This window comes from Terribacillus aidingensis (genome assembly GCF_040703035.1).
In the GTDB taxonomy this organism is placed as follows: Bacteria; Bacillota; Bacilli; order Bacillales; family Amphibacillaceae; genus Terribacillus.
On record NZ_CP159996.1, the window covers coordinates 288,358 to 400,742 of the forward strand.

Sequence of the window (112,385 nt, forward strand, 5' to 3'; positions counted from 1 at the left end):
GATCCACCCGAGATGGAATGCGCAATCCTTCATCATCCTAAAAACGAAAACACCAAGGGAATTAGCAGAGCGCAAGCGTTATAAAGAAGCTCGCCAATCTCCAGCTATCGTTCATTTTACTGGTGCGAATAAACCATGGAATTCAGATGTCGGACATCCATTTGCTCCGCTATATTTTGAATTCCTGCAGCAGACACCATGGAAAGTACTTCCCGAAAAAAAGGAACAAGAAGTGTACGCGGACTAAGACACAGCTAGTATGGCTGTGTCTTTTTTATTTGTTATAATACAGGAAACAATGAAAAAGGACGGATTAGAGATGGGCCAGGAAAAAAAGAAGTTATTGGGAAGTACGCGCAGAAAGTGGTTATTGAATAAGCTGCAGACAGCAGACGGTCCGCTCAAGGGGAGCGAACTGGCAGAGGAGGCAAATGTCAGCAGGCAAGTGATTGTAGGTGATGTGACGCTGCTGAAGGCAGAGCAGCATCCGATCATTGCTACTAGTGAGGGATATGTCCTGCAGCAGCATCCTGTCTATTCAGTCGAAAGGATCGTAGCTTGTCAGCATGCGCCTGAACGGACAGAAGAAGAGCTGCAATTGCTCGTAGACTTAGGTGTGACAGTGAAGGATGTCCGGGTGGAGCATCCTGTTTATGGACAGATAACGGCTTCTATCATGGTTTCCAGTCGAAGGGAAGTAAAGAAGTTCATCGAAAGGATAGCTAACAGCAAAGCAGGTTATTTATCCGAGCTGACGGACGGAATCCATCTGCATACATTGGCAGCAAATGATGAGTCAGTAATGGAGGAAGCGATTGAGTTGTTGAGCCATCATGGTTTTTTGGTACCAGAGTGGGATTGATCATACGGTCAATCCCACTTTTCTTTCGCTCATTGCCCAAAGCTGCTTAGCTAGTTCATCATCATCTGCCTGTCCCTTTACTTCCTGGATCTGCCGCTTATAAAAATATCCTCCCGTTACATGCTGCACTTCTGAGCTTTCCGCAAGATACAGGGCAGTGTCTGCTCCGTCTGCAGGCGATTGGAAAAATGGGCGGAGGAGCTGATGGATCTTTTTACCGAAGCCGGTCTGCCTGTCTACACCGAGACTCGTGCTCACTGCTCCAGGGTGTACTGCATTCACAGTGGCATTTGAATGATAAAGACGGAGAGAAAGTTCCTTGGTGAATAAAAGATTAGCAAGTTTGCTGTGCCCGTAATTTTGCCATGGTGTAAAGGATTCAACTCCGCCTAGATCATCCAGATTTATTTTTCCAATCTTATAAGCACCGGAAGATACAACGACCACACGCCCTTGAGTTGCGGCTTTGATCTGTTCTAACAGCAAATTAGTCAACAGGAAGTGGCCAAGATGATTCACACCCATCATCATCTCCAAACCATCAGCAGTGAATTGTTTTCTTGTTGTCACGACGCCGGCATTGTTGATAAGTACATCAATAACAGGGTGTTGGGCTTTCAATGCTTCTGCACAGGCGTGAATACTAGTGAAGGATGCCAAGTCGCATACATATAGATACATATTCTCTGAACCGCTTTGCTGTTTAGCTTCGTTCAGAGCTTGCATGCCTCGTTCTTCAGAGCGGCACAGCATACATACGGTATATCCTCTTCTGGCTAACGACACAGCTGTGGCAAATCCCATACCGGAATTCGCGCCGGTGATTACGACTGTTTTTTGCATATTGTACACCACTCTCCATGTTATTCTGGACGTTTTAGTGTGAATAGCTCTCCAAGTTTACTGTAATCATTACCTGCCAAGCGACTGATTGGCTGGATGGCTTTTGCATCCAGATAGCCGGTATTCTCATCATAAACTTCTGGTGACAGATGATACCCAGCCACCTTTGCGAGCAATAAGTCTGCTGTAATAGCTCCATCATCGTCTTTTATCTCAAGATGATCATACAAGGTGCATTCCATCCTGATAGACGCTTCCGTAATTCCGGGAACCGAGACATATGTGCTCGGAGTGAGTGTCAAGCTCGTGTGGTCAAGCTCACTTTCTTCGGAAGGCAGCGCAGCGGCGGTTTTGTTCAATTCATCCACGATTGACTCTGTGCTGATATGGACAACAAGCTCGCCGGATCCAATAGCATGACGTGCTGTATCCTTTTGTTTGCCTGCTGCACGCTGAATCGAAATGCTAATAAGCGGCGGATTCGCGCTGACAATCGAAAAGTAACTGAAGGGAGCAGCATTGACTACTTCTGATTCTGGTGACTTGGTCGTGACGAAAGCTACGGGTCTTGGGATGATGCTCCCTGTGAGTATTTTGTAATGTGTCTTTGCTGAAAGATCATTTGCGTTGAATGTAAACAAGTTTATTGCTCCTTTCTGTCAGCCTATCATAGGAACCTTACATGCACTTAACAGTTCTATTACCTTTTGAAGATATTCTTAAGCACGGATGTAAAGGAGTGCGCCGATTTATTGGTCTTTTCTGTCGTTTTTTCTTCCTCGTGTAAAAAGATGTCCGTTTTATCAATTGCATGATCAACATGCAGAACGAGTGCAATATCCACATCGACACCCTGATTCGTAACGGATGTGTACGGGATGCGGTATGAAGTAGCGAGGGTCTTGTACGGCTTGAAGAAACGCAGCGTGACTTCTCCGGAAAAGCGCAAGCATGCATCGGGGTAGCTTTTCATAGCATTCTCCAGCTGTTTTAATCCCTTCTGCTGGACGACTTCTCCCTCTGTCAGTGCAAGGATCGTTCTTTCCCGCAATGTCCCCAAATACTCTTTCCTTTCACTTGCCTTCGTTTCTTTTGTTCCATATATTCCTTCGTTTAGGTAATCATTTATATCTTTTTTCAATGGTCTTCATCTCCGATTCGGTATTTCCAATTCATGGAGTTGGCTTTACAATATAAGTAAAAGAGGGAGGCAATACATTATGACTACACTGCAATTCGAAAATCTCAGTAAAACATCTCATAATACGATGCTTCTGCCTCCAATCGATATTGAGCTAAAAGCTGGTGAATGTTATGTCATTCGCTGTAATAAAGTGATTGGAAGTCAGCTGCTGAAAATAATTAACAAACAAGAAAACCCATCTACCGGTAGTGTACTACTATTTGGTGAAAATATCGAAAACCTGCGTTCTGTGAATGATCGGATTGGCTTCCTGTATCTCGATGATGCAGTATATACAAGGATGAAGGTGAAGGAGTATCTAAGTTTCTTTCGGAAGCTTTACGGCAGCAGCGTCGATATTGGTGAGGTGATTCAGCAAATAGGCTTGCGTGAGTGGCAATTAACTAAAATAAGCAAACTGACTTTTTCGCAGGAACGGCGCTTGAAAATTGGCAGGCTCCTCATACAGGATCAGCCGGTTTTGATTATGGAAGAGCCGGAACAAAATGTCGATCTCGAAACAAGCTTGATCATTCACCGCATCATCAACGAGCTGAAAGAAAAAGGTAAAACGATCCTTCTTACTACTATAGACTTGGAAAATGCATTAGCACTTACCAATTATGTATATACCTTGACGGATAAGAGCTGTAAACGAATAGCTGTCGAAGAGGAAAATGAAGAACTGGCAGCTGGCGAAGAAGTAATCCAACCGGTCAAGCTGGAGAAGATTCCAGCAAAAATCGATGATAAGATCATTCTTTTCAATCCTTTTGATATTAACTTTATTGAAAGCAGTGAAGGGGTGGCACAGCTGCATCTTCAAGACGGAGTCTATCCGTGTACCTATACATTACAAGAATTAGAGGAACGTCTGCGAGCGTTCGGCTTCTTCCGCTGTCATCGTTCTTACCTAGTGAATCTGCAGCAGGTGAAGGAAGTGGTGACCTGGACAAGAAACAGTTTCAGTTTGATCCTTGATGATCATTCACGCAGTTCGGTTCCGCTGTCTAAGAATCGATTTGAGGAATTAAAGGGTATGCTCGGGCTGTAACCAGCTCCATTCAGCCTGAGATTTTGCACTGTTCGGCTGCTGATTTGCTCCACTCAGCATTTTGGGGTTCTGTTAAGCTTGATTTTACAGCGTTTTTCTAAAAAGGGTAGTAAGCTTTGATTATCAACCGTCATGAACGGAAAGGAGCATTTCGATATGGACTACGCATTACAAGTGAAGGATCTGTCCAAGGTATTCGGACAGCAGCGGGCATTGCAGCAAGTCTCATTTAATGTAAAAAAAGGTGAGGTCTTCGGTTTTTTGGGGCCTAGTGGATCTGGGAAGACAACGACAGTCAAAATTTTGACTGGTCAGCTTATGCAGACAGCTGGGGAAGTTAATATACTTGGCAAACCAGCTGCTAAAATGAAAGATGCTGACTTAGGCAGAATAGGTATCCTGACTGACAATAGCGGACTGTATGAGCGGATGACGGTGCAACAGAATCTGGATTTCTATGCAAAGCTTTATAGTGCTGCAGCTGGAAGAGTAGAAGAGGTTCTGCAGCTGGTTGGCTTAGCAGAAGATAAGAAGAAGCCGGTAAAAAAACTGTCAAAAGGTATGAAGCAGCGTGTGCTTCTTGCTCGTGCTGTTCTGCATAAACCGGAAGTTCTATTCCTGGATGAACCGACTTCTGCTTTAGATCCTGGAAATGTCCAAAAAATGCATGATCTTTTAAGGGATTTAAACCGCGAAGGGACGACGATTTTCCTGACCACCCACAATATGGAGGAAGCTGCACAGCTGTGCGACCGGGTTGCATTTCTTCATGAAGGACGAATACGGGAGATGGATGCACCGAACCAATTACAGCGCAAATATGCAAAAAACACAATTCACCTGGAATTGAAAGATGGTCGCAGCGAAACTATCGAGAATGATAAGGCTGGAGCGGAAAAACTGTATCGATACATGCAGGCAGAGGAAGTCCTTGCTGTGCATTCCGATCAGCCGACATTGGGAGATATATTTATTGAAGTAACAGGGAGGAAATTAGCATGAATGCTGCTCGAATATCCGCAATGCTTGTGAAAGAATATCATGATATGAAATCTAATGTTCAAGTACTATCAATCCTGATTGTACCTATATTTTTGGCCATCCTTTATAGTAGGATGGATGGCGAACAGGACTTTGCAGCTTCCTTTGTCTTTATTATTACTGTTACGTTTGTCACAATGTATGTTCAGGCTCTGTTGCTGGCAGAAGAGAAAGAAAAAAATACGCTGCAGGTATTGTTGCTTTCACCTGCTAGCTCTGCTGATATCATGGTCGGTAAAAGCATCATTTCTGTTATCTTGACGATTATTATGTTCGTGGTATCCATGCTGATTATAAACGTAAGTGTAGAAAGTCCGGTCATGCTCTCCGTCATTCTGCTAATCGCTGTCATCCTCTTTGTTGCATTGGGAACCTTAGTTGGTTTGCTTAGTGAAAATCTTGTTCAGACTACGGTATATCTATTACCGTTAAGCTTTGTATTCGGGTTTGGTCCTATGATCCAGATGTATTTCTCAGAGGGCATAGTGGCAGATATTTTAGGCTATACACCAGGAAGTTTCATGATGGAAGCGTGTTTGGCAGCAATTAGCGGGGAGGCGTTTTCGGCTTATCGAGAAGACGTTATCTGGCTTGTTGGATGGACGGCTGCTGCTTTAGTAATAACCTTCATTACCTTCAAAAAGAAAAGTCTATCCAATTAAAAAATCCGCCCATAACGGGCGGATTTTTATTATCCTACACTACTGCGTTTGCGCAAATCCTGTTCGATTTGTTCCAAGCTCTTTCCGCGTGTCTCGGTCGTGAAGAATTTGACGAATAGAAAGGCAAGGATACCGATGACAGCGAAAATATAGAATAGGTAGCTGATACCGATGGCATTGAGCAAAATTGGAAATAGTAATGACACAATCAAGTTAGCGCCATGCAGAGCGAAGGTGGCTACACCTGTTCCAATCCCGCGAACCTTTGTCGGAAATAGTTCTGGAAGCATGATCCAGACAACTGGTCCCCAAGTCGTCGAGAAAGAGACAATAAAGGTTCCAAGACAAATGATAATAGCCCATGTTGCGGCTGTGGAATCAGGTGCCAGTAAGTTAACTGTGGATAGAACGACCAAACTGACTACCATCCCGATATTACCTGCCATAAGCAAGGTCTTACGGTTGATCTTGTCCACGAAACGGATGGCGATGATCGTCATCAACACATTGACTGCACCGATACCGACTGTACCGAGAATGGCAGCAGAATCTGCGAATCCAGCATTCTCAAGTGTTATTGGCGTGTAATAGATGATGGTGTTGATACCGATGAACTGCTGTAAGAAAGCAATACCCATTCCAGCAATCAATGCGGGCCGAACCCAGCTGGAAAACAGTTCTTTTATGCCACCTTCATCTTCTTTTTCTGCTTTCTTAACTTCGGAAACTTCTTCATCAATTGAGGCATTTTCACCCCGGACACGTTTTAGGATAGCACGTGCTTGTTCTTCTTTTCCTGCCGTCAGTAGCCAGCGCGGGCTTTCGGGCATAAAGAACATACCGATGATTAAGATCGCTGCTGGTATGACAGCCAGTCCAAGCATCCAGCGCCATGCGCCTGCATCTGACAGCGCGTAGTTTACGAGATAGGATGATAAAATACCTATCGTTATCAAAAGCTGGTTTAATGAAGCGAGAGAACCTCGTTTTTCTTTTGGTGCAAGTTCTGATAAGTATAGTGGAACAATTGTAGTGGAACAACCAACTGCCAAGCCGAGAATAACTCGGGCGATAACCATTGTAGTTACATTGACTGCAAGTCCAGCTGACAATGCGCCGATCAGGAATAAGATACCGGCTGCTATTATCGTCTTTTTACGTCCGATTTTATCTGTTACGCGGCCAGTAATGGCAGCACTGATGATAGCTCCTACTAATAGTGAGCTGACAACGAGCCCCTCTGTGAAGGAGTTCAGTCCGAGATCTTCGTCTATGTACAGCAGTGCACCGGAGATGACTCCAGTATCATATCCATAGAGCAGGCCGCCAAGTGCACCAAAAAAATACAATAAGCCATTAGATTGCTTTTTCTGCATATATTGCTACCTCCTAAGTTGTGCGAAAACTATGTTATAATATGTAAGCCTTTTCCTCTTTCCGTATAAAATGAAACCTTTGCATCTGCTCTCGATTGAAAAGTCCCACAATAAACCATTATAATTTACTAGTATCAGAATTGACTACCTAAAAATGTTATTGGGAGGATTTTACTTGGCTAAAAAAATGATAGCAATCGACCTGGATGGAACGTTATTGAATACCGAGAGTCAAATCCCCGAAGAAAATAAAGCGGCAATCAAGCGTGCTATTGATGCTGATATGCTCGTTTCTATCAGTACTGGACGTGCAACCTTCGATGTAAAGTCTCTTGTTGGAGATGACTTGGATATACCGATTATCGCTTCCAATGGGGGGACGATCCATGATGTTGGATATAAATTACTTAATACAATCACCTTTGAAAAAGAACTGGCAAGGGAGATAGCGACGTACCTCATTGAACAGGATATCTACTTTGAAGTGTATACAGAAACAGAGCTGCTCTCTCCTTATAATGGACATGAAAAACTCCAGGCAGAGTTGGATAAAGTAATCTCTGCCAACCCTGATGAAAGCTTGGAGAAGCTTTGGATTGGTGCTATGTCCCAGTTCAAGCAATCCGGTATCCGCTTTGTACCGGATATCGATCATATTTTCACCGATGAAAATACGATATTCAAGATCCTTGTCTTCAGTTTTGATCTTCAGAATCTGGCGAAAGTGTATAAAGCTATCAGACAGAATGCGAAAATCACGGTTACATCTTCTGGGGAGCATATTCTCGAAATATTGCCTGAGAAATCTGGTAAAGGTTATGCAGTAACGATGCTTGCAGAAAAGTATGGAATTCAAAAGGAAGATATCTACGCAGTTGGAGACAGCCCGAATGATATCAGCATGTTTGAGGTTGCTGGCAACGGTGTTGCGATGAAGAATGCGATGACGGAGCTCATGGAAATTGCTACGCATATTACAAAAGCGAATGATGAACTGGGTGTAGCGTATTTTATTGATAAGCTGATTGCTGGAGAGCAGGAAGAGCTGCGCAGAGTCGAAGAAGGCGTATAAGATAAACCTGGCACAGAAATGTGCCGGGTTTATTTTTTTCCTGTTCATGCTGATTTGTTAGGAATTATCCAATAAAGGGATGCGAAAGCTACGAGTTCCATGTAAAATAGAGTGATAATCATTCTCAGAAAGAAGTGTTGGTTCTTGTTAAAGGAGTTTTTCGCTTTTTATAAACCGTATAAACGGCTTTTCATGCTGGACTTCGGCAGTGCTGTGTTTGTAGCAATATTGGAGCTTGCCTTTCCAATCGGAGTAAATATGATGGTAGACCGACTGCTTCCAACGGAAAACTGGAGCTGGATTGTGACAGCGTGTATTTTGCTGTTCATCGTTTATGGCTTGAGTACAGTCACGCAATACATCGTTACCTATTGGGGACATAAGCTCGGGATCAATATCGAACGGGATATGCGCAAACGGCTATTCGAGCATATACAAAAGCTGAGTTTTCGTTTCTTTGATAATACAAAGGTAGGGAATCTGATTTCCCGTTTGACGAACGATTTGTTTATGATCGGGGAGATGGCTCACCATGGCCCGGAGGATCTTTTCATCGCGTTAATGACCATTGTTGGTGCGCTGACAATCATGTTCTTCATCAACTGGCCGCTTGCGCTTATGACGATGCTCGTTGTTCCGGTATTGTTCTGGATCGTTCTATATTGCAACAAGAAAATGACAGAAGCCTCTAGAAGGATGAACGAAGATACGGCTGATTTCAGTTCCCGTATCGAGAATACAGTCGGGGGTATCCGCGTTGTTCAGGCTTTTACAAATGAAGCGCATGAAGAAGCACGATTTAAGGTTAACAATGAACGTTACCGTCTGACGAAACTGCTCTCCTATAAAATCATGGCATTGAATCTATCTGTCACGTATATGCTGATGCGATTCATAGCTGTGTTTCAGTTAGTTGCCGGAGCGTGGTTCATTATTCAAGGAAGGATGTCTTACGGAGATCTTGTAGCCTTCATTCTACTGACAAACGTATTCTTCCAGCCGATTCAGAAAATCGGCGCAATCATCGAGCTTTATCCAAAAGGAATCGCAGGATTCCAGCGCTATATGGACATCATGCGGCTTGATCCTGATATCAAGGATGCACCAAATGCCAAGCGCGTTGATGGTCTTACAGGGAATATCCGGTATGATAACGTCTCTTTTGGGTACAAAGAGGGCAGCTCGATTCTCAAAGATATTAGTTTCTCGATAAAGGCAGGGGAGACGGTTGCTTTTGTCGGACCTTCTGGGGCTGGCAAATCTACGATATGCAGTCTGCTGCCGCGCTTTTATGAGCGGAATGCAGGGGAAATCACTATTGATGGCATTCCGACTGATGAAATGACATTGGCATCCTTGCGCAGTCAAATCGGCATCGTGCAGCAGGATGTATACTTGTTCGGCGGCACCATCAGGGAAAATATCGCATACGGCAAGCTGGATGCTACTGATGCTGAAATTGAGGAAGCGGCTAGAAGAGCCCAACTGACTGATTTTCTTGCTGAATTGCCGAAAGGCTTGGATACCGTCATCGGGGAGCGTGGAGTCATGATTTCCGGCGGTCAGAAGCAACGTATTTCAATAGCCCGTGTATTCTTGAAGAATCCGCCAATTCTTATACTGGATGAAGCAACATCCGCATTGGATACTGAAACGGAAGTCAAGATACAGGAAGCTCTGGATGAGCTGTCAGCGGGGCGTACCACTTTAGTAATTGCCCACCGTTTGGCAACAATCAAGCATGCTGATAAAATCATCATGGTGACCAAACAAGGTATAACGGAAGAAGGAAAGCATAAAGAACTTTTGGAAAAAGAGGGTGCTTATCGCCGCCTTTATGATGCACAGTTCGCTCATTGATTCATCGAAACAGGAAGTTTTCTTCCATAAGGGAGAAGTAACTTCCTGTTTTTTTGTAATAAATGAAAGCGTTTTCTTAAAGTGTGTGTTAGAATATTTTACAATGAAATTAGAATTATTAGATTTTTTCGACGATATACTATTGCGGATTTGCTTGTATTTAGGTAACATCACAGGGAAGGAAAGCTCACATGAATTTTGCATACATAGGAGGAAGAGCTAATGAGCACTATTTCGATTGATAGTCTTATAAGAGATAAAGCGGAAAAACTATGCGCGGTAAGTGAACGTATTTGGGAGTTCGCGGAACTGCGTTTTCAAGAGAAACGATCAGCAGCGCTTCTTGCGGATGTGCTGGAAGAGGAAGGGTTTGACGTCCAGCGCGGTATTGCAGGTATCGAAACCGCATTCGTAGCAAACTTTGGTGCAGGTAAACCAGTGATTTCATTTTTGGGTGAATTTGATGCGCTATCCGACTTGAGTCAGGAAGCTGGTGTGATTGAACAGAAGGCGATTGTGCCTGGAGGTTCAGGTCATGGCTGCGGGCATAATTTGCTTGGTACAAGTGCACTTGGTGCAGCATTGGCAGTAAAGGAGTATTTACAGGAGAACGGATTGAGCGGTACTGTTCGTTACTACGGATGCCCAGGAGAAGAGGGTGGATCAGGCAAAACCTTCATGGCTAAAGAAGGTGTCTTTGATGATGCAGATGCAGCTATTACATGGCATCCATTTACGCACAGCGGGGTGCAAAGAGCTGAGACGCTGGCCAACTATCAAGTATATTTCAAGTTCAAAGGTAAAAGTGCACACGCAGCAGGGGGACCGCATTTAGGGCGCAGTGCGCTGGATGCGGTCGAGCTGATGAATATCGGCACCAACTTCCTGCGGGAGCACGTTATACAGGATGCGCGTTTGCATTATGCGATTACGAATGCTGGGGGCGTTTCTCCAAACGTTGTCCAGCCAGAAGCGGAAGTTCTTTATTTGGTCAGGGCTCCGGAAACAGAGCAAGTAGAAAGTATCTACCAGCGTGTAGTGAAGATTGCCAAAGGGGCAGCTCTGATGACAGAAACAGAGTTGGAGATAACATTTGATAAGGCCTGTTCCGGCTTTATCCGTAATACAGTCCTTGAACAAGTGATGCAGGAACAGGTGGAACGAGTTCAGGTGCCTGAATATTCGGCAGAAGAACTTGATTTTGCAAGAGGTATTCAAACGACGCTAAGTGATGAGGATATCTCTTCTGATAAGCGATCCATCCTGATGCTGATCGGCAAGGATGCAGAAATGTGGGAAGAGGAGATGGAGGCATCACCACTCCTTACAACACCAATTCCGTATCATGATGCAGACAATTTACAATATGGTTCAACTGATGTAGGAGATGTGAGCAGAATAACACCTACTATACAGTTCCATGCAGCTTGCTTTGCCATTGGTACTCCATTACATACATGGCAAGTAGTGTCTCAGGGCAAAACGCCTCTGGCTCAAAAAGGAATGCTTTATGCATCTGAAGTAATGGCTGCTACTGCATTGTCTCTATTTGATAAGCCAGAACAGCTGGAAGCTGCAAAGCTTGAACTGCAAAAACGACTAGGACCAAATGGATATACGAGTCCTATCCCGGATGGTGTCAAGCCAACCATTTTAGCTTAACTAACAGATTGGGGGTAAAGAGATGGAAAAACAAACACAGAATGGCGGTTCGCAAAAGCCTCAAAAAGAAGAGGGAAGGGCTCTTAAGTTTCTCTCAGCAATAGAACGTGCTGGTAATAAGCTTCCTGATCCATTTATGCTATTCATTTATTTGGCAGTCTTCATCGCTATTGTTTCCTGGATCATGAGTATGCTTGGCGTATCCGTCACCACGCCTGAGAATGAAGTTGTGGAAGTAAACAACATGATATCGAAAGAAGGCTTGATTTTCGCTCTATCATCCATGCTGGACAACTTCACAGGCTTTGCACCACTGGGTCTGGTGCTTGTCATGATGTTCGGTATTGGTCTTGCGCAGCATGTAGGATTCTTTGAAGTGGTCATGCGTGGAATGATCATGAACATTCCAAAGAATTTGGTGACGTATATGGTCATTTTTGTCGGTTTGTTAGGGAACTTGGCTTCGGATGCTGCAATGGTAATTATACCGCCGCTTGCTGCCATGATTTATTATTCTATCGGTAAGCATCCGATTGCCGGTCTTCTTACATCTTTTGTAGCTGTATCCGCTGGATTTACAGCAAATATCCTGATTGCTGGGACAGATGTCTTGCTATCGGGTATCTCGACAGAAGTTATTCAAGGGCAATATCCTGATGCACGAGCTGTTTCACCGCTCGATAACTGGTATTTCATGAGTGCTTCTACCATCATGCTTGTCTTTGTTGTATCCTTCATTTCCAAGAAGCTCATTGAACCGCGCCTTGGGGAATTCAATCCCGAATTTGCAGATAAGAGCATCCTTACTGCGCAAATCGAGAAGCTTCGTCCGGAACAGAAACGCGGCGTTCGGAATGCGATAATAGCAGCTGGAGTATATTTGATTCTTGTGTCCTTGCTTATCGTACCTTCTAATGGTATTTTGCGTGGTGAAGATGGGGCGATTCTTCAGTCTCCATTTTTAAGCAATATCGTGCCACTGATTTTAGTTCTTTTCATTATACTGGCGGTGTCATATGGTTTTACTGCTGGTACGCTCAAAAAGATCTCGGACATCCCAGAAAAAATGGGTACAGCAATGAAGGAGATGTCAGGCTTTATTGTACTGGTATTTGCTGCTGCACAGTTTATCGCATATTTTGAATGGACTAATATTAGTACAATTATTTCCGTGAACGGCAGTATCGCTTTGGAAAACATGGATATGACAGGTATAGGAGCGATGGTAGGCTTCACCATCATCTCATCTATCGTCAACTTGTTCATCACAAGCGGCTCAGCACTTTGGGCGCTGCTTGCGCCGGTATTCCTCCCGATGTTCTATCAGTTAGGTTACGATCCGGCTTATACGCAGGTAGCCTTCCGTATCGGGGATTCAGCATTTAATATCTTGTCCCCAATGAATCCATACGTCGTAATGCTGCTTGGATTCATGAAACGTTATGACAAACGTTCTGGTCTTGGAACGCTTATGTCACTAATGCTTCCGTTTGCAATCTTGATCTTAGTTGCTTGGATCATTATGTTCGTTGTTTGGAGTTTGCTTGGTCTGCAGGTTGGTCCAGGTGTCGATATTCGCTTATAAGAAATTGGGCGCGCGCTTATGTGGCGCCCTTTTTTATTGACGTTTTCTTTGGAATGCGATAAATTAATTACTGAAAGTAACTCGATAATTATAAGTAACTAATAGGTGGTTGCTTAGTCGGGTATGCTATCAAACGGTACTACAATTTTTGGAGGGATATATAATGACTCAAGATTTTTTCAAAGCTTTAGAAAACAGAAGATCTATTTATGGACTAGCAAAGGAATCTCCTGTTTCTGATGAACGTATTCAGGAAATTGTGGAGTTTGCAGTTAAATACACACCATCCGCTTTCAACTCTCAAAGCACACGTGTAATCGTGCTTCTTGGAGACAAGCATGATCGTTTCTGGGATCTTACAGAAGAGCAGCTTCGTGCAGTCGTGCCTGCTGATAACTTTGCGCCAACTGAAGAAAAAATCGCATCTTTCCGTAATGGATATGGTACGGTTCTATTCTTTGAAGATGAAACAGTTGTGAAAGGTCTTCAAGAGCAATTCGCACTTTATGCAGAAAACTTCCCAATCTGGTCTGAGCAGACTTCTGGTATGCACCAGCTTGTGGTCTGGACTGCATTGGAGATGGAAGGTCTTGGTGCGAGCCTGCAGCACTATAACCCATTAGTGGACGAGGCTATCCAAAAAGAATGGGATATCCCATCCAACTGGAAGCTTCGCGGTCAGATGCCTTTTGGTAAACCGACAATGCCAGCTGGCGATAAAGAATTCCAACCGTTGGAAGAGCGTGTTAAAGTCATTAAATAAAAAAAAGTGCTATTGTCGCATATGGACAATAGCACTTTTTTTAGATATAATTATTCGAAAATTCTGTTACAGTTGTGTTACATATGTTTCTTCTGCAGAAAGCCGGGGTATATAGTAGCTACCATTATCATTAATACGAAAGGAAGGAAGCAAAGTGAGTGCATATCCATATAAAAAGTTGCAGCATGCCGGTGACTTGTCAGATGATGAACGAGATGAGATTCTGACTACCTTGGAGCGATACATGGATTACTTGCGTGATGAATTGTCGAAATCAGATGACCTTCCTGCTGTTAAATAAAAAAAGGAGTATCCCGGTGATGGGATACTCCTTTTCTATTTAAAGTAATGCCGTAATTAAGAATGGTAGAGTGACAATGGACAGGATCGCACTGATTACAAATGCAGATGCAACCTCTGATTCCAAGCTCTTGAAGCGGATAGCAATCATGGAAGCAACCGCAGAACCTGGGAATGATACAAGCAATACAGCTTGTACGAAATCATCATGTGCTACACCTAGAGCGTAAGCAATACCGACCATAGCAAGCGGCTGAACAATTGCTTTCAGGATTGCGATGGAGAATGCTGATAGGCTTAGCTTGATTTTGTTGATACCGATTGTAACACCGACAGCGAATAGAGCAACACCGGAAGTTACATCACCGATTTGATCAAGTGCATCCACACCTAGGTCTGGAAGCTGGAAGTTGAAAACAAGTACAAGGATTAAGCCGACAATCGGTACACAAGCAAGTGGTTCGCTTAGACCATGAAGAATAGACTTGATTGTTACCTTGAACAGGCTTTCTTGCTTCTCGTTTGAGTCTGTATTGCGGCTGCGTTCTCCAACTGTACCAAGGATAGTCGCCAATGGATCCAAAACAGCATTTACGATGATACCCATCAATGCGATAGGAATTGCAACAACATCAGCACCGAAGATACTTCCCATAACCGGGATACCCATAAAGGCAAATGTCGGCTGTGTTGAGTTCAAGGAGAACATCGTTGATTGTACGAAATCGTATTTAGTAGTCCATCTAGTAATTAATAATACAACGATGAAGAATCCAATAACACCAATTAATAAAGCGCCGAGAAATGAAGCTTTGTCAAAGATAGTCTCGCGGGAAGTAGTTGTAATCCCTACGAATAAGTGTGCCGGTAAGGCGATTTTTGTTACAAGTGTGTTGATCCCTTTGGATGTCTCTTTATTAAAGATTCCGCGATTTCCTGCAATGAATCCAAGCAGGATTACAAAGAAAATCGGAATTAGTATGATGAAAATTTCACCAAAACTCATGTTCTTTCCACTCCCTACAGTAGTTATATTGCTCAAGTTGTCAAAATTAATACAGGTGCCTCCTTTTGGAAGGAGTCACCTGCACCATTAGAAATTCTTTAAAGGCTTAGCCTCTGATGGATTTGTATTCTGGTTTCCAAACAGATTTAGCTATTAGGTCTTTGATTTCTTCAGGTTTTGCATCAGATACGCCGTCTTCGATAGCTGCTTTTGCAACTGCTTCTGCAACAGCGGTTGAAACTGGTTGAAGCTCATCGATTGCTGGAAGCAAAGAGCCGCCTTGTGTGTTGCTGTTAACCATGTCTGCAATCGCATTAGCTGCAGCTGCAAACATAGAATCTGTGATCAAGTTTGCTTTAACAGCGATGGATCCAAGTCCAAGACCAGGGAACGCAAATGCGTTATTTGCTTGACCGATATGGTAAGTTGTTCCTTTGTATTCAACAGGGTCGAATGGGCTGCCTGTTGCAATCAATGCTTTGCCATCTGTCCACTCAAGCAAGTCTTTTGGAATTGCTTCTGCAAGTGGTGTTGGGTTAGACATTGGCATGATAACTGGATTTTCTACATGCTTCGCCATTTCTTTAATGATTTCTGCACTGAATGCACCAGCTTGACCAGATGTACCGATCAAGATAGTTGGTTTCACTTGTCGGATAACTTCAGCAAGACCAATGATGCCATCTTCTTTATTCCAGTCTTTCACTTCGTCAGCAGGACGAAGGTAAGGTTTTTGGAAATCAGCAATGCCGTCCATATCATCAGTTAGAAGACCGCGTTGGTCGATTGCCCAGAAGTTTTTCACTGCGTCTTCCTTAGAAATACCGTCAAGTACCATTGCAGCTGCGATTTGGTCTGCGTTACCGATACCTGCAGAACCAGGTCCGAATACAACTACACGCTGTTCGCTAATTGGTGTACCAGTAACTTTGGAAGCACTCATAACAGCAGCGAGTGTGATGGCACCAGTACCTTGGATATCATCATTGAAAGTAAGGATTTTATCGCCATATTTATCGATGATGTTACGAGCGTTACGGTTACCGAAGTCTTCCCAGTGAAGAAGTACGTTAGGGAATTTCTCTACTGTTTTGCTGATGAATGCATCGATGAACTGATCGTACTGCTCGCCGCGTACACGTTTATGACGGTTACCGACGTAAAGTGGATCGTTAAGCAATGCTTCGTTGTCTGTACCAGCATCAATTACTACTGGAAGCACACGGTTAGGGTCGATACCAGCAGCAGCTGTGTAAACAGCAAGTTTACCGATAGCGATATTCAATCCGCCGACACCCCAGTCACCAATTCCAAGAATGCTCTCAGAGTCAGTTACTACGATCAAATCGATTTCATCTGTGTTAAGCAATGTATTTTCGTATGCTTGCTCGATGCTGTCCGGGTTGTTGATATCAAGATAAACACCGCCTGGGCGTTGGTACTCATGGCTGTATTCCTGGATAGCTTGTCCTACAGTAGGAGTATAAACGACAGGAAGCATTTCGCTTAGATGATCAGTCAACAGACGATAGTAAAGAACAACGTTACGGTTATACAGCTGGTTCAATGTGTTGTTTTTCAACAAATTGTTAGGCTGTGCATTGAACTGTTCGTAAGCGCGTTTTACTTGCTCATCCAATGTTAAAACGGTCGCTGGCAAAACACCTTCAAGACCAAGCTCAGCTCGTTCTTCTTTCGTAAAAGCGACACCTTTATTTAGAAAAGGATTTGAAATTAAGTTCTTACCTCTTAGAGAAGTGGATATGGATCCATCTTCATTATTGCGATATGTGTTCATATCTGATTCCACCTTTTCGAATGATTACTTACCTTTTGTAACTGCCACAATCCATTCTATCACTAATCAATTGTTAATCAATTTTAACAAAGTATTTAAAATAACTATTGCATTTACTGAGTTTGTGTGATATTTCACATACTAAATGACCGTCTGAAAAACCGCGGTATTAAAGTATTTTACTGATGTGAAATAAATTCAATTATTACTTATTTATTGTTTTTTTTAATTACAAAAATATACAATCTATGCTTTGTTTTATTATATTTAATTATTCTGACTGTTCGGCTTTTTAATTCAAATCCTTCGTGTTAAGCTTGTTTTTATAAGATAGAAGGGGGATTTAGGTATGGACATTGTTAAAGAATTGAGTAAATTGATTCATCCCGGGAGGATATCAACAGCGGCGGCAGTCATCAGCCAGCACAACCATAATGCATCCTATCACCCAGCGGCTGATCCAGATGTGGTCATCTTTCCCGAAAATGCACAAGAAGTCAGCGCAGTTCTATCGTTTGCCAACGAACATGGAATACCTGTTACTCCTTTCGGTAAAGGTTCTAGTTTAGAGGGGCACGCGATTCCTTATGAGGGAGGCATCTCTCTCGACCTTGGATTAATGAATGGCTTGAAAACCATTAGTGAGGAAGATGGTTTTGTCGTTGTCGGGTCAGGTCTGACACAGTTTCAATTGAATGATGCCCTAAAGAAATATAAATTATTCTTCAGTGTAGATCCTGGTGCTGAGGCGACACTTGGAGGTATGGCAGGCACGAATGCAAGTGGTTCTTATACCGTCAAATACGGCACAATGCGGGACAATATCTTGGACATGGAGGTTGTTTTGCCGAGCGGGGAAATCATACATACGGGTTCGAAAGCCGTGAAGTCCTCTTCCGGGCTGCATTTATCCGGATTATTTGCGGGCTCAGAAGGAACGCTTGGTATTATTACAGAACTCACTCTCCGTGTGTATCCAATTCCGGAAGCAAGTGTAGCAGCTCGTGCTGTGTTCGATGACTTTGAAGAGGCCGTGGCAGCTGTGGTGAGACTACGTACTGCGGGACTCGACTTGGCTAGAATCGAGTTTGTTGATGCGGTCTCAGTAGCGCATGTCAATCGATTCGCTAATACATCTTATATCGAACAGCCGACAATCTTTTTCGAGTTGAATGGTGAGGTTGAGCATCTTCAGCATCAAATCAAACGGATGGAGAAATTATTGGAGCCGTTTCATGTGGCGGAATTCCTAGCAGAAACCGATTTGGCATCGCAGGAGCGTCTGTGGGATGCGCGGCATAATCTTGCTTATTACTACATTCAAGCTGCACCAACAAAACGGATGCTCGTGACAGATGTATGTCTGCCGATATCAGAGCTTGCGGAGGCAATCCTGCACGCAAGACAAGCAGTTGATGGCAGCGGCTTGGAGGCTGGTATCGTTGGTCATGTAGGCGACGGGAATTTCCATATCATCGCGATGGCGGATTTTGAGGATCCCAATGAAGTAACGGCAGCTAAACAGCTCCATAGGGAAATAGTTGACTATGCACTTGCCCATGAGGGCACATGTACAGGTGAGCATGGTGTAGGAGTAGGGAAGAAGAGCTATCAGCCAAAAGAACACGGTACAGCTTACGAATTGATGCGAACCATCAAGCGGGCTATTGATCCGCGAGGAATCATGAATCCTGGCAAACTTATTGATTAAATAGAAAAAGAGCGTATTCCCCCTCAAGAATACGCTCTTTTTTGTTTATCCTTTTTTGCTGAATAGGTCTGTAATTGCGTGCACCAATTCAATGCCTTGAAAAGCAAAGATAGATAATGCACTGATGGAAAATGCTACGACGATGATCGCTCTTGCCACAAACATTTTCGTCCCCTCCTTTGGAATGCTAAGATACCTTCAAGCAAAAGGGAAGACTATTCAGCGGTAACTCGATTGATAGAAGACGGCCAGCAGGAAATGCCGGACCGCCTGCTTCGTCTGCTTCATGCGTGCTTGCATCACACTTGCAACAAGCAGCACGGGCAGAAAAGTCAGGACTGCTGTTTGTGTTGTGATCGGAAACCAGTGTTTTTCATCATCCGGCAAATCAGCCTTATGGATAACGACGTGCTGTGGTTGAATATCATTTGCTTCCCAATGATACATTGGATGCAGCACAATTACTTGCAGCATGATAGACAGCACGAGTCCGATAAATAAAAGAGCAGCTTTACGTTGCATTTCCTCCCCACCTCCTATCCGTTTTGATTTCTTAACTATATACCCATTTTGTAGGATTGTAAATGGTTATTTATTAATATTCTTACTATTCGGAAATTAAATCGAATAAAAAAACCTGTCCTATTAAAAGGGCAGGTTTTTTGAAAGGATTATTATTTTGTTGGGGCTGGTTCATCCGGTGTAACCCATTTTTCCGCCCATTCTCTTATGGAAGTAATCACAGGGCGCAATGCATGACCCTTTTCAGTCAGTTCATATTCAATACGGACGGGTGTGTCCGGATATACTGTTCTTGTTGTAATGCCCGCTGCTTCCAGCTCTTTAAGACGTTCAGAGAGCAAACGCCCGCTGATTGGCAGGGACGATTCCAATTCAGAGAATCGCTGTGATCCTTCTAAGAGGCGGAAAATGATAAGACCAGTCCAACGTTTGCTTAAAAGCTCCATTCCTGACTCAAAGCGTGGACATAATTCTTCGGATTTCATCTATCATCACCTCTGTATAAACACAGTATACTTCAACTGTTGTTTTTCATTATATATGAGGTTACGAAAAGTAACAAGTATATTATTCCTATAAGCTGAGGATTCTATACTGACTTTCTGGCTAAAAATTAAGAAAAATTCTATAATTAAAAGGAAAGTATGATGTAGGAGGAGATAAGATGGATCATCATTATTACATAGATTATGCGTGCAAATTAGCGGTTGCCAATGTGAACAGCGGCAAGGGCGGGCCATTCGGTGCCGTCATTGTAAAAGATGGAGAGATTGTCGGTGAAGGAACGAACTTAGTGACAAGCTTGCATGACCCAACGGCACATGCAGAGATACAGGCCATACGTAACGCAACGAGCAAATTGGGTCATTTTGAGCTTGAGGATTGTATCATTTATTCCAGCTGTGAGCCTTGCCCGATGTGTTTGGGAGCAATTTATTGGGCTCGTCCGAAAGCATTGTACTTCGCTTATACGAAAAAGGATGCTGCTGTAATTGGATTCGATGATGATTTCATTTATCAAGAGATAGAAAAACCTTATGAGGAACGAAAGATTCATACGGTACAGCTCCGTGGTGATGAGACAGCAGATCCAATGAGAGCATGGACAGAGAAGGAAGATAAGGTGGAATATTAAAGAAAAGGCGATTCCTTTATATGAGGGTCGCCTTCTTTTTATGTGTTGCATTGAAAGTATCGAGATAAGTTAGGAGCTCGGACACTTGCAGCGGTTTGCTGAACATATAGCCTTGTGCATAATCACACTGTAAGTTTTGTACCCAAGTCAGCTGTTCTTCGCTTTCCACACCTTCTGCTACTATAGAGAGCTGGAGTTTTTTCGCTAACGTCACAATGGAAGAGACGATGGCTTGATCCTGAAAATCCTCGGGCAAATTCGCAATGAAGGCGCGATCGATTTTTAGTGTGTCTACAGGCAATTGTTTTAAGTAATTGAGACTATTGTAGCCTTTACCGAAGTCATCGAGCGCAATACGAATTCCTAATCCCTTTAACTCCATTATTGTATGTGCAGCACCTTCTACATCTTGGATTGCGGTTTCCTCTGTTATTTCGATTTCCAGTTTCGTTACATCTACTTCAGGATATATCTCCATCTGTTTGCGAATGAAGCTTAAGAAGCGATTGTTATAAAATTGCTGGGTGCTGATGTTAACCGCAACATGAAGATCCCGGAACGCTTCTTTGTTCATTTCGGCAAAGACAAGTTCAATCATCTTCATATCTAACGCAATGATGTCTCCATTCTTTTCTGCCAATGGGATGAACTTAGCTGGCGGAATGATTCCGTGGATGGGATGAATCCAGCGGCATAGAGCTTCGACACCATAGACACAATCCCCGGCGCTTGCCATCTTAGGCTGGAAATACACCTGAATTTCTCCATTGGCGATGGCGCTGCATAATTCCGATTCCAGCAGCAATGGTTGTGAGTCATGCAGGCTGTCATTGGCAAAGAACTTATAATTCGACCTGCCGCTTTCTTTTGCTAAATACATGGCGATATCAGCAAAACGCATTACTTCCTTACTCGTTGTCCCATTATCAGGAATCAAAGCGATTCCGATACTTGTGCTGACACTCACTTTCCGTCCTTCAATGAAAAATGGCTCTTTTACGCATTGTATGATAGCTTGTGCCAGCTGTGTCGCATCTTCCTTTTCAGCAGCTGGATGAAGCAAGGTGAATTCATCTCCGCCTAGTCGAGCAAGCATGCTCCGTTCTGGAAGCATCTGTGAAAGGCGCAATGTGACAAGCTGCAGCAGCTTGTCGCCGAATTTATGTCCGAGCGTATCATTGACTGCTTTAAAACGATCCAAATCCATGAAGAACAGAGCTGCTTGGCCATTTTTACGCTCTTCTAAATAGACAAGCAGCTGCTGTTCAAAGTAACGGCGATTCGGTAGATTCGTCAATTCATCATGATTTGCGATATATCGCAATCGATCTGCTTGTTCGGCCAGCTTCTGATCCGTAGAAGTAGAGACAAAAGCCAATACCTGTGTCAGCAGGATCACAAGCATCACGCTAATAGCAAGATTGATGTTATTCGGCGTAAACACAGGTTCAGGCAGAATTGAACTGCTGTTCACATGGACGACAGCCGCTTTCATTGCCGTATAGTGCATGCCGCAAATGGCAATGCCCATCGTAATTGCGCTGAAAAACTTAAACAAATGCTGTGTTTGACCGGTTTTGTTTTGGAAGTAATGGAACAGGAGCAGTGAGACACAAGATGCTATAATAGCAATGATGATTGATAAATAGTAATAGGCTCCTCCATGGTGCATCATACCGTCTAGACGCATGGCCATCATGCCTATGTAATGCATACTTACAATTGCTGCTCCCATAGAGATGCTTCCTGCAAAGAGACGGAATGCAGTCATTTTTATAGAAGAAAGATAAAAAGCGATAGAGGTACCAGCAAAAGAGAAAATCATGGACAAGATGACAATGCCAGGATCGTAGGTGACCTCCACGGGCAGTTTATACGCCAGCATGGATATGAAATGCATCGACCAGATACCGAGAGCCATCAGAAGTGAACTGGAGATAAACCAAAAGAATTTACGCCAGCCTGTCGTGCGGTTTATCCTGGAACACATATCCAGGGCGATATAAGATGAAAGTATTGCAATGAATATGGACACGACAACAAAGGTGACGTTATATGTACCAGTGACTTCCTGCATGTAAAACCTCCGAGTTGTTATGTGGTCAAATAGTCTTAGGGATATTGTATACTCGAGGGACGGAAAAGCAAACAAATATTCATTAAATTATAGTAATTATTCTTAGCCAACAGGGAGGATATGACAGTGCGGAATGATTTTATCTACGATGTGATCATCGTAGGAGGCGGAACGACCGGATTATATACTTCCTTTTATACAAAGCTGCGGAAGATGACGACTTTATTGATTGAAGCCACTTCGGATTTCGGCGGGAAAGTAGCGCAGTTCTATCCGGAAAAGCACATTTATGATGTAGGTGCTTATCCTGTTGCTACTGGGGAAGAAATGGTTGCCAGACTGCTTGATCAAAGCAGGAAGGCAGAACCGGAAATCATAACAGGAGAGTTTGTCGAGCAGATAAGAAAACAAGAAAATGGGATATTCGAAGTTGAAACAACCGCCAGTAAGCTGTATATGGCTCGTACGATCATCCTCACCTGCGGAATGGGAACCTACCAGATGAAACCGCTGCGGCTTGATGAAGCGGCTCTTTATGAGAATAAAAATCTGCATTATTATCTTAAGTCAGCTGAAAAATTCCGGGATAAGCGTGTCACAGTCTATGCAATGAATCGGACGGGAATCGATTGGGCGATGTCGCTTGAGAAAATCGCTAAGGATGTGACATTGCTAAATCAGCGTGATTATTTCTTATATACGCCACCGCAAGTGATTGAAGCGCTTGAGAAGACATCAATACGCGTAAAATACAATCATAAAGTGACCAAGCTATTAGGGAACAGCCAAGGATTGCATACATTATTGGTGGAACGGGATGGTCTGCAGATGATGTATGAAACAGATGCGCTGTTGTATTATGAAAATGTCAACCTTACCCAAACTCCATTTGCCAACTGGGGAATCGGGACGGATAAGAACAAGGTCATCGTGGACCATAAGATGGCGACCAATGTACCGGGCATCTACGCAGCGGGAGATGCTGTACAATATAGCAATAAGAATATGCTGATTGCGACAGGATTCGCAGAGGCAATCACAGCGGTCAATAGTGCAAAGTTATATTTGGACCCTTCAGCGAGTGCGCAAGTATACAGTACAATTGAATACCAAAAAAATAGAGGCTGATATCAGCCTCTATTTTTGTAGTATTTCACGTTCGAGCATATGGGCAACGCCATCTTTCTCGTTCGTTTCGGTTGTATAATCACAATGCTGCTTCACCTCATCCGTTGCATTGCCCATCGCTACCTTCGTTCCTGCCACTTCCAGCATCGGCAAATCATTCATGCTGTCGCCGATTGCAATGATATCTTCTTGCTTCACGTCCAGTTTCTTTGCAAGTTTTTTTAATGCGTTTCCTTTTGATGCTTTCCCATCAACAATTTCAATATTAAAATCGGCTGAAGAAAATAGATTCAGCCCTTTCTTGCTTAATGTATCGGCCGCAACGCGTCGTCTTTCTTCATCAAAGCTGACAATCGTTATCTTATAAATTTCTTTTTCCGCTTGGAAGACATCGATATAGTCATCTATCTCCTGGAGATTCGCCTGTCCAAGCTGACGCTCGCAAGCTCTCTCCATCTCATTTCTGTCCACGTTCCAGACGATATCCATTTCATCCTGTAGCAGCTGTTTTGCTTTTTTCGTGATGAATATGTCATTATTAGTGACGATTTCATAATAATAGTTTTCTTCATTAAGCCAAGCGATTATTTCTTTTGCGTAAATTGTTTCCATGGGTAAGGAAACTATAAGATATCCTTCTGGATCACAGGTGGAAGCTCCGTTTGCTCCGATAACCCAGGTAGAAAGCTGTTCACTTTGGAAGAGGCGCCGAACATCAAAATCAGCTCTTCCTGTTGCTATAACAATTTCAGCCCCTTTTTGCTGCGCTTTTTTTACAGCGTCTGCGTGCAGAGAGGATATAGTGTAATTTTGATTAAGAAATGTTCCGTCTAGGTCTATTGCTACTAATTTGGGCATTTGATTCAGCTCCTTTACTTCTTTTTTACACATATTCCCTCTTTTAAATAGGATGTAAACTGACGAAATAAGGGTAGTAAAGTATAATAAGGAGTCAAGCCGCTCACAATTTTAACAATACATATAGAATGGTTCACACCAAATGGAGGGAAAAGAATGGCTGGGAAATTACTATCCGTAATTGTGCCTTCGTTTAATGAAGCGGAAAATGTTAAGCTCTTCTATGAAGAACTTGCCAAAGAATTACAATACTCACCTTATGACTATGAAGTGATTTATGTGGATGATGGCAGTTCTGACACCACGCTATTGGAACTGAAAGAATTAGCGCATATGCACTACAACGTGCAGTATGTGTCTTTCACGAGGAATTTCGGGAAAGAGGCAGCAATATTGGCCGGCTTCCAACACGCCAAAGGAGATTGTGCAGTCGTCATTGATGCGGATTTACAGCATCCGGTTGCGCTTTTGCATGAACTGCTGGAAGGATTCGAAGAGGGATACGATCAAGTTATCGCGAGAAGAAACAGAAAAGGGGAAAGCCTTCCACGCAAAGTGCTTTCGACAATGTACTATAAGATCATCAATCGGTTTATCGATGTCCGTATCCAGAATGGTGTTGGGGATTTCCGTTTGCTCAGCCGCCGGGCTATCGACGCCCTATTAATCCTGAGCGAGGGCAATCGATTTTCAAAAGGATTATTTTCTTGGATCGGATTTGAGCAGAAGACAGTCTACTATGATAACGTCTGCCGTCAAAACGGGGAATCCAAATGGTCATTTGGAAAACTGTTTGACTATGGTATAGATGGTATCGTATCTTTCAATACAAAGCCATTGCGTGCCTGCTTATATGCTGGTTTCATCGTGTTATTCCTATCGCTGGCGTATATCCTTTATACATTTGTGGAAGTGCTAGTCCGAGGAGTGGTCACACCGGGTTATTTCACTTTGATCACTGCCATCCTGTTCCTGGGCGGAGTGCAGTTAGTCAGTTTGGGCGTAATCGGAGAATATATCGGCCGTATTTACAACGAAACAAAACGAAGACCGCATTACCTGGTAAAAGATACGAATATCGAGGTAAGGAAACAATATGAAAAAAATATGGAAGCTTGAATTTACCCGTTTTATTATCGTCGGTGTACTGAACACCATCTGCTATTACCTGGTATATCTGCTCTTCTATCAGCTTGCAGATATTTATTATCTCGTATCCCATTGGATTGGGATCATCATCAGCATGATTTTTTCGTTTTTCTTGAACAGTTATTTCACGTACGGTGTACGGCCAACGTGGCGGAAGTTTTTCCAGTTCCCGCTGACGCAGGCTGTCAATATAGCCGTATCTTCTGTTTTAGTGTATATATTCGTCGAAGGCTTCGGCTGGAGCGGTACAGTGGCGCCGATTGCAGCTGTTTTCTTCACTGTGCCAATCACGTTTGTCATCACAAGTAAAATCATGAAGAATGGACGTGAGGATGTAACACATGAAGCGTAGTTGGAAACTGGTGCTGCTTGTTTTAGCGGCACTCACATTTGCTATTTTAGTACATATGCATTTCATCCGAGAATACGTTGACGGCCGTTTCATGCTGGGACCAAATGATGGAATGGCACAAATGCTGCCCTTTAAGCAGCATTTGTATGATCAATATACGCAGGGGAATTTCTTCTATTCATTCTCCTTTGGACTTGGCGGCGGAATTTACAGTCAGCTGGCTTATTATTTCTCGACCAGCATCGTTTATCTGATCACATTGCTTGTGATAAAGCTGCTGGACATTGCCAATGTGATTGGAAGCCCGGATGTCATCACGTGGGCAAAAGCGATCCTGCCAGTTAGTATCATTAGGCTTACAGCAGCACTCTTGCTGGCGGTGGGTGTGTTTCGGTACTTACGCATACCGCTTGTACCTGCTTTTATCGGAGCGTGCTTCTATGCCGGCAGTGCCATCTATTTCAGGCACGTCGTGTACTGGGAATTTTTCGCCAATGCCTTTCTGTGGCTGCCGCTCCTTGTACTAGGAGTGGAGAAAATTATCCGGGAGCGAAAACCTTACTGGTTCATTGCTGCAGTGGCAATCTCCGTTTTCGATAATTTCTATTTTTCATACATAAGCTTTATTTTTATAGGGATTTATGCGATAGCGCGCTGGTTCATCAAGCTATCAGAAGATGAGCTGCCTATCAAATCCCAGCTGCTCTTTTTCATACCGTCCGTATTGCTTGGGTTCGGGATCGGTTCCATTTCATTCATCCCGTCTGTCTATGCCTTTTTGAATAATTACCGGCCGGCATTCGAAGACCCGATACCTTTTTATGGGAACGATGATAACATCTTATTCACAAGCAGAACGTTACTTCTGCCTGTATTATTTGTCTTCTTAATTTGTGTAGGAGGCTTTTATAAGAACAAGCTGTTCCGGTTGTTTGCACTGCTAAGCATCTTGTTCATTTTCTTCCAGGGAAGTCCTCGTATAGCGAGTATTTTCAATGGTTTTTCAGCTCCGCAATACCGTTTTGAGTATTTATCCATGTTCGTTGTTGCAGGGACTATTGCTGTGGGACTTACACAGTTACACAAGGTGAAGAAATGGCAGCTGCTGGTTGCTATAGGACTTACAGTTCTGTTATATAGTCTTTATTTGCACCATGATATGGCGCTGGATTTGGCAGATGACTGGGCGAAGTATGTTTGGACCGGAGCAGCGCTTGTGTTGCTGGCATTCCTTTTCTATATTCTAAAAAGGAAAGGATGGATGTTAGGTATCTGTCTGACGGTTGTTTTTGCAACGTATATACCGCTGATCAATGCCCATCAGGAGAAGCAGCTCTCTGATGCTGGGAATGTAGAGAATTCCACGCAGCAGCTACTGACAAGTGATAAATACGCAAGTAATGAACAGCGGGGACTGATAGATGATGTACTCGCGTCAGACGAGAGCTTTGCAAGACTCGAATGGAAGACAAATGATAATAACACAAATATGGTCCTAGGTTTTCCAGGTATCAGTATTTATTCGAGCATTTTGAATAAGGAGCTGCTGTTTTTCTATTATCATGATTTGAATATCGATATGAAACGGGAAAGCGTCAGCCGCTATTCGGGGTTTGGAAACAGAGCGAATTTGTACAGTATGCTGAATGGAAAATATATAATGTTCGATAAAGAAGAGAAAATAGCTGCGCCATATGGTTTTAGACCGTACATGGAGAGCAGTAATTATATTGTTTACCGGAATGATAACTTACTGCCATTTGCGAGAGTTACTGCAACTGCGTTTGAAGAGAAGGAATTGGAAAGTCATACACCGCTTGAACGGGAGCATGCAATGCTTGATGGTATTATTCTTTCTGAAAGCAGTTCGACTGAAGAAGCCGAATCACTTCCGGATCTGATGGATAAGGTCTCAGTGGAAGCAGCAGGAGGAACCTACCAGGATGGTCAGCTCCAAGTAGATCAAACAGAGGGCGGCCTGGATCTGAAGCTGGGTGATGATTTGCCGCAGACAGGTGATTATTACGTTAGTTTCTATCTGAAAAATAACGATGCCAGCGCACCATTATACGACTTGACAGTCAATGAGTTCGAAACAAACAGAAAATCGCAGCAGTCAATTTATCGCACGAAGGTCGATGAATTGACAATTCGGGTTAAAGCGGCCGATACTATCCGGATACGCTTGCCAGAGGGAAGCTATACAATGAAAGACTTCCGTTTGCAGCATGAAGACTATCAAAAGCTTGATTTTGCCGTTGCTGAAGCAGAGGACATTCCATTCTCCATAAGCCATAATCAGGTAACAGTAGACTATGATAATCTGCAGGAAGACAGCTATCTAAAAATACCTGTACCTTATGAGAAAGGCTGGCAGGTAACAGTCAATGGTGAAAGCCGGGAGCTTTTGAAAGCAGATTATGCGTTCCTTGGCGTACAGCTGCAGAACGGAGAGAACCACATTGTTTTCACTTATCGGCCGCCTTATTGGAATATACTGGTAGTTCTATGTATCGGAAGTCTGCTCGTTTCTCTAGTATGGGGAATTCTCTTGCGAAAACGTCATATGGCGGGTGAGAAAGGTGAAAAAGAAGCGTAAAAGAAAGCAGCAATCTCTTTCTACAGCATTCGGAACAGTATTTTTATTCGGATTGGGTCTCTTCTTTCTGCTATTCATTATCTCTGTTTTGGTAGAGAATGACGACAAAGAGCAGCAGGAAGGCAGAGTGCTGTCTGAAGATGTACTAGCTTATCGGGATACGGTAGAACAGGAATTGGCTAAATCGAATCAGGAGTCTCTGGCGCCGCTCGTTCTCTCGGTTATGATGCAGGAATCCGGCGGCAGAGGAGATGATCCGATGCAGTCTTCTGAAAGCAGATGCGGTGAGGTTGGCTGCATCAAGAACCCAGAAGAGTCAGTTTCCTACGGTGTTGCCCATTTTCTCCGTATGCTGGAAGAAGCGGATGGAGAGGAAGCTGTCGCTATCCAAGCATATAACTTCGGAAGGGGTTTTATCGGTTTTGTTGAAGAAAACGGTGGCGAGTTCAGTGAGGACTTGGCAGTTCAATTCGCTCAGCAGCAATATAAGAAGGTTGATAATCCGGAAGACTACCGCTGTATAAGACCTGAGTCCGAAGAACTGGATGCATGCTACGGAGATATTCATTATGTGGATGCAGTCTATAGCTACTTGCCGGCTGCTGAAGCGGCTTATAAAGAAAAATAACCCCCACGCTTAAGCAGATGGGGGTTTGAAATTAGAAAACACATTGAAATCACGCCACGCCTCCTCGATTGTTCGGAGGCGTTTTTTTACGTCTGCAGCCTTTTCTTTTCCGATCAAAGCGATGAATGCATGAATCAGGCTGATCGGAGCAGTCAAGGAATGTGTCAGCGATGGAGATTTACTAGAAGCCATGAATGAATAATCCGCTGCTGTAAGCAATGGTGATGACAGCCCATCTGTAATGGCGATTGCTTTTGCACCACGGTCCTTTGCCATTTGGAACAATCGCAGCGTGTGATTGGAATAACGCACGAAGCTCAAAGCAATTAGTGCGTCATCTTCCCGTATCGTGGAGATCTGGTCTATTGCTCTGTCAGATGGTTCGACGATTTCTACATTCTCAAAGATGAATGAAAGATGATAATGCAATAGATCGGCAACACTGACTGCACTGCGATTCGCTAAAATGAAAATCCGTTTAGAGTTGATCACTGTATCAGCTGCTGCATGGAAGGCATGCATATCAATTGCCTCCATCGTTTCCTGGATGTTCGCTTGATCACGCAGGAAGATGGCATATAAGTCTTGGTCCTCTGACTGAGCTTCTTCTGAAGGATGCTTGAACCGTTCGGTTGCATTCAGCTGCTCCTGCATAGCATTCTGCAAGGCGAGCTGCATCTCCGGAAACCCACGGTAACCCATGAAAGCAGCAAAACGGACGATCGTTGCATCACTCACACCTGCTGCATTCGCCAGTCCCTCTACATTGAGGAAAGGTGCCTGGTTTGGATGTTCGATAATGAAATTGGCAATTTTCTTCTGGGACTTCGACATCTGCTCCCGCTGACTGGAAATACGATGGTATATATCCGGCATGACGGAAAAGACCCCTTTCGCTTTCAGAGTTTACGCAAATATACGTCTTCGACCTCGTGATTGTTTCCTTTACGGAGGATAAGGTCGGAACGGCCTTTCGTTGGAAGTATGTTCTCATGTAAGTTCTTAGCGTTGATTTCCTCCCAGATTTTATCCGCTGATTCCAATGCTTCTTCAAGGGATACTTCTGCGTAATGGCGGAAGTAGGATTTAGGATCCTGGAAGGCTGTCGCGCGCAGCATGAGGAAACGTTCTTTGTACCATTTTTCAATGTTTGATTCATCAGCATCGATATAGATTGAGAAATCGAAGAAGTCGCTGACAAAGAATTGATATTCCTTCTTCACTTGCAGTACATTCACGCCCTCAACAATCAGAATGTCTGGATCGGATACTAATTCTGTCTGTTCAGGCAGTACATCGTAGGTGAGATGGGAGTATTGCGGCCCCGTAATATTTGTGCTGCCAGATTTCACCTGTCCCATAAAATCGATCAATGCCTTTATATCGTAGCTTTCCGGAAATCCTTTACGCTGCATCAGCTGCTTTTCTTTAAGAACAGCATTCGGATACAAAAATCCATCAGTCGTTACAAGCTCCGTTTTCTTATCAGGCAGTGCACGGGAAAGCAGTAATTGAAGCAATCGGGCGATAGTACTCTTTCCAACTGCCACACTTCCGGCGATGCCAATGATGAAAGGAACTTTCTTCTCGTTCGTACCGAGGAAGTTACCTGCTTTAGCGTGAAGCATTTCTGCTGACTCCAAATAGTAAGAGACAAGCTGTGTCAGCGGCATATAAGCAGTTTCTACCTCTGGCAAAGAAATCCTCGTATTTATTCCCCGGATTTCTTCAAGCTCTGTTTGAGTCAGGGGCGGTGTCTTCGTTTCCGAAAGAGCAGCCCACGCCTCCCGGGGAAAATGATAATAAGGTTTGTATGTATGCATGATTACCCTCAACTTCTGTCTGCGGATTTGAGAAATAGTGCAAAGTAAAAACGGTTACAAATACTTTTCCATTTTACTACGACAAAATTTAATAATCCAGAGCTGAATCTTGGGGTATAGAAGAGTGGGTATTTCTTGCATAACTTGTATATACAAGTTATGCTATTGTTGTATTCGCTTACATTACAAAACTAGGTGAGGTGGCAGAAGTGGATCTAAGACAACAGGCAGAAGAAATACTGGCAGCACTTGGAGGGAAAGAGAATATCCAAGCTGCAACACATTGCGTCACGCGGCTACGGCTGGCGTTGGCCGATGAGAGTAAAGTAGATAAAGATGCACTGCAGAACATTGATGTTGTAAAGGGTTCTTTTTCAGCGAATAACCAGTATCAGGTTGTTATCGGTCAAGGTACGGTGGATAAAGTATATAAAGAGTTCATTCAGGTTGCCGAAGTCGGGGAATCTACAAAGGATGAAGTGAAGGAAACGGCAAGTAAGAAGGGTAATCCGCTGCAAAGAGCATTAAAAACGCTTGGCGACATTTTCATTCCCATTTTGCCGGCTATCGTAACTGCGGGTTTATTGCTAGGTATTCATAACATCTTAAATAATCCAGGTATCTTCTTCGACAATGCATCAATCATTGAGGTTTATCCGCAATGGGCGGGTATTGCTGATATGATTTATGTAATCGCTAACACGGCCTTTGCCTTCCTGCCGGCACTGATAGGCTGGTCGGCAGTCAAGAAATTCGGAGGCAGTCCGCTGCTAGGGATGGTGCTCGGATTGGCATTGATTCATCCGTCCCTATTGAATCCGACTGATTATGCTAGCGCTGCCCTGGAAGGAAATGCGCCAGTATGGAATCTGTTCGGACTGGAGATCCAGCGTATCGGATATCAAGGGCAAGTGCTGCCGGTACTTTTCGCAGCATGGGTCTTAGCTAAAATAGAAATATTCCTTCGTCGTAAAGTACCAGATAGTTTTCAGCTGCTCGTTGTCGCTCCTGTAGCACTACTGCTTACTGGTATTGTAAGCTTCATCGTAATCGGGCCAATTATGTTCATCGTTGGAAATGCCATTACAGATGGCTTCGTAGCTGTATTCGATACAGTCGCTCCAGTTGGCGGTTTACTGTACGGTGCTCTTTATGGAGCTTTGGTCGTTACCGGATTGCACCATACATTCCTTGCGTTGGATTTACAGCTGATTGCTAATACAGGTGCAACCTTCTTATGGCCGATACTGGCATTGTCGAATATATCCCAAGGTTCTGCAACGCTTGGTGTGATGCTGGCAACGAAGGATGAGAAGCTGAGAGGGTTATCACTGACGTCTTGGATCAGTGCTTGGCTCGGCGTAACAGAACCAGCAGTGTTCGGTGTGAATCTGCGATTCCGTTATCCATTCTTCCTTGCTCTTGGAGCTTCGGCTGTCGCTGGGACATTCATTGCCTGGAGAGGTGTGGAGGCAAGTTCGGTAGGAATCGGCGGTGTACCGGGTATCTTTTCTATACTGCCGGTGAGCTGGGGAGCCTTTGCAATCGGTATGGGAATAGTCATTGTGGTGCCGTTCGTCACAACGTATCTAGTAGCTAAAAGAAAAAAGAATGTGTAATCAAGGAAAGGAGATTATAATGCGCGAACCATGGTGGAAGAGAAGTACTGTATATCAAATTTACCCGAAAAGCTTTCATGATACGACAGGCAATGGAATGGGGGATTTGCAGGGAATAATCGAAAAGCTCGATTATTTGAAGGAGCTCGGTATTGATATGGTGTGGCTGACGCCAATCTACCGATCGCCGCAGCGTGATAATGGGTATGATATCAGTGATTATTACGAGATTGAACCTGCTTACGGTACGATGGAAGATGTGGAAAGATTAATAGGGGAATTGCATGAGCGTGATATGAAGCTGATGATGGATATCGTCATCAATCACACCTCAACTGATCACGAATGGTTCCGCCAGGCGAAATCTTCAAAGGATAATCCTTACCGTGATTATTATATTTGGCGAGATCCGCACGATGGCGCAGAACCGAATAACTGGGTATCCAAGTTTGGAGGTAATGCCTGGAGTTTAGAGGAACATACGAATCAGTATTATTTACATCTTTTCGACAAGACGCAGGCGGATCTTAACTGGGAGAATGAAAAGGTGCGGAAAGATTTGTTCAAGATGATGAATTTCTGGGCAGAGAAGGGTCTTGATGGATTCCGTCTGGATGTTATCAACCTTGTTTCAAAAGTCCAGAGCCTACCCTATGATCATGATGCCCCAGATGGTCAATTTGGGAAAGAGTACTACACAGACGGACCTCGAATCCACGAATTCATGCATGAAATGAACCAGGAAGTTTTCACACCTCATAGTCTAGTAACAGTTGGCGAGATGTCGTCTACTAGCTTGGCTTCTTGCCAGCAGTATACAAAACCAGATGCCGAGGAGTTGAGTATGACATTCAATTTCCACCATCTGAAGGTGGATTATGATAACGGAATGAAGTGGACAGATGGTAAGCTGGAGTTCATTAAGCTGAAGCAGATTTTATCTGACTGGCAAATCGGTATGCATGAGGTAGGTGGCTGGAATGCCCTCTTCTGGTGCAATCATGATCAGCCGCGTATTGTCAGCAGGTTCGGAGATGACGGTCAATACTGGAAGGAATCAGCAAAGATGCTGGCAACCGTTCTGCACATGATGCAAGGAACTCCTTATATTTATCAAGGAGAAGAGATTGGAATGACCGACCCGAAGTTTTCTAACATCGAAGATTATAAGGATGTAGAAACCCACAATGCATTTCAAGCCCTCAAAGAGGATGGTATGGGCAGTGAACTAGCCTTGAGAATCATCCAGCGCCGCTCCCGGGATAATTCGCGGACTCCGATGCAGTGGAACCAAGAAAAAAATGCTGGCTTTACTGATGGAAATCCGTGGATTGCAGTGGCATCGAATTATGCTGATATCAACGTTGAAAAGGCGCTGCAGGATGATGATTCGATTTTCTATCATTATCAAAAGCTGATTAGATTGCGGAAGGAATATGCTATCATAACCCATGGAGACTATGAACCGATATGTATGGATGATGATCGTGTCTTCTGTTATGAACGGAAGTGGAATGGTGAAAAATTGCTTGTCGTAGCGAATTTCTTTGGAGAGACAGCAGAATTTTCCTATCCGAAAGAACACATGGCAAAAGCAGAAATCCTGCTTTCCAATTATGCTGATAGTCCGTCAGATTACAGAAAGATACGGCTTCGCCCGTACGAAGCGGTCATTTACCATAGTAAAGCGTAAAGGCCTGATAGGGATGGAGAAGAAGTTTCAAACAATCTATGATTTGTTAGCAAGAGAAATCCAAACAGAGAAAATCAAGGCAGGACAGCTGCTGCCTTCTGAAAACGAACTGACGGAGAGATTTGCGACATCCAGGGAAACGGTTCGCAAAGCCTTGCAATTGCTGTCCCAAAATGGGTACATCCAAAAGCTGCAAGGAAAAGGCTCGGTCGTGCTTGAACAGGATAAGCTGCCTTTGCCGGTCAGCGGATTGACGAGCTTCAAGGAGCTGGCCCGCTCGATGTCGCAGAAGGTGGAGACATATGTATCGTCACTTTCTAGTAAGGAAGCGAGTGGCATTACCCAACAGCTGCTGCAATGTGAGGAAGGTGCGCCTGTATGGGAGCTTCATCGTTTGCGTAAGCTGGATGGCGAAGCGGTCATCTATGATAAAGATTTACTGTTGAAGGAACTTGCTCCTGGTTTAACAGAAGAAATAGCAGCTGACTCAATCTATGATTATCTGGAACAGGATCTAGGGTTATCCATTAGTTATGCAAAGAAAGAAGTTGTCGTTGAAGAAGCTCATGCGGAAGATAAAGCAATAATGGATTTGGGAAGTTATCAACAGCTTGTCGTAGTGCGCAGTGCAGTTTATCTTGAAGATACAACTTTATTCCAATATACCGAGTCGAAGCATCGACCGGACAAGTTTCGTTTTGTCGATTTTGCTCGAAGAACAAAATGAGAAATAAATAAAATGTGCATAGCTTAAAGGCTATGCACATTTTATTGTGGGTAAAGAGAAGCTTGTACACAGAAAAATTCTGTTTGTTCACATAATTTGTGTGTAACGCAAGTTATGCACAGAAAAATTTGACGAATGCTGGTGCAATCCATTTTATCCACAGGTGGATATCATTTAAGGGCGAATCCGCTTGCCTAAAATAACTAAATCCCGCTCGATGCCATCTAATTCGGCTACGTTCGGCATATCAGCCCAGCGCTCAAATCCGAAACGCTCAAAAAGTTTAATGCTCGGTTCATTATGTCCAAAAACGAAACCTAGAACGGTCTTGAAATCCAATGCTTCAGACTGGTCTAGAACGAACTGGAGCATATCTTTTCCTAATCCTTTTCCTCTGGCATCCTGATGAATATAGATGCTGACTTCCACCGTTTTGTGATAAGCTGCCCGGCCATAAAACGGCTCCAAGCTGATCCAGCCCAGTACGATTCCGTCTTCCTCCACGACCCAAAGCGGTCGCTGTTCTGTATGATGCTGGAACCAATCCAGTCTGCTTTCCACTGATATCTCTTCCAAGTCTGCGGTGACCATTCTGCCGGCAATCGTGGAATTATAAATGGAAACAATTGCGGGAAGATCGTGAAGTTCTGCGATGCGGTATTGCATGTCCATTCCCCCATGGTTTTTGACTAATTATACTAAACGGTTAGATAGAAGAATAGTCTGAATGAGTTTGGGGTACTAGGTAAGCAGGTGAAATGGCAGATGAGAGGATGTGGATTATGTATTCAGTAACATTCGGTAAATTGCTGCAATTCGCTGCTATCGGCTTAGTGATTGGCTTCATCATTGGTATGGTCGCTATGCTCGGCTTTGATTTAAACTTTATGGCTATGATTCTAAGTGTATTGCTCAGCATCATTGGAGCATTTGCGGCAGGTATGTACGCGGAGCTGTATCATATTAGGCAGGCAGTGAATGAACAGACGGAGAAGACATTGAAAAAAAGAGGGTAATAAGAAGTTTCGGCTGCTGCATATAGCGGCTGAACTTTTTTTTGATAAAATTTATTTCACATGTATGAAATAATAATGTATACTAATACTAGTAGAAAGCAGTAATTGGGGGTCTGTAAGTGGAAAGCAGAGATATGATTGATTTTATCGAATTAGTACGTAATGTCAATAAAGCGTTGCGTAAGGAATGGGATTTTCAGATTTCCGGACCGCAGCTTGTCTTGTTGAGGCTGTTAAAAAATAGCGGGCCGATGCGTATGTCTGATTTGGCTGAGGAAGTGGGTATCAGCTTTAGCGGGGCAACGAACTTAGGAAACCGCATGATCAAGGATGGCTACTTGGAGCGAATCCACTCAGAAAAGGATCGTCGGGTTGTCATGCTTGCAATTACGCAAAAGGGATCTGACTTCTATGAGAGTTTTTCTGGAGCAAGGGACAAAGCATTCAGTTCTTTCCTCGGTAAACTAACAGAAGAGGAGAAAAACGAGTTCATCCGGCTCAGCCGTAAAATGCTCGCTGATTAATAGAAAGGGGATGTGTGTATGTCGGACATTCGAAATGAAACGATACCCGATGGACACGAAATCGAACAAGCGGAAAATGAAATCAAGGAAGACGCACATAGTATAAAACGGATATTCAAGCAACCGAAGGCAGCATGGGCGGTTGCTTTTGCATGTGTCGTTGCATTTATGGGGATTGGTCTTGTCGATCCGATTCTTCCATCAATCGCTGCACAGATGGATGCAACGCCGAGTCAAGTAGAATTATTATTCACGAGTTATTTGCTCGTTACCGGAATCATGATGCTGATCACAGGCTGGTTATCCAGCCGGATCGGTCCGAAAATGACACTGCTCATTGGGTTGGTCATCATTATATTATTCTCCACTTTAGGAGGATTAGCCGGCAGTGTGGATGAATTGGTCGGCCTTCGTGCGGGCTGGGGGCTAGGTAATGCATTATTTATCTCCACAGCACTTGCCGTAATCGTCAGTGTTGCCAGCGGTGGTTCAGCAGTAGCCATCATGCTTTATGAAGCAGCTCTTGGATTAGGGATGTCAGTCGGACCGCTTCTGGGCGGACTGCTTGGATCCATCCATTGGCGTGCACCTTTCTTTGGTGTGGCGGTATTGATGCTGATCGGATTGCTGGCGGTGTGGATATTGCTGACAGATGTACCAAAACCAGCGAAGAAAATTCCGCTTTCAGCACCATTCCAGGCATTGCGTCACCCGGGGCTTTTGACGATAGGGTTGACAGCTTTATTTTATAACTTCGGTTTCTTTACGTTGCTGACATATTCACCGTTTGTCTTGAATCTCGGTGAATTCGGTATCGGATTCGTCTTCTTTGTTTGGGGAGTCATGCTGGCAATTGGGTCGATCTTTATAGCACCTTCTTTCGAAACGAAGCTAGGCACGAAAAGATCACTTAGTTTGGTAATGGTGGGTATCATCATTACGTTGGCTTTGATGGGGATTGGCGCAGATTGGCCAGTATTCCTGATAGTGATGATTGCATTAATGGGATTATTACTTGGTATTAACAATACGGTCATGACAACAGCTGTTATGGAAGTCTCGCCGGTTGAGCGTTCTACAGCATCAGCTGCATATAGTTTCCTGCGTTTCACCGGTGGTTCGATTTCACCATGGCTCGCGGGAAAAGTGTCGGAGCATATTTCGATTGGAGCTCCATACTATGTCGCGGCAGCGGCGGTGCTCGTCGGATTGCTGTTATTCACTGCTAGAAGAGGTGCAATGGATCGTTTGAGTTAAGAGAAAGGCCATGATCATTTGATCATGGCCTTTTCTGTGTACATGAAACGATAAAATTAAGGGTCATTCCTGGAAACTTGCCTGGTTTATAGGGAAGGATAAATATAACTTTCTTGAATCAAGAAGGAGTTCGAGTACTGCTTGCAGAAAAAGAGAAATTAGGATGACGTAAGTTGAGGAAGCATAACATGCTCACAGTTAATGGGTTTTGACTAGCAAGAGCTAAGATAGGCAGTCGTGACGGATAGTATAAAACCGGTAATGTATGAATATAAAAAAGCAGAACTAGAAGTAGTTCTGCTTTTTCCTTATAGGTCGATTGTATAAACGTTATTTTTGTTCACATTCTTCAAATATATCTTGTCTGGCTTGATTTCCAGTACAACATAATCTGGATCATTTGGTCCGTCAAGCCAAGCGCTGAAGCTATCCTTCCAAAGCTGCTGTTTCAGCTCCGAAGATTCACTGACTTTTGCTTCAGCCTCGATTTCAACATACTCATCTCCGACGCCGTCGCCGTTATATCCTAGCAGGATATGGACGTTATGATTGTTTTCGATATCGTCCACCTTGTGTGAACTGCCGCTTGTTGCGCAATATAATGTATATCCTTCGTTGAAGAAGGCCATATAGCGAGTATAAGGCTTACCACCTTGAACGGTAGCAAGTGTGCCGATCTTTTGATTTTCCAGGATCTGTTCCACATGTTTTCTTACTTCTGCTTGTTCCATCATGATCTCCTCCTTCTGATTTCTAAAGGTAGTATCCCTTTTTTGGCAGCTTATTAAACCCGAAAAAAGGGAAGTGTATATGGAGTGGAAGAAGACTCGTCTAAAAGCCAACTAATGGAGGGAATCGTATGACTAAGATGCAGGAAGAGAAAAAACCACAAACAAAGTGCCAGTCAGAATTTGGCGAGTTAAAGCATGTTGTTGTCTGTCCGCCGGCATATATGGAAATACGCAAAGTCATTAACGAAACACAAAAGCATTATCTGAATCATAATATCGATCAAGATTTAGCTATGAAACAGCATACTGACTTTGTAAAAGCTTTACGGGATCACGGAGTGGATGTGATGTCACTGCCGGCTCATGAGCAGTTTAATGAACAAGTATATACCCGGGATATCGGTTTTTGTATAGGAGATACATTATTTACTGCAAATATGGGTGATGAAATACGCAAAGGGGAAACGAAAATACTTCGGGAATGGCTGGAAAAACAAGGACTTACATACAAGATGGTAGATGAGGGAACAATTGAAGGCGGTGATGTCGTTGTTGACCGTCAGCGTGTATGGATTGGCCTCAGTAAACGGACAGATGAGAAAGCCATACAGCAAGTACAGCAGCTGCTGCCGGAATATGAAGTGATCCCAGTAAGGATTCGTGAGGATATCCTTCATTTGGATTGTGTCTTCAATTTGGTCCGGGATGACCTGGCAATTCTTTACCCCGATGCTTTTGAACAGGACGATCTAGAACGTTTCCGTAAACTGTACAACACAATCGAAATTTCGGAAGAAGAACAATTCTATATGGGTACGAATATCCTTTCCTTTGCACCTGATAAGCTATTGAGCCTGCCTTCAAATAAGCGGGTCAATGAGGCATTGCGTGAGGAAGGAGTGACAGTAATCGAAGTAAACTTCTCGGAAATCATCAAGTCCGGCGGTTCTTTCCGATGCTGTTCCCTCCCGCTGCAGCGCCAATGAACGTATAAAAAAGAAAGAAATAAATATCCTAAGGTTTGGCTGGTATGAGCGGATTGCTTTACTTCTGTTCCAAGCCTTTAGCATAATAAAATGTGGAGGCGATCAGATTGGATAATTTTACGTTTTATAACCCAACAAAATTGATTTTCGGTAAAGACCAATTAGATAAATTGAAAGAAGAAATTCCTGCATATGGCAAGAAAGTATTGCTTGTCTATGGCGGCGGAAGCATTAAGCGCAGCGGCTTGTATGAAAAGGTATTGAAAGAACTAGAAGAAATCGGTGCAGAAGTATTCGAACTTTCTGGAGTGGAACCAAACCCGCGTGTTTCTACTGCGCGTAAAGGTGTGGAAATCTGCAAAACAGAAGGAATCGATGTATTGCTTGCAGTTGGCGGCGGAAGTGTAATCGACTGTACGAAAGCTATTGCAGCAGGTGCGAAGTATGATGGAGATGTATGGGATATCGTAACCAAAAAAGCATTCGCAGACGATGCTCTTCCATTCGGTACTGTACTCACCCTTGCAGCGACAGGTTCTGAAATGAACTCCGGTTCTGTTATCACGAACTGGGAAACAAATGAAAAGTACGGCTGGGGAAGTCCTCATACATTCCCGAAATTCTCTATCCTGGATCCGCAGAACACATTCACTGTACCGCGTGATCAGACGATCTACGGTATCGTCGACATGATGTCACACGTATTGGAGCATTATTTCCATACAACAACGAATACAGAATTGCAGGATCGCTTCTGTGAATCCCTATTGCTTACGGTAATGGAAACAGGACCGAAGCTGCTTGATGATCTGGAAAATTACGATTACCGTGCAGCTATCCTTTACAGCGGAACAATGGCTTTGAACGGCGTATTGAACATGGGCTATCGCGGCGACTGGGCAACACATAACCTTGAGCACGCTGTATCTGCTGTGCATGACATTCCGCATGGCGGTGGTCTGGCAATTCTATTCCCGAACTGGATGAAGCATGTACTCGACGATGAGACTGCACCGCGCTTTAAACAGCTTGCTGTCCGTGTCTTCGGTATCGATCCAACAGGCAAAACGGATAAAGAAGCTGCACTTGAAGGAATTGATGCATTACGTGCTTTCTGGAACAGCATTGATGCACCAGCTACGCTTCGCGACTATGATATTTCCGAAGACAGCTTGGAATTGATGGCTGAAAAAGCATACGCGAACGGCGAGTTCGGCGGCTATCGCAAACTGAATAAAGAAGATTCACTTGAGATCTACAAAGCATCTTTCTGATTATCAGAAGAGAGCCTGCGCATATATGCGCAGGCTCTTTTTTAGGAGCTTACCATCGTACCGCCGTTCACATGAATGATCTGACCAGTTACATAAGAGGAATCTTCAGAAGCTAGGTAAACATAGGCTGGAGCAAGCTCATAAGGCTGACCGGCACGTTTCATTGGTACATCCTGCCCGAATGTGGCAACATCCGCTGCTGAGAAACTGGAAGGAATGAGTGGTGTCCAAATTGGCCCCGGCGCGACGCCATTCACTCTGATCCCTTGTGTTGCAAGATTTTGGGATAACGCTCTCGTGAAACCAACAATAGCACCTTTTGTGCAAACATAATCAATCAGATCTGGTCTTCCTTCATACGCAGTCACTGATGTTGTATTAACAATCGTGCTTCCTCTTTTCAGATGCGGCAGTGCAGCTTTTGTCAGATAGAAGAAAGCAAAAATATTTGTGTGGAATGTTGCATCCCATTGAGCGGTAGAGATATCGGTCAGCGATTCCTGAGGGAATTGGACACCATGATTATTTACGAGAATATCCAGTTTTCCATAAGTGTCGATTGTATGGGAGACAACAGCCTGGCAATGTGCTTCACTCCGCAAATCACCGACAATCAGTGTGCAGCGCTGCCCAAGCTGTTCTATCCGGTTCTTTGTCCGTCTGGCATCTTCGTTTTCATATTCATAATAGTAGGCAATAACAATATCGGCACCTTCCTTGGCAAAAGCGATGGCAGCAGCTGCACCAATTCCGCTGTCCCCTCCAGTGATGATTGCTGTCTTTCCTTTCAGCTTTCCTGAACCTTTATACGTGTCTGTCTCAATAATTGGCTTTGGCCGCATCAGCCCCTCTATTCCAGGCTGCTGGTCTTGGTGCTGAGGCGGAAAGTAAAAGTTCGTGCCGGGTTGAACCGGCCGGTTTTTGCTATATTGCTGCTGCGTCAATTCTTGTCCTCCTCTTCATACGTGGCTCCAAATGAAATATATGCAAAAGATGCCCTTGATTTGCCAAAAAAGAGGTATTTTATGTTAGGAAACAGAACAGAAGGGGAAAAGGATTTAGAATGTGATTTAATACGAGTTGGAAAGGGGTCTTATTCATGGAAAAAGTATTTATCAGTCCAAGCCGGTATGTTCAAGGAAAGGGTGTACTTCAGAAAGCTGGGGAGTATGTGAAAAAAATCGGTGACAATGCTCTTGTCCTTGCAGATGAATTTGTCTGGGACTTGGCGGGAAATACAGTGCTTGAGAATCTGGAGCAGAGCGGTATCCAAACGAAGAAGACCGTATTCGGCGGAGAAGCATCAACAGAAGAAATCAAGCGTATTGCTGCTGATGGGAAGGAAAGTAATGTTGTCATCGGTATCGGAGGCGGAAAGACACTTGATACTGCAAAAGCAGTAGCAGACGAGCTGCAGGTTGGTGTTGTGATCCTGCCGACAACAGCATCAACTGATGCTCCTACGAGCGGATTGAGTGTTATCTACTCTGAGGAAGGAACATTCGAAAGCTATAAGTTTTACGACAAAAACCCGGACCTTGTCCTTGTCGACACAAAAATCATCGCGCAGGCACCACCTCGTTTCCTGGCTTCCGGAATTGCAGATGCAATGGCTACGTGGGTGGAAGCACGTGCTTCTATTGAGGGACGCGGCAAAAACATGGCTGGCGGACTGGCTACGATTGCTGGACAAGCGATTGCAGAAAAAGCGGAAGAAGTTCTCTTCGAATACGGATTGCTTGCTTATGAGGCCAACAAACGACAAATCGTTACACCTGCTTTGGAAGCGGTTGTCGAAGCAAATACACTGCTTAGCGGACTTGGGTTTGAGAGCGGCGGACTAGGTGCGGCACACGCCATCCATAATGGCTTCACCGCGCTGCATGGTGAGATTCATAGCCTTACCCATGGTGAAAAGGTTGCATTTGGTACGCTGACACAGCTTGCGCTCGAGGATCGTACACTTGATGAAATCAACACGTACATCGATTTCTACCTTTCCCTCGGTCTCCCAGTTACACTGGAAGACATTAAACTTAAGGATGTTTCGGATGAAGACTTACTGAAGGTTGCCGAGCTTGCAGTGCAGGAAGGTGAATCGATTCATAACCTGCCTGGTACAATTACAGCAGATCAAGTCGTAGATGCCATTAAAGCAGCAGATCAATACGCAAAAGCATATAAAGAGTTGATTGGCTACGAAGCCTGATTAACAGAGATAAAAAGCTGGAACAGGAAAAAATGTTCCAGCTTTTTTCTTTTGCCCATTGACGTGTGTTTCTGTACTAGTGTACTATGTGATTAATACAGTAATACATCAGGAGGGTTTATTTCATGAAAGCTTGGCTAGCATTAGTAAAGAAAGAATTTCGTGTCGGATTGCCAATTTTGCTTTTGGCAATCGTACTATTCCTTGTCGGCTTGGTTATAGTTACCGTCAGTACCTATCGCTTTGGGTATGCTTGGGATGGTGTTGGAATCATCGGATTAGCCTGGGGCGGCGGACACTTTTTCTTCATGGCAATCTACATGCTTTACAGTCTTGCGGTGGAGAGAAAAAGGTTGCATCTCTGGCTTCACAATCCGATGCATGCTTCGGGGCTTCTCGCAGCGAAGTTAGTAACAGGCACAGTTTACATGATCATTTCATTGCTTGTCGTAAGTATTGCAGCATATGTGGGTGGTTTGCACTTTGTAGAGTTCTCAGATGGCACGTGGTTCAAAATTGGTTTGATTGCCTTCGTGCATGTAGTTATGTTCGCTGTCGATTTTTCTGTATACGTCATTCTTGCATATGTTGTATTTCTGTTATTGGAAAGGTACATGCCTGCATTCCTTAGCGGAACAGTGGTTTTCATTGGCTGGTGGGTATTCGCTTATCTTTTCTTCGGTCTCATAGGGAATTCAAAAATTTATGCTGCTATTTCAGAATGGGGAAAAATCGACTTAGGCTTTGTCGCTAATTCACTTCAATTCGACATTAGTATTAGGGAAGCAATAGTAAATTTTCAAGGTGAAGACACTTTCATCTATGCTGGTAACTACGTCATTGAACTGATCACCATTCTTATCATCTATTTCATCGCATCCTGGTTATTAGACAAAAAAGTAGAGGTGTAGAGTATGACCGATACATTTCAATCATCCCAGCCCATATATCTGCAGCTGGCAGATCGGCTGAATAGACAAATTGTCAGCGGCGAGCTGAAGCCTGGAGACAAGCTGCCTTCCGTACGGGAAACGGCAGTTGCATCGAAAGTAAATCCGAATACGGTACAACGGACGTACCGCGAACTGGAGGCATCGGGAATCGTGGAATCACGCAGAGGGCAAGGAACATTCGTTACGGAAAATGAAGATATTCTCCTTTCTATACGTGAGAAGCTGAAGCAAGAACAAATACAGAATTTCATCCAAGTCATGCATGATATGGGCTATGAGAACGATGAGATCACAAAAGGCCTGCAAACCTATTTGGAAGGAGGAGCAGTGAATGATTGAATTTAAAAATGTGACGAAACGGTATATGACAAAAACAGCATTGCGAGACGTGAATTTAAAGCTCGATAAAGGCAAGATCATCGGCCTGGTCGGGCTGAACGGAGCAGGTAAATCAACAACGATGAAGCTGATTGCCGGACTGATTAATCCGACCAAGGGATCTGTGGAACTGGATGGTAAGAAAGTGACGCGCCGGATAGCGTCGAAGGTGAGTTATCTGTCTGAGCTGGATGAGTATTATACCTTCTATACTGTCCAGCAGACAATTGATTTCTTTGCGACGCAATTTCCTGATTTCAATAAAGAAAAGGCGGAGGAAATTCGCGCATATATGAATCTTGATGCCAATACAAAAGTAAAACATCTGTCCAAGGGGAATCGCGGCAGGCTTAAAATTATTCTCACATTGTCCAGAGAAGTACCTATCCTCTTGATGGATGAGCCGCTTTCCGGGTTGGATCCGCTTGTGCGGGACTCCATTGTTAAAGGTCTGATTACATTTGTAGACACGGAGAAGCAGCTTGTTCTCCTTTCCACGCATCAAATCATGGAAGTTGAAATGATTCTTGATGAAGTGATTGCAATCAAAGATGGTGAGCTGGTGGATCACAGGAATGTAGAAGAACTGCGCTACGATGAGCAGAAGGGCATATTGGAATGGATGAGCTCGATCTATGAGTAAAGAAGCACTTCAACTCTTATTACAAGCAAAGGAGCGAAAAAGCATGCAAAAACAGCCAGCAGTAGAAATAAAGCAGGTTACCAAAGTGATTCGCGGCCGAAAAATCATCGACCGTATCAATTTTTCCATCTATCCCGGTGAGGTGTTCGGCTTTCTAGGGCCGAACGGGGCCGGTAAAACAACAACAATCCGGATGATTGTCGGACTAATGGGCATCACGGATGGAGACATTCTTATCAAAGGCAATAGTATCAAAACATCCCATGGCGCAGCCATGAAACATATCGGTGCCATCGTCGAGAATCCGGAGATGTATAAGTATCTTTCTGGTTATCTGAATCTTGTGCATTTTGCGAGAATGAGTGATGGCGTAGATAAGAATCGGATCGATGAGGTTATCGAGCTTGTAGGCCTGAAGAATCGGATCAACGATAAGGTGAAAACATATTCCCTCGGGATGAGACAACGTCTCGGTATCGCACAAGCCCTGCTGCATCGTCCAGATGTACTTATCCTGGATGAACCAACGAATGGATTGGATCCGGCTGGGATTCGGGAGATGCGTCATTATATCCGCAATCTGGCTGAAAAAGAAGGCCTTGCCGTTATCGTATCCAGCCATTTGCTGAGCGAGATGGAATTGATGTGTGACCGAATCGGGGTCTTGCAGCAGGGTAAAATGCTCGGAGTGCAGCAAGTTCACGAGATGTCGAGTGAACAGACACAAATGGTCAGATTCCAAGTCGAACCATTGGAACAAGCTGGAGTTGTCCTCCGTGATATGGGCAGCAAGCAACCGCAGATCAAGGATAAACAAGTCTTTGTCGAGCTGACGCGTGATGAAATCCCAGCAGCAGCTGCAAAGCTTGCTAAGGAAGGAATCAGCATTTACGGTATCCAAGCAGAAACAAAGACATTAGAAGATACATTCCTGGAATTGACTGGAGGGAAGGAAATTGTCTAAATTCATCGGGTTGGTGCGAAATGAACATATGAAAACATTCCGTCGTATATCAACGTGGATCATGCTGGGAATTGCAGCTGCTTTGCTGATAACGATTGCAGCTTTTACAGCGTATTACGCTGAGGACAGCAGCGGAGACTGGCGAGCAGATACAGAGCAGCAGATACAGGATCTACAGAAGCAAGTTAAAAATGGCGATGTGGATGCAGCAGCTGCACAACAGGATATGGCTGCAATGCAATACCAGCTGGATCAGGATATCGCACCAGTTCAAAGTGATTCACTTGCTGCTTATATGGAAAGTGTCATGTACTACTGTGCACCGTTTCTGATTCTGTTCATCGCTATCATTGCAGGCGGACTCGTTTCTACTGAATTCGGCACAGGGACAATAAAACTATTACTCACTAAAACACCTTCCCGTTTCAGTGTGTTAACTTCCAAGTATGTAAGTATGTTCATCACAACAGTTATCTTCTTTGTATTCTTTATTGGATTTTCCTTTATCGTCGGCGGTCTCTTCTTCGGATTCAATGGATTGGACGCGAAAAGTGTGATTTTTGATAATGGAGAAGCTGTGACAAATAATATATTGGCTTCTACCATGAGAGATTACGGATTGAACTTTGTCCAAACATTCATCTATGCGACAATTGCATTTGCTCTATCCACTATCTTCCGTAACACAGCCTTGGCAATTGGATTTTCCATCTTCATTTCCATGTTCTTCCCGACCATCAGTTTCATACTTTCCAGATATGAATGGTCGAAGTATATCTTATTCAATAACGTGGATCTGACAGTATATAACCCAGGTAACACCCCAATCGTGGACGGCATGACACTGGGCTTTTCAGTTGCGGTAATGGCTATCTATTTTGTCATCATCACTTGCATAACTTGGTTCAGTTTCATGAAACGAGACATTACAGCTTAAGCACTTCAGTTGCTTTATGTTTAAAATAACGGTAAAAAGGAAGTAGTAATACTGTATGCAGCTTTTTAAAACTAACAAACGAAATAGGAGTGAATTAACATGAGTGACGTATTATTCACATCTCACGCAAAAGCAACTGGCGGTCGTGAAGGACATGTAAAATCTGATGATGGTTTGATCGATCTTGATCTTGTCCAACCAGGAAGCAAAAAGGATAGCGTAGGTTCCAATCCTGAGCAGCTATTCGCTGCTGGTTACTCTGCATGCTTCGATGGAGCATTCAACCATGTAGCAAGAGCTGAGCGCAAACGCGTTGAGACGGAAACTTCTGTTGATGTCAGCCTACTGAAAGATGGCGATGGATTTAAAATCGCAGCTGCTATCACTGTAGATGTTAAAGGTGTTTCTCAGGAAGAAGCGGAAGATCTATTAGAAAAGACGCATCAGTTCTGCCCTTACTCCAAAGCGACTCGCGGCAACATCGATGTAGATTTGAAAGTGAACGTTGTAGAATAATAAGAAAAAAAACCACTTCCCATTTGGGAAGTGGTTTTTCTATGCTCATTTTTTGCGTTGGAATAAAAACTTTGCCAGCAATGTCTGACAGATGACGAACAGACCGCCGACCGCCCAGTACAGCGGAAGTACAGCTGGTGAGCTGAAAGAAATAAAACCAATCATGAGCGGAGAAATGATACCGATCATACGGGCTTGCTGTCTTCTGGCTGGATCAACGCCAATTTGGGAAACACGATATTGCAGCCAATAAACTGCCATCGCAATAACCATGAGGGCGATATCCGGTGTTCCAAGATTAAACCAGAGGAAATCGTGCGTCGCGATTTCAGGTGTATTTCGAATAGCTGAATAGAACCCGATCAGGAAAGGCATCTGAATCAAAAGCGGCAGACAGCCCATCGCGGAAAATGGATTCATGCCGTGTTTTCGATACAACTCCATCATTTCCTGCTGCTGCTTCTGTTTCGACTCAACATCGGTTTTGTTTTTATATTTTGCCTGCAATGCATCAAGCTCTGGCTTGAATAGCTTCATTTTCTCCTGTGTTTCATAACTCTTCTTGAGCTGCATCAGCATGAAAGGCATCAGAATGAGACGTACCGCCAACGTGATCAAGATGACACTGATTCCGTAATCGTCATTGAAATTACCAGCAATCCATTTGATCAAGTAAGAGAAAGGACTGATGAAGTAATGGTTGAACCATCCTTTACTAGTTGCGCCTCCGCTGCTGCTTTGGCATCCTGCCAGCAAAACTATCAGACCTATGGAGCTTAAGATAATACCGTACTTTTTAAAGAATGTGGATACAGATGTGCGTTGCAAATTGTTTTTCCTCCTTGTTGTATCGATTGGTTATCTGGATACAAACAAGAAGCTGCTTCGCCATCATCATCCGGACCGTCTTTCCGCATGGTAGTGCGGGCGAGCCAATGAACGATCGGCCTGCTGTAAGAAACGGTAGTAGGAGTATGCGATTGCCAGCTGTCTAACGTGCAGACATGCTGCCATTGCATCGCATCACTAGCACGAAAACGACTCGTAACTTTCGTTGTTGCTCTATGTGCCAGGATAAAAGTCATCGTCAGCCCGATATAAAAGACCAACGACGTAAAATCATCGGCAAATATATTCCAAAAAGCATACAGCATCTGTATACACCTCCTTTCGTTCCTTCTATTTTCCTATAGTTCTAGAAACTTGTCAAAACTGCGCAGGGATTTTCGTTTCGTTTGGAGAAATGGCTAAGAGAAGCGTTTTCTCTGCTAACAGCGGTTTATTTGAACAGTTTTATGACGGAGGGGGACGAACATGATAAACTGGTTAACAAGACTACAAGCTGCAGAGGTGAAACCGATGTTCAAGATACGCGAAGCAAAGGTCTCGGATTATGACCAAGTCGCTGTTCTGTACAAGGAATTATACAATACGCATTATACAAATCAGCCGGAGCATTTTGCCAAGAAGGCAGAGCCGCTTGACCAACACGTTTTTGAAAGCAATATATACTTAGATAATAAGAAAGTATTCTTAGTGGAAAAAGCAAAGGAAGTTATGGCTTTTGCTACGATACGGGTGACGAACGAGACAATCTCTCACAAGGCACATATTTTCATTGAAGAATTCTGTGTGCGTTCCGATATGCGGGGCAAAGGAATCGGAGGACATCTATTTGAAAAAATCAAGCGCCATGGGAAAAAGATAGGGGCATCAGAAATAGAGCTGAATGTGTGGAATTTTAACAACCGTGCAGAAGATTTCTACGTCAAGATGGGCATGCAGACACGCTCAAAACGAATGGGAATATCATTGAAATAAGTAGATAATTGTCGAATTGACCCCTCGTACAGAGGGGCTTTTCTATGTCAAGTAAAAAAGTTAAAAATTTGTAAATATTTATATAGCCAAGCTCTTTTATGCCATTTATAATAATCTGGAATTACATAAATATATTTCCAGGAGGATACATACGTGACAAAGAAGCTATTGGTTGGAATAATCTTGGTTTTGCTTTGCCTGCAAGTAGTAGCACCACAGACGGCGTCTGCTGCTATTAAACAAAAAGACCTTGAAGCCTACGCGGCTGAGCTAGGTACAGATGTGGAAGGTTTGAACCGCTATCTGGTAGATTTTGAGTGGGGGACAATTGAAGATTTTGAACCAAGTTCGATCGATGAATTGCGTGATTGGCTTGGAGAGCCGGTAACTAAAGAAAATTTACAGTCTTTCTTGAAAGAGACTGGTTATACAACTGAAGATATAAATGCAAGTTTGAAAGAAATGGGTTTGACGGATTATACTGCAGAAGATATTTTACTTTATGAAGATCTGTCCTGGGTAATGGGTTATCCTGCTACTTCGCAAAATCTACAGGAACTAGCAGCAGAAGTAGGTCTCACAGAAAAAGAATTGGCTGATTTGTTTGCTGCGAATGGATTGGATTTATACAGCTATGGAACTATGGAAGAATTAAATGAAGTGATTTACAACGATATAAACGGGGTATCATTGTATTTCCTATTGCAGGAAGTAGAATTGAGCCAGGAGGAATTTGACCAGCTGCTTGCGGATAACGGTGTGAAGCTGGAAGATTTCTCAAGCTATGAAGAGCTTTTGGATTTCGTTTATGAAGAATCGGGTTATTATGAGTTCTCCCGCGAGGATTATTGGGAAATGCTGAGTTCTTTCCTTGATCTTATCGGAGTGGGACAGGACGAGTTTTTCCGTGCTTATGATCATTTGGAAAGCGTAGTATCGAATGATCCAGAAGCATTCATTTCTGGTCTGGAAGATATTGCACTTCGCGCAGAAGCATTGGGAGACTTTGAAACTTCCACAGAATTAACGGAAGAGCAAGGTAAAGAGCTTCTCGCAATTTGGAATGATTTGATGAATATCTTCCAAATGAAAGCTGAATTCTATCTGGTAGATGGAAATACGAAAACACCTGTGACGTTTGAAGAACTACTGAAAGTTACGGATCTTGAGAATCGTATTTTACTTGTAGATTTGTTTGACTTACAGGGCAATCACCTATTGAACTTTACTATAACTGGCGAATTGTTTGGTTCTGATTTGCTCACAGGTGCTCCAGCAGTAGAAGTACCTGTACAAGAAAAACCTTCTGAATCAGAACATAAGCACGAAGCACCTGTATTAAAAGAGAAAGTAACAGTCACACCAACGAAGACTGCGACGGAGACAGTGAAAGAAGAAGGCAAACGTCTTCCGGATACAGCTTCTCCTGTTGGCAATATTCTAGTGGCCGGTGCAGTATTGATGGCTGCTGGTGCAGTATTATACGCATGGAACCGACGGAAGAGACATAGTAATTAATAATGTAAGCACCACGAATCATTTGATTCGCGGTGCTTTTTCTATATAAAAAGTGAAACAATCTGACAAGGAGCTCCGTACATATTATGGAAATAAAAAAATTGTTACAGGGAAAGGGTGAAGGGAATGACAAAACCGGCAATGCAGCTGATTGGTTTGAAGAAGCAGATCGGCTCAAAACTGATTGTTAAGGGATTGAACTTTGACATTCAGCCGGGTGAGGTATTCGGATTCCTCGGACCAAACGGAGCGGGTAAGACAACGACAATCCGGATGATGGTTGGCTTGATCCGTATCACAGAAGGTGATGTGCGTATTCAAGGAAAAAGCATCAAGACGGACTATAAAGAAGCAATCCGGCATGTAGGTGCAATCGTAGAGAATCCGGAGTTATATGGTTTCATGTCCGGGTACAAGAATCTGCTTGTTTTTTCAAGGATGATTCCCGGAATATCGAAGGAACGCATCGACGAAGTGGTGAAGCTCGTAGGATTGGAGAAACGCATCCATCAGAAGGTGAAGCGGTACTCCTTAGGTATGCGGCAGCGGCTAGGTATTGCACAGGCTTTACTACATAATCCTTCCATCTTGATATTGGATGAGCCGACGAATGGATTGGATCCTTCGGGAATCAGAGAAATCCGTCAGTATATCCGCAAACTAGCAGAACAAGAGAATGTGGCTGTCATTGTCTCCAGTCATTTGCTTTCGGAAATGGAGCTCATGTGTGACCGTATCGGCATATTGAAAAATGGGGAACTTGTCAGCATCCAGCAAATCCAGAATACAGAAGACGATGCACCAGCTGAAGTCGTTCAAATTGATTGTCCGGCAGTACATCACGAAAAAGCGCAGCGTCTTTTACAGGAACAATTCGGGATTACAGCAATGTCGAGCGGCGAGAAACTGACATTCCCGATATCGCGGGAAGAAATTCCATCCATCATTAAAGCACTGGCTGTTGCCGATATCGAGCTATTTGGTTTTGCAGTGGAGCGGAAGACGCTAGAGGATAAATTTTTACATGTGATTGGAGAGAATGTCATTGAGTAACTTTTTCCAGCTTGTCCGAAACGAGCAAACGAAGCTGTACAGCCAGCTGTCGACGTGGATCATGCTTGGCATTCTTATAGTTGTCGTTCTTGGTTTTGCTATTATCATGCGTACAGCAGATGGCTTTGTAGGGCAATACGATGACGCGACCTGGAAGCAGGATTTGCAGCAGCAAAATGAAGAGATAGCTGAGTTCAACCCAACTGCTTCGGACATCCTTATTAACAACTACCGAATAGAAAATGACCTGAAGCCTGAAGGGACGACAGCTTGGGACTTCCTTTATCAAAGCAATTTCATGACTAGTGTGCTTAGCTTGCTGACGATTATCGTAGCCGGCGGTATCATCGCAAATGAGTATCGCTGGGGCACTATCAAACTTCTATTGATTCGGCCAGCGACCAGAACGAAAATCTTCTTTGCAAAATATACCAGTGTTCTATTTTTTGCTTTAACTGCATTACTTGTATTATTCCTATCCTCCTGGCTGATCGGCATGTTGTTCTTTGGTCTTGGGGGAGAAGGGTCCATGCTGCAGGTAAAGAATGGAGAGGTTGTTGAAATCTCAGTATGGACACGGATTGCACAGGATTATGGTTTGCAGTTAGTGAAGCTTGTCGTATGGGCAACATTTGCCTTTATGATTTCCGCGGCGTTGCGTAACGGTGCTTTAGCAATTGGGACGGCAATCTTCCTTATGTTTGTCGGCAGCTCCGTCATTCCATTCATTTACGATAAACCGTATGCAAAATATGTTTTGTTCTCAAATCTGGATTTAACGCAATTTACTACAGGGTATAAGGTTATTGATGATTTAACGCTTACATTTGCGGTTGTAACCATAATCGTGTACTACCTTATTTTCCTTATTATTGGGTGGGTATTGTTCACGAAACGTGATGTAGCTGGTCATTAAAATAAGAGAGGGGAATTTACATGGTAAAAAGAACGGCAGAAAAAGTATTGGCAATCATTGGGGCAGTTTTGTTTCTTATTTTTGCAGGCTGGTCAGCGTTTGGGCTTGGAGGAACGGATGAAGCAACAACCAATGAACTCGTAAACCAGGGATTAACGCAAGAGGATGCTTCTATGTTTACGGATCTCGTGACAGGAATGTCTATCTGGTTCATTATCCTATACGTGATTTGTGCTATTCTTGGTTTTGTTTCTCTGGCTATGCTGAAGCCAAATAAAAAAGCAACAGGAGCAGGCATTCTTCTTATCATTACTGCAGTGCTTGGTACAGTGCTGTCTATCTTTACAGGCATCATCGGGGGTATTCTCTACTTGATCGCAGGTATCATGGCGATTGTGCGAAAGCCTGTTGAGCAATATAATGATAGAGGAGAAACGTATTAAGAAGTAACGCAGGAAGGAGGTTTGACATGTTGAAACGAACAGCGGAGAAGGTACTTGCCATCATTGGTGCAATTGTCTTCCTCATTACTGCGGTCATGACAACAGTTCAGGTAGCTACATACGATCCTGAGGCTGCTCGCGATCAGATACTCGAAAGCGGAGTTGATCAAACAGTTGATACTGGTATGATTGCCGATATCGCAGGCTCCATTGGAATCTTTGTCATAATCATGAGTGTCATTAGTGCCATCTTAGGTATTGTGGCAGCAGTTAAGCTGAAGACGGATCGTAAACAGACTGGCCTTGGTATCATGCTTATAATCGTGGCATTAGTAGGTTCTATCGGTACTTTCCTATCGGGCTTTATCGGCGGAATGGTTTATATCATCGCAGGTGTCATGGTGCTGGCGAGAAGACCAGTCGATGAAATCAGATAATAAGAGAGAAAGAGGGAAAACGGTTGATCAAACGTACTGCGGAATTAGTCTTAGGAATTATAGGGGTAGTATTTAATGTCTTGGGTGCTATTCTTGTTGGAGTATTCATGGGTGTAGCGGGTAATTCCATCAATGAAGAGATAAAGAATGATCCGACTATCACTGCTGAAGATGCAGCATTAGCAAGCAATTTTGTCGATGGTTTAGGTTGGTTCTATGTCATCGTTTGTGTGATCGGAGCCATCCTTGGTGTGGTAGGTATATTGCTTTTGCGCCGTAACAGCAGTGCCATAGCTTCCGGCGTGATCTTCATTGTTGCTGCGGTTTTGATAACGTTCTTGACGTTATTCGTTGCAATTATTCCAGCGGTTCTCTATCTGGTTGCGGGTATCTTGGCAATAGTCCGCAAGCCCATTGATACAAATGAAAATACAATAGAGAGTTACTGAATCCATAAAGGGGTACTGCCATTGGCAGTGCTCCTTTTTAAATGGATAATGCTAGGAAAGCTAGCAGTATGCCGCTGATATAGCTGCATAGCAAGTAACCGATAGCCATGGCTATTTTCCTTCTGCTGCCCAGTTGAACAATCTCCAAGAAAAAAGTGGAGAAGGTCGTAAATGAGCCGAGAAATCCAACGGCGAGGAAGTTATGCCAGCCCGCTCCCCAATCTGCTTGGAGCACAAGTCCGATTAGGAAGGAACCCATAATGTTAATCAGGAAGGTACCTAGAGGGAAGTTGTTCCTCCAAAATGTTTCGACTCGTCTGCTTATTTCGTAACGAGAAATTGCTCCAAGCCAGCCGCCTGCAAGTACCATGATAAGACTCATAATGACTGCTCCTTTATGACTTGACTCGGCGAAAGTCGAAGACCAATGAGCAGTGCTGCTATTCCGCCTGTTGTACTACAAACGAGATACACCAAGCCAATATGTGTCATGCCATCTTGGATGAGAAGGGCTGTTTCCAGGCTGACAGTCGAAAAAGTTGTAAATGCTCCGATCATGCCTGTTGTCAATGCTTTAGCTAGAGCAGGTTTATCTGCAAAGTAGCGCCTTTTCACAAAGTTAGTCATATAACCCATAGCGAAACATCCTATCATATTGATGCAAAGCGTTCCTGCTGGAAAATTACCAGTCTGCGGTACCAATGATCCAATAAGATAACGGAGAAGCGCACCAATACTGCCGCCGCAGCCAATTGCGAGATACATTTTCATACACAAAACCTTCTTTGCCCGCATATAATGCTGTATGCCTGTATTATACCCCATTATCTGTGTTACGCTAGCAGGACGGATTCAGAAGGAAAGGTAGTATGATTATGATGAAAAACGCGGCGATTTTAAGTGAGGAATATTTCTTATCCTACTTTCGCCTGCTGATGAATACGCGCGGCTGTTCTGTAGAAGAAGCTTATCACCTCACAATTGAGCAGATTTTCGAAGGAGATATCAATCTCTTTGGCGAAGACACCAAAAAGAATTTCAAACTAGCTTATCAAGCAGTCAAAGGAAACTGATGCTTCCTGACATGCTCCATTTGACATTGAGAATGGTTATCAATTAAAATGAGAGCAGATGAAGGGAAGTGAATGAAGGTGGCAAGTGTACTGATAGCATTCACCAGTATGTCAGGCAATACAGAGGAAATGGCTGACATTATGGAACAGACGCTGGAAGCAAAAGGAGTCGAAGTGACAAAGCTCCAAATTGATATAGATCAGTTAGACGTTTTTACGATGACCGATTATGATGGTATCTTAATGGGCACCTATACATGGGGAGATGGAGATATTCCCTATGAAATAGAGGATTTCTACGATGAGCTGGATGACATCGAACTGGATGGAAAACCAGTGGCCCTTTTTGGATCCTGTGATTCCATCTATGCTAGCTACGGTGCTGCAATTGATACATTCCAGGAAAAATTCAAGGAGCGCGGAGCGGAAATCGCTCTTGAAACTCTGAAAGTCGACCTCTCCCCAGAAGACGAGGATATCCGTAACTGTCAGGAATTCGCTGCTTCGTTTGCTTCTGTAATAGAGAAAGAACGCAGTTTATAAAAAGCAGTCTGCTTCAAGCAGACTGCTTTTTATTTTGTAGAAATGTGTTTGCGAACTTTTTAAATTTAAAAGGGGATATGTAGAATAATGTCGAATAAATTCGGGTATAGAGACGGATAGGAGGCAGGACTATGGACATATTTCAAATACATACAAAGCACCACGATGATATAATTGATATTACTGACTCTATTCAGCGCTATATCCAATCAATTGGCATCCAAGAGGGAATAGCAGTCATCTCTTCTTTGCATACGACGGCGGGCATTACCGTTAATGAAAACGCTGATCCCGATGTAAAGCGGGATTTTCTTCGCAGGCTCAGGGAGATATATCCTTGGGAACAAGAACAGGATTTGCATGCGGAGGGAAATATGGCAGCACATTTGAAAACGAGTACCGTCGGACATGCTCAGACAGTGTTAATCTCGGAGGGTGAGCTCGTATTAGGAACATGGCAAGGTATTTACTTTTGTGAGTTCGATGGACCGAGAACAAGAAAATATGCAGTCCAAGTACTATCATCCGGAAAGGAAGGTGTGTGATGGAACAGCTTTCTGTATGTGCCATGTGCGGGACAGTCCTTGACATACCGGAGAAGGGTGAATTGCTGATGCGTTCACCAGAATCATTCAGGAATTTATCATCAGAAAATCCGCCTCGGCAAGAAGATACATATACGATTCTCCAATATTTCAGCTTACAGCAATTAGAGCAGATGCTCCTATCCTTGCGCAGTCAAAGTATACCGGGTGTAAGGTGTACCGTCGCCAAGAAAGTAACTAATAGCTATCCGATGGTATCTGTCGAGGAGCTGCTCCAACGTGTTCAATATCCGCATTTCACAGACATTATTCACAAGGGAGCATTTCAGTCTTTCCTGCAGCCAATCGTTTCCATGAAGAATGAGGAAATATTCGGGTTCGAGCATTTGCTGCGGGCAGATAAACGGGAAGCCTCACCAGCTGCACTATTTAATTTCGCAGCAGAAGCAGGACTTACTTCTATGCTCGACCAGCGAGCGAGGAAGACTGCAGTCAGAAAAAGGGCGCAGGAAGCTATTCCCGTTGGGGTAAAAAGCTTCATCAATTTCCTGCCATCAACCATTTATAATCCTGACTTCTGTCTAAGGCAGACATTCCATACAGTCGAACAATATGGAGTGGATCCGAAAGACCTTGTCTTTGAAGTAGTTGAGACAGAGAAATTGGATGACGTTGCTCGCTTGAAGCGTATCTTTAAACGGTACAAGCAAGAAGGAATGATGGTTGCCCTGGATGATGTAGGAGCAGGCTATTCCACGCTTGAACTGCTTAAAGAATTGGAGCCCGATTTTGTCAAGATTGACAGAGCATACATATCTTACTGCGACAGCGATACGCAGAAACAGGAATTTCTATATAAAGTAATGGACGTTGCCCGCCTCCTTGGCACAGAGGTGCTGGCAGAAGGAATTGAAAGGCAAGAGGAGCTTTCTTTCTGTAAACAAATCGGAATGGATTTAGCCCAAGGCTACTTTATCGGGAAACCGAGTACCGAAGCTGTATCAGAAGATGTGCTGTTTCCTTCCAGATAATATATTCGTCAGAACTACCCCGTTATCAATCGGAATGTATACGATTGATAGCGGGGTTTTTAAACTTTATTAGAAAAATCGATCGAAATATTTAACATTTTCTTAAAATTAACTTCAAGTTCTGGAAAGCCTGCCGATATATTGAAAGTCATTATACAGTGGGAAATAGCTGTGTAATAGCTATCATCAGGGGGATACTGGAATGAATTTATTGAAGAATGTAAAAATCAGGACAAAGATGCTTATTTTAATCTTGGTTGGAGCTATTGCACTAGGAATTGTAGGAACGGCTGGGATAATATATACCAGGGATATGGCAAAGGATGCCGAAATGATGTACAAGGAGAAGCTTCTCCCTAACTTGTCAATAAGTCAGATTCGAGTGAATAATAGATCGAACGATGCGTATGTATTGGAACTTATGCTTAACACGGACTCTGCGAGAAATGACGAGTTAAGTGAAATGCTTTCACAGTCCAGTGTTCAAGTAGAGGAAGAACTAGAAAAACTGGGAAATGGCGGTATGTCAGCAAGAGGAAAAGAAATCTTAGAATCTTATAATAAGGAACGCAATAAATTAAACGACATTAGGAACCGAGTGCTGAAATTTGCATTGGTAAATCAAAATGATGATGCATACAATCTTTTTGTAGAAGAACAGATCCCGCAGCGTACAGTAGTTAATGATATTCTGCAAGAACTGCAGGACCAGAATACGAAGGAAGCAGAACAAACTTATGTGCAGGCAACTGAGGACGTAAGACTAGCTACCATAGTCTTATCTAGCGTCATAGGTGTAGCCTTAATACTGCTGATTATAATAGGAATCCTTATATCGAAGCTTATCGTCTCTCCAGTGAAAGAGTTGCGTATTTTATTGGGCAAGGCGGCAGATGGAGATTTCAGTTCGGATGGCACGCATCAATCCAAGGATGAAATCGGCGAACTGACTGCTTCTTATAATGCTATGGCAGATGGTATGCGGTCTATTATTCGAGTTGTGAATGATACATCCCAGCAAGTGGCTGCATCTGCAGAAGAACTGAGTGCAAGTGCGGAACAAAGCAGTTCGTCATCTGAACATGTAGCCAAAACGATTCAAGAGCTGGCAGAGGGTTCAGTCCAGCAGCTTGAGCTAGTTACAACTGCTACAGGGACAATGGGCAGTATGGGGCAGCATACGAGCAAGCTGGCTTCAAACGCTCAGAATGTTGAAGAGGCAGTGCAAAAAACTTCTGAACTATCCATTCAGGGAGGGCATGCAATCAAGGATGTAAATGAACAGATGGAAACAATCACTTCCCATGTGCAGGAGCTTTCTGCGTCGATCGACAGTTTGAACAAACGGTCCCGGGAAATCAGTGATATTACGAGCGTTATCACGGATATCTCCGCACAGACCAATCTTCTTGCGCTGAATGCCACTATCGAGGCAGCGCAGGCTGGAGAGCATGGAAAGGGATTTGCGGTAGTCGCAGATGAGGTGCGCAAGTTAGCTGAGGAAACGAAGGGAGCAGCAGGACAAATTGCTGCTTTGGTTGACTTTATCCACCAGGATACGACTAAAACAATCGATCTGATGCAGCATGCAGCGGACGAAGTACAAGCTGGTACACGAGTTGTGGATCAAGCGGGCGGTTCTTTCCTTCAGATTGAAACTGCGGTAGCAGGTCTGGTGGATGAATTCAAAGAGGTGAGAGTTGCTCTGGAAGGTATGATTGCTGGTACAGATTCAGTCAATATGTCACTTGGGGATGTGAACGAGGTCGCAGAAGAAGGAGCAGCTTCAACCGAAAGTGTGTCAGCTGCAACAGAACAGCAGCTGGCTGCCATGCAGGAAATTGCGGCATCATCCAGTTCTCTTGCATTTATGGCAGAGGAACTTCAAACCGCTATTGCTCGTTTCCGTGTGTAAGTTAATTGGTTAGCAGATAGTAACCGATAAAGGATAAGATTAATAATAGAAAAACATATATCATCCATTTCATATGAACCCTCCTCTAAGAAGTAGACGGATACTTCCTGGAAAAGGGTTCATTTTTTTACATTGTTTGTAACCGAACTGCGCATACTAGTCGCAGTATGTACAAAGGAGGCAATGTAATGGATGCTTTTCAAGCAGGAGAAATCGTCTATGTAATTATCCGCAACCCCCATGCACAGGGAGTAGCCAATATACAAGAGGCTGCGGTCGTCCATAACCCGGAAAAGCCAGGGGAACTGGCTTTGTTTGTGTATGAAACCTATTATCCACTCAATGATGAGGTGGCGGTTTATCAGGATCTCGGAGAGGCGGAAGAAGCATATGTATCCGCTTTTGGCTTAGCCGATGGAGGCTATTATGGTTAAGCCATTTGTACCGCAGCTTGTGTATATAGAACCTAGGGCATTAGAGTATCCGCTCGGCGTGAAGCTGCGGAATAAATTCAGGGACATGGGTGTAGAAATACGCGAGACAACTTCCCATAATCAGGTTCGTAACCTGCCTGGTGATAATGATTTCCAGAAGTACCGAACTGCCAAATCAACGCTTGTCGTCGGCGTGCGGAAAACCCTGAAATTCGATACATCGAAACCTTCAGCAGAATACGCTATTCCATTTGCGACAGGCTGCATGGGGCATTGCCATTATTGTTACCTGCAAACGACGATGGGATCCAAACCTTATATCCGTACGTATGTGAATACGGATGAAATATTTGATGCGGCAGAGCAGTACATGCAGGAAAGAGCCCCGGAAGAAACACGGTTTGAGGCTTCCTGTACGTCAGATATCGTTGGTATCGACCATCTGACGCATACGCTGAAACATGCGATTGAATATTTCGGTCGGTCCAAGCACGGACAACTGCGATTTGTAACGAAATTCGCCCATGTGGATCATTTGCTGGACGCTGACCATCAAGGACGAACGCGATTCCGCTTCAGCATCAATGATGATTATGTGATCAAATATTTTGAGCCAGGAACTTCCCGTTTGAAGGATCGAATCGAAGCTGCGGTGAAAGTAGCCGAGGCCGGGTATCCGCTTGGATTCATCGTAGCTCCGATTTATTTGCATGACGGCTGGCAGAAGGGCTATCCGGAAATGCTCGAGCATCTGGAAGCAGCTTTGCCTGAACATGCAAAAAAGAACCTGACATTCGAATTGATCCAGCATCGATTCACGAAGCCGGCAAAGCGCGTTATCGAGAAAAATTATCCGATGTCGAAGCTTGAGCTGGATGAAAGCAAACGGAAATATAAATGGGGGCGCTATGGTATCGGAAAATACGTCTACCAAAATGAAGAGCAAGAAGAAATTAAGGATGTCATAGGAAGCACAATCTATAAAATGTTCCCGCAATCCAGGATTGAATATTTCACTTGATTCATCGGTTGACAATCGTATCTGTGCATGTGATAGTTAAGAGGACAATTAAATTTCGAGGAAGTCCACTAGGGGTGCCATTTGGCTGAGATAAGAGTGATCTTTATCCCTTTGAACCTGATCTGGTTAACACCAGCGTAGGGAAGTGGAGCCGGATTCGTGTATTTTCTGCACACTTGACTATACGAGTCGCTCCATACTTCTGGAGCGGCTTTTTTATATGGCCGGCGCCAATCACCCTTCCGACGGGGCTTTCTCCATAGGAGGAGAAAAACATGTTTTCTGCACAATTGAGAGAAGAAGCAAACCCGGTATTCGAAGCAATCTATGCACATCCTTTCGTAGAAGGAGTTGCGAGTGGATATGTGCCGCGTGAGGCATTGATCCATTATGTGAAAGCTGACTATGAGTATTTGACAGCATTTGCCCGTATTTACGGTTTGGCAGTCAGTAAATGCGAAACCCGAGAAGAGATGGAATTTTATCAGTCCCAAATTCATTTTGTCCTGCACAGCGAGATTCATCCGCATAACGTCTTCTGCAAGGTAGCTGGTGTGCAATACGAGGATCTGCAGAGGATGACACCACCGCCTGCTGCTGACCATTATATTTCACACATGATGAACAGTGCCGTACAAGGAGATATAGGGGAGCTGATGGCGGCGCTACTTCCTTGCCCATGGACGTATCAAGCGCTGGCGGCACATATTATCGAAACAAAGGCACCGGATGATTCCAATCCATTCCTGGAGTGGATTCAGTTTTATGCCAGCCGGGAAGATTGTATGCCGGATGTGACGTCAGAACTTAGCAAGCGACTGGACAAGTGGGCCGAGACAGCGGGTGCAGCTGCAAAGGAACGTGCAAGGAAAGCTTTTCTTAAGAGCTGTATGCTGGAGTATAATTTTTGGGAGATGGCAGCCACACAGCAAGACTGGATGATCCCATTGAAAGGGGCGTCCATTCATGCCTGATATAAAGAGCGCTTTGACAATTGCAGGAACAGACCCTTCGGGAGGGGCTGGAATTCAGGCTGACTTGAAAACTTTCCAGGAGCTTGAAGTATACGGAATGAGCATTGTCACCTCCCTCGTTGCCCAAAATACGATAGGAGTACAGGCAGTGCATCATGTTCCAGTAGAATTTCTTGAACAGCAGCTGGAATCAGTATTCTCTGATATCACCCCATCTGCTGTAAAAACGGGGATGATTGCATCAGAAGAGATGATGCGCTGCGTCGCTGCTGTTTTGATTAAATCAAAGACTGCCTATGTCATGGATCCTGTCATGTATGCTAAAAGCGGACATGCACTCATGGGAGAGAATTCCAGAGATGCATTGAAGAAACATCTTGTTCCACTCGCTGCCCTAATTACACCGAATATACCGGAAGCAGAGGAACTCACGGGTATTCGTATCGAAGATGAAAATAGCGTAAAAACCGCAGCGAAAATGATTGTCCAGGAATATGGGGCAAAAGCTGTCCTGATGAAAGGCGGTCATATGGAAGGAGCATCTGCGTCAGACTGGCTCTACGACGGAAATAGCTTCACAGTCTACACAGCAGAACGTATACAGACGAAGCACACGCACGGGACGGGATGCACGTATTCTGCAGCAATAACCGCAGAACTGGCTAAAGGGAAATCTCTGCAAGAAGCAGTCCGGATCGGTAAGGATTTTGTAACAGATGCGATTTCGTATTCGCTTCAGCTTGGAAAAGGGAATGGTCCGACAAATCATTGGGGGTACCGTCTGCAAGGTGTGCCAGTCCAGGAGGAACAGCATGATGAAGTATACTGATGTGATAAAGCAAGTCCGGGAGAGAAATCCATTGATTCACTGCATTACCAATCAGGTTGTCATTAACTTTACGGCGAATGGTTTGATCGCACTCGGAGCTTCTCCTGTGATGGCATCAGCAAAGGAAGAAGCCGCGCAGATGGTCCAGCATGCACAGGCGCTGCTATTAAATATCGGCACACTTGCCGCAGCAGATGTGGAAGCAATGATCCTAGCCGGAAAAGAAGCGAATAGGCTCGGAATACCAGTAATTTTTGATCCCGTCGGAGTAGGTGCCACAGCGTACAGAACAGAGACGGCCCGCCGCATATTGGCGGAGGTGGATGTCACTGTTATTCGCGGTAATGCAGGTGAAATATCCGTCCTAGGCGGAACATCTGTCAAAGTGAAAGGTGTAGATGGATCCGATGATGGTATTTCACCAAGAATTGTGCAGCAGCTGGCCAGGGAATTGGATGCTATTGTGATTGCAACCAGTAAAATAGATATCCTTTCAGATGGGAACCATACGTATAGTGTAGCTAATGGGCATGAGATGCTAAGTAAAATAACAGGGTCTGGCTGCTTGCTAGGTGCCGTTATAGCGGCATGTGCAGGAGTAGCTGACAACGTACTGAAAGCTTGCATCGGTGCTCTTGCCTTTTATGGTATTGCAGCAGAGAAAGCGGCTAAGACAGTAAACGCTCCAGGCAGCTTTCAGATTGCTTTTCTTGATCAGCTTTATTTGTTAGAAGATCAGGCGATTGATTCGGAGAAGGTGGAACAATTCGAAGTGAAAACATAAAGGAACAATCAGCAGCGTGTGGCTGCTGATTGTTGGATATCATTTTTCTGGATGAGGATGAGGGCCATGCCTGTGCGGTTTCGGAATGAAACCATCCTGCTCTAATTGTTTAAACCTTTGATCCAAATGCTTCTCGATTTGATCTGCTTTCTCTTCAGAGAAAACACCATATTCAACGTACTTCTCAATGATTTGTTTTTCCTGCTCTAATGCCTGTTTTTGCAAAGCTGCTATTTCTTGCTTCTGCTCTTCTGTCAGTACATCAGCGACAGCTTTGTCAGCCGCAAAACCGGCAGCTGGATTGGATATGACCAATCCGAAGCATAGAGCGATTACTACAGCCCCGGCTTTCATCCATTTCAATTTTATCATCTCCTTGTTCAAAGCTTGGGCTTACTTTACGCAGTTTTGGGATTGCTATCCATCTTCCACACTTTTTCCTAATTTGGGAGAAAGGAATTTTTGACCTGAGGAATGGGAACATGTTCAACACATAATGGGGATGTGGAATGTCTTAATTGGAAAAGGAGTAATACACATGAAAGAAGAATTGGAGCTATATTTCATCATGGGCAGTCAAAACTGCCAGGATAAGGACCCGGAGGACATACTGGAACAGGCGCTTGAAGCTGGAATTACCATGTTCCAGTTACGTGAAAAAGGGGAAGGGGCTAGGACTGGACAGGAGAAGAGACAGCTGGCTGAACGACTTCAGGCAAGGTGCAGGGCACATAGCGTTCCTTTCATTGTTAATGACGATGTGGATCTTGCGATTGCGATTGGTGCAGATGGCGTGCATATCGGACAAACGGACGAAGCGATGCAGCAAGTAAAGGCGCGCTGCCCAGAGCATTTCATTATTGGTGTGAGTGCTCAAAATGCCGAAGAAGCTAAAAAAGCAATTGAGGATGGAGCCCACTACATCGGTGTCGGGCCAATTGCCGCTACTCGCACTAAGATTGATGCCAAATTCCCGATTGGACTGACGGGACTGCGTGAGATTCGGAAACAAGTTGGTGACTTTCCGATGGTCGCGATCGGGGGGATTAATCAGAAGAACGCCGAGGCTGTACGGCAAGCCGGAGCGGATGGTATCTCTTTCATTTCTGTCCTAACCAAAGCGGCTGATATCCAGCAGGCAGTAAATGAGCTGAAGATGGAAAAGGTGCACAAGTGAGTGCATCTTTTTTATTTTGTGGAATTAAAATGTAAGTATTTGGTCACAATTCGTTCTATACGCTATCTATATTCTCTTATACGATGAAAGAGACATTTGAAAATTGGAGTGGTAAATATGAAGAAGTCAATGTTGGTCTTGCTGGCATTGTTCTTATATATGCTGCCGCAGACTGTGTCCGCTCATGCAGTACTGACGGCATCGGATCCAGGACAAGGTGATATAGTGACAGAGAGTATGGATGTCTTCACTCTGACATTCAATTCGGATGTGGAGGATGTAGTAGAGACAATAGTGACAGTCAACGGACAAGCACTAGCCACTGATTCTGCAGCCGTCGATGGGACGACTGTTACCGTCCCATTAGCAGAGGAAATGATTGATGGGGATTATGAGTTCAGCTATAAGGTGATTTCAGCTGATGGACATGAAGTTGGTAATACAGTTTCCTTTACAGCAGAAGGTCTGACCTCCAATGGGGAAAGTAGCGAACAGGAATCGGAAGATCAAAATGAACAAAATACACAAGTGAACGAACAGGAGCAAACAGCTGCAGAGAAATCGCATGAAGAAGAAGATTCCGATTCAGGTTTTATCATAACGGGATTGGTGATTATCGTCTTACTTTGTGCCGCTGTTTTGTTCTTCACTTATCGTAAAAGGGACTAACTCACCGTGATTCTCGTTCCATTGTTAGAATTACTGTCGTATATCGCTTTTTCTTTTCTCGCTGGTCATCTTGTTTTCCAGTTTGTACGCAAGGAAGAAGCAGCAATCCGGACACCGCGAAGTGACGTATTAGCCGCTGCTGCTTCTGCGGCGCTAGTCACGAGCGGTCCTGTTATCAATCTCGTTTCTCTGATAGGTGCACAGAATGGATATGGGCAGGCATTGAGCCAAGTATTTTTCCAATTTACAGCTGGAAGAGTCTGGATCGGTATCTTCGTTCTGGCTATCTTTGTCTGGCTGCTGATTTATTTCAACAAATTTCCTCTTCTCACGCTTATCCTGTTCCTTGGCATGCTATTTCTTAGTGCGTATGGCAGCCATACAGCAACAGAGGGTGGGTTGATCGGTGCTTTTGCTCATTTCATCCATTTGGGTGCTGCTGTTTTTTGGGTCGGTGTACTGATTCATGTATGTTTTTATGCATCAGAACAATTCAGTTGGGAAAGTTTCTTGAAATGGTTTACGCCATTCGCCATTTTGCTGGTCATGCTGGTAATGGCTAGCGGCATAACCGTCATGCTTTTCGCTATGGATATTCGAAACTACGGAAATGCGTTGATGCTGACATATGGACAAATGCTGTTCTTGAAACATATCGTATTCATTCCAGTACTTGTATTTGCTGTCATTAATGGCATTCTTGCACGTAAAGCTCACCGTGATCCTGCATTTCGTCCGCTTAATTGGATCCGAGCCGAAGCAATCCTGCTGGCGATTGTATTCATTTGCACAGCGATACTTGGCACTTCTGCCACACCCGCCGATATTCCAGCGACATTAAGCAATGAGGGTGCTGCTCCGATATTTGGCAGCATTTTTCCTAGTGTGACAGCTGAAAGTGTCGCAACCTGGCATTGGGGTGTGTTTGGGATTATTTGCTTCATCGGATTTGGCCTAATTTTGACTAGTATCGTCTATCTTTTCAAAAAAAGAGCTGCAGCAAGCTTCGCCTTGGCGGCCGCATTCGCTGCTTCGGCACTTTTGTACACTGCCATAATGACTAGTTTGCAATTTTAATAGGTGCATATAACGGCATTATTCCACCTTTGATCACAGAAAGTTTCCGCTAGGCAAACATTCTGCAGCGAAAAGGAAATAGAAATTGGAATAATGTCTTTTTTTGTGCGCTGCTGTCGTCTGTTTTCCCAATACATTTCCAAGTTAGCCTATGCTAGATTTACTGTAATAGTTTCTGAGAGTCTAGAAGGACAGAGGGTCGGTCTCCACTTCAGTGACTATAAAATCTAGCGAGGTGATCGAATGAAAAGAAAACTGGCAAGTGTCGCTGCTGTCGCAATGATAGGGTTATCTGTATTCCAGCCGTTGCAAGCATCAGCTGCTCCTGATGAAACGGCAAAGAATGAGGAAGTTCGCGTTCTCGTAAAGCAGAAGGACGGTGTGTTTTCCACCCAGGCTACAGACAAGGTCAAGGAAGAGCATGGCGTTCGCAACAGTTTCGGTAAGGAAGGGTTTACTACTGAGGTATCTGAAAAAGAGCTCAAGGAGCTAAAAGCTGATAATGCTTTGGAAGTAACCGAAGTAAGTGTATATACGAAGCAGGAAGTGTCCGAGAAACGGGATGTATCAGCACAAGCGGTATCTGATCGTACACCATGGGGAATTCAAGCAATCTATAATAATCCATCGATAACTAGAACAAGTGGCGGAAACAATATCAATATCGCTGTTCTTGATACTGGTACATCTGTCAATCACCCTGACCTTGCTGCCAATGTTGAGCAGTGTGTCGACTTTACCCAAACGTCCAGCGGACAAGTGAACGGTACTTGTGTCGATCGTGATGGACATGGTACCCACGTCTCCGGTTCTGCGCTTGCCAATGGCGGTAATGGTTCAGGTATCTTCGGTGTAGCACCGGAAGCAGATCTATGGGCATATAAAGTACTTGGTGATGATGGTCGCGGTTATTCCGATGACATCGCAAATGGAATCCGGAAAGCTGCCGATGACGGAGCAAACCGTGGTGAGAAAGTAGTTATCAGCATGTCGCTTGGCGGCGGACAAGATTCTCTTATCTCCAGCGCAGTTCGTTATGCGAACAGCAGGGGTGCATTAGTCATTGCAGCAACTGGTAACTCTGGACCATATGAAGGCTCCATCGGCTATCCTGCTGCACTGCCGGAAGCTGTTGCAGTTGCCAACCTGGAGAACCGTCAGCAAAACGGGACATACCGAGTTGCTGATTCCTCCTCCCGAGGCTACAGTCGTACAGATGGCGATTATGTCATCCAGACAGGTGATGTGGAAGTAGCTGCACCGGGATCAGCGATTCTTTCCACTTATCCAGGAAACACGTACGCATCATTGACTGGTACATCCATGGCAACACCGCATATCTCTGGTCTGGCAGCAAAAATCTGGTCCGAGAACACTAGCCTGAGCAGCTCCCAAGTGAGACAGACATTGCAGTCACGTGCGCGTTCCAACGATATCCTTGGCGGCTATGGTGCTGCCAGAGGCGATGATTATGCCTCCGGTTTCGGTTTCCCTCGTGTTCAATAATCTTTAGAAATGAATGAAGAAGGCTCCTCACGAGGAGCCTTCTTTTTTATAGCTTCTGAGGCAATTGCCATACAAGAAGACCAGAAATGCTAGCGATGCATCCTCCAACTACAATTGTTGCTCCTATGCCGATCCACTCAGATAGGAGACCCGCGCAAACAGAGGCAACAGGGAGTAAGGTAAACGTAATGAAGCGGGATGTGGATTGGACGCGACCTAGTAAATGCCGTGGAGTATAGCGCTGCCGAATTGTTTTAATGATCGGGTTAACGGCACCGGCAGCCGCTGTTCCAACCATATTGAAGCAAGCTGCCAGCCAGATAGTTTCTGTCAGCCCGATGCAGATGATGGATAAACCGCCAATTACTTTAGCTGCGAATAATATTTGTTTGTATGTAAAGAACCGATCCGCAAAGAAACCCAGAGATGTACCTAGAATAGCTCCAATTCCGCCAGAAGATAATACAATGCCAAGCAGCAAAGGGTCTTTTGTGAGTTGGTTTACATAGATGACCAGCAAAACAATGAGAAATTGTATGCCGAAGTTGGAAATTAGTAAGATGAGGTTGGTGTACCAAATCTCTTTCTGTTGATAAATGAAAATGAATCCTTCCTTCAGCTCGTGTATGTAATTGGAAATGGAGAATGTCTTAGAGCTGGTCGTTTGCTGTTTGTATGGAAGCAGGAGCACTAACCAAACGGCGAATAAGGAAAGTCCGCTTACTGCTACTAAGCTGTAATGGATGCCAAAGAATAAAAGCACGACACTACCGATGCTCGGTCCGATTACAATGGTAATCTGAAAAAGAGCGCTTTCCAGACTATTGGCATAATGAAGCTGCCGATCGGCAACTAGATATGGAATGGCAGTAAATTGAGCACCCTGGTAGAATTGACCGGCGAAGCCGATGCATATGGATATGATACAGACAAGCAGGAGACTTATCTGGTTTGTTAGAGCGAATACACTCAGTAGCAGAAAACAGAGAAAGCGGGCAAGGTCAGCAATCAGCAGGACATGCTTCCAGTTTGTACGGTCGAGAAAAGGACCGATAAGAGGCTGCAGGAGCATCGTCGCCCGCTCTGCAGCTATTGCAATCGTAACGGCGATAGTGGAAGAGGTAACCTCAAGTACTAGCAGAGGCAGCAGGATGCTGTATACTTGTCCAGCCATAGAAGCCATTGTGGTGCTCATCATCAGGCGTGATAGCGGATGGGTTAGCGTGATTTTCTGCACAGTCATGTAATCACTCTTCCAAAAAGGTTCGCAGTTCATGATCCAGGGAAGCAATACTATCTTTATTTGCGTAGTAAGCCTGTTTATCTGACTCAATAAGTCCGGCGGATTTGAGCATCTTCAAGTGATGGTGCAGTGTTGATTTTGCGACGGGAAGCTGCTCTGCTAATTGCTGCAGTGTTTGTTCACCTTCCATCAATCGTTTCAGCAAGTTAAGTCTGGTTGCATCACCCAATGCCTTGTACTTTCTTACAAGCATCGTATCCGGATTATATCTGTTGTCTGGATCGATGCTATTAGCATGGATGGGATAATAGAAAACTTTTGTAGCAGGCAGGTCTGCACTGATGGTCCATGGTCTGTAGTGGAAATGGGGAATAAACAGTATTGTATCAATAGCATCATCTGGCTTGTAGCTTGTACTATTTATCACCCAGCGTATGAAGGTCAGTTTATCCATTGCGGGCAGCTTTTGTTCTTTATTTGCGACGTCTCGCTCCAGCATACCCAGTAAAAGCCTATCCTGCGGTTTGATCACTTCTTCGAACCATTTCTTCATAACGGAGATCAAATGTTCTTTCAGGGAAGGGATATCTGCATTGACAATAAAAGCGATATAATCCGGAAAGAAAGGGTTATCTGCAGTAACTTCTTGCAAAGTGGTCAGTGAGCTTTCACTACCTTGAGCAGCCTGCATTCGGTGCTTTTCGAATGCGCTGCCGATATAGGGAAGACTTTGTTCCCGTAATGTCTGGTCAGGCATGTTTGAAACCTCAGCTGTCCATTCCTCCAAGGTTCTGGCGTTTGAGTAGTGCAGCAGCTGAAGAAGCGTCTTCCAGGTGTTGCATTGATGGATCTCGTGAAGTTCGTGCTGTAGCTCATTCGAAAAGCCATTTTCAGGATCATTCCACATCTTTTCCACATGCTCGAGCGTCCCGGCCAAAGAAGCATTCGTGACAGCGGCAATTCCTAAAGCAGCTTCCCATAGTAACGATTTTTCAAAACGAATGGTATAATCATGTTTTGCTTTAAAGCCTGTCTGAATTATCTGCATATCTATCACCTCAAGAATAATTCTATATTAATAGAATATTATATTCAATAAAATTCGAATAAAGGAGGAAGTAAATGCTAAACTATCATCGTGCATTTGGTGTTTATGCAGTTATACATAAGAAGAGCGATTTGCTTGTTATCCATAAAGGAAGCGGCCCTTATATCAATCGCTACGACTTGCCAGGTGGAAGTCTGGAAAGCGGGGAAGGATTGCTTGAGGCTGTCATCCGTGAAGTGAAGGAAGAAACTGGAATGACTGCAGCAGTGAAAAAGCAGATTGGTGTTATCGATTTCAAGCTTCCGTGGCACTGGAAGGACTTTACCCATGTACATCATACGGCTGTCTTTTATACAGCAGAGGCAACTGGCGAATTGCATATACCGGAGCAGTTTACAGGACAGGATGCGAGAAGGGCAGAATGGGTCTCTATTCATAATTTATCCATTACGAACAGCTCACCTTTGGTCTTGCAGGCGGTCAAATGGCTATGGTCGTCTGAATTGCCATTAGAAACAATCGTCTATTCAGAGTGGGAAATCAAAGAGGAGAGTTTCCTGGAAGGAGATCAGGGTATTAGATAAGGAAAAAAGAGGGTGCAGCTTAGGTGAAAAAAATAGGTTTGTATGCATTCTGTTTGTTGTTTATTGTGGCTGGTGTCTCACATTTTGTATTGGATGATGGTTTCGTTGCCATGCTGCCAGCGTATGTACCGCTGCACTATACATTGATTTATCTGACTGGCATAGCAGAGATTCTCCTGGCCATTGGATTACTTGCACCCGCTACCAGGAAATTAACTGCTATCGTCACTGTTATTTACTTGATTGCAATCTTCCCGGCAAACATATACAGCGCAGTGTATGATATACCGATGCCAGGCTTTGAGGAGACAAATCAAGCAATCCTCTATGCTCGTCTTCTTGTACAGCCGGTACTTATCTGGTGGGTTTGGAAGGTTACGAGATAAAATGCATCTGCAATTCCTCAAGAGCTTCGCATATATTGGGAATATCATGTATGCCGAGGTGACCTATGCGTTCCATCAGTTTGTGTATGATTGTAAAAAATGAAGAAGAAGTGCTGACCGGTTGTTTGGAAAGTGTCCAGGAATTAGTGAATGAAATAATAATTGTAGATACAGGATCTACTGATCGGACAAAGGAGATTGCGGCGAATTACACGTCACAAATCTTTGATTTCGAGTGGATTGACGATTTCTCCGCTGCTAGGAATTACAGCTTCAGTAAGGCAACGGGAGAATATATCATGTGGCTCGATGCGGATGATATTCTTTTGCCGAAAGACCAGGAGGCTTTCCGTACTTTGTGGAGAGATCTAACCGATGAAGTGGATGTTGTATCAATGTATTATCATACATCACTTGATAGTGCGGGCCGGCCGCTATACTTGTATAGAAGAAATCGAGTCGTGAAACGGAGCAAGAACTTCCGCTGGCAGGGTGCTGTGCATGAATACTTGGAATTCGGCGGAAATATCGTTGATTCGGACATAGCCGTCACGCATCGGAAGGGCGATAAAACCTTTACGATTTCGGACCGCAATTTAAGGATCTATGAGTCCTACGTCGCTTCCGGCAGGGAACTCACACCACGTGATAAGTTTTATTATGCAAATGAACTGAAGGATCATGGAAAGTTCGAGCGTGCCAAATCTTATTATATGGAGTTTCTTCAATCAGAGAAGGGCTGGGTGGAGGACAATATCCGAGCGTGCCAATATTTGGCGGATTGCTGCAAGGCCGAAGGAGATATGGAGGCATATCGTGCGCATTTGTTCCGTTCCTTTCAGTATGATCGGCCGCGACCTGAATTCTGCTGTCTAATCGGTGATTTGCTGACCGAAGATCGTAACTATCATGCAGCTGCGTATTGGTATGAGCAGGCTTTAGACTATGAAGGAAAGGAGCTGCCAGGCTTCAGTGTACCAGCGTATACGACTTGGTATCCTTATTTGCAGCTGACGCTTTGTTACTCCCGTATCGGTTCGCTCGATCAGGCAAAATCAGCCCATGAAAAAGCTGTGTCCTATAACCCGGATCATCCGAGTGTCCGTCATAACACAGCATTCTTTGAGAAGCTCAGTCTTTGATTTCCTTTTGATGCTTCCTATGTCATAATACGTACTATCAAGGAAAGATATGGAGGATTAGTTGTGGCATTAGATATTATTGCTTGGATTATCATTGCGGTGGCATTCATCGCAAGTTTTGCGGGAATTGTCTATCCTGTCATCCCATCTCCGTTAATGTTATGGATTGGATTCTTAGTTTTCCAGTTTATGCTCAGTGATGGGGATTTATCTGTAATCTTCTGGATAGCGATGGTTATCCTGACGGTGATTTTAATCATCTCGGATATTATTGCTAACAGTTATTTTGTTAAAAAATTCGGCGGCAGTAAGTGGGGCGAGCGAATCGCAGCAATTGGTGTAATTGTTGGTTCCTTTATTATCCCGCCTTTTGGCATCATTGTCGTGCCGTTTGTAGCAGTGCTTGTGACAGAGCTGGTTCAAAAAAGAACACCGAAGGAAGCTATCTACTCTTCTATCGGTTCATTGCTGGGCTTCCTTGGCGGCTCGATTGCTAAGATTATCATTCAATTGATCATGATTGTGTGGTTCTTTATAGCAGCCTTTGTATAAGAAAAAGCGAGCATTTTGCTCGCTTTTTCTTATGCGTATTCTGTTTTTTGTAATCTCATATCGAAGATGTAATATCCGAATGGAATAACAGATGCTAGCAAGGCTAAAATTGCCCATTTCAAGCCCCAGCGGACTTTCAGAGTAGTGTATCCGGTCCAAACGACATACAAAACGAACAAACCGCCGTGGATGGCACCTATGTAGGTGACGAAGATCGGTATATCCATCATGTATTTTAAAGGCATTGCCATGAACAATAACAAAAGCAAGGAAGTCCCTTCGAGAAATCCGATGATACGGAACCATTTCAATGTCGCTTGCATGAAAGCCCTCCCAAAAACTATTTATAAATAGTATAAGCAAGCTTGCCCCTATTTACCACTCCTCGGGAGAACTTGTCATAACATTGTCAAAATATCATTTCACATCATAGATGGACGGACGCCTGTCCTGAAACACGGGGATGCGGCTGCGCACGTCATCCACTTGATCAAGATCTGCTTCACCATAAAGAATGGTTGCTTCCTCTCCAGCTTCAGCAATGATTTCGCCCCATGGTCCGATGATCAAGCTGTGTCCTGCAAATTCATTAGCTGGATCACTTCCTGCACGATTGCAAGCAACGACGTAGCATTGGTTTTCGATTGCTCGGCTGAGCAGAAGCGCCCGCCAGTGATTGAGTCGCGGCTTCGGCCACTCCGCAACGACGAATAGCACTTGCTGATCGTGAATCATATGCGTACGGATGAATTCAGGAAAGCGGATGTCATAGCAGATGACACCAGCTGCTCGCTTATTTCCTATGGAAAAGGAGGCAGATTTGTCGCCTTGGGTCAGAAACTTCTCTTCATCCATCAACCGGAATAAATGCGCTTTATCATATTCATGCAGCAGCTCACCAGCAGGTCCGAAGACAAGCATCGTATTATAGACACCTGCTTCGGTCTGCTTGGCGATGGAACCAGCGACAATGTATTTTTGATATGTCTTAGCTAGTCTGCTGATGAAGCATTTCGTCGTTTCTCCCTCTGTATCACTAATGTTATCAAGCCTTGTCAGGTCATAACCAGTTGTCCAAAGCTCAGGCAGCACGAGAACATCCGCATTTTCCTGTGCTTCTGTTATTAATGCTTCCACTTTGCTGTAGTTGGCTTCCGGATCACCAAAAACGATATCATGCTGAATTAAAGCAAGTTTCATTGTGTCACTCCCTTATTTGCCGCAACGAATGTCTCGACACTTTGCATGGCGTCCACCACTTGATCTGAATCGGATACATGCATGAAATGAATGGATTCCCCTGGAGCGACAGCGCCGTCTGCTGCAATTTTCATCGCTTTATCCATATCTTCTTTTACGCCAAGCTCTTTAAGTACAGTTGGCAATCCGAGCTTTTGATAGATAGGAAGCAATGTGCGGATTTCTTCGAATTTTTCTTCCAGTGCAAGCTGAACAAGAATTCCGTAAGCGACTTTATTGCCGTGCAGCTGCTCGTGCGTTTCTGGAAGTCTTGTCAGTCCGTTGTGAATGGAATGAGCACCAGCAATACGGCCATATTCATCACCGAAACCGCCAACCATTCCGCCAGCCATGATGATCGTTTCTGCAACGCGGAGAAATGCACTGTCAGCATGCTTGTTTTGCAAAGAACAAATAGCAGCATCTCCCTCCGCTATAAGGATATCCCGGCACAACCTAGCTGCGTTGCGGGATATTTGGACTGCAAGCGGCTGATCCGACATGTGTTCGGTAAGTGCATCCGCTTCGTACCATTTAGCCAATGTATCGCCAATACCGGCAATCAGATAGGTTACAGGTGTCGTTAGCAGCAGCTTCGGCTCGACTAGCAGCATAAATGCACTGCGCGGAAACACTGTATATTCGACGAAATTACCTGCTTCATCATAGAAAACACTAAGTGAAGCCCATGGGGAGCAGTTAGAGACAATCGTTGGAATCAGGATGACCGGCAATCCTGCATCATTGGCAGCAGCTTTGGCAGTATCCAGCACTTTTCCGCCTCCGACACCGATTATGAATTGAGCAGCTTCGTCCTTTGCGATATCTGCTAATCTGGCTGCTTCCGCATGTGTGCACTGGCCGTTATAGGCTACTCGTTTCACTGGCAAATCGATTGGATCCAGAAACGGGGAAGCCGCTTTCCAGGAAGCATCTCCGTGGATAAGCAATCCATTGGTCCAGTTCAATTCTTTAAGTCTTGCTGGAAGGCTTTGTAGTATATTATCCTCGCAGGCGTAATAATTCGGAGCGCCTTTTATGTTGATGGTCATGTTGTCACCTCATTGATTTTTTACATAAAAAAACTCTTCCAGACGAATATGGAAGAGGAATGGCGTGTGTCTCGTCCCCTTATCCCTCAGCGTCTAGCTGTTGGATCAGCACCGTGTGCAAATAGCACCGGTTGCCGGGCTTCATAGGGCCAATTCCCTCCGCCTTCTCTTGATAAGAGTGTGTGATTCATGTATGATTTGTTCATTATCGCATTCTATTTCCAAGACTGTCAAGATTGGTAATAGTCAGAATAAGATGTGAGAGACCACAGGAGAGTGAGTAAGATGGATTTTCCGTTTTCGGATGCATTGAAACGTTTGCCGGAACAGTTTTTTGCCGGCTTAGTACATAAAGTAGGGTTGCTGGAGAAGGAGGGGCACGATATCATCAAGCTCGGACAGGGAAACCCTGATCTGCCGACGCCGCAGCATATCGTAGAGAAATTGAAGGAAGCCTCCGATAATCCGGCTTATCATAAATATTCACCTTTCAGAGGCTTTGATTTTCTAAAACAGGCAGTCTGTGACTTTTATGATCGGGAATACGGTGTGAAACTAGATCCCGCAACAGAAGTGGCCATCATGTTCGGCTCTAAGACAGGTTTGGTGGAGATCAGCCAATGTCTATTGAATCCAGGTGATGTGGCACTGCTTCCGGATCCCGGATATCCCGATTATATGTCCGGTATCGAACTTGCCCAAGCGCGGACATCACTCATGCCATTAACCGCAGAAAATAAATTTCTGCCTGATTATACTGCTATTCCTGCAGGTGATTTGGAAGAAGCAAAGATGATGTTCCTGAACTATCCGAACAATCCGACTGCTGCTACTGCGGATCAGAAGTTCTTCGATAAAACAGTGGAACTGGCGAAGGAACATAAGATTTGTGTATTGCATGATTTCGCTTATGGTGCACTTGGGTTTGATGGAAAAAAACCGCAGAGCTTCCTGCAGTCCGAAGGCAGTAAGGAAGTTGGCATTGAAATGTACACTCTATCCAAAACGTATAATATGGCTGGCTGGCGCATCGCCTTTGCAGTTGGTAATGCATCTGTTATTGAAAGTATCAATTTAATCCAGGATCATGTTTATGTGAGTCTGTTCGGGGGCATGCAAGAGGCGGCAGCTTATGCGCTGACAGCGGATCAGACATGCGTGGAGGAGCTTGTCCACAGGTATGAGAGCAGAAGAGATGCTTTCATTGGCCATCTACGTGCTATTGGCTGGGAGGTACCGGAGCCAAAAGGAACCTTCTTCGTTTGGCTGCCAGTTCCTCATGGTTACACGTCTGAGGAATTCGCTGATCTGCTGCTGGAAAAGGCGCATGTGGCGGTCGCTCCGGGCAATGGTTTCGGGGAATATGGGGAAGGATACGTTCGCGCTGGTTTATTGGATACAGAAGAAAGATTGCTGGAAGCAGCGATGCGGATTGAAAAGCTTGGTATCTTTTCTAAAGCATAAGAAAGAGCCAGTCCCGGTGGGAACTGGCTCTTTTTTTCTATTAACTGGTCACTGCGCAGCGATTTGGGCCTGATTCGATATCGGCTTCGTCTGTACTGTCAATGACAGCTTTACCTTGATTTGCTTCTCTTATCAGCTGGTAGCTGTTCGGCTGCTGTGCAGGAATACTATCCAAGACGGAGGAAGCAAATTGGGTTGCATCCTGCAGCTGCAGTCTCGGGTTTTTTCTGTATAGGTCTTCCATGCGTGCTTGGACGGTGCCGTCACTTCCGATCTCTGACAGCTCGGAAAAATGCGATGGAAGGACAATCAGATCCAGCGACAATAATGGATATTTTTCGTATAACGTATTGTGCAAATCCTGTACCCATTGTTCTGCTTGACCGGCTAAATCCGGACGGCCAATCGACTCGGTAAAAAGCGTATCTCCAGAAAGCAGGAATGTGTCATCAACAACAAAGCTGATGCTTCCTTCTGTATGACCTGGTGAGGCAACGCTGCGCATGCCTTCTTCGGATTTACCGAATGGAATCGCAATACCGTCTTGCAGCGGTGAGAATGTGAATGTCGCTTCTTTTCCATCATCAGCAGGGAACCAGTAAGTCGCTCCTGTTTCTTCTGCCAGCTTCCGTCCGCCAGACAAATGATCTGCATGGAGATGGGTATCAAGCACATGTTTGATCGTCCATCCTTTCTCTGATGCGAAGGAGGTATAGACTACTGTAAACCTGGCTGGATCTACTACTGCAGCTTCTCCATTGGAGACAACCATATAAGATAGGCAGCCTTTCCCCATACGCATGAACTGGTAAATCTCTCCGCCATAAGTGAGATCACCGACTTTACGGGGACTGATCGTTTCTCCCCAAGCTTGCATCCCGCCAACCACATGGACAATATTAGCCATTCCAGCTGCTTGTAAGAGGGAGACGGCTGTCTGGGCGGATTTGCCCCGATAGCACATGACATAGACAGGATCATGTTCTGGCAGTTCTTCGCGAGCCTTATTCGGATTTGCTTTGATGGCAGCAAACGGGATATCATATCGTTTGACGCTGTCGGCATCAATCGCCCAGTCCTGAACATCTGACTCTTGCCGGATATCAAGCAGATGAACACTATCTTTCGCTTTAATTTTTTCTGCCAGTTCTGCTGTGTGCAATGGATTCATGCAATCGTCTCCTTTAGAAATCTTTTTTAATTATAGGAAGGAGCAACTTGACTCCTTTCTTATTCACAGGGAATATCCTGCTATCAGCGAGCAGGTGGCTTGCATAACCGGCAGTGCCGGCAAGCTGAGTCCCAAATAGGGCGGTCTCTTGTTCAAAGAATGTCATCAATATGTAGAAATAGATCAGTCCGATCAAGGAGTGGGTGTAGGACCGGTGGGCAAGGAAGGATGCAACCCCAATATAACATCCGCTCATGACAACCCATGTATGTCCAGTATACAATCCGGTCAACAGTACAGCGATGCCTGTAATCAGCAGCATGAACTTCTTATTGATTACGCGGGAGAGAACCATAATTCCTGCCCCGATTGCTAACCCGATATAACGATCTTGGCCAAATAAATTCCACATACTATATAGAATGAGCAATAATCCGATAAAAATTGTAATATTGCGGATGGCTTTGTGCGAAAAAGTGATGCGGTTAGAGAGGATACCGCCTGTATCCAAATCTGGTACAAGCGCTGCAACTGCTGCTGTACACGTCATTGTGACGGTGACAGCGCCTTCGGCATTCAAGGCGGTGGCACTGGCGAAACCTGCGCCTGCTCCGATTAATAGATGTGTAATTCCTTTCATTCTAGCTGTGCCTCCAAAAGTTAGTCTTTAAAAGCATACTAGAATCTTTGTGTCATGGCTATCCGTATTGCTTCTGATGCGCCTTCTTACGGGAAAGATAATCTTCATCTTCTCTAATTTCGTCCCACTTTTTTTTGAAAACTTGCGCAGAAGCTGCTTTTTCATCATCAATTTGCCGGTCGTGCTTTTCTGTCTTATCGGCATCCTTATATTTCTTGCCGCCCTTGTAGTTGGCATAGCGGCGAGCACGGGTATAGCCCATCTGAATATATTTCCTGGCCATATCCATTCCGACAAAGTCATCCTGCTTACGGTATTCCTCGAACATATCCGAAATCTTCTGGCAGGATTCCTCTGCGATTTCCGGTGTCTTGAAGCGCCAATGGGGCAGGATTTCACTTTTATATGGCTCCACCATCAGCACACCTTGCTCCCCGCGGCCGACGCGGTATTTATCCGGGTGTTTGCGAAAATCGGTCGAGGCATCAAAATGATCGTAATAGCCCATTCCCATCCCCCTGTCTCTGTTGTTAATGTATATAGTTACCGAATGTGATCCATGTGAAACGCGATTTTTTCTTGTGGACATAGGAGGCAGCCACACACGTTTGTGATAAAATGAAAGTAATGGTCTCACTTCAGAAAGGAATGGTTACAGGTGGGTAAAACAAAAGTAGGAATCGTCTTCGGCGGAAAATCCGCTGAGCATGAAGTATCCTTACAATCCGCAAAAAATATTGCCGATGCAATTGATAAAAATAAATATGATGTTGTTCTGATTGGAATTGATAAAGAAGGAAAATGGCAGCTGAATGACAAGGCAGACTATCTGTTGAATGCACATGATCCGAAAAATATCGAACTGAAGCCTTCCGGGCAAGGTATTGCAGTTGTTCCTGGTTTGAAGGAAAAGCAGCTCGTCAATCCAAGTCAAGGCGCTGTTCTTGATCAAGTAGATGTTATCTTCAGTATCCTCCACGGAACACTCGGCGAGGATGGCAGCATGCAAGGGATGCTGCGTATCGCCAATCTCCCGTATGTAGGCCCGAATGTACTAAGTTCAGCTGTATGTATGGATAAAGATATCGCGAAACGTCTACTGAAGGAAGCTGGTATAAGAGTCGCTAATGGCTTCACCTTCAAAAAACGCCAGCTGGGATCTATCCGTTATGAAGAGGTAGCTGAAGTGCTGGGCAGTACAGTCTTCATCAAGCCCGCAAACCAAGGCTCCTCTGTCGGCGTTAGTAAAGCGAAGACAGAAGAGGAGTTCTACAAAGGCTTGGAAGAAGCTTTCCGCTATGATACAAAAGTTCTTGTCGAGGAAGCAATCGTCGGCCGTGAAATCGAAGTGGCGGTACTTGGCAATGAAGAACCAATGGCATCATTGCCTGGAGAAATTCTGCCGAAGACGGAATTTTATTCTTATGAATCCAAGTATATCGACGAATCTGGAGCAGAACTTGCTATCCCGGCTCAGCTATCCGAGTCTGTTACAGAACAAGCTAGAAAGCTGGCAGTCGAAGTATTCCAGACACTTGACGTCGAAGGGCTTGCCCGTGTCGATTTCTTCCTGACAGAAGACGGCGAATTCGTTGTGAATGAAGTGAACACACTGCCAGGTTTCACGAAAATCAGTATGTATCCGAAGCTTTGGGACATCACTGGCATTTCCTATCCAGACCTGATTGACCGTCTGATTCAGCTTGCTATCGAACGGCATAAACGTGATAACGAATTAAGCAACGCTGCTTTCCAGCAGCTTTGATAGAGTAAAGGCGAAGACTTTCCAATTAGGAGTTTGAATCGCCGCTCCAAAAATACACTGCGCTTTCCGCGGGCGGCTGGTGAGCCTCCTCGTGCTGACGCACTCCGGGGTCTCACCTAGGCCTTCCTCCCGCAGGAGTCTCCGTGTATTTTCTCCGCTAGCTAGTGTGGCTAAACTCTCTTTCGTAAAGCGACACAAATAGCGTAGGCAGAATGCGAAGACTCCTGCGGGAAAAGCACAAGTCGAAGACCCCGCAGCGTGAATTTTCGCGAGGAGGCTGAGGCTGTGCCCGAAAGCGAAGTATTCTGCCGGAGCGAGATTCTTACTCGCAATCCAAATGAAAAATCCGAACGAAATTTGCTTCGTTCGGATTTTTGTTTTGTAATAACACTTTTGTCCAAATCTATTTCCATATGCAAAAGCATTTGTCTGTGATACAATGAACTGCAGAAAAGAATAAAAAATCCAGGCCATCCTGGGAGAGGTTCTAGCACAACCCTCTATAAAAAACTAAGGAACTATATCCTTGGGTATAGTCTTTTTTATTTTTTTATGGATAATTGGCAGCCTCTTCCTATTGGAAGAGGCTTTTTTAATGGATTGTCTGGAAAAAAGGAGAAACGAAATGAAGAAGGGTAAAGCCATCGTCGTATTCAGCGGCGGTCAAGATAGTACAACTTGCTTGTTTTGGGCTATGGAACAGTTCGAGGAAGTGGAAGCTGTTACGTTCAACTATAATCAGCGCCACAGTTTGGAAATCGAGGTAGCCGAACAAATAGCGAAAGAACAAGGCATCAGACATCATGTATTGGATATGTCTCTATTGAATCAGCTTGCACCAAACGCATTGACAAGAGACGATATCGAAATCGAACAGCAAGAAGGAGAACTGCCGTCCACATTCGTACCGGGACGTAATCTAGTATTTCTATCCTTCGCAGCTATCCTGGCACATCAAGTGGGCGCAAAGCATCTTGTAACAGGTGTTTGTGAAACAGACTTCAGCGGCTACCCAGACTGCCGGGATATCTTCGTGAAATCTTTGAATGTATCTCTTAATCTATCAATGGATAAAGATTTCGTCATCCATACACCGCTTATGTGGCTGGATAAAGCAGAAACATGGGAATTGGCAGATCAGCTGGGCCAGCTTGACTATGTGAAAGAGAAAACACTTACTTGCTACAACGGCATCATTGCTGAGGGCTGCGGAGAGTGCCCGGCTTGTAAGCTGCGCCAAAACGGTCTTGATCAATATGAAGCGAAAAAGGCGGAACAAGTATGATCCAGCAAATTTATCCGCAAGTGCAGCATGACTATAGCTACGAACTGAATAAGGATCTGCATTTCGCTGCAGCACACAGCATCCAGCATCCGGATGCCGGTAAATGCCAGCAGGTGCATGGCCATACGTATTTCGCCAATGTTACGATTGCCGGAGATGAATTGGATGACAGTGGATTTTTATTCAATTTCTCTACAATCAAAGCATTGATTCATAAGAAATTCGACCATACCTTATTAAATGACCACACGGATGTATTCGGAAAAGACGATTTCCCGACAACAGAAGTGATGGCGCGTAAAATTTATGAATTGATTCAACGAGAGCTGGATCAGCTGCCTCATCAGCCTAAGTGCCTGCAAGTCTTCTTGCGTGAGACACCGACCAGCTATTGCGTATACCGACCAAAGCGAGGAACAGAGAATGGCAAGTAAATTTCCAATTTTAGAAGTATTCGGTCCTACCGTGCAAGGAGAAGGAATGGTTGTTGGACAGAAGACGATGTTCGTTCGTACAGCAGGCTGCGACTATAGCTGCAGCTGGTGTGATTCTGCTTTTACATGGGATGGATCAGCGAAGGATGACATTCGGCAGCTGACTGCCGAAGAAATATGGAATCGCTTGGAGGAAGTAGGCGGAGATCGTTTCCGTCACGTGACTATCTCCGGGGGGAACCCTGCACTACTTAAAAATCTAGGAGAGTTCACACAGCTTTTGAAGCAGAAGGATGTGAAAGTAGCTTTGGAGACTCAGGGAAGCCGGTATCAGCCATGGTTCCTTGAGATCGACGATCTTACTATATCTCCGAAACCGCCGAGCTCGTTGATGAAGACCGATTTTCATCGTCTTGATGAGATAATCAACAATCTAAGAGAAGCTGGACGTCTGATGCATGTGAGCCTGAAAGTTGTTATATTCGACGAAGAAGACTTGCGTTATGCAACGAATGTTCATAAACGGTATCCAGATGTGAGTTTTTATGTACAAGTTGGTAATCATGATACAGCTACGTTGGATGATGCGGCATTGAAAGATGCTTTGCTGTCCAAATATGAATGGCTGATTGACCAGGTATCAGCATCCAATGAATTGAATCATGTGCGTGTCCTGCCGCAGCTTCATACGCTTGTATGGGGAAATAAACGCGGTGTATAAACAGAAAGACGAGTTCTTGAAACTCGTCTTTTTTTGTACTTAAAAGTAGGCAGGCACCTTCTATTCAAAAGATTAATAGGATACCAAGTCGTTAAATTAATAAAAAATGCTTGAATTTATATTAGTATTAATGCATAATAATTCACATAAATAAATCGAGCATTCAGCACGGAGAGGGAGATTCATAATGGCAAAGGATAAAATCGTACTCGCATACTCTGGTGGTTTAGATACTTCTGTGGCAATCAAATGGCTGCAGGATAAATATAATTATGATGTTATCGCAGTTGGTTTGGATGTTGGTGAAGGCAAGGATTTGGATTTCGTACAGGAGAAAGCATTGCAGGTTGGTGCTATTAAATCTTATACAGTGGACGCAAAAGCTGCATATGCAGAGGAATATGTACTTCCAGCTTTGAAAGCAAATCTGCTTTATGAAGGAAAATATCCGCTAGTTTCTGCACTTAGCCGTCCTTTGATCGCAAAAGTGCTAGTAGATATTGCGAAAGAAGAAGGAGCGGTAGCTGTAGCTCATGGCTGCACTGGTAAAGGAAATGACCAAGTGCGCTTTGATGTAAGCTTCACAGCTTTAAATCCAGACTTAAAGATTGTTGCTCCTGTACGTGAATGGGCAATGAGCCGCGATGAAGAGATTGAATATGCAGAGAAGCACGGTATTCCAGTTCCTGTTGGGAAAGAGAGCCCGTATAGTGTCGATCAGAATCTATGGGGACGTTCCAACGAGTGCGGTATTCTGGAAGATCCATGGGAGCAGCCGCCAAGTGACGCATTTGGATTGACTGTTGATCCTGAAAATGCGCCAGATGAAGCGCAGATTGTAACAATTACATTCGAAAAAGGGAAACCAGTCGCACTTGATGGGGAAGACTATCCATTGGATGCACTTATCTTGAAATTGAACGAAATCGCAGGTAAACATGGTGTCGGACGTATCGATCATGTCGAAAATAGATTAGTAGGTATCAAATCTCGTGAAATCTATGAATGTCCGGCAGCAGTGACATTAATTGCTGCGCATCAGGAATTGGAAGCTTTGACGATGACACGTGAAATTTCCCAATTCAAACCGATTGTAGAGCAAAAGCTTGCGCAAACAATCTATGACGGACTATGGTATTCGCCGCTAACAAAAGCGTTGCAAGCATTCATCGAGGAAACGCAGCAGACAGTCTCTGGCAATGTGAAAGTGAAGCTGTACAAAGGACATGCACTTGTTGTCGGCAGGGAATCCGCGGAATCTCTATACAGCTTTGATCTGGCAACATACAAACCAGAAGATAAATTCGATCATGATGCTGCACTTGGATTCATCCAGCTTTGGGGACTTCCGACGAAAGTTCAGGCAGAGGTTGCCCGTCAGCAAACAGTACAAACGGAGGCACCATCACTATTGAAAATTGACAAAAAAGAAGCTGTGAAACAATGAAGCTCTGGGGAGGAAGATTCACAAAGCCGACCAATGAATTAGTAGACGCCTACACTTCCTCCATCGGCTTTGATCAAAAACTGGCTAAATACGATATTCAAGGCAGTCTGGCGCATGTAGCAATGCTTGGCAAATGCGGCATCATCGAACAAGATGATGCTGAAACAATTGCTGATGGATTAAAGCTTGTACTGCAAAAAATCCAGGCAGGGGAAGCAACGCTCTCACAGGCGGATGAAGATATTCATATGAATGTGGAACGATTATTGATTGAACAGATCGGTCCAGTAGGCGGTAAGCTGCATACAGGCAGAAGCCGTAATGATCAGGTAGCACTGGATATGCGTCTGTATTTGCGGGAAGCAATTGTGGATATTATCGGGTTGCTGGGTGCTGTGCAAACAGCGCTGACCGAACAGGCGAAACAGCATTTAGATACGATCCTACCGGGTTATACACATTTGCAGCGGGCGCAGCCTGTACTCTTCGGCCATCATCTTATGGCATATGCTTATATGCTGCAGCGTGATGTGGAGCGGCTTCAGGATAGCTGGAAGCGTGTGAACAAGATGCCGCTTGGAGCAGGTGCCCTGGCTGGGACGACATTCCCGATCGATCGTCATTTTGTAGCAGAGCAGCTGCATTTTGATGCTATTACCGAAAATAGTCTGGACAGTGTAAGTGACCGTGATTTCGTGGTGGAATTCCTGTCAGCTGCAAGTTTGATCAGTATGCATCTTTCACGGCTTTCGGAGGAATTGGTTCAATGGTCTAGCGCGGAGTTCAATTTCATAGAATTGGATGATGCGTTTTCCACCGGCAGCAGCATGATGCCGCAGAAGAAAAACCCTGATGTAGCGGAACTTGTCCGCGGTAAATCCGGCCGGGTCTTCGGGCATTTGATGGGCATGCTGACAACGCTGAAAGGATTGCCGCTTGCTTATAATAAGGATATGCAGGAAGACAAAGAAGGCATGTTCGATACAGTGGAGACATTGAAAGGTGCACTTGGTCTTTTTGCACCGATGATCGAGACGATGCATGTGAAGCAGGAAAATATGTATCAAGCTGTTCGGAACGATTTCTCGAACGCAACAGATTTAGCGGACTATCTCGTAGCAAAAGGGATGGCATTTCGGGAATCACATGCTGTTGTTGGGCAGACAGTGCTGTACAGTATCGAGCAGGGGAAATATTTGCTGGATCTCGGTCTGGAAGAGCTGCAGCAGTTTTCCAGTCTGATAGAAGAAGATATCTACGAGGCACTTGCGCCGGAGACGGTCGTTGCAGCTAGGAATATCCCTGGAGGAACGGCAAAGGTACGGGTTCAAGAGCAGGTGGATGATATAGAAGCCTTGCTGGAAACGAATAAACAGTGGACAGAAGAGCAGGCTGCCAAACTGGAGGGGTGAGCAGCTGCTCACCTTTCTTTTGTTATAAATGCATATTTATTAGTTTTTTAGAATAAAGATAACGTTCGTTTCAGAAAGGAGCAGCATGAATGGAAGAGACAAAGGGTTATTTGATGCTCAGTACAGGAGATATTTTAGAAGGTGTCTGGCTGGGTGAAACAACGGAATCAGATGGGGAAATGGTTTTCAACACAGCGATGACAGGCTATCAGGAAGTGATGACAGATCCATCCTACGCTGGACAGATTGTCACAATGACGTATCCTTTGATCGGAAATTACGGCTTCAATGCGAATGATAAGGAAAGCCATACGCCATCTATTCATGGGCTTGTCATTTCGACACCATGTGAAACGCCGGCTCATTACCAAGCAACCCAGACATTGCAGGATATTGCCAATGAGCATAACTTCCCGATCCTGGCGCAGGTAGATACACGGAAATTGACGAAGATCATCCGTACGCATGGGGATGTCTATGGAAGAATGACGAAAACACCAGGAGCTGTTCCGGAAAAAGCAAAAGTATCCGAAAAGATTGTGGAAAGTGTATCGGTGAAAAAGGCGCAGTTCCATCCGGCAAAGGGTCAGTCGGCAGCTCATGTTGCTATCATCGATTACGGCTATAAGCATTCGATTCGGGATATGCTGCTCGAAAATAAATGCAACGTCACAGTCTTTCCGTTTGATACGACGCTGGAAGAGCTGAAAGAAGCAAAAGTGGATGGTGTCCTGTTATCCAATGGCCCTGGCGATCCGAAGTCTCTCCAGTATTTAGCCGGCGAAATAAAAAGGATTGCAGAATATTATCCCACACTGGGGATCTGCCTCGGGCATCAGCTGTTGGCACTTGCATTCGGCGGGAATACAATGCGGCTGCCTTATGGACATCGAGGGAGCAATCATCCGGTCCAGCATTTGCCTAGCGGAAAAGTATCGATCACTTCCCAAAACCATGGATATGTCGTCGATGAAGCTTCTATTTCACAGTCCCTGTGGAATATCCTTTACAGCAATGTAAATGATGGATCGGTAGAAGGGCTGCAGCACTGCACCAAACCGATCATGAGCGTCCAATTCCATCCAGAGGCGCATCCTGGCCCAAGTGATACGTATGATGTGTTCGAACAATATTTGAATTCGGTACGGAATAGAGGAGTGACAGCATATGCCTAAGCAAGATCACATCAAGAAAGTCCTTGTCATCGGTTCTGGTCCGATTGTAATCGGGCAGGCAGCAGAATTCGATTATGCAGGCACACAAGCATGCCTTGCTTTAAAAGAGGAAGGGGTAGAGGTCATCCTCGTCAATAATAACCCTGCGACAATCATGACAGATCAGGCATTTGCCGACCAGGTGTATTTGGAGCCGCTCACCTGTGAATCCTTGACGAATATCATCGAAAAAGAAAGACCGGATGGCCTGCTGCCTACTTTAGGCGGCCAGACCGGCCTTAATCTGGCGGTAAGCCTGGATCAGGCAGGTGTACTGGAGAAATACAGCGTTACATTGCTAGGTACACCGCTTGATGCAATCCAGCGCGGAGAAGATCGGGAGCTGTTCAAGCAGATGATGCAGGAGATCAATGAGCCTGTTCCGGAAAGTCTTCCAATCACCACAATCGAGGAAGCAAAGGATTTTGCAGAAAATACAGGTTTTCCGATCATCATCCGTCCTGCCTATACTTTAGGCGGAGCAGGAGGAGGAATCGCAAACGACCTGCCGGAACTGATGCGGTATGTAAAGAGTGGAATTCAGGCAAGTCCGATCAATCAGGTGCTAATCGAGCAGAGTGTGAAGGGCTGGAAGGAACTCGAGTACGAGGTGATGCGGGATGCAAATGACACTTGCATCATCGTCTGTAATATGGAAAATATCGACCCTGTCGGAATACATACAGGAGACAGTATCGTTGTCGCACCTTCCCAGACATTGACAGACCGACAGTATCAAATGCTTCGGACCGTATCATGTAAAGTTATCCGTGAGCTAGGTGTCGTTGGAGGATGTAATATACAGTTCGCGCTTAATCCAGATAGTGATGAGTACGTCATCATCGAGGTGAACCCGCGGGTAAGCCGCTCCAGTGCATTAGCATCCAAGGCAACAGGTTATCCGATCGCCCGGATTGCTGCAAAGCTAGCACTTGGCTATCATCTGCATGAGGTGCCGAATCCGATTACAGGAGATACGTTTGCAAGCTTCGAGCCTGCCATCGACTATGTAGCTGTGAAAATACCGCGCTGGCCATTTGATAAGTTCACGCAGGCAGATCGTCTGCTTGGAACACAAATGAAAGCAACAGGCGAAGTAATGGCGCTATCCCGTAACCTTCCTGCTGGTCTGCATAAAGCCATTCGTTCCCTGGAAATCGGCTTGGAGGAATTCCGTTTGCCGTCCGCTGAAGCACTGACAGATGCTGAGCTGGAACAAGGGCTTATAGATGCAGATGACCGCCGACTGTTTCTGCTTGCTGAAGCACTGCGTCGGGGAGTATCTATCGAGACGCTTCATGAGTGGACGGAGATTACGACATTCTTCCTTCATGAGATGAAGCGGATCATCGATATCGAGCAAGAATTAAAAGAAGGCGGCTGGCAGCCTGAAGAGGCACTTCTCCGAAAAGCTAAGACACTTGGTTTCAGCAATGTTGCCCTAGCGAGAGTCCTCGATCAGCCATTGGCAGCAGTGGAAGGATTAATCAAGGAGCAGGAAATCAAGCCTTCTTACAAGATGGTCGATACGTGTGCAGCCGAATTTTCTGCGCAAACCCCATACTTCTACTCGAGCTGGCAAGAAGAAGATGAGGTTGAACCTTTACCTGCAGCTGATAAGAAGGTAGTGGTGCTGGGTTCTGGTCCTATCCGGATTGGGCAAGGGGTGGAATTTGATTTCTGCTCTGTACAATCTGCTTTATCTTTGCGAGAACAAGGCATTCGATCTATTGTCATCAATAATAATCCCGAAACTGTCAGTACCGATTTCAATACGGCTGACCATCTGTATTTCGAACCTCTTACAAAAGAAGACGTGCTACACATAATTGAGAAAGAGCAAGCTGACGAGGTGCTTGTCCAGTTCGGAGGGCAGACAGCAATTAATTTAGCAGCAGATCTCGAGGAATCTGGCGTTACAATTGCCGGAACGAGCACAGCTTCAATAGATCGCGTGGAGAATAGGGAAGCCTTCTATGACTTGCTGCATACGCTGAACATCCCGCATATTCCGGGCAAGACTGTGATGGATACCGCTTCATTGCATGTCGAAGCCCGCCGAATCGGTTATCCGATTCTTATTCGTCCATCTTATGTGATAGGTGGTCAAGGGATGGTCATCCTGCATTCGGAAGATATGCTGGAATCTTATTTGGATGAGCTCAAGCAGCAGATACACACTTCCCGCTTATTCCCGCTGCTTCTTGATAAATATGTCCCTGGCATGGAGGTAGAAGTAGATGTTGTTTGTGATGGCAAAGACATCCTTATCCCAGGCATCTATGAACATATCGAGCCTGCTGGAATTCATAGCGGAGACAGTACAGCTATTTTCCCTGCACCTAGCTTAAGTGAATCAGAGAAAGATATGATTGTCAGCTATGCAAGCAGAATCTCGGAATCTCTTAATGTGAAAGGTATCATGAACATTCAGTTTGTCTTTAGCGAAGACCGTAACATCTTGTATGTCCTGGAGGTCAACCCGCGCGCGTCCCGTACAGTGCCTATTTCCAGTAAGGTGACGGGCGTCCCATTGGTAGACTTAGCTACCAGAGTGCAGATGGGAGAAGCATTGCAGGATGCAGGTTATCCACTTGGACTGCAAAAAGAAATACCATTTTATGCTGTTAAGCTGCCTGTCTTTTCCACCACAAAATTGGCAGGTGTCGATCCGCTGCTTGGGCCGGATATGCAATCGACGGGAGAAGCAATTGGATTAGGCAAGACGGAGACCGAGGCATTGAATAAGGCGTTTGGCTGGAAGGAAAAGACACTCCGGTCTTTGACAGACGAGGCTCAAATCCTTATAGATGTAGAATCAGCCGACTTGATCGGACTGGAAGAATTACTTGGACAGATGCAAGCAAAGGTTGTACTGACGGAGCAGACTGCAGCTATTTTGCCAGACAGTGATTCATTCGAAGTCGTTTCCTATGAAGAAGCAATTCTTTTGATTGAAGACCAAAAGATGACTGCTGTATGCAGTACGAGAAAAGGATTCCAAGGTATTCGTGAATCGGCATGGAAAACAGAGACTCCGTGTATGACAAGTTTGTCGACAATGCAAAGCTACTGGCTGGCTAGTCAGGATAAACTGGCGGACAGCTTGTCGATGTCGGATTATTTGGAGCAAGCGGAAAAGGAGCATGTGCAATGAAGCAGACGATAGAACAGCAATCGATGGCAGGCAAAAGCCTGCTATCACTGCAGGATTTGACAAAGGAAGAAATTCTCTATGTGCTGGATTTGGCTGCCGAGCTAAAAAGTCAGCATCAAAAAGGTGAACTCAGTCAGCCGCTGGCAGGGAAAACCTTAGGTATGATTTTTGAAAAATCTTCCACACGGACGCGTGTTTCTTTTGAAACAGGTATTTATCAGCTTGGCGGTTTGGGGCTTTTTTTGAACTCAAAGGACTTGCAGCTTGGCCGCGGCGAACCAGTTGCTGACACGGCAAAAGTTCTGTCCGGGTATCTGGATGCCATCATGATACGTGCCAATTCGCATAAAATGGTGGAGGAGCTGGCAGCACATGCTACTATCCCGGTAATCAATGGCTTGACTGATTTATTCCATCCATGTCAGGCTCTGGCTGATTTGCAGACAATCTTGGAATATAAAGGAACATTGGAAGGCGTGAAGCTAGCTTATATCGGTGACGCTAACAATGTAGCTAATAGTTTAATGATTGCAGCAGCGAAAACTGGAATGCAAATTCGAATTGCATCTCCAGCGGGCTATCAGCCGCTCCCTGAAATCGTTGAAAAGGCGAAAAAGATCAGCGGTGATCCAGATTTTCTCCTTATTACGGAGAGTCCGGAAGAAGCTGCCGCAGGTGCAGATGTACTTTATACAGATGTCTGGACGAGTATGGGGCAAGAGGAAGAGACAACTGCCAGACTGAAAGCATTCCAGGGATTCCAAGTGAATGAGGAACTCATGGATTCTGCGGCGTCAGATGCTATCTTCCTGCACTGTCTGCCAGCACATCGGGGCGAAGAAGTGACCGCAGCTGTCATTGATGGTCCACAATCAGCGGTATTCCAAGAAGCTGAAAATCGCCTGCATGCCCAAAAAGCGCTTATGCTTGCTGTTATGGGGAAATAAAGAATACAGAAAAGAAACCGCCTGAAAAAAAGGCGGTTTCTTTTCTGTATCTATGCGTTCACAAGAATGGGAAAATCATGTAGACTAAAGAGTATATGTCCACTTACTCTACGTAAGGGACTTCTAGGATACAGGAGAGAATAATTACTATGTTAACTTACGTAGCGCCGGCTATCTTCCTGGCGTTTGTCTATTTACTGTCTATTATTCCGTTTCACCAGACGGTTGGTATTACCAAGAAACAACATTTATTGATGGCATCCTTCGCTATCTATGTGATCGCTGTCATTTGTCTGACATTCTTCCCATTGCCTGTGGATCAGAATCTTATCGAAGAAAATCAGCAGCTGGAAACAAGCTACCGCTGGAATACGTCGCCGCTAACGTCCATTATGCAAATCTGGCATACAACGCAAATCGATGGCTTCGGATATGGACTAGCCCTTAAAAATCTAGGGGGAAATATCCTCTTATTTGTGCCGCTCGGCTTTTATTTGCCTTTGCTCATTCGCAGAACCAGGTCTTTCTTTATCGTTGTTCTGTGCGGGCTTGTATTCAGTACAGCAATTGAGTCGACACAAGGATTGCTGAATTATTTTGTAGGCTATAATTATCGCTCTGTCGATATCGATGACATTATCTTGAATGTATTGGGAGCTATGCTTGGATATGCATTTTATTGGATTGCTCTGCGTCCGTTATTAAAAAGGGGCAAGCTGTAATCAGCTTGTTTCCTGCTGGGTATAATCCTTGAATCCAAGCAGTTCCGGTGACAAGGAGGCGAGGGGTCCCAATTTGCGCAATTTTGGATATAGAAGCCACGTTACAGAAAGCAAGGCAAGGCCGCTGCCCGCAGTGCAAAAGACCCAAGACAAAGGAATAAATGTGGCTGCATATCCGCCTGCCAATGAACCGATCGGCATTGCAATTGTAACGAAACTTGCACTTGCGCTTGTCACCCTGCCGATCATGGAAACTGGAACCAAAGTTTGTAACAATATTGCGAAAGTGACGTTGATACAGCCGACTGGTATCCAAGCGAGTCCGTAAAGAATCACACTCAACCAAGTCCATGGAATGAAGGCAGCTGCTGCCCAGATTCCAGAAGCCAGAAACATGGAACATATTGTTGCTTTACCGATGGGTAATTTGCTGAAGGTAGAAGCTAATAGCGCGCCTATTAAAGCCCCGCAAGACATAGCGGCCAAATATAAACCATATACGGCAGCTCCTTGTCGCTCATCTGCAAAAGCAGGCATGACCGCCATGGCGGCACCAATTGCCAGATTGCATAGTACTGCTCCAAAGAGTGCAGCAGCTAAAATGGTTGTAAAAAGTATCTTAAGTCCTTCTTTAAGTTCAGTGATGTAAGTGCTGAAGACAGAACGCGTATTATCGGCTTCACTGGTTTGCGCTCTATGGTGTGGGATTCTAAGGAAGCTGAATAAAAGGAAAGCAATACAGAAGGCAAAAGAATCGATGATGAATAGTAGTGTTGCTCCAAAGACAGCAATCATTACGCCTGCGATGGCATTAAAGATGAGATCGACACCTTGGTAAGCAAAGGAGAATAGTGCATTACCAGCAGGGAGTTCTTCTTTTTTCAGAACGATTGGCAATGCTTTTGTTTCTGTCGGATATGCAAATGCGTTAATAAAGGTCAGAATCGGCATGATGACGAGCAGCAGTGTAACAGACAGAAAGTCCAGCCAAGCTGCAAGTGGAATCAGCAGTATAAGCACGGCTTGCAGTGCTTGTGTCCACATCAGCGTGCTGCGAATTTGCCATCGATCAACCAGTGGCCCAATCAGGAATTGCAGTAGGTTCGGGATTTGTGTCAAGGCTCCTGCCAGACCTGAATAAAATGTGCTGTCGCTCAGATCATAAACGAGCCACATGGCCGCTATGAAATAAATGCTGTCTCCAATATTGCTTATAATTCGCCCCGAGAAAAGCAAGCCATAGTTACGCTGTTTCAGTATAGTGAACATCCTTAATCCTCCTCTTCCATCTCTACTTGATCAAATGATGGTGTGTCGATTTCAAAACCATAAGCGGAAAAATGATACAGCTTACCATTGGAATCATATTCAGCTGCCTCACTTTTTTCTCGCAGCTTCTCCATCAAACCGAATAAACCCTGAATAAACTCCTGAAAATCTGCTTCAGTGGCGCTGATTTCCCATATACTTCCGACTTTATCCCAATCTTTCGGATCAGTGGAACCGGCTGCTTTTGCAAAGGATGATTCTGGTGCAGTAAGGATCGCTGATTTTGTCTTATTTGTCATTTGTACATATAGCTGTCTTGTCGATTCACTGAGTTCTTCCGCGTAAGGCAGTAGATCTTCTGATGGGAAAAAGCCTCTGGCCGCAGCTCGATAGAATTTCTGTACAATACCATTTTTTTCTTCAGTCCGAATCACTTCGATCAAGCCGTTTTTCTCCAACTCTTTCAAATGATAATGAATCTTCGGTCTGCTCGTTTCCAGCAAGACAGCAAGCTGCTGTCCGGTATAAGATGTTTCAACTAACTTCATGATCATCTCTGCACGCAGCGGGTCACTGATTGCTTTTAACTGTTCAAAGGTTGTTAATGCCATAGCTTGTTTCATTGTATTCCTCCTCTTGTAAACATTTCTTGATCGGTCAAATTTATTTTACAGCTTTAGTTTAGTTATGGTTCCACTTATTGTCAATTAAATTTTCAGACTTTTTTCTTGCTGTACAACAACATAAAAAATATGTTAAAGTAGAGGCAATCGAATAGGTTTTCTCTTGGGGCAGGGTGAAATTCCCGACCGGCGGTGATAGGCAGCATAGCTGTCTTCAGTCCGTGACCCGTTATTATAACGGTGGATTTGGTGAGATTCCAAAGCCGACAGTACAGTCTGGATGGGAAAGAGGAAACGGCGTGCTATCCACACGCCACCAGCAGCTATTTCGTTGATTGACGATAGCTTGTTTCGCTATACTTTTAAAGCCAAAGCCCCAGAATCCATTATTCTGGGGCTTTTTATATGAAAGTTAGTGCTAGTTAGGAGCAAATTGGCAGGAGCGGCCAGCTTGCACCTTATTCGAGTGATTCATTTACAAGAATTTTGGTAAAAGATATATTGAATTGTTATAACCCCAAATAACCGTCACACAGCCCCAAGACGGTAATATTCCCGTTCGTAAGCATGACAGCAAGTGAAAATAACTTCTTGTTTCCTTGAGAAGCTCTCAGAAGAAAAGGAGGAGAAAAGTGTTTACTGGAATCATTCAGGAAGTAGGCAGCATTATTGATGTGAAAAGACAGGATAAGGCGATGCAGCTCACAATTGCCAGTGAAAAGCTGACAACAGATATGCACGTTGGGGACAGTATCTCCGTTAACGGTGTCTGTCTTACAGTTACTAGTTTCACCCCGTCTTATTTTCAGGCAGATGTGATGCCGGAAACGTTCCATTACAGTTCTTTGTCCAATTTGCAAAGTTCCGATCAAGTGAATCTGGAACCTGCTTTGCAGCCTAATGGAAGACTGGGAGGCCATTTTGTGAGTGGTCATGTAGATACAACAGGATCTATCCTATCCATTCGAGATGAGTCAAATGCTCGTTACATTGACATTGCTGTAACAAAAGGCCTGCAGTATTTGATGTCCAAAGGTTCAATTTCAGTTGATGGTGTGTCATTGACGGTGTTTGAAGTCCGGGAAGATACATTTACTATTTCGCTTATTCCGGAGACGAGGAAAGCGACAATCTTAGGCGAAAAGAAAGCTGGCGATCTAGTCAATCTCGAATTTGACCAGCTTGCTAAATACATGGAACGGTTGCTGGAGCATCGAAAAAGTCCACAGTCTGCAGGCATTACGGAAGAGACGTTAGCGCAGCACGGATTCATGGATTAGGAGGGAAATGTATGAAGACGACAATAGACATCGCAATAGAATACTTGAAAAGCGGTAAACCGATCATCGTTACAGACGATGAAGCAAGAGAGAACGAAGGAGATTTGCTGGCTTTAGCAGCGTATGCAAGCCCAGAAACAGTTAATTTTATGGCTTCTGTCGGAAAAGGTCTTATCTGTGCGCCTATTTCCCGGGAAATTGCCGAAAGATTGGATTTGCCGCCGATGGTAGCTAATAATACAGATCCGCATGGGACAGCTTTCACCGTTAGTATTGATCATATTGATTCTACTACTGGTATCAGTGCATTCGAACGGTCTCATACGATTTCCAAGCTGGCAGAAAGTGCAAGTAAACCGTCTGACTTCCAGCGCCCGGGACATATTTTTCCGCTGATCGCCCAGCAAAACGGTGTGCTGGAAAGACCTGGACATACAGAAGCAGCTGTTGATCTCGCTAGACTAGCAGGAACAGCAGAAGCCGGCTATATATGCGAAATCATGAATGAGGACGGTACAATGGCGCGCATGCCGGAACTTGAGAAATTAGCTGAGTTCCACCAGCTGCCAATTATCACAATCGCTGATTTAATTGCATATCGAGAACTTCAAGAAGCTAAAGTGGAGAAATAAACAGTAAAGATTTGCGAAAGTGCAGCAAGCATAAAACATTATCGAATACAAAAGATGAGGACATACTGTCCCATATATAAAGGAGTAATCATATGGTTAACGTACTAGAAGGAAATGTAGTAGGATCAGATTTGAAAATTGGAATTGTTGTAGGAAGATTTAATGAGTTCATTACGAGCAAACTGTTGAGCGGCGCAATTGATACGTTAAAGCGTCACGGTGTCGATGAAGCAAAAGTGGATGTTGCATGGGTACCTGGAGCATTTGAAATCCCCCTTGTAGCTGAGAAACTTGCTGAAAGCAAAAAATACGATGCTGTGATTACATTAGGCACAGTTATCAAAGGCTCTACACCGCATTTCGATTATGTGAGCAATGAAGTGGCAAAAGGAGTAGCGAGTGCTGCCAGTAAGGCTGGTATCCCGATTATCTTTGGTGTACTGACAACTAATACAATTGAACAAGCTATTGAGCGTGCAGGTACGAAAGCAGGCAATAAAGGCGCAGAAGCAGCTGTTTCTGCAATCGAGATGGCCAATTTACTAAAACAGATCTAAGCAAAAGAAGCAGGGGGATTAACCTCTGCTTCTTTTTTGTATTTAGTAAATAATGTATATTCATGTAGGGGGTGCTTACTTACATGAAAACACACTATGAATTAAGAGATGATGGGAACGAAACCAAATTACCTTGTAAAATACATATCATTGGTTCTGTCGGCAGCGGGAAGACGACTCTAGCTAAGGAGTTGTCGAATATCCTGAGTGCTGACCATCACGAACTGGATAACGTTGTTTGGAAGCGATCCTCGGCAGGAGACAGACGCCGTTCTGACAAGGAGAAGCGGGAGATCCTGAAAAGTATTATTGATTCTCGTGCCTGGATCATCGAGGGTGTCCATACAGATGAGTGGATAGAAGACAGCCTTGTAAAAGCAGAATTAATTATCTTGCTGAATCCGGCATATCGGATAAGAAATAGCCGGATAATCAAACGTTTCCTGCGTCAAAAAGTGAAATTGGAGACATCTAATTACACACCTTCCTTTCATATCTTCCTAAAGATGTTCAAATGGAATCGTTATTTTGAGCGTACGACTAAGCCATTTATCTTTGAGAGTTTTCTTACATACGGTCACAAGATGATTATTGTAGAGAACAAATTGGATGTGATAGAGTACTTGACCTTTTTAAAAAGCAAATCTGAAGCAGGTTAATAGCCTGTTTTTTTATTTTTGGAAAAAAGATACAGAAATTACTTTGACACGTAGAGTAATATGCTTTATGATTACTTTATCAGATAGAGTAATTTGGAAAGAAGGGGAGCTATATTCGGAGTGACACAATTCGAGGGCATTTGGATTCCATTATCCTGCGTTTGCTGATGGATGGGGATAAGTATGGTTACCAGATATCGAAAGACATAGCAGCTTGGACGCACGAAGCATTTCAAATTAAGGAAGCAACACTTTATGCAGTCTTTCAGCGACTGGAACGACGAGAATTAATCGAGTCTTATCAGGGAGAAAAGTCACATGGAGGCAAGCGGAAATATTATACGATTACGACGCTTGGGAAGGCTTACTTTCATGAAGCAGCGAAAGAGTGGAAAGAAGCGAAACAATTAATCGATGTATTTATGGAGGGTGTTTGATGCAGAAGATCAATATGTATGTGGAAGAGCAATTTGCAGATCTGCCGGAGACAGAACAGGTAGTGAACTTGAAGGAGGAAATAAAGGATTCGATGGAAGAGAAGGCTGCAGATTTCATCCTGGAGGGGAAATCGGAAGAAGATGCCGTTAATAAGGCAATTGTCGACTTCGGGAATTTGGCGGAAATAAAGAGGGAATTCCAGCTGCAGCATGCACCGCAGAAAACACCAGATAAAAAGAAGAAAAAAGAAGATATGAGCACGTTGAATCTCGGGTTCTCTATATGCGGAAGTTTATTGATTATCGCACTGCTCGTTTTTGTGAATTTGTACTATACACCATATGAGGTTTGGTTTGTCTACCCGACATTCGCTATTCTTTGGTGGCCGGTGAGTATGACCTTCGTCTGGATGAAGGCTAGGAAAAGGAAGGTGATGCAGCGGTGAAGCCGTGGAGATTGTTTCTTGCATTTATGCTGCTGAGCCTGGGCGGTTTTTCCGTTTATACCAACTTGATGACTACGCCGCAGGAGATTTGGTATACGTACAGTTTAGGTGCTAGTATCATCATTGCCCTGCAGATTCTTTTTCCGAATCAATTGACAGTAGTAACGTGGCTGTCGGCAATCGTTGTAGGGGCCGTACTGGTTAACGAAAATATGTCTGATTCGCCTTCTACACCATGGTATCTGTACACATTAGGTGCTTTGGCGTTATGGGGGACAGCTGTTATGCTACGAAGACATCTTGCTAAAATGGGAATTGCCTTAGCTATCAGCTTGGCTGTCTGTGTATACTATTTCGGTCTGCATCAGTATTTTGGTCATGAAACACCTTGGTACGGTTTTATCATCTTTGCGATGAGCTGGTGGCCGCTATCTATTATAGGTCATCGTAGCTCTAGTTTATTCTTCAGTGTATTGGGCTTTGGTGCACTCAGTGTGTTCTTCCTGTTTGTGAATATAGCCTATTCTCCATCGGTGATCTGGGCAATTTACCCAATTTTCGCAGCAGCATGGTGGCCGCTGGCAGCATATTTCTACAGCTATCGCCGCCACCTCAGCAGATAACAAAAGGACACCCTCCGTGGGTGTCCTTTTGTTTATCTTGAATACATTTTCTTGGTTATTTTGCTGAGCAGACTGCTTGGCATGAACTTCATGAGCAAAACGGCTGCGTGAATGTTCGCTGATGGGAAGACGACCCGTTTGCCTTTTATAAAACCAAGAAAACCTTCTCGTGCCACATCCTCGGGTGCATCCCGGAAAGAAGACATGATTTTGTCATTGCCGGCACGTTTAAAGAATTCGGTCTGCGTAGGACCAGGGCAAAGTGCCGTAACTGTTACACCACTGTCTTTCAATTCCTCGGCAAGTGCTTCCGAATACCGCTGAACGAATGCTTTGGATGCATGATATGCAGCCATATATGGGCCAGGCAGGAAGGCAGCCATACTGGAAATATTCAAAATGCCATTCGGTACATTCTTGAATGGAGAGTGAATGATATCATCGATGAACAGACGAGTCAGGTTTGCCAATGAAACCATATTCAGATGCAGCAGTTTTTGCTGGGTCTCAAAGCTCGTATCCTCGAATTTGCCGCTAAGCCCAAAGCCGGCATTATTCACAAGCACTTCTACTGTTTTTCCTTCATCACGAATCTTTTGGTACAGTTCATATGCACTGTTAGGTACGGACAAATCATGAGGAATGACAGTCACATTCGAATCTTGCAGTTCTGTTTGCAGGGAAAGGAGTTTGTCCTTGGAACGCGCTACGATGATAAGATCATAGCCCGCCTTGGCGAACCATTTAGCTATATGGTAACCGATTCCGCTGGAAGCTCCTGTAATTAGAGCAGTTGGTTTCATTGTGCTTCACCTCATTTTGACAATCTTTATAAATATGTACCCTGTTGCCGGGTGGAAGAAACGCTATCTGTTTTTAGTATACCCTTTGCGGCGTTTGGTTACCAACTGGTTGGCGAGGTTTCTCTCTTTAGAAGAAAGGGAAAGGGCTTACAAAGGATAAAGGAGGGGAACTAATGGTCCAGAAAAACGGTGCTAAAGGTGATAAAGATAAACATGGCTTCTCCAAAGCGGAAAGTGAGAATCGGGAAGAGCAGCTTGAGAATAAACAAGATATGCTGGTAGACGATGTGCCTGTGGATGAAGTGGAGCGAGATCTTCAGGATGATAAGCACAAACATCGTACAAAGCAAGCCTCCAATTCAGATCCGGAAGAATGAACCTGCATCAAGTAGATGCAGGTTTTTTTATAGGTAAAAGAAAAAGCAGATGTGTCTTTAGACATCAACTGCTAGGCTGCATGAGCAGTTTTTCGATTGCAGGCTTCATATCCATCGGACTGGTCTGCGGCGCAAATCGCTCGACGACATTTCCATCAGCATCTACGAGAAACTTTGTGAAGTTCCATTTGATACTCTTGGAGAATAGTCCGCCGGCCTGGCTGGTCAAATGCTTATAAAGTGGGTGGGCATCTGGTCCATTCACCTTTACCTTATCGAACATCGGAAAGCTTACGCCGTAGTTTCGCTGACATACAGCGGCAATTTGTTCACTGCTGCCGGGTTCCTGGTTCATAAATTGGTTGCATGGGAAACCTAATATCACGAGACCATTGTCCTGATAATCTTTATATAATTCTTGAAGCTGTTCCAACTGAGGTGCAAAACCGCATTTGCTTGCGGTATTCACGATGACGAGCACCTTGCCAGCGTAATCCTTTAAACTGACTTCTTTTCCATCTATCGTAACAGCAGAATAATCGTAGACCGTCATGTCGTTCTCCTCCTCTTGTCTGTACTCCCAATGTAGCATAAACAGAAAAGAACCGATAACAATCAGTTCCTTAATGGTAGAATGTAGAAAAAGGGGGTTGTTTCGATGGAGTTTTTCCTAAAGCGATTTGATCATGTCCAGCTTGCTTGTCCAAGCGGCAGCGAAGAGCAAGCAAGGGAGTTTTTTGTGGAGGTCTTCGGGTTTGAAGAAATTGAAAAACCAGCTAACTTGCGAGCAAGAGGCGGTGTTTGGTTCAATTGCAACGATATTATTGTTCATATGGGTGTAGAAGAACCTTTTTCACCAGCACGAAAAGCCCATCCTGCTTTTGAAGTAGAGGGGCTGCTGTCTCTCAGACGTCATCTGGATGAACACCATGTGGATTTTATCGATGATGCTGACTTGCCAGGTGCTGATCGAATTTATGTGAATGACCCTTTCGGAAACAGATTGGAATTTTTGGAATGGCATTAAAAAAAGAACCCCTGGGGGGTTCTTTTTAGTTTGCTACTGTTTCGTTTTCTAATTTCGCTAGGCGAGCTTCCACTTCTTCTTCAGTCAAGCCGTGTTCTGCAACGTACATATTACGAGGAGAACGGCGGCAGCTGTCGGAGCAGCCGCGAAGATATTTGTGCTCATTTTCTTCAGAGCAGATAATCTGGCGGTTGCAGGAAGGATCTGCACAATTAACATAACGTTCACAAGGCTGTCCATCGAAATAATCTTTGGCAACGATAACGTGTTCTGTTTGGTTGATCGGCACGGAAATGCGGGTATCGAATACGTACATACGACCGTCCCAAAGCTTGCCTTGTACTTCAGGATCTTTTCCGTAAGTGGCAATACCGCCATGTAATTGACCGACATCCTCAAAACCTTCGCGCACGAGCCAGCCGGAGAACTTCTCACAGCGGATACCGCCTGTGCAGTAAGTCAAAACGCGTTTGCCTTCTAAGATATCTTTGTTTTCGCGGACCCAGTTTGGAAGGTCACGGAATGTTTCTATATCAGGACGGATTGCACCGCGGAAGTGACCAAGATCATATTCATAATCATTCCGTGCATCTAGAACGACAGTGTTCTCGTCTTGCATCGCTTCGTAAAATTCTTTAGGAGATAGGTAATTACCTGTCACCTCACGAGGATCTATATCATCTTCAAGACGCAGCGTCACCAATTCAGGGCGATGGCGTACATGCATTTTCTTGAAAGCATGTCCATCCGCTTCGTCGATTTTGAAGACCATATCTTCAAAACCTGGTTTCGCGTGCATCATATCCATATATGCTTGTGTTTGTTCAATCGTTCCAGAGCAAGTACCATTGATACCTTCTTTAGCTACAAGGATGCGGCCTTTAAGACCTAGTTCCTTACATTCCTTCAGATGTTCTTTGGCGAAAGCTTCGGGATCTTCAATATCTACATAGTTGTAATACAGTAATACTCGATAATCACTCATTATTTTTTCCACCTGTCATTTATATTTGCAAGATACAAAATTAGGCGTTATGTCGTTATTCATACTCTTGCAATCAAATATTTTAACACGAAAAGAAGTCCAGTACAAATGGAATTTTAAAATAGCTTGTTCTTGAAATAATGCCACATGCCGAAAGTGATCAGTACAAGTAGTACGCTTACGCCAGCTGTCGTCCAGGGACTGTCTGCAAAGGGTATCGGCAAATTCATCCCGAAGAACCCAGTAACGAACGTAAGCGGAAGCATGACTGTCGAGATAATCGTCAAGACATTCAGCTTCTCCGTTGATTTGGCACTGATGATGGAATAATACGTATCCAGGGCACTGTTTACCAAATCACGGAAGGTTTCGGTAGAGTCAACAATACGTTCCAGGTGATCAATAAGATCGGTATAGAAGGGCACATTTTCTTCTTTGATATCGAATTTCCACTTGCCATTCACATTCAGGAAAATGCGCCGCTGCGGCAGAATCACCCTTCTGATCAGGATGATCGTCCGTTTTAGGGCAAGGAATTCCTCCGTTACTTCTTTCACGCCTTCACTATACATTTCATCTTCCAGTTCCTCGATCCGGATTCCGATACGGTCCAAGACAGGGAAGTATTCATCCGTGATGCCGTCAGCGAGTGCATAGAGAAGGAAGTCAGATCCTTGATTCATGTATCGGGAAGAACGGGAACAGATAGCATCCATCTGGCCGAGCCAGCGAAGCTTATGCTTGTGGATGGTCACGACATAATTCGGTCCCAGGAAAACATTCAGTTCGAGCGTCGTGATTTCATTATCACTTTCCTCGTTGTAACGCAGGGCATGGAAGACGAAAAATTTGTATGCATCATAATCATCTACCTTAGCGCGGGGGCTGTCATGAAGGCAGTCTTCAATTGCCAACGGATGGAAATCGAATATCCCGGCAAGTTCATGCAGTTCGTGAGACTGTACATCATAGGCATCGATCCACAGCAGATTGTCAGGATCCTCCAAATGACGATTACTGTCTTTCAAAGAAATATTTGTATGCATCATGTCATTATGATGATCATAAAGATACGTCTTAATCATATTGCCACTCCTTTCGTTACGTTTATTCTTTCACAATGTTCGTAAGCTATAGTCACTATAAAAAAAGGGGTAAGGACTGTCAACAGGAATATATCTTTCTGCAAGAGGGTATGGAAGTTGGACATGGCGGGTAAACTGGAAGTGAATACGTGTGTTTGTCGAATTTTGGAGCAAAAACCGTGACAATAGTCACGGGTATATATGCGTTGCCATGTAAGCGGATTCTGTTAGTAATACTCTATATGAAAGCGTTCTTATAGTTCGTAGGGCTCATTATTAACTTAATTTGGAGAAAAAGTTGGAATTGACTTGCATTCTTGTTCAAAAAAAGGTACTCTTAAGTAGCAAAAGGAAACGGTACGGTTGAATAAATCTTTACGATCTCTTTCACAATAAGTGGTGTAAAGGTATAACGATTCAATACCTGTACTTTTGTACTTCTATTGTAAGGAGGTCATTTAAATGACTGGAAAAGTAAAATGGTTTAACGCAGACAAAGGTTTTGGTTTCATCGAAAGAGAGGACGGAGACGACGTATTCGTACACTTCTCTGCTATCCAATCTGAAGGTTTCAAAACTCTTGACGAAGGTCAAGAAGTTGAATTCGAAATCGTTGAAGGCAACCGCGGCCCACAAGCTGCTAACGTAACTCGTCTGTAATTTCATACAATGACGACAGAGGCGCATTCTGGAATTTTCCAGGATGCGTCTTTTATCATTTTTAAGGAGAGATGAGCGCCGATGAGTCAAGATGAGCTATCGAGGAAGATCATTGAAAAATACCAGGAAGATGAACGGTTGATGATCCGAATCTTCGCACAATGGTGTACAAATCAAGATCTGGATGCTGTTACTCTATACGAACAAGCCTACCCGAACCAAGGTAAAAATGATGCGCTGAAAGAAGCTTTGGAAGAAGTCCTGCCTAAGGAAGAAGCCTCTGATATTTCAGACGAGATGGTAATGGAGGTGCTGCAGTTCTTTGGTAATGATGACTTGGCATTTGTTGTCGCATCTGCAGCAGAAGAGAGAAAGGGGAATCGATAGATGGAACTGCTCCAAAAAGCAATTCAAGAAAGAGGAACGATTATCGGGGATACAATCGTTAAAGTAGATAGCTTTTTGAATCATGAAATGGACACTGCCCTTTTATATCAAATCGGCAAGGAGTTCCGTCGTCAATTCCAGCACAAGTCTGTGACGAAAATCGTGACGATTGAAGCGGGCGGCATTGCTCCAGCGCTAATGGCTGGCCTTGCTTTCAACGTGCCGGTAGTGTATGCAAAAAAACAGAAGTCACTGACAATGAAAGGTGATGTTTATGTGGAATCTGTCTATTCGTTCACAAAGCAAGTGCATTCAGATGTGACGATCTCTAAGGATAGATTATCACCGGAGGATCACGTGCTGATTATCGATGACTTTCTTGCAAACGGAGAAGCAGCAGCCGGTTTAATCAGTATTCTTAATCAAGCTGGTGCCACTGTTGCTGGTATCGGGATTGTCATCGAGAAAAGCTTTCAAAGAGGTAGAACTCGCCTGGAGGAACTAGGTATTGAAGTAGTATCCCTTGCCCGTATTGCACGCATAGGTGAAGGGAAAATAGAATTTTTGAACTCATAACTTGATAGGATGATAGTTTGTGACTTACATATTGACCTTATTGCCAATCTTCGGTATTTTTCTTCTTGGTTTTGTTGGACAGAAGCTTTTGAAATTCGACATCCGAAGCATTTCGAAGATGTCGGTTTATCTGCTGTCCCCTGTATTGGCTTTCCAAACGTTCTATGAAAATCGTCTAAGTGCTGATTATATTTATTTGGCTGTTTTTGTTGTCGGTATTTGTCTGGCGCTGGTGCTGATCTGCTATGTAATCAGTCTTTTGCGCGGATATGACCGCCAGGATACTTATAGCTTGATGCTTGGCGCCTCATTTATGAACAATGGCAATTACGGAACGCCGCTTGTCTTATTCGTGTTCGGTGCAGCGGGCTTCGATTATGCGGTTATCCTGCTTGTACTGCAGCAGCTCGTCATGGTGACGATCGGCGTCTTTATTGCTGCCAAAGGTGGAGGGGCTGTACTGTCGCCTCGTGCTACGTTCCTTTCCGTCTTGAAAATACCAATTATCTACGGAGCGATACTTGGTGTATTGTTCCAGTTGTTATCCGTCCCGCTTAGCGGTCCAATTACTGAAGCTGTCCACCTTGTGGCTGATGCGGCAATCCCTACAGTAATGATCGTGCTTGGTATGCAGCTTGCTAATATCTCATTGAAATCCTTTGAATATGAACGTCTTACTTATGCGCTTGTCCTGAAGCTGCTTATCTCACCGGCGATCGCATATTTATTCACACTGATCCTGCCAGTAGATGACATGGTCAAACAAATCATGATTTTGGTCGCCGCAATGCCGACAGCGGCGAATACGACTCTTTACGCACTCGAATTTGGCGCTAAACCTGCTTATGTATCGAGTACAACACTGATCAGTACGTTGCTCAGTCTAATTACCTTACCTGTTTTATTGTATGTATTAATATAAAGAGGCCAGTTTCCTGGCCTCTTTTCTTATGCTTTCTTTGTAAACAGTTTTATTAGGGCTTGCGTGCCGAGATCCTCATCGCCATTTTCGGCAAGACGTTCATATAAGGAGAGGCTTAGTTCCAGTCCAGGTGTTGTCATACCCATTTCCTTAGCTGCTTCCAGAGCGAGTTTCATGTCCTTGATGAAATGTTTCACATAGAAACCAGGGTCATAATCTCCTTTGATCATCCGGGGAGCAAGGTTGCTCAAGCTGAAGCTGCCGGCAGCGCCTGTCGTTATTGACTGGAGCACCTTGGATGGGTCCATGCCTGCGTGCTCTGCATACGCGATCGCTTCACAAACGCCGACCATATTGCTCGCAATGGTTACCTGATTGATCAGCTTCGTATGCTGTCCGAAACCGGCAGGTCCTTGGAGGATGATGTTTTCACCCATTGCTTCGAACACTGGGAGGACAGCTTGAAACGCATCTGCTTCACCGCCGACCATGATGGCTAGTTTTCCGTTCTGCGCGCCAATATCTCCTCCTGAGACAGGAGCATCCAATGCGAAGATACCATTATCTTTTGCTTCAGTATGGATTTCCTCTGCAAGAGCTGGCTTCGAGGTCGTCATATCAATTACATAGGTGCCCGGGCGTGCGTGATGAATAATGCCGTTTTCGCCAAAGTAGACTTCCCGAACATCGCTAGGGTAGCCAACCATCGTAATTACTGCATCCACACTGGCAGCGAGGCTTGCAGGTGTATCGTGCCAAACTGCTCCAGCATCAATCAATTCTTCTGCTTTCGCTTTCGTTCGCGTATAGACCGCCAGTTCAAAGCCTGCCTGCATCAAATTGCGACTCATGCTTTTTCCCATAACGCCTGTGCCGATGAATCCTACTTTCTTGATAGTTCCCATATAATCCCTCCTTAGCATGCACTTTTATCGTACCTTTAAGCTTCAGGAATGTCGAGTACTGGTGATAGAATCATGAAAAATCACAAACAATTTTTCGACAGCGAAAAACCTCGAAAGACGGCAGTTTCTTTTTTGCGACAGATTGTGAAATGAGGCAGTTGAAAAAGATAGAGATTGAAAGAGTTATGGATATATGGTAAAGTCATTTATACAACATCTTGTTAGTGAAGACATAATTAAACACTATATATAGTTTCGAAGGCGAGCAAGCCGGGTATCGATAGTAGATGAAGAAATCGCTTCATTTGCTTGATAGACAGTGTTCTCAGACACTTTTTATTTGTCGATTCTGATCTATGTTACTACTGTATCTAGTAGGACAGACAGAAGAGACAGTTTCCTGGTAGTTGCTCACTTTGTGCGTTTAGGGGAAAGAAGTACTTACAATTACACCTGTATTTTGGAGGAGGAAGTTTCAACATGTTAGATACGACACAAACAGTCAATTGGAAAGAGCATGTGGCAGCCGTGCTCGAATCACGCTTTGCAGAAGCTGATGCAAAACATCTGATTCAATATGGTGAACGCCTGATGGATCAGAAGGCTTGGTCATCAGATAAAGAGTGGTTGAACCAACTTATATTGGAAGGCTTGTCACAGCTGGATGAAGAAGAGCCGCAATGGACATACATCGCTGCCAGCCTGTATCTTGAACAGCTTTATTTCCAAGCATCACAAAACCGAGGTTACAATTTCGAAGAGAAATACGGATCATTCTACAGCTTGATTCAGCAATTGACTGAGATCGGTATCTATAACAAATTCCTTCTCGACACATACAGTGAAGAGGAAATCAATCATTTCCATAGCTTGATCGACTACAAGAAAGACGGACTGTTCACATACATCGGTCTGCGTACGCTGGCAGATCGTTATCTTGCGACCGACCATAAAGGCGGAACATATGAGCTTCCGCAGGAGAGATTCATGATCATCGCAATGACAGTCATGAGCAAAGAGCCTAAGGAAACGCGCAAAGAGCTTGTAACAGAAGCTTACTGGGCATTAAGCAATCTTTATATGACAGTCGCTACACCAACATTGTCTAACTCAGGTAAGAGTTATGGTCAGCTTTCCAGCTGCTTCATTGATACAGTCGATGACAGCCTGCAAGGAATCTTCGACAGCAATACAGACATCGCCAACCTTTCAAAAAACGGAGGCGGTATCGGTGTTTATCTAGGTAAGATCCGCAGCCGAGGCAGTGCGATCAAAGGGTTCGAAGGTGCATCTTCTGGTGTGCTTCCTTGGATGAAACAGCTTAACAATACTGCAGTTAGTGTGGACCAGCTTGGTCAGCGTAAAGGTGCGATTGCCACATATCTTGATATTTGGCATAAAGACATCTTCCCATTCCTTGACGCGAAGCTGAATAACGGTGATGAGCGTCAGCGTACACATGATTTGTTCACTGGTGTCTGCCTGCCAGATATCTTCATGGAACAAGTACAATCTCGCGGTAATTGGTATCTATTCGATCCGCATGAAGTTCGACGTGTCATGGGCTTTTCTTTGGAAGATTTCTATGATGAGACTAGAGGCGATGGTTCCTTCCGTGAGAAGTACTGGGCTTGTGTAGAGAATCCAGACCTGCATAAGGAAGAGATTCCAGCTATCAATGTGATGAAACGTATCCTGCGCAGCCAGCTGGAAACGGGCGGACCGTTCATGTTCTACCGGGATGAAGTAAACCGTCAGAATGCCAATAAGCATGCTGGTATGATTTATTCCAGTAACCTCTGTACGGAAATCATGCAAAACCAAAGCCCGACTATCATGACAGAACAAGTCACTCAAGATGGTAAAATCATCATTACAAAAGAACCGGGTGACTTCGTTGTGTGTAACCTGTCCTCCATCTCTTTGGCTAAGGCAGTTACAGAAGATGTCCTGGAACGCCTGATTCCGATTCAGGTTCGTATGCTGGACAATGTTATTGATTTGAATACAATTCCTGTTTTGCAAGCTCAGATCACAAACCAGAAATACCGTGCTATTGGACTAGGAACGTTTGGATGGCATCACTTGCTTGCATTGAAACAAATCGATTGGGAAAGTGATGAAGCTGTAGCGTATGCAGATGAACTTTATGAGAAAATTGCTTACCTGACAATTCGATCCAGCATGGAAATTGCGAAGGAAAAAGGTGTTTACCCTGTTTTCGAAGGTTCCGACTGGGCAGATGGAAGCTATTTTGATAATAAAGGCTACACAACCGGCGATTCCGAACTAGACTGGAAAGGCCTGCAGGAGCAGGTGAAAGAGAATGGTATGCGTAACGCGTACTTGATGGCGGTAGCGCCGAACTCTTCTACTGCATTGATTGCAGGAAGCACAGCTACGACAGATCCGATCTTCAGTAAGTTCTATTCTGAAGAGAAGAAGGACTATAAAATTCCGGTTACTGCACCTGATTTGAATGAAGAAACAGATCGCTTCTATAAATCCGCTTATGAAATCGATCAGCAGTGGAGCGTGAAGCAAAATGCAGCGCGCCAAAAGCATATCGATCAGGCGATTTCTTTCAATATGTATGTTCCGAATTCCATCAAAGCAAAAGAATTGCTTGATTTGCATATTGCTGTTTGGGATTCTGGTATTAAGACATCTTATTATTTGCGTTCTACATCCAACTAATACAAAAGGGACCTTGTTTTACAGGGTCCCTTTTTCTATGCGCTTGACTTGTTCATTTCCGAAGACTGCTGCTGGCTTCTCGTTCTCTAAATATAAACAGGCATCCTCATCTATGCCATACCCGAAAGGGATGTCGTGTTGATGAAGACCGGCAAGGATATTCGGCTCATCCTGCCATTGAGAAAAATGGACACTGATTAGCTGATTAGAAAGAATGCCGAGTCCAGGTCCGCTCCAAGCGCGGTTATTGTCCGTATCGTGTGGGGACAGCAGGACGGTTTCAGGCATAAGCAATGCTCCCGCGCTATTGCCAGCCAGCGGTGTACCTGCAGCATATTTTTCTCTTAACAGCCCCTTGAATGGTTGTTTGGTGTAGATGCTATAGTATGTTTCCGAATGACCGCCTCCAATGAAAATGCCTGTAGCACTTGTGATAATCTCAGCCGATTTTGCTATATCCAATTCACCTTTTTCATTCGGTACGATCACGGATACATTGCTCTCATGAACTCCTTGGGCAATCCAGTGACTTGTATAACGGGGCAGGAATGCTTCCCAGCCTTTTCGATATACAATCAATAATGCGATATGAGCGCTTTCCCCGCCTGCTGCTTTGGCAAAGTGGACATTCGCTTCTTCCTGCGAGGTATTTCCTCCGAGCAGGTACAGTCTTCTGGTTTGCATAAAGTATCGCCTCCATTTTCCTGATTATACAATATGTCCCGTCTTAATAGAGATGGGTTTTATGTCACATACTACTGACAGCAGGAAATGAACAGGAGGAAAGTGCATGGTCAGACAAGAGACATTGAATGCCTGTAAAGAAATGCTTGAGAATCGTTTGCAGGAATTGAAACAGGCGCTGAAGGACCATTTTGGTGTCGAGATGTCCTACACAAAGGATGCTATGGGTGAGCTGAGCAACTATGATAATCACCCTGGAGATACAGCAACGGAGCTATATGAGCGGGAGAAGGATATCGCGCTGAATGATCATCTGGAGCAGGAGATGAAGGACGTCCAAGCTGCCCTGAAAAGAATAGAAGATGGATCCTTTGGGATTTGTATGAAATCAGGAAAACAGATTCCGGAAGAACGTCTGCTGGCGATGCCGACAGCAGAAACGCTTGTGGAGTACAAGCCGCAGAGAATGACACTGCATGACCGCCCAGCCGAGGAAGCTGTCATCCATCCTCGTCTCGAAGATTTGGAAGGAAAAGATGACGAAGAAGACACGGAGCATAATTTCTATGATGGAGAGGATGCCTTGCAGGATCTGCAAGCGTATGGCTCATCCGAAACGCCTTCCGATTTCGTCAATACAGAAAAAGATTATGATTATATGGCTGTAAATTCCGATGAAGAGGTGGGCGGAGCACAGGATATCGAGAATTTCCTGCTTGCCGACATGGATGGGAAGTTTGATGGAGTAAACGAGGATCATGAGAAGTATGAGGATTATCTGGAGGATGCAGACGTTAAATCCATTCTCTATGACGAGTAAAAAGAGCTGGGCACACTTGCCCAGCTCTTTTGCTGTACATAGAAACTTGCATACATGCTTATCCGGCGGAATACGTTGTACTACAAGCTACGTATTCTAATAAAGGGGTTGAAGCATGTTGACAGAAGCATGGACTTCAAGATTTTTCAAGCATGATGATCGTAAGGAACGCGATTTTGTGCTTAAATTACCGGATGCTTGGTGGAGCCGCAGCTATGAATATGGATGGGCGGCTTCTTTTGTAGAAGCGGATGATATCGTATTGGATGCTGCATCAGGAATCAGCCATCCGTTTAAGTTTCATTTAGCAGCTTCAGCTAAAACAGTATATGCATGTGATATAGATAGCAGGATTACAGATGATCAGGCGATTCTGGAGGATGTGACCAAGGATTTTGGCCCGGAGGAAACGGCGCGTTTACCTGAAGACCTGCTCCGGAATATCCATCGTGCTGAAGCTAATCTGACATCATTGCCCTATGAGGATGCATTTTTCGATAAAATCTTCTGTATCTCGGTGATGGAGCACCTGGATGTTAGCGTGCAAAAACGTGCTTGGGAGCAATTCAGCCGTATTTTGAAACCGGACGGTTATGTCATCATGACATTCGACTATCCAACAGTCGATATTAGTATTCTAGAAACATTGGCGGAGCTTGGGGGCTTTGAATATGCCGGACCAGTTGAATCGGAAATGCCTGCAGATGCGCTATTCAATGATCAGTGGGGACGACTGTATTGCTACCGAGCTATCTTTCGAAAGAAGAAACCTCCTTCCACTTGATTAACTTCGGATCAGGATCCAAAATGCTTTCATATTGCGCCTTCTGGCCATAGATTGCTTCTGGATCCTGCTGGCGATAGCGTTCGTATTTTCGTATGCGATCCTCCGCTCTGGCCCAGCCAAAATGCTTGATACGGACGTTGCTGATGCCATTCGGCAGCTGAAAGATATTTTCCGGGAAGCGACCGCAATGAACAGGTGTTTCCCGCCATTCATATGGAAATACGGGCTGATAGCGCAGCAGGAATGGACGGTAAAATAGATGTGCTTGCCAGTACTGATCCTCCCGGTAACGCTCTTCATCCCAGAAATCGAATAAGCGGAATGAATAAAGATCGAGATCAGCTTGATTCAGCAGCTGGTCTTTTTCTTTGAGGAAAACGTTATCCAGTACTTCATCCGCATCGAGATTCAGAATCCAATCAGGTTCCGCTGCAATTGTTGCCTGCCACTGCTGTTTCCGCAGCTCTATTTCGTTGCTGAATCCGGACTGGGGATTTTCGATCAATGTCAGCGGAACGTCATACTCCCTGCAAAGCTTCCGGCAAATGGCTGCTGTATTATCTGTACTATGATCATCAATGATGACGGCCTGATCAACTGCGGGAAGAGAAGATCGCAGCGAACGCTCTAGATAGCGTCCGGATTCATTTTTGACAATCATGGATAGAGTGAGGGTATTACTGGTATCCTTCGTAATGCGATAGTTATGCCCAGGCCAGTTATGCTCCCATCTGAATGCAGGGAGCTTTGCAAGATCCGTCTTGCGGTAAAGGTGAAAGGCAGGGTAATGTGTATCGACAAATAGCGAGATGCCGAGTGCTGCTGCACGAATACAAAAGTGGCGATCTTCTCCCCAAAAGGAGAGATTAGGTATTTCCCCGAAATGGACTCCCTTATTTAAAGCTTCCCTGGTGATAAGAGTACAAGCACCCAATCCTCCTACTTCATATGTTCCTGGTTTCCGCATCTGTTCCAGAAATTCCTGGTGCCGTGCTGCACGTTCTGTATCCGATAAAGATTCGCCGCGGTGGTGGGTGAATTGTTCATATTCATCCATTAACCAGACTTGGGGAAGAGCCTGCGTGCCAGGCTGCCATTGGGTCCAGAAAATACAGGAAATGATATCTTTTTGACTGGCTAGTAATTTTTCCAATGTGGCCGGGTGGAGTACAATATCGGAATCGACAAAAAAGATATAATCCATTTTCTGCTCGACCGCATAGGAAATGATTTTATTCTTCAGTGCTGCCACTTTCCAAATAAGAGCTTCTGTCCAGTAGTGGGTGTGTTCATCCTTCTGATAGGAATCTGTGGTTTCGGATGGGAGGATGACAGCATCATGTTCTGCAGCGAAAGCGGAAAGTAAGGAGCTCGATTTTGGATCATCATTATCATCGATGAAGCAGTAGAAAATCGATGATTCTGTTGTTTGCAGTCTGTTGAGGGAATCCAAATAGGCAGCTAATATGTCGGGGTCTTGTTTTACAGTTGTGCCGATCAATACGGTTTGCATGCACCATGCTCCTTTATGTAGTCTGTTAATAATATATCTTTTAAGAGCGTGGATGTGCCTGTATAGTTACTCTAACCACATGCAGGAACTGATCCTGTGAGGCTGCTAACGGCGGAACGGATTGGATATCGTACCACCGATAACGGAAGACCAATCCGTTATCAGCTCCATTTCCAAAGACACGATGATCCCATGCGTCAGGTAGCTGCTGCTTTATTAGTATCAAAAAGAAATGCCGGTGCTGGAGCTCGTGCTTGTCTGGATGGAGGAATGGTGCACTAGCGACCAATTCACCATCAGGCAAATCACGCAATC

122 protein-coding genes, 1 pseudogene and 4 riboswitches (2 of these 127 only partly in view) are annotated in these 112,385 nt (G+C 44.3%); of the genes and pseudogenes, 85 read left to right on the plus strand and 38 right to left on the minus strand.

Annotated features, from left to right (window positions below; genetic code table 11):
- Positions 1-247, plus strand: the 3' portion of a protein-coding gene (locus ABXS78_RS01605; protein WP_366248639.1) for a glycosyltransferase family 8 protein. 626 nt of this gene lie to the left of the window's left edge; only the last 247 of its 873 coding nucleotides appear in the window; its start codon lies beyond the left edge, outside the window; the stop codon is at positions 245-247.
- A gap of 72 nt (positions 248-319) precedes the next feature.
- The gene (locus tag ABXS78_RS01610) at positions 320-862 is read left to right on the plus strand and encodes a transcription repressor NadR (protein ID WP_095223927.1); all 543 of its coding nucleotides are present in this window, start codon (positions 320-322) and stop codon (positions 860-862) included.
- Here the strand turns inward: ABXS78_RS01610 and ABXS78_RS01615 are convergent, their stop codons facing one another.
- Genes ABXS78_RS01615 through ABXS78_RS01625 form a run of 3 tightly spaced genes read right to left on the minus strand, consistent with a single transcriptional unit; the run spans position 863 to position 2,846 of the window.
- A complete protein-coding gene (locus ABXS78_RS01615; protein ID WP_366248640.1) occupies positions 863-1,705 on the minus strand; it encodes an SDR family oxidoreductase in 843 nt (280 codons plus the stop codon).
- Positions 1,706-1,725: 20 nt separating this feature from the next.
- Positions 1,726-2,346: a flavin reductase family protein gene (locus ABXS78_RS01620; protein WP_366248641.1), complete on the minus strand. Its 621-nt coding sequence runs from the start codon at positions 2,344-2,346 to the stop codon at positions 1,726-1,728.
- A 59-nt stretch (positions 2,347-2,405) separates the two neighbouring features.
- Complete coding sequence (locus tag ABXS78_RS01625; RefSeq protein WP_366248642.1) at positions 2,406-2,846, minus strand: YueI family protein; 441 nt, start codon at positions 2,844-2,846, stop codon at positions 2,406-2,408.
- Positions 2,847-2,925: 79 nt separating this feature from the next.
- Here ABXS78_RS01625 and ABXS78_RS01630 point away from each other — a divergent pair, with 79 nt between their 5' ends.
- From ABXS78_RS01630 to ABXS78_RS01640, 3 genes are all read left to right on the plus strand, one after another.
- Complete coding sequence (locus tag ABXS78_RS01630) at positions 2,926-3,942, plus strand: LytTR family transcriptional regulator DNA-binding domain-containing protein (RefSeq protein ID WP_366248643.1); 1,017 nt, start codon at positions 2,926-2,928, stop codon at positions 3,940-3,942.
- 156 nt (positions 3,943-4,098) lie between these two features.
- Entirely contained in the window at positions 4,099-4,944 is an 846-nt protein-coding gene (locus ABXS78_RS01635; RefSeq protein WP_366248644.1) for an ABC transporter ATP-binding protein, read from the plus strand.
- Positions 4,941-5,645 (plus strand): ABC transporter permease, encoded by a 705-nt coding sequence (locus ABXS78_RS01640; protein ID WP_095223933.1) that lies wholly within the window; start codon positions 4,941-4,943, stop codon positions 5,643-5,645. The genes ABXS78_RS01635 and ABXS78_RS01640 overlap by 4 nt, the downstream gene beginning before the upstream one ends.
- A 29-nt stretch (positions 5,646-5,674) precedes the next feature.
- Here ABXS78_RS01640 and ABXS78_RS01645 read toward each other — a convergent pair whose 3' ends face one another.
- Positions 5,675-7,021, minus strand: coding sequence for a sugar porter family MFS transporter (locus ABXS78_RS01645; protein WP_366248645.1), 1,347 nt, complete (start codon positions 7,019-7,021; stop codon positions 5,675-5,677).
- A gap of 187 nt (positions 7,022-7,208) precedes the next feature.
- Between ABXS78_RS01645 and ABXS78_RS01650 the strand changes: the two genes are divergently transcribed.
- The 6 genes from ABXS78_RS01650 to ABXS78_RS01675 all read left to right on the plus strand — a co-directional run bounded on the left by ABXS78_RS01650 (position 7,209) and on the right by ABXS78_RS01675 (position 14,264).
- Positions 7,209-8,093 (plus strand): Cof-type HAD-IIB family hydrolase, encoded by an 885-nt coding sequence (locus tag ABXS78_RS01650; protein WP_366249852.1) that lies wholly within the window; start codon positions 7,209-7,211, stop codon positions 8,091-8,093.
- 144 nt (positions 8,094-8,237) lie between these two features.
- Entirely contained in the window at positions 8,238-9,953 is a 1,716-nt protein-coding gene (locus ABXS78_RS01655) for an ABC transporter ATP-binding protein (protein WP_095223935.1), read from the plus strand.
- Between the two features lie 222 nt (positions 9,954-10,175).
- Positions 10,176-11,615, plus strand: coding sequence for a M20 family metallopeptidase (locus ABXS78_RS01660; RefSeq protein ID WP_366248646.1), 1,440 nt, complete (start codon positions 10,176-10,178; stop codon positions 11,613-11,615).
- Between the two features lie 22 nt (positions 11,616-11,637).
- Positions 11,638-13,200 carry an AbgT family transporter gene (locus tag ABXS78_RS01665; protein WP_366248647.1) on the plus strand — a complete coding sequence of 521 codons (1,563 nt, stop codon included), beginning with the start codon at positions 11,638-11,640 and terminating at the stop codon, positions 13,198-13,200.
- 163 nt (positions 13,201-13,363) lie between these two features.
- The gene (locus ABXS78_RS01670; protein ID WP_366248648.1) at positions 13,364-13,963 is read left to right on the plus strand and encodes a nitroreductase family protein; all 600 of its coding nucleotides are present in this window, start codon (positions 13,364-13,366) and stop codon (positions 13,961-13,963) included.
- Positions 13,964-14,117: 154 nt separating this feature from the next.
- Positions 14,118-14,264 (plus strand): hypothetical protein, encoded by a 147-nt coding sequence (locus ABXS78_RS01675; protein ID WP_170937651.1) that lies wholly within the window; start codon positions 14,118-14,120, stop codon positions 14,262-14,264.
- 39 nt (positions 14,265-14,303) lie between these two features.
- On the opposite strand, the gene ABXS78_RS01680 is transcribed toward ABXS78_RS01675, so the two are convergent.
- Positions 14,304-15,269, minus strand: a complete 966-nt coding sequence (locus tag ABXS78_RS01680) for an AEC family transporter (RefSeq protein WP_366248649.1) — start codon at positions 15,267-15,269, stop codon at positions 14,304-14,306.
- A 106-nt stretch (positions 15,270-15,375) separates the two neighbouring features.
- A complete protein-coding gene (locus ABXS78_RS01685) occupies positions 15,376-17,067 on the minus strand; it encodes an NAD-dependent malic enzyme (RefSeq protein WP_366248650.1) in 1,692 nt (563 codons plus the stop codon).
- A gap of 349 nt (positions 17,068-17,416) precedes the next feature.
- Here ABXS78_RS01685 and ABXS78_RS01690 point away from each other — a divergent pair, with 349 nt between their 5' ends.
- A complete protein-coding gene (locus ABXS78_RS01690; protein ID WP_366248651.1) occupies positions 17,417-18,778 on the plus strand; it encodes an FAD-linked oxidase C-terminal domain-containing protein in 1,362 nt (453 codons plus the stop codon).
- A 219-nt stretch (positions 18,779-18,997) separates the two neighbouring features.
- Here ABXS78_RS01690 and ABXS78_RS01695 read toward each other — a convergent pair whose 3' ends face one another.
- A complete protein-coding gene (locus ABXS78_RS01695) occupies positions 18,998-19,300 on the minus strand; it encodes a hypothetical protein (RefSeq protein ID WP_366248653.1) in 303 nt (100 codons plus the stop codon).
- 152 nt (positions 19,301-19,452) lie between these two features.
- Positions 19,453-19,785 carry a helix-turn-helix domain-containing protein gene (locus tag ABXS78_RS01700; RefSeq protein ID WP_366248654.1) on the minus strand — a complete coding sequence of 111 codons (333 nt, stop codon included), beginning with the start codon at positions 19,783-19,785 and terminating at the stop codon, positions 19,453-19,455.
- A gap of 179 nt (positions 19,786-19,964) precedes the next feature.
- Between ABXS78_RS01700 and ABXS78_RS01705 the strand changes: the two genes are divergently transcribed.
- Positions 19,965-20,435 carry a nucleoside deaminase gene (locus ABXS78_RS01705; protein ID WP_366248655.1) on the plus strand — a complete coding sequence of 157 codons (471 nt, stop codon included), beginning with the start codon at positions 19,965-19,967 and terminating at the stop codon, positions 20,433-20,435.
- Positions 20,436-20,451: 16 nt separating this feature from the next.
- On the opposite strand, the gene ABXS78_RS01710 is transcribed toward ABXS78_RS01705, so the two are convergent.
- The gene (locus tag ABXS78_RS01710) at positions 20,452-22,512 is read right to left on the minus strand and encodes an EAL domain-containing protein (RefSeq protein WP_366248656.1); all 2,061 of its coding nucleotides are present in this window, start codon (positions 22,510-22,512) and stop codon (positions 20,452-20,454) included.
- A 126-nt stretch (positions 22,513-22,638) separates the two neighbouring features.
- On the opposite strand from ABXS78_RS01710, the gene ABXS78_RS01715 reads away from it, so the two are divergent.
- The gene (locus ABXS78_RS01715; protein ID WP_366248657.1) at positions 22,639-23,640 is read left to right on the plus strand and encodes an NAD(P)/FAD-dependent oxidoreductase; all 1,002 of its coding nucleotides are present in this window, start codon (positions 22,639-22,641) and stop codon (positions 23,638-23,640) included.
- Positions 23,641-23,649: 9 nt separating this feature from the next.
- Here ABXS78_RS01715 and ABXS78_RS01720 read toward each other — a convergent pair whose 3' ends face one another.
- The gene (locus ABXS78_RS01720) at positions 23,650-24,498 is read right to left on the minus strand and encodes a Cof-type HAD-IIB family hydrolase (RefSeq protein ID WP_366248658.1); all 849 of its coding nucleotides are present in this window, start codon (positions 24,496-24,498) and stop codon (positions 23,650-23,652) included.
- A 156-nt stretch (positions 24,499-24,654) separates the two neighbouring features.
- On the opposite strand from ABXS78_RS01720, the gene ABXS78_RS01725 reads away from it, so the two are divergent.
- Genes ABXS78_RS01725 through ABXS78_RS01740 form a run of 4 tightly spaced genes read left to right on the plus strand, consistent with a single transcriptional unit; the run spans position 24,655 to position 29,226 of the window.
- The gene (locus ABXS78_RS01725) at positions 24,655-25,617 is read left to right on the plus strand and encodes a glycosyltransferase family 2 protein (protein ID WP_366248659.1); all 963 of its coding nucleotides are present in this window, start codon (positions 24,655-24,657) and stop codon (positions 25,615-25,617) included.
- Entirely contained in the window at positions 25,595-25,999 is a 405-nt protein-coding gene (locus tag ABXS78_RS01730; protein ID WP_366248660.1) for a GtrA family protein, read from the plus strand. The genes ABXS78_RS01725 and ABXS78_RS01730 overlap by 23 nt, the downstream gene beginning before the upstream one ends.
- Positions 25,989-28,598 carry a YfhO family protein gene (locus ABXS78_RS01735; protein WP_366248661.1) on the plus strand — a complete coding sequence of 870 codons (2,610 nt, stop codon included), beginning with the start codon at positions 25,989-25,991 and terminating at the stop codon, positions 28,596-28,598. The genes ABXS78_RS01730 and ABXS78_RS01735 overlap by 11 nt, the downstream gene beginning before the upstream one ends.
- Positions 28,582-29,226 carry a lysozyme family protein gene (locus tag ABXS78_RS01740; protein WP_366248662.1) on the plus strand — a complete coding sequence of 215 codons (645 nt, stop codon included), beginning with the start codon at positions 28,582-28,584 and terminating at the stop codon, positions 29,224-29,226. Before ABXS78_RS01735 ends, ABXS78_RS01740 begins: the two co-directional genes overlap by 17 nt.
- A gap of 9 nt (positions 29,227-29,235) precedes the next feature.
- On the opposite strand, the gene ABXS78_RS01745 is transcribed toward ABXS78_RS01740, so the two are convergent.
- A complete protein-coding gene (locus ABXS78_RS01745; RefSeq protein WP_366248663.1) occupies positions 29,236-30,102 on the minus strand; it encodes a MurR/RpiR family transcriptional regulator in 867 nt (288 codons plus the stop codon).
- 23 nt (positions 30,103-30,125) lie between these two features.
- Positions 30,126-31,049, minus strand: coding sequence for a type I pantothenate kinase (gene coaA / locus ABXS78_RS01750; protein ID WP_366248664.1), 924 nt, complete (start codon positions 31,047-31,049; stop codon positions 30,126-30,128).
- A 209-nt stretch (positions 31,050-31,258) separates the two neighbouring features.
- Between coaA and treP the strand changes: the two genes are divergently transcribed.
- Genes treP through treR form a run of 3 tightly spaced genes read left to right on the plus strand, consistent with a single transcriptional unit; the run spans position 31,259 to position 35,088 of the window.
- Positions 31,259-32,668 (plus strand): PTS system trehalose-specific EIIBC component, encoded by a 1,410-nt coding sequence (gene treP / locus ABXS78_RS01755; protein WP_366248665.1) that lies wholly within the window; start codon positions 31,259-31,261, stop codon positions 32,666-32,668.
- Positions 32,669-32,687: 19 nt separating this feature from the next.
- On the plus strand, positions 32,688-34,361 hold the full coding sequence (gene treC / locus ABXS78_RS01760) for an alpha,alpha-phosphotrehalase (RefSeq protein WP_366248666.1): 1,674 nt from the start codon (positions 32,688-32,690) through the stop codon (positions 34,359-34,361).
- A 13-nt stretch (positions 34,362-34,374) separates the two neighbouring features.
- Positions 34,375-35,088, plus strand: coding sequence for a trehalose operon repressor (gene treR, locus ABXS78_RS01765; RefSeq protein WP_366248667.1), 714 nt, complete (start codon positions 34,375-34,377; stop codon positions 35,086-35,088).
- A 174-nt stretch (positions 35,089-35,262) separates the two neighbouring features.
- Here the strand turns inward: treR and ABXS78_RS01770 are convergent, their stop codons facing one another.
- A complete protein-coding gene (locus tag ABXS78_RS01770; protein ID WP_366248668.1) occupies positions 35,263-35,754 on the minus strand; it encodes an N-acetyltransferase family protein in 492 nt (163 codons plus the stop codon).
- Positions 35,755-35,870: 116 nt separating this feature from the next.
- Between ABXS78_RS01770 and ABXS78_RS01775 the strand changes: the two genes are divergently transcribed.
- The 3 genes from ABXS78_RS01775 (at position 35,871) to ABXS78_RS01785 (ending at position 37,885) form a co-directional block, all read left to right on the plus strand.
- A complete protein-coding gene (locus ABXS78_RS01775) occupies positions 35,871-36,104 on the plus strand; it encodes a hypothetical protein (protein WP_366248669.1) in 234 nt (77 codons plus the stop codon).
- Between the two features lie 119 nt (positions 36,105-36,223).
- Complete coding sequence (locus tag ABXS78_RS01780; protein WP_366248670.1) at positions 36,224-36,628, plus strand: MarR family transcriptional regulator; 405 nt, start codon at positions 36,224-36,226, stop codon at positions 36,626-36,628.
- 18 nt (positions 36,629-36,646) lie between these two features.
- Positions 36,647-37,885 carry an MFS transporter gene (locus ABXS78_RS01785; protein WP_095223959.1) on the plus strand — a complete coding sequence of 413 codons (1,239 nt, stop codon included), beginning with the start codon at positions 36,647-36,649 and terminating at the stop codon, positions 37,883-37,885.
- A 308-nt stretch (positions 37,886-38,193) separates the two neighbouring features.
- Here ABXS78_RS01785 and ABXS78_RS01790 read toward each other — a convergent pair whose 3' ends face one another.
- The gene (locus ABXS78_RS01790) at positions 38,194-38,619 is read right to left on the minus strand and encodes a pyridoxamine 5'-phosphate oxidase family protein (RefSeq protein ID WP_366248671.1); all 426 of its coding nucleotides are present in this window, start codon (positions 38,617-38,619) and stop codon (positions 38,194-38,196) included.
- A gap of 125 nt (positions 38,620-38,744) precedes the next feature.
- On the opposite strand from ABXS78_RS01790, the gene ABXS78_RS01795 reads away from it, so the two are divergent.
- Both ABXS78_RS01795 and ABXS78_RS01800 read left to right on the plus strand, forming a co-directional pair.
- Positions 38,745-39,602 (plus strand): dimethylarginine dimethylaminohydrolase family protein, encoded by an 858-nt coding sequence (locus ABXS78_RS01795; RefSeq protein WP_366248672.1) that lies wholly within the window; start codon positions 38,745-38,747, stop codon positions 39,600-39,602.
- 107 nt (positions 39,603-39,709) lie between these two features.
- Positions 39,710-40,876: an iron-containing alcohol dehydrogenase gene (locus tag ABXS78_RS01800; RefSeq protein ID WP_095223966.1), complete on the plus strand. Its 1,167-nt coding sequence runs from the start codon at positions 39,710-39,712 to the stop codon at positions 40,874-40,876.
- A gap of 41 nt (positions 40,877-40,917) precedes the next feature.
- Here ABXS78_RS01800 and ABXS78_RS01805 read toward each other — a convergent pair whose 3' ends face one another.
- Positions 40,918-41,820: an SDR family oxidoreductase gene (locus ABXS78_RS01805; RefSeq protein WP_366248673.1), complete on the minus strand. Its 903-nt coding sequence runs from the start codon at positions 41,818-41,820 to the stop codon at positions 40,918-40,920.
- A gap of 155 nt (positions 41,821-41,975) precedes the next feature.
- Here ABXS78_RS01805 and ABXS78_RS01810 point away from each other — a divergent pair, with 155 nt between their 5' ends.
- The 7 genes from ABXS78_RS01810 (at position 41,976) to ABXS78_RS01840 (ending at position 47,476) form a co-directional block, all read left to right on the plus strand.
- Positions 41,976-43,085, plus strand: a complete 1,110-nt coding sequence (locus ABXS78_RS01810) for a glycerol dehydrogenase (RefSeq protein WP_366248674.1) — start codon at positions 41,976-41,978, stop codon at positions 43,083-43,085.
- Positions 43,086-43,210: 125 nt separating this feature from the next.
- Positions 43,211-43,996, plus strand: coding sequence for a hypothetical protein (locus tag ABXS78_RS01815; RefSeq protein ID WP_366248675.1), 786 nt, complete (start codon positions 43,211-43,213; stop codon positions 43,994-43,996).
- Positions 43,997-43,999: 3 nt separating this feature from the next.
- A complete protein-coding gene (locus ABXS78_RS01820) occupies positions 44,000-44,377 on the plus strand; it encodes a GntR family transcriptional regulator (protein ID WP_095223970.1) in 378 nt (125 codons plus the stop codon).
- On the plus strand, positions 44,370-45,059 hold the full coding sequence (locus ABXS78_RS01825) for an ABC transporter ATP-binding protein (RefSeq protein WP_366248676.1): 690 nt from the start codon (positions 44,370-44,372) through the stop codon (positions 45,057-45,059). The genes ABXS78_RS01820 and ABXS78_RS01825 overlap by 8 nt, the downstream gene beginning before the upstream one ends.
- Positions 45,060-45,102: 43 nt before the next feature.
- Positions 45,103-46,023, plus strand: a complete 921-nt coding sequence (locus ABXS78_RS01830; RefSeq protein WP_366248677.1) for an ABC transporter ATP-binding protein — start codon at positions 45,103-45,105, stop codon at positions 46,021-46,023.
- Positions 46,016-46,960, plus strand: a complete 945-nt coding sequence (locus ABXS78_RS01835) for an ABC transporter permease (RefSeq protein ID WP_366248679.1) — start codon at positions 46,016-46,018, stop codon at positions 46,958-46,960. Before ABXS78_RS01830 ends, ABXS78_RS01835 begins: the two co-directional genes overlap by 8 nt.
- A gap of 99 nt (positions 46,961-47,059) precedes the next feature.
- Positions 47,060-47,476 carry an organic hydroperoxide resistance protein gene (locus tag ABXS78_RS01840; RefSeq protein ID WP_366248680.1) on the plus strand — a complete coding sequence of 139 codons (417 nt, stop codon included), beginning with the start codon at positions 47,060-47,062 and terminating at the stop codon, positions 47,474-47,476.
- A 45-nt stretch (positions 47,477-47,521) separates the two neighbouring features.
- Here ABXS78_RS01840 and yidC read toward each other — a convergent pair whose 3' ends face one another.
- Both yidC and ABXS78_RS01850 read right to left on the minus strand, forming a co-directional pair.
- Complete coding sequence (yidC, locus tag ABXS78_RS01845) at positions 47,522-48,304, minus strand: membrane protein insertase YidC (RefSeq protein ID WP_366248681.1); 783 nt, start codon at positions 48,302-48,304, stop codon at positions 47,522-47,524.
- On the minus strand, positions 48,253-48,630 hold the full coding sequence (locus ABXS78_RS01850; RefSeq protein ID WP_366248682.1) for a hypothetical protein: 378 nt from the start codon (positions 48,628-48,630) through the stop codon (positions 48,253-48,255). The genes yidC and ABXS78_RS01850 overlap by 52 nt, the downstream gene beginning before the upstream one ends.
- Positions 48,631-48,790: 160 nt before the next feature.
- Between ABXS78_RS01850 and ABXS78_RS01855 the strand changes: the two genes are divergently transcribed.
- From ABXS78_RS01855 to ABXS78_RS01885, 7 genes are all read left to right on the plus strand, one after another.
- Positions 48,791-49,297, plus strand: coding sequence for a GNAT family N-acetyltransferase (locus ABXS78_RS01855; protein ID WP_095223976.1), 507 nt, complete (start codon positions 48,791-48,793; stop codon positions 49,295-49,297).
- Between the two features lie 153 nt (positions 49,298-49,450).
- Positions 49,451-50,815, plus strand: coding sequence for a processed acidic surface protein (locus ABXS78_RS01860; RefSeq protein ID WP_366248683.1), 1,365 nt, complete (start codon positions 49,451-49,453; stop codon positions 50,813-50,815).
- Positions 50,816-50,941: 126 nt separating this feature from the next.
- A complete protein-coding gene (locus ABXS78_RS01865; RefSeq protein WP_366248684.1) occupies positions 50,942-51,868 on the plus strand; it encodes an ABC transporter ATP-binding protein in 927 nt (308 codons plus the stop codon).
- Positions 51,855-52,784, plus strand: a complete 930-nt coding sequence (locus tag ABXS78_RS01870) for an ABC transporter permease subunit (RefSeq protein ID WP_366248685.1) — start codon at positions 51,855-51,857, stop codon at positions 52,782-52,784. Before ABXS78_RS01865 ends, ABXS78_RS01870 begins: the two co-directional genes overlap by 14 nt.
- A 20-nt stretch (positions 52,785-52,804) precedes the next feature.
- On the plus strand, positions 52,805-53,227 hold the full coding sequence (locus tag ABXS78_RS01875; protein WP_366248686.1) for a DUF4064 domain-containing protein: 423 nt from the start codon (positions 52,805-52,807) through the stop codon (positions 53,225-53,227).
- 26 nt (positions 53,228-53,253) lie between these two features.
- Positions 53,254-53,664 (plus strand): DUF4064 domain-containing protein, encoded by a 411-nt coding sequence (locus ABXS78_RS01880; RefSeq protein ID WP_366248687.1) that lies wholly within the window; start codon positions 53,254-53,256, stop codon positions 53,662-53,664.
- A 23-nt stretch (positions 53,665-53,687) separates the two neighbouring features.
- On the plus strand, positions 53,688-54,113 hold the full coding sequence (locus tag ABXS78_RS01885) for a DUF4064 domain-containing protein (RefSeq protein ID WP_366248688.1): 426 nt from the start codon (positions 53,688-53,690) through the stop codon (positions 54,111-54,113).
- A gap of 37 nt (positions 54,114-54,150) precedes the next feature.
- Here the strand turns inward: ABXS78_RS01885 and ABXS78_RS01890 are convergent, their stop codons facing one another.
- Both ABXS78_RS01890 and crcB read right to left on the minus strand, forming a co-directional pair.
- Positions 54,151-54,495 carry a CrcB family protein gene (locus ABXS78_RS01890; protein WP_366248689.1) on the minus strand — a complete coding sequence of 115 codons (345 nt, stop codon included), beginning with the start codon at positions 54,493-54,495 and terminating at the stop codon, positions 54,151-54,153.
- Positions 54,492-54,884, minus strand: coding sequence for a fluoride efflux transporter CrcB (crcB, locus tag ABXS78_RS01895; protein WP_366248690.1), 393 nt, complete (start codon positions 54,882-54,884; stop codon positions 54,492-54,494). Before crcB ends, ABXS78_RS01890 begins: the two co-directional genes overlap by 4 nt.
- Before the next feature lie 98 nt (positions 54,885-54,982).
- On the opposite strand from crcB, the gene ABXS78_RS01900 reads away from it, so the two are divergent.
- From ABXS78_RS01900 to thiM, 10 genes are all read left to right on the plus strand, one after another.
- A complete protein-coding gene (locus ABXS78_RS01900) occupies positions 54,983-55,186 on the plus strand; it encodes a hypothetical protein (protein ID WP_095223984.1) in 204 nt (67 codons plus the stop codon).
- Between the two features lie 78 nt (positions 55,187-55,264).
- The gene (locus ABXS78_RS01905; protein WP_366249853.1) at positions 55,265-55,729 is read left to right on the plus strand and encodes a flavodoxin; all 465 of its coding nucleotides are present in this window, start codon (positions 55,265-55,267) and stop codon (positions 55,727-55,729) included.
- Positions 55,730-55,860: 131 nt separating this feature from the next.
- A complete protein-coding gene (locus tag ABXS78_RS01910) occupies positions 55,861-56,274 on the plus strand; it encodes a secondary thiamine-phosphate synthase enzyme YjbQ (RefSeq protein WP_366248691.1) in 414 nt (137 codons plus the stop codon).
- The gene (locus ABXS78_RS01915; RefSeq protein ID WP_366248692.1) at positions 56,274-57,305 is read left to right on the plus strand and encodes an EAL domain-containing protein; all 1,032 of its coding nucleotides are present in this window, start codon (positions 56,274-56,276) and stop codon (positions 57,303-57,305) included. The genes ABXS78_RS01910 and ABXS78_RS01915 overlap by 1 nt, the downstream gene beginning before the upstream one ends.
- A 202-nt stretch (positions 57,306-57,507) precedes the next feature.
- Positions 57,508-59,220 carry a methyl-accepting chemotaxis protein gene (locus ABXS78_RS01920; protein WP_366248693.1) on the plus strand — a complete coding sequence of 571 codons (1,713 nt, stop codon included), beginning with the start codon at positions 57,508-57,510 and terminating at the stop codon, positions 59,218-59,220.
- Positions 59,221-59,408: 188 nt separating this feature from the next.
- Positions 59,409-59,654 (plus strand): transcriptional regulator SplA domain-containing protein, encoded by a 246-nt coding sequence (locus ABXS78_RS01925; protein ID WP_038557971.1) that lies wholly within the window; start codon positions 59,409-59,411, stop codon positions 59,652-59,654.
- On the plus strand, positions 59,647-60,675 hold the full coding sequence (splB, locus tag ABXS78_RS01930; RefSeq protein ID WP_095223987.1) for a spore photoproduct lyase: 1,029 nt from the start codon (positions 59,647-59,649) through the stop codon (positions 60,673-60,675). Before ABXS78_RS01925 ends, splB begins: the two co-directional genes overlap by 8 nt.
- Before the next feature lie 60 nt (positions 60,676-60,735).
- A riboswitch (TPP riboswitch) is annotated at positions 60,736-60,836 on the plus strand.
- A gap of 114 nt (positions 60,837-60,950) precedes the next feature.
- Positions 60,951-61,649, plus strand: a complete 699-nt coding sequence (tenA, locus tag ABXS78_RS01935) for a thiaminase II (RefSeq protein WP_366248694.1) — start codon at positions 60,951-60,953, stop codon at positions 61,647-61,649.
- On the plus strand, positions 61,642-62,478 hold the full coding sequence (gene thiD / locus ABXS78_RS01940) for a bifunctional hydroxymethylpyrimidine kinase/phosphomethylpyrimidine kinase (RefSeq protein WP_366248695.1): 837 nt from the start codon (positions 61,642-61,644) through the stop codon (positions 62,476-62,478). Before tenA ends, thiD begins: the two co-directional genes overlap by 8 nt.
- The gene (gene thiM / locus ABXS78_RS01945) at positions 62,462-63,262 is read left to right on the plus strand and encodes a hydroxyethylthiazole kinase (RefSeq protein ID WP_366248696.1); all 801 of its coding nucleotides are present in this window, start codon (positions 62,462-62,464) and stop codon (positions 63,260-63,262) included. The genes thiD and thiM overlap by 17 nt, the downstream gene beginning before the upstream one ends.
- Positions 63,263-63,301: 39 nt before the next feature.
- On the opposite strand, the gene ABXS78_RS01950 is transcribed toward thiM, so the two are convergent.
- The gene (locus tag ABXS78_RS01950; RefSeq protein WP_366249854.1) at positions 63,302-63,616 is read right to left on the minus strand and encodes a YckD family protein; all 315 of its coding nucleotides are present in this window, start codon (positions 63,614-63,616) and stop codon (positions 63,302-63,304) included.
- 184 nt (positions 63,617-63,800) lie between these two features.
- Here ABXS78_RS01950 and thiE point away from each other — a divergent pair, with 184 nt between their 5' ends.
- The 4 genes from thiE (at position 63,801) to ABXS78_RS01970 (ending at position 67,691) form a co-directional block, all read left to right on the plus strand.
- Positions 63,801-64,439 carry a thiamine phosphate synthase gene (gene thiE / locus ABXS78_RS01955; RefSeq protein ID WP_366248697.1) on the plus strand — a complete coding sequence of 213 codons (639 nt, stop codon included), beginning with the start codon at positions 63,801-63,803 and terminating at the stop codon, positions 64,437-64,439.
- A 117-nt stretch (positions 64,440-64,556) separates the two neighbouring features.
- The gene (locus ABXS78_RS01960) at positions 64,557-65,108 is read left to right on the plus strand and encodes a copper resistance protein CopC (protein ID WP_366248698.1); all 552 of its coding nucleotides are present in this window, start codon (positions 64,557-64,559) and stop codon (positions 65,106-65,108) included.
- A 21-nt stretch (positions 65,109-65,129) separates the two neighbouring features.
- Positions 65,130-66,185 carry a CopD family protein gene (locus ABXS78_RS01965; RefSeq protein WP_366248699.1) on the plus strand — a complete coding sequence of 352 codons (1,056 nt, stop codon included), beginning with the start codon at positions 65,130-65,132 and terminating at the stop codon, positions 66,183-66,185.
- Between the two features lie 243 nt (positions 66,186-66,428).
- Positions 66,429-67,691 (plus strand): S8 family peptidase, encoded by a 1,263-nt coding sequence (locus tag ABXS78_RS01970; RefSeq protein ID WP_366248700.1) that lies wholly within the window; start codon positions 66,429-66,431, stop codon positions 67,689-67,691.
- A gap of 46 nt (positions 67,692-67,737) precedes the next feature.
- On the opposite strand, the gene ABXS78_RS01975 is transcribed toward ABXS78_RS01970, so the two are convergent.
- Entirely contained in the window at positions 67,738-68,934 is a 1,197-nt protein-coding gene (locus ABXS78_RS01975; RefSeq protein ID WP_366248701.1) for an MFS transporter, read from the minus strand.
- Between the two features lie 4 nt (positions 68,935-68,938).
- The gene (locus ABXS78_RS01980) at positions 68,939-69,982 is read right to left on the minus strand and encodes a metalloregulator ArsR/SmtB family transcription factor (RefSeq protein ID WP_366248702.1); all 1,044 of its coding nucleotides are present in this window, start codon (positions 69,980-69,982) and stop codon (positions 68,939-68,941) included.
- A 74-nt stretch (positions 69,983-70,056) separates the two neighbouring features.
- On the opposite strand from ABXS78_RS01980, the gene ABXS78_RS01985 reads away from it, so the two are divergent.
- The 4 genes from ABXS78_RS01985 (at position 70,057) to ABXS78_RS02000 (ending at position 72,646) form a co-directional block, all read left to right on the plus strand.
- A complete protein-coding gene (locus ABXS78_RS01985) occupies positions 70,057-70,566 on the plus strand; it encodes an NUDIX hydrolase (RefSeq protein ID WP_366248703.1) in 510 nt (169 codons plus the stop codon).
- A gap of 23 nt (positions 70,567-70,589) precedes the next feature.
- The gene (locus ABXS78_RS01990) at positions 70,590-70,952 is read left to right on the plus strand and encodes a hypothetical protein (protein WP_366248704.1); all 363 of its coding nucleotides are present in this window, start codon (positions 70,590-70,592) and stop codon (positions 70,950-70,952) included.
- 65 nt (positions 70,953-71,017) lie between these two features.
- On the plus strand, positions 71,018-72,094 hold the full coding sequence (locus tag ABXS78_RS01995; RefSeq protein ID WP_366248705.1) for a glycosyltransferase family 2 protein: 1,077 nt from the start codon (positions 71,018-71,020) through the stop codon (positions 72,092-72,094).
- Positions 72,095-72,157: 63 nt separating this feature from the next.
- On the plus strand, positions 72,158-72,646 hold the full coding sequence (locus tag ABXS78_RS02000) for a DUF456 family protein (protein ID WP_366248706.1): 489 nt from the start codon (positions 72,158-72,160) through the stop codon (positions 72,644-72,646).
- A gap of 29 nt (positions 72,647-72,675) precedes the next feature.
- Here the strand turns inward: ABXS78_RS02000 and ABXS78_RS02005 are convergent, their stop codons facing one another.
- The 3 genes from ABXS78_RS02005 to ABXS78_RS02015 form a co-directional block, all read right to left on the minus strand.
- Entirely contained in the window at positions 72,676-72,969 is a 294-nt protein-coding gene (locus ABXS78_RS02005; RefSeq protein WP_095224001.1) for a DUF3817 domain-containing protein, read from the minus strand.
- A gap of 94 nt (positions 72,970-73,063) precedes the next feature.
- Complete coding sequence (locus ABXS78_RS02010) at positions 73,064-73,846, minus strand: carbon-nitrogen family hydrolase (RefSeq protein ID WP_366248707.1); 783 nt, start codon at positions 73,844-73,846, stop codon at positions 73,064-73,066.
- Positions 73,843-74,937 carry an iron-containing alcohol dehydrogenase family protein gene (locus tag ABXS78_RS02015; protein ID WP_366248708.1) on the minus strand — a complete coding sequence of 365 codons (1,095 nt, stop codon included), beginning with the start codon at positions 74,935-74,937 and terminating at the stop codon, positions 73,843-73,845. Before ABXS78_RS02015 ends, ABXS78_RS02010 begins: the two co-directional genes overlap by 4 nt.
- Before the next feature lie 76 nt (positions 74,938-75,013).
- Positions 75,014-75,116: riboswitch (SAM riboswitch) on the minus strand.
- Between the two features lie 106 nt (positions 75,117-75,222).
- Here ABXS78_RS02015 and ABXS78_RS02020 point away from each other — a divergent pair.
- Complete coding sequence (locus ABXS78_RS02020; protein ID WP_366248709.1) at positions 75,223-76,401, plus strand: pyridoxal phosphate-dependent aminotransferase; 1,179 nt, start codon at positions 75,223-75,225, stop codon at positions 76,399-76,401.
- A gap of 40 nt (positions 76,402-76,441) precedes the next feature.
- Here ABXS78_RS02020 and ABXS78_RS02025 read toward each other — a convergent pair whose 3' ends face one another.
- Genes ABXS78_RS02025 through ABXS78_RS02035 form a run of 3 tightly spaced genes read right to left on the minus strand, consistent with a single transcriptional unit; the run spans position 76,442 to position 78,720 of the window.
- Complete coding sequence (locus tag ABXS78_RS02025; protein WP_366248710.1) at positions 76,442-77,572, minus strand: MBL fold metallo-hydrolase; 1,131 nt, start codon at positions 77,570-77,572, stop codon at positions 76,442-76,444.
- Positions 77,573-77,585: 13 nt separating this feature from the next.
- The gene (locus tag ABXS78_RS02030) at positions 77,586-78,212 is read right to left on the minus strand and encodes a metal-dependent hydrolase (protein ID WP_095224006.1); all 627 of its coding nucleotides are present in this window, start codon (positions 78,210-78,212) and stop codon (positions 77,586-77,588) included.
- Between the two features lie 58 nt (positions 78,213-78,270).
- On the minus strand, positions 78,271-78,720 hold the full coding sequence (locus ABXS78_RS02035) for a DUF4385 domain-containing protein (RefSeq protein ID WP_366248711.1): 450 nt from the start codon (positions 78,718-78,720) through the stop codon (positions 78,271-78,273).
- Positions 78,721-78,870: 150 nt separating this feature from the next.
- Between ABXS78_RS02035 and ddlA the strand changes: the two genes are divergently transcribed.
- The 10 genes from ddlA (at position 78,871) to ABXS78_RS02085 (ending at position 91,316) form a co-directional block, all read left to right on the plus strand.
- On the plus strand, positions 78,871-79,977 hold the full coding sequence (ddlA, locus tag ABXS78_RS02040) for a D-alanine--D-alanine ligase (protein ID WP_366248713.1): 1,107 nt from the start codon (positions 78,871-78,873) through the stop codon (positions 79,975-79,977).
- 475 nt (positions 79,978-80,452) lie between these two features.
- Positions 80,453-80,497, plus strand: a riboswitch (PreQ1 riboswitch).
- A gap of 105 nt (positions 80,498-80,602) precedes the next feature.
- Entirely contained in the window at positions 80,603-81,262 is a 660-nt protein-coding gene (queC, locus tag ABXS78_RS02045; RefSeq protein WP_095224009.1) for a 7-cyano-7-deazaguanine synthase QueC, read from the plus strand.
- Positions 81,259-81,696 carry a 6-carboxytetrahydropterin synthase QueD gene (gene queD / locus ABXS78_RS02050; protein ID WP_366248714.1) on the plus strand — a complete coding sequence of 146 codons (438 nt, stop codon included), beginning with the start codon at positions 81,259-81,261 and terminating at the stop codon, positions 81,694-81,696. Before queC ends, queD begins: the two co-directional genes overlap by 4 nt.
- Positions 81,686-82,417: a 7-carboxy-7-deazaguanine synthase QueE gene (gene queE, locus ABXS78_RS02055; RefSeq protein WP_366248715.1), complete on the plus strand. Its 732-nt coding sequence runs from the start codon at positions 81,686-81,688 to the stop codon at positions 82,415-82,417. Before queD ends, queE begins: the two co-directional genes overlap by 11 nt.
- Positions 82,418-82,604: 187 nt before the next feature.
- The gene (locus ABXS78_RS02060) at positions 82,605-83,864 is read left to right on the plus strand and encodes an argininosuccinate synthase (RefSeq protein ID WP_095224012.1); all 1,260 of its coding nucleotides are present in this window, start codon (positions 82,605-82,607) and stop codon (positions 83,862-83,864) included.
- Positions 83,861-85,276: an argininosuccinate lyase gene (gene argH, locus ABXS78_RS02065; RefSeq protein ID WP_366248716.1), complete on the plus strand. Its 1,416-nt coding sequence runs from the start codon at positions 83,861-83,863 to the stop codon at positions 85,274-85,276. Before ABXS78_RS02060 ends, argH begins: the two co-directional genes overlap by 4 nt.
- Before the next feature lie 89 nt (positions 85,277-85,365).
- Positions 85,366-86,451: a carbamoyl phosphate synthase small subunit gene (locus ABXS78_RS02070; protein ID WP_366248717.1), complete on the plus strand. Its 1,086-nt coding sequence runs from the start codon at positions 85,366-85,368 to the stop codon at positions 86,449-86,451.
- The gene (carB, locus tag ABXS78_RS02075; protein ID WP_366248718.1) at positions 86,444-89,647 is read left to right on the plus strand and encodes a carbamoyl-phosphate synthase (glutamine-hydrolyzing) large subunit; all 3,204 of its coding nucleotides are present in this window, start codon (positions 86,444-86,446) and stop codon (positions 89,645-89,647) included. The genes ABXS78_RS02070 and carB overlap by 8 nt, the downstream gene beginning before the upstream one ends.
- Positions 89,644-90,594: an ornithine carbamoyltransferase gene (argF, locus tag ABXS78_RS02080; protein ID WP_366248719.1), complete on the plus strand. Its 951-nt coding sequence runs from the start codon at positions 89,644-89,646 to the stop codon at positions 90,592-90,594. The genes carB and argF overlap by 4 nt, the downstream gene beginning before the upstream one ends.
- Positions 90,595-90,743: 149 nt before the next feature.
- On the plus strand, positions 90,744-91,316 hold the full coding sequence (locus ABXS78_RS02085) for a VanZ family protein (RefSeq protein ID WP_095224017.1): 573 nt from the start codon (positions 90,744-90,746) through the stop codon (positions 91,314-91,316).
- Here ABXS78_RS02085 and ABXS78_RS02090 read toward each other — a convergent pair whose 3' ends face one another.
- Positions 91,317-92,585, minus strand: a complete 1,269-nt coding sequence (locus ABXS78_RS02090; RefSeq protein ID WP_366248720.1) for an MFS transporter — start codon at positions 92,583-92,585, stop codon at positions 91,317-91,319.
- A gap of 2 nt (positions 92,586-92,587) precedes the next feature.
- A complete protein-coding gene (locus ABXS78_RS02095) occupies positions 92,588-93,208 on the minus strand; it encodes a winged helix-turn-helix domain-containing protein (RefSeq protein WP_366248721.1) in 621 nt (206 codons plus the stop codon).
- A gap of 155 nt (positions 93,209-93,363) precedes the next feature.
- Positions 93,364-93,504: riboswitch (FMN riboswitch) on the plus strand.
- Between the two features lie 336 nt (positions 93,505-93,840).
- Between ABXS78_RS02095 and ribE (ABXS78_RS02100) the strand changes: the two genes are divergently transcribed.
- The 7 genes and pseudogenes from ribE (ABXS78_RS02100) (at position 93,841) to ABXS78_RS02130 (ending at position 97,842) form a co-directional block, all read left to right on the plus strand.
- Positions 93,841-94,488, plus strand: a complete 648-nt coding sequence (ribE, locus tag ABXS78_RS02100) for a riboflavin synthase (protein ID WP_366248722.1) — start codon at positions 93,841-93,843, stop codon at positions 94,486-94,488.
- Between the two features lie 11 nt (positions 94,489-94,499).
- A pseudogene (gene ribB / locus ABXS78_RS02105) lies at positions 94,500-95,090 on the plus strand (3,4-dihydroxy-2-butanone-4-phosphate synthase); the annotation flags it as partial.
- A gap of 122 nt (positions 95,091-95,212) precedes the next feature.
- A complete protein-coding gene (gene ribE, locus ABXS78_RS02110; RefSeq protein ID WP_366248723.1) occupies positions 95,213-95,677 on the plus strand; it encodes a 6,7-dimethyl-8-ribityllumazine synthase in 465 nt (154 codons plus the stop codon).
- Positions 95,678-95,760: 83 nt separating this feature from the next.
- The gene (locus tag ABXS78_RS02115) at positions 95,761-96,336 is read left to right on the plus strand and encodes a DNA topology modulation protein FlaR (RefSeq protein ID WP_366248724.1); all 576 of its coding nucleotides are present in this window, start codon (positions 95,761-95,763) and stop codon (positions 96,334-96,336) included.
- A 140-nt stretch (positions 96,337-96,476) separates the two neighbouring features.
- A complete protein-coding gene (locus ABXS78_RS02120) occupies positions 96,477-96,773 on the plus strand; it encodes a PadR family transcriptional regulator (protein ID WP_255212179.1) in 297 nt (98 codons plus the stop codon).
- Positions 96,773-97,219 carry a permease prefix domain 1-containing protein gene (locus ABXS78_RS02125; RefSeq protein ID WP_366248725.1) on the plus strand — a complete coding sequence of 149 codons (447 nt, stop codon included), beginning with the start codon at positions 96,773-96,775 and terminating at the stop codon, positions 97,217-97,219. Before ABXS78_RS02120 ends, ABXS78_RS02125 begins: the two co-directional genes overlap by 1 nt.
- Positions 97,216-97,842 carry a hypothetical protein gene (locus tag ABXS78_RS02130; RefSeq protein WP_366248726.1) on the plus strand — a complete coding sequence of 209 codons (627 nt, stop codon included), beginning with the start codon at positions 97,216-97,218 and terminating at the stop codon, positions 97,840-97,842. The genes ABXS78_RS02125 and ABXS78_RS02130 overlap by 4 nt, the downstream gene beginning before the upstream one ends.
- A 32-nt stretch (positions 97,843-97,874) precedes the next feature.
- On the opposite strand, the gene ABXS78_RS02135 is transcribed toward ABXS78_RS02130, so the two are convergent.
- Entirely contained in the window at positions 97,875-98,645 is a 771-nt protein-coding gene (locus tag ABXS78_RS02135) for an SDR family oxidoreductase (protein ID WP_366248727.1), read from the minus strand.
- 173 nt (positions 98,646-98,818) lie between these two features.
- Between ABXS78_RS02135 and ABXS78_RS02140 the strand changes: the two genes are divergently transcribed.
- Complete coding sequence (locus ABXS78_RS02140) at positions 98,819-99,022, plus strand: hypothetical protein (protein WP_366248728.1); 204 nt, start codon at positions 98,819-98,821, stop codon at positions 99,020-99,022.
- A gap of 64 nt (positions 99,023-99,086) precedes the next feature.
- On the opposite strand, the gene ABXS78_RS02145 is transcribed toward ABXS78_RS02140, so the two are convergent.
- On the minus strand, positions 99,087-99,575 hold the full coding sequence (locus ABXS78_RS02145; protein ID WP_366248729.1) for a glutathione peroxidase: 489 nt from the start codon (positions 99,573-99,575) through the stop codon (positions 99,087-99,089).
- Positions 99,576-99,680: 105 nt separating this feature from the next.
- Here ABXS78_RS02145 and ABXS78_RS02150 point away from each other — a divergent pair, with 105 nt between their 5' ends.
- Entirely contained in the window at positions 99,681-100,049 is a 369-nt protein-coding gene (locus ABXS78_RS02150) for a VOC family protein (RefSeq protein ID WP_366248730.1), read from the plus strand.
- A gap of 25 nt (positions 100,050-100,074) precedes the next feature.
- Here ABXS78_RS02150 and ABXS78_RS02155 read toward each other — a convergent pair whose 3' ends face one another.
- The gene (locus ABXS78_RS02155; RefSeq protein WP_366248731.1) at positions 100,075-101,034 is read right to left on the minus strand and encodes a rhodanese-related sulfurtransferase; all 960 of its coding nucleotides are present in this window, start codon (positions 101,032-101,034) and stop codon (positions 100,075-100,077) included.
- Positions 101,035-101,150: 116 nt separating this feature from the next.
- Positions 101,151-102,119 carry a magnesium/cobalt transporter CorA gene (gene corA, locus ABXS78_RS02160; protein ID WP_095224030.1) on the minus strand — a complete coding sequence of 323 codons (969 nt, stop codon included), beginning with the start codon at positions 102,117-102,119 and terminating at the stop codon, positions 101,151-101,153.
- Positions 102,120-102,581: 462 nt separating this feature from the next.
- Here corA and ABXS78_RS02165 point away from each other — a divergent pair, with 462 nt between their 5' ends.
- The 4 genes from ABXS78_RS02165 to ABXS78_RS02180 all read left to right on the plus strand — a co-directional run bounded on the left by ABXS78_RS02165 (position 102,582) and on the right by ABXS78_RS02180 (position 104,664).
- The gene (locus ABXS78_RS02165; protein ID WP_038558067.1) at positions 102,582-102,779 is read left to right on the plus strand and encodes a cold shock domain-containing protein; all 198 of its coding nucleotides are present in this window, start codon (positions 102,582-102,584) and stop codon (positions 102,777-102,779) included.
- An 81-nt stretch (positions 102,780-102,860) separates the two neighbouring features.
- Complete coding sequence (locus ABXS78_RS02170) at positions 102,861-103,166, plus strand: hypothetical protein (RefSeq protein WP_095224031.1); 306 nt, start codon at positions 102,861-102,863, stop codon at positions 103,164-103,166.
- Complete coding sequence (locus tag ABXS78_RS02175; RefSeq protein WP_366248732.1) at positions 103,167-103,742, plus strand: xanthine phosphoribosyltransferase; 576 nt, start codon at positions 103,167-103,169, stop codon at positions 103,740-103,742. It begins immediately after the preceding gene.
- A gap of 19 nt (positions 103,743-103,761) precedes the next feature.
- Positions 103,762-104,664 carry an AEC family transporter gene (locus tag ABXS78_RS02180; RefSeq protein WP_366248733.1) on the plus strand — a complete coding sequence of 301 codons (903 nt, stop codon included), beginning with the start codon at positions 103,762-103,764 and terminating at the stop codon, positions 104,662-104,664.
- 26 nt (positions 104,665-104,690) lie between these two features.
- Here the strand turns inward: ABXS78_RS02180 and ABXS78_RS02185 are convergent, their stop codons facing one another.
- Positions 104,691-105,569, minus strand: a complete 879-nt coding sequence (locus ABXS78_RS02185) for an NAD(P)-dependent oxidoreductase (protein ID WP_366248734.1) — start codon at positions 105,567-105,569, stop codon at positions 104,691-104,693.
- 480 nt (positions 105,570-106,049) lie between these two features.
- On the opposite strand from ABXS78_RS02185, the gene ABXS78_RS02190 reads away from it, so the two are divergent.
- Positions 106,050-108,266, plus strand: a complete 2,217-nt coding sequence (locus tag ABXS78_RS02190) for a ribonucleoside-diphosphate reductase subunit alpha (protein WP_366248735.1) — start codon at positions 106,050-106,052, stop codon at positions 108,264-108,266.
- Between the two features lie 18 nt (positions 108,267-108,284).
- Here ABXS78_RS02190 and ABXS78_RS02195 read toward each other — a convergent pair whose 3' ends face one another.
- Entirely contained in the window at positions 108,285-108,950 is a 666-nt protein-coding gene (locus ABXS78_RS02195; protein ID WP_366248736.1) for a Type 1 glutamine amidotransferase-like domain-containing protein, read from the minus strand.
- Positions 108,951-109,056: 106 nt separating this feature from the next.
- Here ABXS78_RS02195 and ABXS78_RS02200 point away from each other — a divergent pair, with 106 nt between their 5' ends.
- Entirely contained in the window at positions 109,057-109,770 is a 714-nt protein-coding gene (locus tag ABXS78_RS02200) for a yteA family sporulation protein (protein ID WP_366248737.1), read from the plus strand.
- 115 nt (positions 109,771-109,885) lie between these two features.
- Positions 109,886-110,554 carry a class I SAM-dependent methyltransferase gene (locus ABXS78_RS02205; protein WP_366248738.1) on the plus strand — a complete coding sequence of 223 codons (669 nt, stop codon included), beginning with the start codon at positions 109,886-109,888 and terminating at the stop codon, positions 110,552-110,554.
- Here ABXS78_RS02205 and ABXS78_RS02210 read toward each other — a convergent pair.
- Both ABXS78_RS02210 and ABXS78_RS02215 read right to left on the minus strand, forming a co-directional pair.
- Positions 110,520-112,070 carry a glycosyltransferase gene (locus ABXS78_RS02210; RefSeq protein WP_366248739.1) on the minus strand — a complete coding sequence of 517 codons (1,551 nt, stop codon included), beginning with the start codon at positions 112,068-112,070 and terminating at the stop codon, positions 110,520-110,522. The two genes, ABXS78_RS02205 and ABXS78_RS02210, sit on opposite strands and share 35 nt — an antisense overlap.
- A gap of 40 nt (positions 112,071-112,110) precedes the next feature.
- Positions 112,111-112,385, minus strand: partial view of an NUDIX domain-containing protein gene (locus ABXS78_RS02215; RefSeq protein WP_366248740.1) — the 3' portion only. 172 nt of this gene lie beyond the right edge of the window; only the last 275 of its 447 coding nucleotides appear in the window; its start codon lies off the right edge, out of view; it ends in the stop codon at positions 112,111-112,113.

Excerpts from the sequence above, each read along its gene's own strand:
- ABXS78_RS01610 (WP_095223927.1), top strand. The coding sequence starts at position 320 with ATGGGCCAGGAAAAAAAGAAGTTATTGGGAAGTACGCGCAGAAAGTGG.
- ABXS78_RS01615 (WP_366248640.1), bottom strand. The coding sequence starts at position 1,705 with ATGCAAAAAACAGTCGTAATCACCGGCGCGAATTCCGGTATGGGATTT.
- ABXS78_RS01630 (WP_366248643.1), top strand. The coding sequence starts at position 2,926 with ATGACTACACTGCAATTCGAAAATCTCAGTAAAACATCTCATAATACG.
- ABXS78_RS01635 (WP_366248644.1), top strand. The coding sequence starts at position 4,099 with ATGGACTACGCATTACAAGTGAAGGATCTGTCCAAGGTATTCGGACAG.
- ABXS78_RS01640 (WP_095223933.1), top strand. The coding sequence starts at position 4,941 with ATGAATGCTGCTCGAATATCCGCAATGCTTGTGAAAGAATATCATGAT.
- ABXS78_RS01645 (WP_366248645.1), bottom strand. The coding sequence starts at position 7,021 with ATGCAGAAAAAGCAATCTAATGGCTTATTGTATTTTTTTGGTGCACTT.
- ABXS78_RS01650 (WP_366249852.1), top strand. The coding sequence starts at position 7,209 with ATGATAGCAATCGACCTGGATGGAACGTTATTGAATACCGAGAGTCAA.
- ABXS78_RS01660 (WP_366248646.1), top strand. The coding sequence starts at position 10,176 with ATGAGCACTATTTCGATTGATAGTCTTATAAGAGATAAAGCGGAAAAA.
- ABXS78_RS01665 (WP_366248647.1), top strand. The coding sequence starts at position 11,638 with ATGGAAAAACAAACACAGAATGGCGGTTCGCAAAAGCCTCAAAAAGAA.
- ABXS78_RS01670 (WP_366248648.1), top strand. The coding sequence starts at position 13,364 with ATGACTCAAGATTTTTTCAAAGCTTTAGAAAACAGAAGATCTATTTAT.
- ABXS78_RS01680 (WP_366248649.1), bottom strand. The coding sequence starts at position 15,269 with ATGAGTTTTGGTGAAATTTTCATCATACTAATTCCGATTTTCTTTGTA.
- ABXS78_RS01685 (WP_366248650.1), bottom strand. The coding sequence starts at position 17,067 with ATGAACACATATCGCAATAATGAAGATGGATCCATATCCACTTCTCTA.
- ABXS78_RS01690 (WP_366248651.1), top strand. The coding sequence starts at position 17,417 with ATGGACATTGTTAAAGAATTGAGTAAATTGATTCATCCCGGGAGGATA.
- ABXS78_RS01695 (WP_366248653.1), bottom strand. The coding sequence starts at position 19,300 with ATGCAACGTAAAGCTGCTCTTTTATTTATCGGACTCGTGCTGTCTATC.
- ABXS78_RS01700 (WP_366248654.1), bottom strand. The coding sequence starts at position 19,785 with ATGAAATCCGAAGAATTATGTCCACGCTTTGAGTCAGGAATGGAGCTT.
- ABXS78_RS01705 (WP_366248655.1), top strand. The coding sequence starts at position 19,965 with ATGGATCATCATTATTACATAGATTATGCGTGCAAATTAGCGGTTGCC.
- ABXS78_RS01710 (WP_366248656.1), bottom strand. The coding sequence starts at position 22,512 with ATGCAGGAAGTCACTGGTACATATAACGTCACCTTTGTTGTCGTGTCC.
- ABXS78_RS01720 (WP_366248658.1), bottom strand. The coding sequence starts at position 24,498 with ATGCCCAAATTAGTAGCAATAGACCTAGACGGAACATTTCTTAATCAA.
- ABXS78_RS01725 (WP_366248659.1), top strand. The coding sequence starts at position 24,655 with ATGGCTGGGAAATTACTATCCGTAATTGTGCCTTCGTTTAATGAAGCG.
- ABXS78_RS01730 (WP_366248660.1), top strand. The coding sequence starts at position 25,595 with ATGAAAAAAATATGGAAGCTTGAATTTACCCGTTTTATTATCGTCGGT.
- ABXS78_RS01735 (WP_366248661.1), top strand. The coding sequence starts at position 25,989 with ATGAAGCGTAGTTGGAAACTGGTGCTGCTTGTTTTAGCGGCACTCACA.
- ABXS78_RS01745 (WP_366248663.1), bottom strand. The coding sequence starts at position 30,102 with ATGCCGGATATATACCATCGTATTTCCAGTCAGCGGGAGCAGATGTCG.
- coaA (WP_366248664.1), bottom strand. The coding sequence starts at position 31,049 with ATGCATACATACAAACCTTATTATCATTTTCCCCGGGAGGCGTGGGCT.
- treC (WP_366248666.1), top strand. The coding sequence starts at position 32,688 with ATGCGCGAACCATGGTGGAAGAGAAGTACTGTATATCAAATTTACCCG.
- treR (WP_366248667.1), top strand. The coding sequence starts at position 34,375 with ATGGAGAAGAAGTTTCAAACAATCTATGATTTGTTAGCAAGAGAAATC.
- ABXS78_RS01770 (WP_366248668.1), bottom strand. The coding sequence starts at position 35,754 with ATGCAATACCGCATCGCAGAACTTCACGATCTTCCCGCAATTGTTTCC.
- ABXS78_RS01775 (WP_366248669.1), top strand. The coding sequence starts at position 35,871 with ATGTATTCAGTAACATTCGGTAAATTGCTGCAATTCGCTGCTATCGGC.
- ABXS78_RS01785 (WP_095223959.1), top strand. The coding sequence starts at position 36,647 with ATGTCGGACATTCGAAATGAAACGATACCCGATGGACACGAAATCGAA.
- ABXS78_RS01790 (WP_366248671.1), bottom strand. The coding sequence starts at position 38,619 with ATGATGGAACAAGCAGAAGTAAGAAAACATGTGGAACAGATCCTGGAA.
- ABXS78_RS01795 (WP_366248672.1), top strand. The coding sequence starts at position 38,745 with ATGACTAAGATGCAGGAAGAGAAAAAACCACAAACAAAGTGCCAGTCA.
- ABXS78_RS01810 (WP_366248674.1), top strand. The coding sequence starts at position 41,976 with ATGGAAAAAGTATTTATCAGTCCAAGCCGGTATGTTCAAGGAAAGGGT.
- ABXS78_RS01815 (WP_366248675.1), top strand. The coding sequence starts at position 43,211 with ATGAAAGCTTGGCTAGCATTAGTAAAGAAAGAATTTCGTGTCGGATTG.
- ABXS78_RS01820 (WP_095223970.1), top strand. The coding sequence starts at position 44,000 with ATGACCGATACATTTCAATCATCCCAGCCCATATATCTGCAGCTGGCA.
- ABXS78_RS01825 (WP_366248676.1), top strand. The coding sequence starts at position 44,370 with ATGATTGAATTTAAAAATGTGACGAAACGGTATATGACAAAAACAGCA.
- ABXS78_RS01830 (WP_366248677.1), top strand. The coding sequence starts at position 45,103 with ATGCAAAAACAGCCAGCAGTAGAAATAAAGCAGGTTACCAAAGTGATT.
- ABXS78_RS01840 (WP_366248680.1), top strand. The coding sequence starts at position 47,060 with ATGAGTGACGTATTATTCACATCTCACGCAAAAGCAACTGGCGGTCGT.
- ABXS78_RS01850 (WP_366248682.1), bottom strand. The coding sequence starts at position 48,630 with ATGCTGTATGCTTTTTGGAATATATTTGCCGATGATTTTACGTCGTTG.
- ABXS78_RS01855 (WP_095223976.1), top strand. The coding sequence starts at position 48,791 with ATGATAAACTGGTTAACAAGACTACAAGCTGCAGAGGTGAAACCGATG.
- ABXS78_RS01865 (WP_366248684.1), top strand. The coding sequence starts at position 50,942 with ATGACAAAACCGGCAATGCAGCTGATTGGTTTGAAGAAGCAGATCGGC.
- ABXS78_RS01870 (WP_366248685.1), top strand. The coding sequence starts at position 51,855 with ATGTCATTGAGTAACTTTTTCCAGCTTGTCCGAAACGAGCAAACGAAG.
- ABXS78_RS01875 (WP_366248686.1), top strand. The coding sequence starts at position 52,805 with ATGGTAAAAAGAACGGCAGAAAAAGTATTGGCAATCATTGGGGCAGTT.
- ABXS78_RS01880 (WP_366248687.1), top strand. The coding sequence starts at position 53,254 with ATGTTGAAACGAACAGCGGAGAAGGTACTTGCCATCATTGGTGCAATT.
- ABXS78_RS01890 (WP_366248689.1), bottom strand. The coding sequence starts at position 54,495 with ATGAGTCTTATCATGGTACTTGCAGGCGGCTGGCTTGGAGCAATTTCT.
- crcB (WP_366248690.1), bottom strand. The coding sequence starts at position 54,884 with ATGAAAATGTATCTCGCAATTGGCTGCGGCGGCAGTATTGGTGCGCTT.
- ABXS78_RS01900 (WP_095223984.1), top strand. The coding sequence starts at position 54,983 with ATGATTATGATGAAAAACGCGGCGATTTTAAGTGAGGAATATTTCTTA.
- ABXS78_RS01910 (WP_366248691.1), top strand. The coding sequence starts at position 55,861 with ATGGACATATTTCAAATACATACAAAGCACCACGATGATATAATTGAT.
- ABXS78_RS01915 (WP_366248692.1), top strand. The coding sequence starts at position 56,274 with ATGGAACAGCTTTCTGTATGTGCCATGTGCGGGACAGTCCTTGACATA.
- ABXS78_RS01920 (WP_366248693.1), top strand. The coding sequence starts at position 57,508 with ATGAATTTATTGAAGAATGTAAAAATCAGGACAAAGATGCTTATTTTA.
- ABXS78_RS01925 (WP_038557971.1), top strand. The coding sequence starts at position 59,409 with ATGGATGCTTTTCAAGCAGGAGAAATCGTCTATGTAATTATCCGCAAC.
- splB (WP_095223987.1), top strand. The coding sequence starts at position 59,647 with ATGGTTAAGCCATTTGTACCGCAGCTTGTGTATATAGAACCTAGGGCA.
- tenA (WP_366248694.1), top strand. The coding sequence starts at position 60,951 with ATGTTTTCTGCACAATTGAGAGAAGAAGCAAACCCGGTATTCGAAGCA.
- thiD (WP_366248695.1), top strand. The coding sequence starts at position 61,642 with ATGCCTGATATAAAGAGCGCTTTGACAATTGCAGGAACAGACCCTTCG.
- thiM (WP_366248696.1), top strand. The coding sequence starts at position 62,462 with ATGATGAAGTATACTGATGTGATAAAGCAAGTCCGGGAGAGAAATCCA.
- ABXS78_RS01950 (WP_366249854.1), bottom strand. The coding sequence starts at position 63,616 with ATGAAAGCCGGGGCTGTAGTAATCGCTCTATGCTTCGGATTGGTCATA.
- thiE (WP_366248697.1), top strand. The coding sequence starts at position 63,801 with ATGAAAGAAGAATTGGAGCTATATTTCATCATGGGCAGTCAAAACTGC.
- ABXS78_RS01960 (WP_366248698.1), top strand. The coding sequence starts at position 64,557 with ATGAAGAAGTCAATGTTGGTCTTGCTGGCATTGTTCTTATATATGCTG.
- ABXS78_RS01970 (WP_366248700.1), top strand. The coding sequence starts at position 66,429 with ATGAAAAGAAAACTGGCAAGTGTCGCTGCTGTCGCAATGATAGGGTTA.
- ABXS78_RS01975 (WP_366248701.1), bottom strand. The coding sequence starts at position 68,934 with ATGACTGTGCAGAAAATCACGCTAACCCATCCGCTATCACGCCTGATG.
- ABXS78_RS01980 (WP_366248702.1), bottom strand. The coding sequence starts at position 69,982 with ATGCAGATAATTCAGACAGGCTTTAAAGCAAAACATGATTATACCATT.
- ABXS78_RS01985 (WP_366248703.1), top strand. The coding sequence starts at position 70,057 with ATGCTAAACTATCATCGTGCATTTGGTGTTTATGCAGTTATACATAAG.
- ABXS78_RS01995 (WP_366248705.1), top strand. The coding sequence starts at position 71,018 with ATGCGTTCCATCAGTTTGTGTATGATTGTAAAAAATGAAGAAGAAGTG.
- ABXS78_RS02005 (WP_095224001.1), bottom strand. The coding sequence starts at position 72,969 with ATGCAAGCGACATTGAAATGGTTCCGTATCATCGGATTTCTCGAAGGG.
- ABXS78_RS02010 (WP_366248707.1), bottom strand. The coding sequence starts at position 73,846 with ATGAAACTTGCTTTAATTCAGCATGATATCGTTTTTGGTGATCCGGAA.
- ABXS78_RS02015 (WP_366248708.1), bottom strand. The coding sequence starts at position 74,937 with ATGACCATCAACATAAAAGGCGCTCCGAATTATTACGCCTGCGAGGAT.
- ABXS78_RS02020 (WP_366248709.1), top strand. The coding sequence starts at position 75,223 with ATGGATTTTCCGTTTTCGGATGCATTGAAACGTTTGCCGGAACAGTTT.
- ABXS78_RS02025 (WP_366248710.1), bottom strand. The coding sequence starts at position 77,572 with ATGAATCCATTGCACACAGCAGAACTGGCAGAAAAAATTAAAGCGAAA.
- ABXS78_RS02030 (WP_095224006.1), bottom strand. The coding sequence starts at position 78,212 with ATGAAAGGAATTACACATCTATTAATCGGAGCAGGCGCAGGTTTCGCC.
- ABXS78_RS02035 (WP_366248711.1), bottom strand. The coding sequence starts at position 78,720 with ATGGGCTATTACGATCATTTTGATGCCTCGACCGATTTTCGCAAACAC.
- queC (WP_095224009.1), top strand. The coding sequence starts at position 80,603 with ATGAAGAAGGGTAAAGCCATCGTCGTATTCAGCGGCGGTCAAGATAGT.
- queD (WP_366248714.1), top strand. The coding sequence starts at position 81,259 with ATGATCCAGCAAATTTATCCGCAAGTGCAGCATGACTATAGCTACGAA.
- queE (WP_366248715.1), top strand. The coding sequence starts at position 81,686 with ATGGCAAGTAAATTTCCAATTTTAGAAGTATTCGGTCCTACCGTGCAA.
- ABXS78_RS02060 (WP_095224012.1), top strand. The coding sequence starts at position 82,605 with ATGGCAAAGGATAAAATCGTACTCGCATACTCTGGTGGTTTAGATACT.
- argH (WP_366248716.1), top strand. The coding sequence starts at position 83,861 with ATGAAGCTCTGGGGAGGAAGATTCACAAAGCCGACCAATGAATTAGTA.
- ABXS78_RS02070 (WP_366248717.1), top strand. The coding sequence starts at position 85,366 with ATGGAAGAGACAAAGGGTTATTTGATGCTCAGTACAGGAGATATTTTA.
- carB (WP_366248718.1), top strand. The coding sequence starts at position 86,444 with ATGCCTAAGCAAGATCACATCAAGAAAGTCCTTGTCATCGGTTCTGGT.
- argF (WP_366248719.1), top strand. The coding sequence starts at position 89,644 with ATGAAGCAGACGATAGAACAGCAATCGATGGCAGGCAAAAGCCTGCTA.
- ABXS78_RS02085 (WP_095224017.1), top strand. The coding sequence starts at position 90,744 with ATGTTAACTTACGTAGCGCCGGCTATCTTCCTGGCGTTTGTCTATTTA.
- ABXS78_RS02090 (WP_366248720.1), bottom strand. The coding sequence starts at position 92,585 with ATGTTCACTATACTGAAACAGCGTAACTATGGCTTGCTTTTCTCGGGG.
- ABXS78_RS02095 (WP_366248721.1), bottom strand. The coding sequence starts at position 93,208 with ATGAAACAAGCTATGGCATTAACAACCTTTGAACAGTTAAAAGCAATC.
- ribE (WP_366248723.1), top strand. The coding sequence starts at position 95,213 with ATGGTTAACGTACTAGAAGGAAATGTAGTAGGATCAGATTTGAAAATT.
- ABXS78_RS02115 (WP_366248724.1), top strand. The coding sequence starts at position 95,761 with ATGAAAACACACTATGAATTAAGAGATGATGGGAACGAAACCAAATTA.
- ABXS78_RS02125 (WP_366248725.1), top strand. The coding sequence starts at position 96,773 with ATGCAGAAGATCAATATGTATGTGGAAGAGCAATTTGCAGATCTGCCG.
- ABXS78_RS02135 (WP_366248727.1), bottom strand. The coding sequence starts at position 98,645 with ATGAAACCAACTGCTCTAATTACAGGAGCTTCCAGCGGAATCGGTTAC.
- ABXS78_RS02140 (WP_366248728.1), top strand. The coding sequence starts at position 98,819 with ATGGTCCAGAAAAACGGTGCTAAAGGTGATAAAGATAAACATGGCTTC.
- ABXS78_RS02145 (WP_366248729.1), bottom strand. The coding sequence starts at position 99,575 with ATGACGGTCTACGATTATTCTGCTGTTACGATAGATGGAAAAGAAGTC.
- ABXS78_RS02150 (WP_366248730.1), top strand. The coding sequence starts at position 99,681 with ATGGAGTTTTTCCTAAAGCGATTTGATCATGTCCAGCTTGCTTGTCCA.
- ABXS78_RS02155 (WP_366248731.1), bottom strand. The coding sequence starts at position 101,034 with ATGAGTGATTATCGAGTATTACTGTATTACAACTATGTAGATATTGAA.
- corA (WP_095224030.1), bottom strand. The coding sequence starts at position 102,119 with ATGATTAAGACGTATCTTTATGATCATCATAATGACATGATGCATACA.
- ABXS78_RS02165 (WP_038558067.1), top strand. The coding sequence starts at position 102,582 with ATGACTGGAAAAGTAAAATGGTTTAACGCAGACAAAGGTTTTGGTTTC.
- ABXS78_RS02170 (WP_095224031.1), top strand. The coding sequence starts at position 102,861 with ATGAGTCAAGATGAGCTATCGAGGAAGATCATTGAAAAATACCAGGAA.
- ABXS78_RS02175 (WP_366248732.1), top strand. The coding sequence starts at position 103,167 with ATGGAACTGCTCCAAAAAGCAATTCAAGAAAGAGGAACGATTATCGGG.
- ABXS78_RS02185 (WP_366248734.1), bottom strand. The coding sequence starts at position 105,569 with ATGGGAACTATCAAGAAAGTAGGATTCATCGGCACAGGCGTTATGGGA.
- ABXS78_RS02190 (WP_366248735.1), top strand. The coding sequence starts at position 106,050 with ATGTTAGATACGACACAAACAGTCAATTGGAAAGAGCATGTGGCAGCC.
- ABXS78_RS02195 (WP_366248736.1), bottom strand. The coding sequence starts at position 108,950 with ATGCAAACCAGAAGACTGTACCTGCTCGGAGGAAATACCTCGCAGGAA.
- ABXS78_RS02200 (WP_366248737.1), top strand. The coding sequence starts at position 109,057 with ATGGTCAGACAAGAGACATTGAATGCCTGTAAAGAAATGCTTGAGAAT.
- ABXS78_RS02205 (WP_366248738.1), top strand. The coding sequence starts at position 109,886 with ATGTTGACAGAAGCATGGACTTCAAGATTTTTCAAGCATGATGATCGT.
- ABXS78_RS02210 (WP_366248739.1), bottom strand. The coding sequence starts at position 112,070 with ATGCAAACCGTATTGATCGGCACAACTGTAAAACAAGACCCCGACATA.